This is a genomic window from Martelella alba (genome assembly GCF_005217455.1).
GTDB lineage: Bacteria > Pseudomonadota > Gammaproteobacteria > Enterobacterales > Enterobacteriaceae > Acerihabitans.
Genome location: NZ_SZPQ01000001.1, coordinates 342,738 through 458,080, shown reverse-complemented (window position 1 = coordinate 458,080; position 115,343 = coordinate 342,738). Strand labels below are relative to the sequence as shown.

Annotated in this window: 103 protein-coding genes and 1 pseudogene (2 of these 104 cut by a window edge); 44 read left to right on the top strand and 60 right to left on the bottom strand. The window is 55.5% G+C overall.

What is annotated here, in order from left to right:
* Positions 1-469 carry the 3' portion of a FadR/GntR family transcriptional regulator gene (locus FCN80_RS02190; protein WP_136988241.1) on the top strand. 257 nt of this gene lie to the left of the window's left edge, so 469 of the gene's 726 nt are visible here — the last part of the coding sequence; its start codon lies off the left edge, out of view; it ends in the stop codon at positions 467-469.
* Between the two features lie 25 nt (positions 470-494).
* On the opposite strand, the gene FCN80_RS02185 is transcribed toward FCN80_RS02190, so the two are convergent.
* A complete protein-coding gene (locus tag FCN80_RS02185) occupies positions 495-2,288 on the bottom strand; it encodes an alkaline phosphatase family protein (protein ID WP_136988240.1) in 1,794 nt (597 codons plus the stop codon).
* 547 nt (positions 2,289-2,835) lie between these two features.
* Here FCN80_RS02185 and FCN80_RS02180 point away from each other — a divergent pair.
* A complete protein-coding gene (locus FCN80_RS02180) occupies positions 2,836-3,225 on the top strand; it encodes a hypothetical protein (protein ID WP_136988239.1) in 390 nt (129 codons plus the stop codon).
* 39 nt (positions 3,226-3,264) lie between these two features.
* Here the strand turns inward: FCN80_RS02180 and FCN80_RS02175 are convergent, their stop codons facing one another.
* From FCN80_RS02175 to FCN80_RS02165, 3 genes are all read right to left on the bottom strand, one after another.
* Entirely contained in the window at positions 3,265-4,608 is a 1,344-nt protein-coding gene (locus FCN80_RS02175; protein WP_136988238.1) for an aryl-sulfate sulfotransferase, read from the bottom strand.
* A 232-nt stretch (positions 4,609-4,840) separates the two neighbouring features.
* Positions 4,841-5,845 carry an inositol 2-dehydrogenase gene (iolG, locus tag FCN80_RS02170; RefSeq protein WP_136988237.1) on the bottom strand — a complete coding sequence of 335 codons (1,005 nt, stop codon included), beginning with the start codon at positions 5,843-5,845 and terminating at the stop codon, positions 4,841-4,843.
* Between the two features lie 321 nt (positions 5,846-6,166).
* A complete protein-coding gene (locus FCN80_RS02165; protein ID WP_230492433.1) occupies positions 6,167-6,382 on the bottom strand; it encodes a 2-deoxy-5-keto-D-gluconate 6-phosphate aldolase domain-containing protein in 216 nt (71 codons plus the stop codon).
* A gap of 9 nt (positions 6,383-6,391) precedes the next feature.
* Between FCN80_RS02165 and FCN80_RS27185 the strand changes: the two genes are divergently transcribed.
* Both FCN80_RS27185 and FCN80_RS27180 read left to right on the top strand, forming a co-directional pair.
* A complete protein-coding gene (locus FCN80_RS27185) occupies positions 6,392-6,556 on the top strand; it encodes an aldehyde dehydrogenase family protein (RefSeq protein ID WP_306767824.1) in 165 nt (54 codons plus the stop codon).
* 5 nt (positions 6,557-6,561) lie between these two features.
* Positions 6,562-7,350, top strand: a complete 789-nt coding sequence (locus tag FCN80_RS27180) for an aldehyde dehydrogenase family protein (protein WP_306767827.1) — start codon at positions 6,562-6,564, stop codon at positions 7,348-7,350.
* Positions 7,351-7,411: 61 nt separating this feature from the next.
* Here FCN80_RS27180 and FCN80_RS02155 read toward each other — a convergent pair whose 3' ends face one another.
* Entirely contained in the window at positions 7,412-8,557 is a 1,146-nt protein-coding gene (locus tag FCN80_RS02155; protein ID WP_136988236.1) for an iron-containing alcohol dehydrogenase, read from the bottom strand.
* Between the two features lie 604 nt (positions 8,558-9,161).
* Between FCN80_RS02155 and iolB the strand changes: the two genes are divergently transcribed.
* Positions 9,162-9,986 (top strand): 5-deoxy-glucuronate isomerase, encoded by an 825-nt coding sequence (gene iolB, locus FCN80_RS02150; protein WP_136988235.1) that lies wholly within the window; start codon positions 9,162-9,164, stop codon positions 9,984-9,986.
* A gap of 61 nt (positions 9,987-10,047) precedes the next feature.
* Here iolB and FCN80_RS02145 read toward each other — a convergent pair whose 3' ends face one another.
* Positions 10,048-10,911 carry a MurR/RpiR family transcriptional regulator gene (locus FCN80_RS02145; protein WP_136988234.1) on the bottom strand — a complete coding sequence of 288 codons (864 nt, stop codon included), beginning with the start codon at positions 10,909-10,911 and terminating at the stop codon, positions 10,048-10,050.
* Between the two features lie 1,017 nt (positions 10,912-11,928).
* Here FCN80_RS02145 and FCN80_RS26640 point away from each other — a divergent pair.
* Complete coding sequence (locus tag FCN80_RS26640; protein ID WP_230492432.1) at positions 11,929-12,561, top strand: thiamine pyrophosphate-dependent enzyme; 633 nt, start codon at positions 11,929-11,931, stop codon at positions 12,559-12,561.
* Between the two features lie 861 nt (positions 12,562-13,422).
* Positions 13,423-13,605 carry a hypothetical protein gene (locus FCN80_RS02130; RefSeq protein WP_230492431.1) on the top strand — a complete coding sequence of 61 codons (183 nt, stop codon included), beginning with the start codon at positions 13,423-13,425 and terminating at the stop codon, positions 13,603-13,605.
* Positions 13,606-13,756: 151 nt separating this feature from the next.
* On the opposite strand, the gene FCN80_RS02125 is transcribed toward FCN80_RS02130, so the two are convergent.
* From FCN80_RS02125 to FCN80_RS02105, 5 genes are all read right to left on the bottom strand, one after another.
* Positions 13,757-14,902 (bottom strand): epoxide hydrolase family protein, encoded by a 1,146-nt coding sequence (locus FCN80_RS02125; protein WP_136988232.1) that lies wholly within the window; start codon positions 14,900-14,902, stop codon positions 13,757-13,759.
* Positions 14,903-15,327: 425 nt separating this feature from the next.
* Positions 15,328-15,789 (bottom strand): MarR family winged helix-turn-helix transcriptional regulator, encoded by a 462-nt coding sequence (locus FCN80_RS02120; RefSeq protein ID WP_136988231.1) that lies wholly within the window; start codon positions 15,787-15,789, stop codon positions 15,328-15,330.
* A gap of 31 nt (positions 15,790-15,820) precedes the next feature.
* The gene (locus FCN80_RS02115; protein ID WP_136988230.1) at positions 15,821-16,537 is read right to left on the bottom strand and encodes an SDR family oxidoreductase; all 717 of its coding nucleotides are present in this window, start codon (positions 16,535-16,537) and stop codon (positions 15,821-15,823) included.
* A gap of 26 nt (positions 16,538-16,563) precedes the next feature.
* The gene (locus FCN80_RS02110) at positions 16,564-17,490 is read right to left on the bottom strand and encodes an NmrA family NAD(P)-binding protein (protein WP_136988229.1); all 927 of its coding nucleotides are present in this window, start codon (positions 17,488-17,490) and stop codon (positions 16,564-16,566) included.
* Between the two features lie 571 nt (positions 17,491-18,061).
* Positions 18,062-18,913 carry an SDR family oxidoreductase gene (locus FCN80_RS02105; protein WP_136988228.1) on the bottom strand — a complete coding sequence of 284 codons (852 nt, stop codon included), beginning with the start codon at positions 18,911-18,913 and terminating at the stop codon, positions 18,062-18,064.
* A gap of 97 nt (positions 18,914-19,010) precedes the next feature.
* On the opposite strand from FCN80_RS02105, the gene FCN80_RS02100 reads away from it, so the two are divergent.
* The 10 genes from FCN80_RS02100 (at position 19,011) to FCN80_RS02055 (ending at position 28,885) form a co-directional block, all read left to right on the top strand.
* On the top strand, positions 19,011-19,907 hold the full coding sequence (locus tag FCN80_RS02100) for a LysR family transcriptional regulator (protein WP_136988227.1): 897 nt from the start codon (positions 19,011-19,013) through the stop codon (positions 19,905-19,907).
* A gap of 317 nt (positions 19,908-20,224) precedes the next feature.
* Positions 20,225-20,791 (top strand): class I SAM-dependent methyltransferase, encoded by a 567-nt coding sequence (locus FCN80_RS02095; RefSeq protein WP_136988226.1) that lies wholly within the window; start codon positions 20,225-20,227, stop codon positions 20,789-20,791.
* 39 nt (positions 20,792-20,830) lie between these two features.
* On the top strand, positions 20,831-21,484 hold the full coding sequence (locus tag FCN80_RS02090) for a DedA family protein (protein WP_136988225.1): 654 nt from the start codon (positions 20,831-20,833) through the stop codon (positions 21,482-21,484).
* Positions 21,485-21,845: 361 nt separating this feature from the next.
* On the top strand, positions 21,846-22,514 hold the full coding sequence (locus FCN80_RS02085; protein ID WP_136988224.1) for a response regulator transcription factor: 669 nt from the start codon (positions 21,846-21,848) through the stop codon (positions 22,512-22,514).
* On the top strand, positions 22,490-23,884 hold the full coding sequence (locus FCN80_RS02080; protein WP_136988223.1) for a sensor histidine kinase: 1,395 nt from the start codon (positions 22,490-22,492) through the stop codon (positions 23,882-23,884). Before FCN80_RS02085 ends, FCN80_RS02080 begins: the two co-directional genes overlap by 25 nt.
* A gap of 448 nt (positions 23,885-24,332) precedes the next feature.
* Positions 24,333-24,953 (top strand): undecaprenyl-diphosphatase, encoded by a 621-nt coding sequence (locus FCN80_RS02075; RefSeq protein WP_136988222.1) that lies wholly within the window; start codon positions 24,333-24,335, stop codon positions 24,951-24,953.
* Positions 24,954-25,200: 247 nt separating this feature from the next.
* The gene (locus tag FCN80_RS02070) at positions 25,201-25,851 is read left to right on the top strand and encodes a DedA family protein (RefSeq protein ID WP_230492430.1); all 651 of its coding nucleotides are present in this window, start codon (positions 25,201-25,203) and stop codon (positions 25,849-25,851) included.
* A gap of 593 nt (positions 25,852-26,444) precedes the next feature.
* Positions 26,445-26,759, top strand: a complete 315-nt coding sequence (locus FCN80_RS02065) for a PTS sugar transporter subunit IIB (RefSeq protein WP_136988221.1) — start codon at positions 26,445-26,447, stop codon at positions 26,757-26,759.
* A 317-nt stretch (positions 26,760-27,076) separates the two neighbouring features.
* A complete protein-coding gene (locus FCN80_RS02060) occupies positions 27,077-27,823 on the top strand; it encodes an SDR family oxidoreductase (RefSeq protein WP_136988220.1) in 747 nt (248 codons plus the stop codon).
* A gap of 159 nt (positions 27,824-27,982) precedes the next feature.
* Positions 27,983-28,885 (top strand): DJ-1/PfpI family protein, encoded by a 903-nt coding sequence (locus FCN80_RS02055; protein WP_136988219.1) that lies wholly within the window; start codon positions 27,983-27,985, stop codon positions 28,883-28,885.
* A gap of 336 nt (positions 28,886-29,221) precedes the next feature.
* On the opposite strand, the gene FCN80_RS02050 is transcribed toward FCN80_RS02055, so the two are convergent.
* The gene (locus FCN80_RS02050) at positions 29,222-29,653 is read right to left on the bottom strand and encodes an OsmC family protein (RefSeq protein ID WP_170975300.1); all 432 of its coding nucleotides are present in this window, start codon (positions 29,651-29,653) and stop codon (positions 29,222-29,224) included.
* A gap of 307 nt (positions 29,654-29,960) precedes the next feature.
* Complete coding sequence (locus FCN80_RS02045) at positions 29,961-30,551, bottom strand: TetR/AcrR family transcriptional regulator (protein WP_136988217.1); 591 nt, start codon at positions 30,549-30,551, stop codon at positions 29,961-29,963.
* Positions 30,552-30,662: 111 nt separating this feature from the next.
* On the opposite strand from FCN80_RS02045, the gene FCN80_RS02040 reads away from it, so the two are divergent.
* Both FCN80_RS02040 and FCN80_RS02035 read left to right on the top strand, forming a co-directional pair.
* The gene (locus tag FCN80_RS02040; RefSeq protein WP_136988216.1) at positions 30,663-31,274 is read left to right on the top strand and encodes an MFS transporter; all 612 of its coding nucleotides are present in this window, start codon (positions 30,663-30,665) and stop codon (positions 31,272-31,274) included.
* Between the two features lie 245 nt (positions 31,275-31,519).
* The gene (locus tag FCN80_RS02035; RefSeq protein WP_170975299.1) at positions 31,520-31,825 is read left to right on the top strand and encodes a thioredoxin family protein; all 306 of its coding nucleotides are present in this window, start codon (positions 31,520-31,522) and stop codon (positions 31,823-31,825) included.
* 245 nt (positions 31,826-32,070) lie between these two features.
* Here FCN80_RS02035 and FCN80_RS02025 read toward each other — a convergent pair whose 3' ends face one another.
* Both FCN80_RS02025 and FCN80_RS02020 read right to left on the bottom strand, forming a co-directional pair.
* The gene (locus FCN80_RS02025; protein ID WP_136988214.1) at positions 32,071-32,352 is read right to left on the bottom strand and encodes a type II toxin-antitoxin system TacA family antitoxin; all 282 of its coding nucleotides are present in this window, start codon (positions 32,350-32,352) and stop codon (positions 32,071-32,073) included.
* A 146-nt stretch (positions 32,353-32,498) separates the two neighbouring features.
* Entirely contained in the window at positions 32,499-33,536 is a 1,038-nt protein-coding gene (locus tag FCN80_RS02020) for a tyrosine-type recombinase/integrase (protein WP_136988213.1), read from the bottom strand.
* A 562-nt stretch (positions 33,537-34,098) separates the two neighbouring features.
* Here FCN80_RS02020 and FCN80_RS02015 point away from each other — a divergent pair.
* Positions 34,099-34,716 (top strand): Fic/DOC family protein, encoded by a 618-nt coding sequence (locus tag FCN80_RS02015; protein WP_136988212.1) that lies wholly within the window; start codon positions 34,099-34,101, stop codon positions 34,714-34,716.
* On the opposite strand, the gene FCN80_RS26375 is transcribed toward FCN80_RS02015, so the two are convergent.
* Together FCN80_RS26375 and FCN80_RS02005 are read right to left on the bottom strand one after the other, a co-directional pair.
* Positions 34,713-34,883 (bottom strand): hypothetical protein, encoded by a 171-nt coding sequence (locus FCN80_RS26375; protein WP_170975298.1) that lies wholly within the window; start codon positions 34,881-34,883, stop codon positions 34,713-34,715. The genes FCN80_RS02015 and FCN80_RS26375 overlap by 4 nt on opposite strands.
* Before the next feature lie 317 nt (positions 34,884-35,200).
* Entirely contained in the window at positions 35,201-35,569 is a 369-nt protein-coding gene (locus FCN80_RS02005; RefSeq protein WP_136988211.1) for an Arm DNA-binding domain-containing protein, read from the bottom strand.
* 216 nt (positions 35,570-35,785) lie between these two features.
* Here FCN80_RS02005 and mutS point away from each other — a divergent pair, with 216 nt between their 5' ends.
* Positions 35,786-38,350 (top strand): DNA mismatch repair protein MutS, encoded by a 2,565-nt coding sequence (mutS, locus tag FCN80_RS02000; RefSeq protein WP_136988210.1) that lies wholly within the window; start codon positions 35,786-35,788, stop codon positions 38,348-38,350.
* Between the two features lie 72 nt (positions 38,351-38,422).
* Here the strand turns inward: mutS and rpoS are convergent, their stop codons facing one another.
* The 12 genes and pseudogenes from rpoS to cysG form a co-directional block, all read right to left on the bottom strand.
* Positions 38,423-39,412, bottom strand: coding sequence for an RNA polymerase sigma factor RpoS (rpoS, locus tag FCN80_RS01995; protein WP_136988209.1), 990 nt, complete (start codon positions 39,410-39,412; stop codon positions 38,423-38,425).
* 53 nt (positions 39,413-39,465) lie between these two features.
* Positions 39,466-40,560: a murein hydrolase activator NlpD gene (gene nlpD / locus FCN80_RS01990; protein ID WP_170975297.1), complete on the bottom strand. Its 1,095-nt coding sequence runs from the start codon at positions 40,558-40,560 to the stop codon at positions 39,466-39,468.
* 1,036 nt (positions 40,561-41,596) lie between these two features.
* On the bottom strand, positions 41,597-42,223 hold the full coding sequence (locus tag FCN80_RS01985) for a protein-L-isoaspartate(D-aspartate) O-methyltransferase (protein WP_136988207.1): 627 nt from the start codon (positions 42,221-42,223) through the stop codon (positions 41,597-41,599).
* Entirely contained in the window at positions 42,217-42,978 is a 762-nt protein-coding gene (surE, locus tag FCN80_RS01980) for a 5'/3'-nucleotidase SurE (protein ID WP_136988206.1), read from the bottom strand. The genes FCN80_RS01985 and surE overlap by 7 nt, the downstream gene beginning before the upstream one ends.
* Positions 42,979-43,131: 153 nt before the next feature.
* Entirely contained in the window at positions 43,132-44,169 is a 1,038-nt protein-coding gene (gene truD, locus FCN80_RS01975; protein ID WP_136988205.1) for a tRNA pseudouridine(13) synthase TruD, read from the bottom strand.
* Positions 44,169-44,645, bottom strand: coding sequence for a 2-C-methyl-D-erythritol 2,4-cyclodiphosphate synthase (gene ispF / locus FCN80_RS01970; RefSeq protein WP_136988204.1), 477 nt, complete (start codon positions 44,643-44,645; stop codon positions 44,169-44,171). The genes truD and ispF overlap by 1 nt, the downstream gene beginning before the upstream one ends.
* A 24-nt stretch (positions 44,646-44,669) precedes the next feature.
* Positions 44,670-45,392, bottom strand: coding sequence for a 2-C-methyl-D-erythritol 4-phosphate cytidylyltransferase (gene ispD / locus FCN80_RS01965; RefSeq protein WP_136988203.1), 723 nt, complete (start codon positions 45,390-45,392; stop codon positions 44,670-44,672).
* A complete protein-coding gene (ftsB, locus tag FCN80_RS01960; protein ID WP_136988202.1) occupies positions 45,389-45,709 on the bottom strand; it encodes a cell division protein FtsB in 321 nt (106 codons plus the stop codon). The genes ispD and ftsB overlap by 4 nt, the downstream gene beginning before the upstream one ends.
* Before the next feature lie 159 nt (positions 45,710-45,868).
* Positions 45,869-46,225 (bottom strand): DUF3561 family protein, encoded by a 357-nt coding sequence (locus FCN80_RS01955; protein WP_230492429.1) that lies wholly within the window; start codon positions 46,223-46,225, stop codon positions 45,869-45,871.
* Positions 46,226-46,292: 67 nt separating this feature from the next.
* A pseudogene (cysN, locus tag FCN80_RS01945) lies at positions 46,293-48,339 on the bottom strand (sulfate adenylyltransferase subunit CysN).
* Positions 48,340-48,351: 12 nt separating this feature from the next.
* Positions 48,352-49,260 (bottom strand): sulfate adenylyltransferase subunit CysD, encoded by a 909-nt coding sequence (cysD, locus tag FCN80_RS01940; protein WP_136988199.1) that lies wholly within the window; start codon positions 49,258-49,260, stop codon positions 48,352-48,354.
* A gap of 10 nt (positions 49,261-49,270) precedes the next feature.
* Entirely contained in the window at positions 49,271-50,686 is a 1,416-nt protein-coding gene (gene cysG / locus FCN80_RS01935) for a siroheme synthase CysG (protein ID WP_136988198.1), read from the bottom strand.
* Positions 50,687-50,948: 262 nt separating this feature from the next.
* Between cysG and FCN80_RS01930 the strand changes: the two genes are divergently transcribed.
* On the top strand, positions 50,949-51,974 hold the full coding sequence (locus FCN80_RS01930; RefSeq protein WP_136988197.1) for an aminopeptidase: 1,026 nt from the start codon (positions 50,949-50,951) through the stop codon (positions 51,972-51,974).
* A gap of 41 nt (positions 51,975-52,015) precedes the next feature.
* Here FCN80_RS01930 and FCN80_RS01925 read toward each other — a convergent pair whose 3' ends face one another.
* The 4 genes from FCN80_RS01925 to cysJ all read right to left on the bottom strand — a co-directional run bounded on the left by FCN80_RS01925 (position 52,016) and on the right by cysJ (position 57,434).
* Positions 52,016-52,273, bottom strand: a complete 258-nt coding sequence (locus FCN80_RS01925; RefSeq protein ID WP_136988196.1) for a hypothetical protein — start codon at positions 52,271-52,273, stop codon at positions 52,016-52,018.
* A gap of 908 nt (positions 52,274-53,181) precedes the next feature.
* Positions 53,182-53,916 carry a phosphoadenylyl-sulfate reductase gene (locus tag FCN80_RS01920; RefSeq protein ID WP_136988195.1) on the bottom strand — a complete coding sequence of 245 codons (735 nt, stop codon included), beginning with the start codon at positions 53,914-53,916 and terminating at the stop codon, positions 53,182-53,184.
* 15 nt (positions 53,917-53,931) lie between these two features.
* On the bottom strand, positions 53,932-55,632 hold the full coding sequence (gene cysI / locus FCN80_RS01915) for an assimilatory sulfite reductase (NADPH) hemoprotein subunit (RefSeq protein ID WP_136988194.1): 1,701 nt from the start codon (positions 55,630-55,632) through the stop codon (positions 53,932-53,934).
* Entirely contained in the window at positions 55,632-57,434 is a 1,803-nt protein-coding gene (gene cysJ, locus FCN80_RS01910) for an NADPH-dependent assimilatory sulfite reductase flavoprotein subunit (RefSeq protein ID WP_136988193.1), read from the bottom strand. The genes cysI and cysJ overlap by 1 nt, the downstream gene beginning before the upstream one ends.
* Before the next feature lie 271 nt (positions 57,435-57,705).
* On the opposite strand from cysJ, the gene queD reads away from it, so the two are divergent.
* A complete protein-coding gene (gene queD / locus FCN80_RS01905; RefSeq protein ID WP_136988192.1) occupies positions 57,706-58,071 on the top strand; it encodes a 6-carboxytetrahydropterin synthase QueD in 366 nt (121 codons plus the stop codon).
* 9 nt (positions 58,072-58,080) lie between these two features.
* Here the strand turns inward: queD and queE are convergent, their stop codons facing one another.
* From queE to rlmD, 6 genes are all read right to left on the bottom strand, one after another.
* The gene (queE, locus tag FCN80_RS01900) at positions 58,081-58,752 is read right to left on the bottom strand and encodes a 7-carboxy-7-deazaguanine synthase QueE (protein ID WP_136988191.1); all 672 of its coding nucleotides are present in this window, start codon (positions 58,750-58,752) and stop codon (positions 58,081-58,083) included.
* Between the two features lie 863 nt (positions 58,753-59,615).
* Positions 59,616-60,917, bottom strand: coding sequence for a phosphopyruvate hydratase (gene eno / locus FCN80_RS01895; RefSeq protein WP_136988190.1), 1,302 nt, complete (start codon positions 60,915-60,917; stop codon positions 59,616-59,618).
* 83 nt (positions 60,918-61,000) lie between these two features.
* Positions 61,001-62,638: a glutamine hydrolyzing CTP synthase gene (pyrG, locus tag FCN80_RS01890; RefSeq protein WP_136988189.1), complete on the bottom strand. Its 1,638-nt coding sequence runs from the start codon at positions 62,636-62,638 to the stop codon at positions 61,001-61,003.
* Between the two features lie 250 nt (positions 62,639-62,888).
* Positions 62,889-63,692, bottom strand: a complete 804-nt coding sequence (mazG, locus tag FCN80_RS01885; protein WP_136988188.1) for a nucleoside triphosphate pyrophosphohydrolase — start codon at positions 63,690-63,692, stop codon at positions 62,889-62,891.
* Position 63,693: 1 nt separating this feature from the next.
* Positions 63,694-65,931: a GTP diphosphokinase gene (gene relA, locus FCN80_RS01880; RefSeq protein ID WP_136988187.1), complete on the bottom strand. Its 2,238-nt coding sequence runs from the start codon at positions 65,929-65,931 to the stop codon at positions 63,694-63,696.
* A gap of 9 nt (positions 65,932-65,940) precedes the next feature.
* Positions 65,941-67,275, bottom strand: a complete 1,335-nt coding sequence (gene rlmD, locus FCN80_RS01875) for a 23S rRNA (uracil(1939)-C(5))-methyltransferase RlmD (protein ID WP_136988186.1) — start codon at positions 67,273-67,275, stop codon at positions 65,941-65,943.
* 56 nt (positions 67,276-67,331) lie between these two features.
* Between rlmD and barA the strand changes: the two genes are divergently transcribed.
* Positions 67,332-70,082, top strand: coding sequence for a two-component sensor histidine kinase BarA (gene barA / locus FCN80_RS01870; RefSeq protein WP_136988185.1), 2,751 nt, complete (start codon positions 67,332-67,334; stop codon positions 70,080-70,082).
* An 88-nt stretch (positions 70,083-70,170) separates the two neighbouring features.
* On the opposite strand, the gene FCN80_RS01865 is transcribed toward barA, so the two are convergent.
* From FCN80_RS01865 to FCN80_RS01850, 4 genes are all read right to left on the bottom strand, one after another.
* A complete protein-coding gene (locus FCN80_RS01865; protein WP_136988184.1) occupies positions 70,171-71,313 on the bottom strand; it encodes a glycerate kinase in 1,143 nt (380 codons plus the stop codon).
* An 84-nt stretch (positions 71,314-71,397) separates the two neighbouring features.
* Positions 71,398-72,300, bottom strand: coding sequence for a 2-hydroxy-3-oxopropionate reductase (gene garR / locus FCN80_RS01860; protein ID WP_136988183.1), 903 nt, complete (start codon positions 72,298-72,300; stop codon positions 71,398-71,400).
* A 38-nt stretch (positions 72,301-72,338) separates the two neighbouring features.
* On the bottom strand, positions 72,339-73,109 hold the full coding sequence (gene garL / locus FCN80_RS01855; protein ID WP_136988182.1) for a 2-dehydro-3-deoxyglucarate aldolase: 771 nt from the start codon (positions 73,107-73,109) through the stop codon (positions 72,339-72,341).
* A gap of 61 nt (positions 73,110-73,170) precedes the next feature.
* Positions 73,171-74,502, bottom strand: a complete 1,332-nt coding sequence (locus FCN80_RS01850) for an MFS transporter (protein ID WP_136988181.1) — start codon at positions 74,500-74,502, stop codon at positions 73,171-73,173.
* 542 nt (positions 74,503-75,044) lie between these two features.
* Between FCN80_RS01850 and garD the strand changes: the two genes are divergently transcribed.
* On the top strand, positions 75,045-76,613 hold the full coding sequence (gene garD, locus FCN80_RS01845; protein ID WP_136988180.1) for a galactarate dehydratase: 1,569 nt from the start codon (positions 75,045-75,047) through the stop codon (positions 76,611-76,613).
* Positions 76,614-76,761: 148 nt separating this feature from the next.
* On the opposite strand, the gene gudD is transcribed toward garD, so the two are convergent.
* Complete coding sequence (gene gudD / locus FCN80_RS01840) at positions 76,762-78,087, bottom strand: glucarate dehydratase (RefSeq protein ID WP_136988179.1); 1,326 nt, start codon at positions 78,085-78,087, stop codon at positions 76,762-76,764.
* 410 nt (positions 78,088-78,497) lie between these two features.
* Between gudD and FCN80_RS01835 the strand changes: the two genes are divergently transcribed.
* A complete protein-coding gene (locus FCN80_RS01835; RefSeq protein ID WP_136988178.1) occupies positions 78,498-79,835 on the top strand; it encodes an MFS transporter in 1,338 nt (445 codons plus the stop codon).
* 51 nt (positions 79,836-79,886) lie between these two features.
* Positions 79,887-81,233: an enolase C-terminal domain-like protein gene (locus FCN80_RS01830; RefSeq protein WP_136988177.1), complete on the top strand. Its 1,347-nt coding sequence runs from the start codon at positions 79,887-79,889 to the stop codon at positions 81,231-81,233.
* Positions 81,234-81,279: 46 nt separating this feature from the next.
* Here FCN80_RS01830 and FCN80_RS01825 read toward each other — a convergent pair whose 3' ends face one another.
* From FCN80_RS01825 to dgt, 3 genes are all read right to left on the bottom strand, one after another.
* The gene (locus FCN80_RS01825; RefSeq protein ID WP_136988176.1) at positions 81,280-82,437 is read right to left on the bottom strand and encodes a CdaR family transcriptional regulator; all 1,158 of its coding nucleotides are present in this window, start codon (positions 82,435-82,437) and stop codon (positions 81,280-81,282) included.
* Between the two features lie 177 nt (positions 82,438-82,614).
* The gene (degP, locus tag FCN80_RS01820; protein ID WP_136988175.1) at positions 82,615-84,042 is read right to left on the bottom strand and encodes a serine endoprotease DegP; all 1,428 of its coding nucleotides are present in this window, start codon (positions 84,040-84,042) and stop codon (positions 82,615-82,617) included.
* Positions 84,043-84,206: 164 nt separating this feature from the next.
* The gene (dgt, locus tag FCN80_RS01815; RefSeq protein WP_136988174.1) at positions 84,207-85,721 is read right to left on the bottom strand and encodes a dGTPase; all 1,515 of its coding nucleotides are present in this window, start codon (positions 85,719-85,721) and stop codon (positions 84,207-84,209) included.
* A 174-nt stretch (positions 85,722-85,895) separates the two neighbouring features.
* On the opposite strand from dgt, the gene mtnN reads away from it, so the two are divergent.
* From mtnN to FCN80_RS01800, 3 genes are read left to right on the top strand one after another with little or no spacing between them, the layout of a single operon-like run.
* Positions 85,896-86,597: a 5'-methylthioadenosine/S-adenosylhomocysteine nucleosidase gene (gene mtnN, locus FCN80_RS01810; protein ID WP_136988173.1), complete on the top strand. Its 702-nt coding sequence runs from the start codon at positions 85,896-85,898 to the stop codon at positions 86,595-86,597.
* 14 nt (positions 86,598-86,611) lie between these two features.
* Complete coding sequence (gene btuF, locus FCN80_RS01805; protein WP_230492427.1) at positions 86,612-87,415, top strand: vitamin B12 ABC transporter substrate-binding protein BtuF; 804 nt, start codon at positions 86,612-86,614, stop codon at positions 87,413-87,415.
* Complete coding sequence (locus FCN80_RS01800) at positions 87,415-88,026, top strand: TRIC cation channel family protein (protein ID WP_230492426.1); 612 nt, start codon at positions 87,415-87,417, stop codon at positions 88,024-88,026. The genes btuF and FCN80_RS01800 overlap by 1 nt, the downstream gene beginning before the upstream one ends.
* A 121-nt stretch (positions 88,027-88,147) precedes the next feature.
* On the opposite strand, the gene erpA is transcribed toward FCN80_RS01800, so the two are convergent.
* Both erpA and clcA read right to left on the bottom strand, forming a co-directional pair.
* Positions 88,148-88,492 carry an iron-sulfur cluster insertion protein ErpA gene (gene erpA / locus FCN80_RS01795; RefSeq protein ID WP_136988170.1) on the bottom strand — a complete coding sequence of 115 codons (345 nt, stop codon included), beginning with the start codon at positions 88,490-88,492 and terminating at the stop codon, positions 88,148-88,150.
* An 81-nt stretch (positions 88,493-88,573) separates the two neighbouring features.
* On the bottom strand, positions 88,574-90,007 hold the full coding sequence (gene clcA, locus FCN80_RS01790; RefSeq protein ID WP_136988169.1) for a H(+)/Cl(-) exchange transporter ClcA: 1,434 nt from the start codon (positions 90,005-90,007) through the stop codon (positions 88,574-88,576).
* Positions 90,008-90,253: 246 nt separating this feature from the next.
* On the opposite strand from clcA, the gene hemL reads away from it, so the two are divergent.
* Positions 90,254-91,534 carry a glutamate-1-semialdehyde 2,1-aminomutase gene (gene hemL, locus FCN80_RS01785; protein ID WP_136988168.1) on the top strand — a complete coding sequence of 427 codons (1,281 nt, stop codon included), beginning with the start codon at positions 90,254-90,256 and terminating at the stop codon, positions 91,532-91,534.
* A gap of 51 nt (positions 91,535-91,585) precedes the next feature.
* Here hemL and fhuC read toward each other — a convergent pair whose 3' ends face one another.
* From fhuC to hrpB, 3 genes are all read right to left on the bottom strand, one after another.
* The gene (gene fhuC, locus FCN80_RS01780) at positions 91,586-92,383 is read right to left on the bottom strand and encodes a Fe3+-hydroxamate ABC transporter ATP-binding protein FhuC (RefSeq protein ID WP_136988167.1); all 798 of its coding nucleotides are present in this window, start codon (positions 92,381-92,383) and stop codon (positions 91,586-91,588) included.
* Positions 92,384-92,539: 156 nt separating this feature from the next.
* Positions 92,540-95,077: a bifunctional glycosyl transferase/transpeptidase gene (gene mrcB / locus FCN80_RS01775; protein ID WP_136988166.1), complete on the bottom strand. Its 2,538-nt coding sequence runs from the start codon at positions 95,075-95,077 to the stop codon at positions 92,540-92,542.
* 84 nt (positions 95,078-95,161) lie between these two features.
* Positions 95,162-97,603 (bottom strand): ATP-dependent helicase HrpB, encoded by a 2,442-nt coding sequence (gene hrpB, locus FCN80_RS01770; RefSeq protein ID WP_230492425.1) that lies wholly within the window; start codon positions 97,601-97,603, stop codon positions 95,162-95,164.
* Positions 97,604-97,759: 156 nt separating this feature from the next.
* Between hrpB and thpR the strand changes: the two genes are divergently transcribed.
* The 9 genes from thpR (at position 97,760) to panD (ending at position 105,090) form a co-directional block, all read left to right on the top strand.
* Positions 97,760-98,296 (top strand): RNA 2',3'-cyclic phosphodiesterase, encoded by a 537-nt coding sequence (gene thpR / locus FCN80_RS01765; RefSeq protein ID WP_136988164.1) that lies wholly within the window; start codon positions 97,760-97,762, stop codon positions 98,294-98,296.
* Positions 98,297-98,317: 21 nt separating this feature from the next.
* Positions 98,318-99,046 (top strand): DNA/RNA nuclease SfsA, encoded by a 729-nt coding sequence (sfsA, locus tag FCN80_RS01760; protein ID WP_136988163.1) that lies wholly within the window; start codon positions 98,318-98,320, stop codon positions 99,044-99,046.
* A gap of 173 nt (positions 99,047-99,219) precedes the next feature.
* Positions 99,220-99,678 (top strand): RNA polymerase-binding protein DksA, encoded by a 459-nt coding sequence (dksA, locus tag FCN80_RS01750; RefSeq protein WP_136988162.1) that lies wholly within the window; start codon positions 99,220-99,222, stop codon positions 99,676-99,678.
* 83 nt (positions 99,679-99,761) lie between these two features.
* The gene (gene gluQRS / locus FCN80_RS01745; RefSeq protein ID WP_136988161.1) at positions 99,762-100,685 is read left to right on the top strand and encodes a tRNA glutamyl-Q(34) synthetase GluQRS; all 924 of its coding nucleotides are present in this window, start codon (positions 99,762-99,764) and stop codon (positions 100,683-100,685) included.
* 175 nt (positions 100,686-100,860) lie between these two features.
* Positions 100,861-102,291, top strand: coding sequence for a polynucleotide adenylyltransferase PcnB (gene pcnB / locus FCN80_RS01740; protein WP_136988160.1), 1,431 nt, complete (start codon positions 100,861-100,863; stop codon positions 102,289-102,291).
* A complete protein-coding gene (folK, locus tag FCN80_RS01735; protein ID WP_136988159.1) occupies positions 102,288-102,794 on the top strand; it encodes a 2-amino-4-hydroxy-6-hydroxymethyldihydropteridine diphosphokinase in 507 nt (168 codons plus the stop codon). The genes pcnB and folK overlap by 4 nt, the downstream gene beginning before the upstream one ends.
* Positions 102,795-102,929: 135 nt before the next feature.
* Positions 102,930-103,724: a 3-methyl-2-oxobutanoate hydroxymethyltransferase gene (gene panB, locus FCN80_RS01730; protein ID WP_136988158.1), complete on the top strand. Its 795-nt coding sequence runs from the start codon at positions 102,930-102,932 to the stop codon at positions 103,722-103,724.
* Positions 103,725-103,741: 17 nt separating this feature from the next.
* Positions 103,742-104,596: a pantoate--beta-alanine ligase gene (gene panC / locus FCN80_RS01725; protein ID WP_136988157.1), complete on the top strand. Its 855-nt coding sequence runs from the start codon at positions 103,742-103,744 to the stop codon at positions 104,594-104,596.
* A 113-nt stretch (positions 104,597-104,709) separates the two neighbouring features.
* Positions 104,710-105,090, top strand: a complete 381-nt coding sequence (panD, locus tag FCN80_RS01720; protein WP_136988156.1) for an aspartate 1-decarboxylase — start codon at positions 104,710-104,712, stop codon at positions 105,088-105,090.
* Between the two features lie 90 nt (positions 105,091-105,180).
* Here the strand turns inward: panD and FCN80_RS01715 are convergent, their stop codons facing one another.
* Together FCN80_RS01715 and FCN80_RS01710 are read right to left on the bottom strand one after the other, a co-directional pair.
* Entirely contained in the window at positions 105,181-105,951 is a 771-nt protein-coding gene (locus FCN80_RS01715) for an ABC transporter permease (RefSeq protein ID WP_136988155.1), read from the bottom strand.
* On the bottom strand, positions 105,948-106,883 hold the full coding sequence (locus tag FCN80_RS01710) for an ABC transporter ATP-binding protein (RefSeq protein ID WP_136988154.1): 936 nt from the start codon (positions 106,881-106,883) through the stop codon (positions 105,948-105,950). The genes FCN80_RS01715 and FCN80_RS01710 overlap by 4 nt, the downstream gene beginning before the upstream one ends.
* A gap of 108 nt (positions 106,884-106,991) precedes the next feature.
* Here FCN80_RS01710 and can point away from each other — a divergent pair, with 108 nt between their 5' ends.
* Positions 106,992-107,645: a carbonate dehydratase gene (gene can / locus FCN80_RS01705; RefSeq protein WP_136988153.1), complete on the top strand. Its 654-nt coding sequence runs from the start codon at positions 106,992-106,994 to the stop codon at positions 107,643-107,645.
* A gap of 62 nt (positions 107,646-107,707) precedes the next feature.
* Here the strand turns inward: can and hpt are convergent, their stop codons facing one another.
* A complete protein-coding gene (gene hpt / locus FCN80_RS01700; RefSeq protein ID WP_136988152.1) occupies positions 107,708-108,241 on the bottom strand; it encodes a hypoxanthine phosphoribosyltransferase in 534 nt (177 codons plus the stop codon).
* A gap of 240 nt (positions 108,242-108,481) precedes the next feature.
* Here hpt and FCN80_RS01695 point away from each other — a divergent pair, with 240 nt between their 5' ends.
* The 3 genes from FCN80_RS01695 (at position 108,482) to speD (ending at position 110,635) form a co-directional block, all read left to right on the top strand.
* Positions 108,482-108,829 (top strand): YacC family pilotin-like protein, encoded by a 348-nt coding sequence (locus FCN80_RS01695; protein WP_136988151.1) that lies wholly within the window; start codon positions 108,482-108,484, stop codon positions 108,827-108,829.
* Positions 108,830-108,939: 110 nt separating this feature from the next.
* On the top strand, positions 108,940-109,803 hold the full coding sequence (speE, locus tag FCN80_RS01690; protein WP_136988150.1) for a polyamine aminopropyltransferase: 864 nt from the start codon (positions 108,940-108,942) through the stop codon (positions 109,801-109,803).
* Positions 109,804-109,831: 28 nt separating this feature from the next.
* Positions 109,832-110,635: an adenosylmethionine decarboxylase gene (speD, locus tag FCN80_RS01685; RefSeq protein WP_136988149.1), complete on the top strand. Its 804-nt coding sequence runs from the start codon at positions 109,832-109,834 to the stop codon at positions 110,633-110,635.
* A gap of 140 nt (positions 110,636-110,775) precedes the next feature.
* Here the strand turns inward: speD and FCN80_RS01680 are convergent, their stop codons facing one another.
* The 5 genes from FCN80_RS01680 to FCN80_RS01660 all read right to left on the bottom strand — a co-directional run.
* Entirely contained in the window at positions 110,776-111,141 is a 366-nt protein-coding gene (locus FCN80_RS01680; protein WP_136988148.1) for a YacL family protein, read from the bottom strand.
* 270 nt (positions 111,142-111,411) lie between these two features.
* A complete protein-coding gene (locus tag FCN80_RS01675) occupies positions 111,412-112,680 on the bottom strand; it encodes an ankyrin repeat domain-containing protein (protein WP_136988147.1) in 1,269 nt (422 codons plus the stop codon).
* Between the two features lie 17 nt (positions 112,681-112,697).
* The gene (locus FCN80_RS01670) at positions 112,698-113,696 is read right to left on the bottom strand and encodes an ankyrin repeat domain-containing protein (protein ID WP_136988146.1); all 999 of its coding nucleotides are present in this window, start codon (positions 113,694-113,696) and stop codon (positions 112,698-112,700) included.
* 212 nt (positions 113,697-113,908) lie between these two features.
* Entirely contained in the window at positions 113,909-115,051 is a 1,143-nt protein-coding gene (locus tag FCN80_RS01665) for an ankyrin repeat domain-containing protein (protein ID WP_306767826.1), read from the bottom strand.
* Between the two features lie 274 nt (positions 115,052-115,325).
* A protein-coding gene (locus FCN80_RS01660; protein ID WP_170975295.1) for an ankyrin repeat domain-containing protein crosses the window boundary here: on the bottom strand, positions 115,326-115,343 show its end. It continues 1,371 nt past the right edge of the window; the window shows 18 of its 1,389 coding nt (coding positions 1,372-1,389); its start codon lies off the right edge, out of view; it ends in the stop codon at positions 115,326-115,328.

Genomic DNA, 115,343 nt, shown 5'->3' with positions numbered 1-115,343 from the left:
GCTGTTGGACTGGCATACCCGCCTGAACGCGGACGACCCCGCCCTGCTGCAATTAATGGAGGTCCGGCGAATAGTCGAACCACCCGCCGCGGCCCTGGCCACCGAGCGCGCCAGTGAGCAAGATAAGCAGAGGATCATCGCCGCCTACGAGCGAATGGCGTCCGCCGACGGTCAGGTGGACACATTTATTCTGGCCGATCTCGAATTCCATACCGCCATTCTCGAGGCCGGAAAAAACCGGTTCCTCTTGCCGATAATCCATGCCATCCGCACCACGTTATTGGCGTCCCTGCGCCAGACCAACCCCGATGCCAGAGAGAATCGCGACGTATCCCTGCCTTTGCACGCCAATATTCTCCACGCCCTGTTAGAGGGCGATGCGGCGGCGGCATCCGCTGCGATGCAGGCCCATCTTGACGATACCCAACGCCGCTATTACCGCGCCGCCAAACAGCGCGCCGACCCATAGCCGACGCGGTAAATCGCGTCCTGAGCTATGGTGTGTCCGCCAGAAAATCCTCCATGGCCACACCGTCCAACGTTTGACTATCCAGGTTGAGTAAACGGGCGATAGTGGCCGCCGGATCAACCATGCGATATGGCCCCCTGGACCGACGATCGCGGTAATAACCGGACCTGATGCCGGCGCCGCTGGCCACTATGACGCCATAATTGGACGCCATGTCTGTTTCAGCGGTGGGTTTTTGCGGGCCGTGATTGGCGCCGGGAGAAGTTACCGGGCAGATATCGGCGCCGTCGGCGCTGACTCCCCAGACGAATCCCGTGTTATAGGCGAACACAATATCTCCCGCATGCTCTCCCCAATAACCGATACCCACCGCGTCTTCTTTGCGCAGCGCCAGGGCCACGGCATTGCGGATACGGCCTTGATGGCGAACATGCCAGCCGCCGAGGGCGTGCAGCACCTCTTCGCGCACTGATTCATAGTCGGCTTGGCACACGATGCCACCGGTTTCCCGGCCCCTCAGGTTGACGTAGATTTCCAGTCCGCCGCGTTCATCCTTCAAATACACCTTGCTGCTTTCGAGTACGGCCCGGCCCTGCCGGTCGAGCGCCACCAGGCCGAATTTGGCCAGATAGCAATGGATGTCGCACAGATACGCATTGGGTACCGCGCCATGATCCGAAACCAGCAGTAAAGTCGACTCGCCGTCCATCCGGTCAAGGATATAACCAAGCGTTTTATCCAGTACTTGATAGCTTCGGCGGATATTGTCCTCGAAGCATTGCGCTGTTTCGGGCTGATAAAACGGCGATTGCGGGTCGCACTGACCAAGGCAGTTGTGATGCGACTCGTCCACCAGGCGGTGAACCGTCGCCCACAGGGAAAAATGCCGCTCTCCGGTGAGATATAACGCCGAATCCGCCAGCCACAAGGACTGCGCCTCCGCCTCGGCGAAAGCCGCATCGCGATAGGTTTCCTCCGGCGACGCTTTCACCGTCCATTTGCTGATAAATGGCCCGAACCGGCTGACAAGCTCGTGCGCCAATACCTGATCGGCGGACAACTGGCCGGGATCGGTCATCTGACATTGCAGGATATCCATCTGCCCATCGTGGGGCTGATGGCGACCGAGATAAAACCTTACACTGCCACGCCCCTCCTCGGTCGTTACCGGCAACCCATGGCTCCACTGAGCCATGGGCAAATCCACCGCATGTTCGCCGAATGTCGCCGTGGGTGTCTCGCCGGCGCAATCGATAGCGATATTCACGCACCGTTCGCCGCCGCGCATCGTCAGTTGCCATCCGGCGCCGGCTCGTCTGAGCGGCTGCCAGGCGCCCTTGTCGTGATAAGCGAGGGAGCCCGACGGCGGCCAACCCAGTGTTTGCGTTTTTGTAGTACCGACCGCGGCTTTGGTCTCGCTGGCCGTAGAGAACCCCATGGGCTTAGCGATTTCCGCCGGCCAGGGGGTGGCGCGTCCCCAGTAGGGGGCAAAGGGAAAATGCGGCGCCGGCGCGGCAACCGTCTCGGGAAAATGTACCAGGGCGGCGTGAAGTCGCTTGTCCTCCATCAAAGACAGCAAGTTGACCGTTTGCCGGTTATCCGCCGGCATTCCCTGGCCTATCCAGGCGGTGCCCGGACACTGTCCGGTGAGCAGGGATACCCAATTGAGATCGCCCCAGGCCGAAATAAAGGGCAGAAGCTCCGCCGCTGATCCCTGCGCGAACATCCGGGCGATATTCGGCAAGATCCCTTCCGCCATATACTTTTTCAACAGCGGCATCGTTAGTCCGTCGACGCCAAAAATGATGATCTTAGGCATGCAGCCCCCTACGGATAACCGATGTGCCCCGCCTGTTCCTCGCCGGCCTACGTCGTAGGCCGACAGGTCGGCTCAATTGATAAACCTATAACCGGTGATGGGCGTCGTCAATAACCCAAAGTGAATAAATCATACTTTTATAAACACTCTGTGATACCGGTCGCGATTCCCGGTGTCTGCCGTGCGAAGACCCAAAAACAGTCAATAACCTGGGATATGGTGCGTTTTAGACACATGAACACGCTGATTTTAGGGTGTGTGCGCCCAATTGCCGACAGCGCGCTGAGGTTTACGCCGAAAATGAATTCGTCATTAAATAGTATTTATTCTATAATGTGAATAAATAATCTCATGCCATTTTACGCTTCGTCAGCCCCGTTTACCCACACCGATGCGGCCATGGCTCCTTGAGACAAGGGATGTATCGCTGTAACGCGAAAGCGCCGGTAGGGTAAACAAACCTTGACGTGACCTGATCACATGACGCGGATTTACAGTACAATAGCGACATGAATTTATGCCGCCTTTCGGTCGGCGAGGAATGGTGATGAAAAATACCCTCACCTATGAGTTCCACCATTGCGGCATTCCGTTGCAAGATGGTCATTACGAAGGTGTGTTCAGCGAGAACGCCGGGATGTTCACCAGCGACAATCCGGGAAAATTCCGCGTGCAATGGCATCGCTTCACTGCCGATTCCCCATTACACCCATTGCTCAAAACCGTGCCGCATATCGCCTTCAAGGTCAGCAACCTGGCGCGGGCTATTGAAGGTGAAGAGGTCATACTCGGTCCATACGAGCCCATCGACGATTATTTCGTGGCCGTCATCAATGACGCCGGCGTCCCCATCGAACTTATCCAGACCACCCTTGATGACGATGAACTCTGGGCGCGGGCGCGCCGCGGACAAGGTTCGCTCTACCGTAGCGCATAATACCCGGCCGTTTTAAGGCGCCGGGCGCCGGACCGGCGCTCATTTTCCGCTCAGCGCCGGGCAACCGGGCAGCACCGGATAACGCCGACAATCCGCCGTGACGGGGGTTTCGGCATGGGGCGTTCCCGGCGGCGCCCAGTTATAATCCACCAGATAAGCGCGATACACCGTGTTGGAAACATACTTGTCATTCGGCATGGCCTTACCGTAGTAGGGACTGACATACTCCCATACCGTATCCCCGAGCGGCGTCACCTGGAAAATTCGCCCGCTTTGCCCTTCAGTGATAAGGGTATTGCCGTTGGACAGGCGCTGCGCGTTGCTGATATAGGCGCTATAAAACGTGGAAATCGCCTGGCCGGTCCGCTCGGCGGTGTATTCCCAAACGATCTGTTTGCTGACCGGATTGACCTCGATCACGCGCGAGGCGGAAAAAAAGCCCTGGCGAGTGGGCGGAAAACCGGCGTTGCCTTGGTTGTCGAATATCAGAATATCCCCGGCCCCGGGTAAACCCTGGGCAATCATATGCACATCGTGGGCGCCGCTGGTTTGGTCAAGCGGACGCGGCAGCGGCGTGTTCATTTGCAATGGCGGATAATCCGGCCCGATGCGCCAGACGGCTTTGCCGGTCCGTTTATTGACGATGATCGCCACGTTGCCATTGCGCGAGTTAATCAGAATATTACCTGGCGCGAACCGATCATCCCCCGCGTCATACCAGTGATTGGGCCCCAGCGGCGCGGCGGTGTTCAGATGGAGAAAATCCGGATCCCGGCTGTCTTTGATCATCTTCAGCTGCGCGTCGCTAAACCCGAACTGATCCAGATTTTCGGCGGCCGACCAGTGCCACACCACGTCGCCTTGCGGCGTCACCTCGTCCACGCTGTTGTCGATAATCGAGTAGCCCCATCCGGGCAATTGCCGCAATTGCGCATCCATCACCAGGGTGTTGCCGTTAGCGAGCCGCTGAATTTCATGATGCTGATGCAGCGGCTGCCGCTGACTGCCGTAGCGCCAAGTCACATTGCCCTGCCAATCCAGCTCGCCGACGCTGGCATTGACCATTCCATTTCCGGGACTGGCCACCGGATCAAGGCGGTTTACCCGCGCCAGTTGCGCCAGTAAATGACCATGCCGTCCATTGGCCCGCTGCACGCTTATTGGCCAGGCGGGGAAACTCTCGTTATCCCAGCGGCGGATTTCCTGACCAGTCATATCAATGAGATGCGTCCGGTTGTCGCTGCCTGGAAACAGGATATAGCCGTTGTAAGCTTTGGCGGGATCGTAAAAGGTGGTGCCGGTGGGAATTGCCGTGGGAATTGCGGAGACGCCGGAACTGATAATCAACAACAGCGCCCCGGAAAGCCAGACCGGTAATCGCATAAAACAGTCCTTTAATGATGAATAAGGGTTCTGTTTAGTTTAGACGACCGCGCGGTGAATTGCAGGGCGCGCGCCGACGGATCGTTGCTTTAACGCAACCTGTGCGCCGACACGACATCAAATAACGGACAGGACCGCCATAAACACTATCCCGGATGCGCCCGGCAACGGGCCGGACGCCGAGGCTCCGACGCGTGCGGCTCGTCATCTCGAGCGCAACCGGGATTTCACTTCAAATACCCTCCAGCGCGACGTTTACGACGCGCTGGGTTTCCAATGACGCCATTGCCGCTTCCGCTAACATCAACGCCTTCAGGCCGTCTTTTGCCGACGCGGGCATGGGCGTATCGTTTTTAAGCGCGGTTACGAATGCGTTCCATTCTTCCTTAAAGGCCTCTTGATAACGCTCCAAAAAGAAGTAAAGCGGATTTTGCGCCTGTTCACCGCCCTGTTCGCTCATTTTGACCAGTGTCGTAGTCGGCACATTCTCCACACGCAACGCCCCCTTTTGTCCATGGGCTTCAATCCGTTGATCATAACCGTAACCTGAGCGCCGGCTGTTATTGATCACCGCTATCTTGCCCGTGGCGGTACGCAGGATCACGACGGCAATATCGATGTCGCCCGCCGCCTTCGCCGCCGGGCTGATGATTGCTGAGGCGATTGCCGAGACCGAGACCGGTTCTTCGCCAAGTTGGAATCTGGCCATATCGAAATCATGAATGGTCATATCCCGAAACATTCCGCCGGACACGCGCAGATAATCCTCCGACGCCGGAGCCGGGTCTCGCGAGCAGATTTGCAGATGCTCCAACTCACCGATTTCACCCGCGCGCAAAGCGCGATGCAATGCGGCGTGATTGGGATCGAAACGACGATTGAAGCCGACCATGCAGGGTACGCCCAAACGCTGGATCTCCGCCACACAGGCTTTTACGCGCGCAGTATCCAGATCGATGGGTTTTTCGCAAAAAATGGCTTTGCCGGCCCTGGCGGCCGACGAGGTTAATTCGGCGTGAGTATCAGTGGATGTCGCAATTACCACGGCATCCACTTCAGGGTGTGTTATCGCCTCATCGACCGACAAGACCCGGGCCTGATATTCGCCGGCCAGAGCGCGGGCGGCGGTATCGCTAATATCTGAAACACTGAACAGGGTTGAATCGGGATGATTATGGATATTTTTCGCATGTATCTTAGCGATCCGTCCTGCGCCCAATAATGCAATCTTCAACATAATGATCCTCACAAAAGAGAGTAATCGGATAGCAATAGCTTTATTGCAAATTAAATTCCGTTATTTTTATATACGAAAAAAATATTTCATTTTGCGATTAGGATCAAAATATCAGGCTCCGCTTGTAAAGAGAACGCACCTCGGAGCCAGCCTTTCTGATTGCTATGGATTCCCTACTTAGCACTACGGACTGAAGGCGGTTTAAATTGACTACTCAAGCGGTAGCCCGCTTGCCGCTGTAATACGCTGCGAATACTGTAGCGTCAGACTTTATCGCTTATGCTGCCGCAGGCCGATATAGCCGCCAATGATGACTTAGTGTTAAGTAATTTGTTTCACTTTTTCGACCAACTGCTCATCATCCAGCACGCCCTGGAACCATTGGGCCGCCGGTTCGCCAAAAATGGTTCTTCCCACGGCAAACCCCTTTACCAAGGGCACATCGGCCGCCGCGGCAAATCCAGCTTTCAAGCATTCTTCCGGGGCATCCAACCCTAGAATCATCACGCCGCGATAGTCTTCATCACCTTCGTCCAATCGGCGGGGATGGCTTTTTCAAATACCGAGCAACCGCGCGCACAGATCATGTTCAAGGTGCGCAATCTACTGATCGAACACGAAGAGCGGCTTACGGCCCTAGTGGCGCAGGAAAACGGCAAAGCCTGGGGCGACGCGCAAGGCGACGTGTTAAAAGTTAAGGAGGGCACGTAGCTGGCCTGTTCCATCCCGACCCTGCTGGCCGGCGAGAGTTTGATGGATGCCCCATCAGGTATCGACACCCACTTATACCGCGAACCCATAGGGGTTTTTGCCGGTATCGTCCCTTCAATTTCCCGGCCATGATCCCCATGGGCTGGATGGCGCCGATGTGTATCGCTTCCGGCAATACCATGATGATTAAAGCCGCCAGCATGACGCCTATGACCTGCATGGAAATAGCCAAACTTTATCAGCAGGCCGGCGTGCCGGATGGGGTCATCAATATTGTGACCTGCTCGCGCAACGAGGCCGACATGTTGCTGACCCATCCCGATATCAACGGCGTCTCGTTCGTTGGTTCTACCTCGGTGGGTCTGCATGTCTATTCCAAAGCGGCGGCGCACGGCAAGCGCGTCCAGGCGCTGTGCGAAGCCAAGAATCATGCATTGGTATTGGCGGACGCGCCAATTGCCATTAAGCGGGTGAAAAACTTTGAGGAAGGTCTTCAGTTGATGAACCGGAACCCTCTAGCCAACGGTTCGGTGATTTTTACCCAGAACGGTCATTATGCCCGGGAGTTCCAAAAACGCACCCATGGCGGCATGGTGGGAATTAATGTGGGTATTCCGGTACCCGTCGGCGTTTTCCCCTTTTCGGGCCATAAGCATTCCTTTTTTGGCGATCTTCATTGTCTGGGTAAAGACGGTATGCGCTTTTACACTGAAACCAAATGCGTTACCAGCCGCTGGTTTGATGAGGAAGAACGTAAACGCGAAAAGGTCGATTCCTGGGACGGCACCCTCTAACATTCATTCGCGCGGGGTTAACCAGGGCGGCCAATTGGCCGCCCTGTGTTGCAATGAGGACTTACTCTCCGTAATAACTTTGCTGATAAAGAATTCTGATATCCGCCGCGACGGGGTTTCCTGGATTCGTCAGCGTACAGGGATCGGCCAGGGCGTTTTCACTCATCCGTTCCAACACATGGTTGAATTTTTCCTCCTCGATGGCGGCATCCCGGCAATCATGCAACGTCGGCGGGATACCCAATCGCTTATTGAGTTCCTTAACGGCATCAACAATGTTTTTCATTCCCAGACTTTTTTCCAACTGACAATATTTGGCGGTAAAAAGACGGTTGTACTGAATGATGTAGGGCAGCATGATGGCATTGGCCAGCCCATGCGTGATGCCGAACTCACCGCCGATTTTGTGCGCCATGGAGTGCACCAGGCCCAAGGACGCATTGGTGAAGGCGATGCCGGCCAGCGCAGACGCGTTGTGCATGTTAAGGCGGGCGGCCATATTATCCGGCTGTAGATAAGCCACCTCCAGATTCTCAAATACCAGCCGTATCGCCTCAAGGGCGTAAGGGTCGGTAAATGAGGTGGCCGCAGTGGAAACATAGGCCTCAAGGGCATGGGTCAGCACATCCATGCCGGTATGCACAGTAATATTCGCCGGCATTTTAGCCGGGATCAGCGGGTCCAAAATAGCGATATCCGGGACCATATCCGCGGCGACGATAGGATACTTGATATGATTGCGCGTATCGGTGATAACCGAAAAAGCGGTAATTTCGGATGCGCTGCCGCTTGTCGAAGGTATGGCCACAAAGCGGGCTTTGCCGCGCAGGGGAGGCATCGCGCCTACCGGAATGATGTCTTCGAAACGCAAATGCGGATGCTCGTAAAAACACCACATTACCTTGGCCGCATCCAACGCCGAACCGCCGCCGATGGCCACTATCCAATCAGGCTCAAAGGCAAGCATGGCTTTGGCGCCTTTTTGCACGGTGTCGACCGACGGATTCGGCTCGACATTATCGATAATCATTGAGGCAAAACCCGCCTGTTGCAACAACGACTCAGCGCGTTGCAAGAAACCCAGACGTCTCATGGAATTACCGCCGGTCACCAATACGGCGCGTTTTCCCTTTAATTGCGAAAGGTGATCCAACGCGTTTTCCCCATAGATAATGTTTCGGGGGAGGGAAAATGTCGAGATTGTCATAATAAGTCCCTATAGAGTTGAGTAATAAGAAATTTTGTCCATACCCGACAGTGTGGCGCCCTAACGCGAAGGACCCAGCATCGGCTTAAGCGGCGTACTGCCGGAAGAAAACCTGTTGTCTATATTAGAAAATTTATTTCATTATTCATAAATAATGAAATATTAATTTTTAGATCTGCGGCGGGTATTCTCTCTCATCTCTGTCGCCGCCGGAGTTAATCCGCTCCCTGAAACGGACATGAAGATCGAGGGTGAACACGAGTGAGCCTGGGGCAGAATCGATTCAACATGACATAAAACCCAAGTTGGTTTGTTGAGCCAGCGCAAAAAACAACCAGGATAAGCGTCCTGATTTTGTGAATTCCCGTTTTGACCGGACAAGGCCCTCACGGGGATTTAAGGCCCCATCAACATGAATAGAGTTGAAAGTGTGCGCCAAATCACATTAAATTTAAATTTCAAACAATATTATTTGGAATATTTATTTCTAGACGTAAGATATCAACTCTACCCCGAAGGTTGTCGCAATAGATTATTCATTCCAGCCGGATGCTGGGCCGAACGCGCTATCGGGGGAAGGAATCGATACGAACAGGAGGACGTTGTGAGCACATTATTATCGAAATGCCAGGCGGGGGATAACCACGGACGAATTCAGCATATCACCCCGGAAAACGCCGGCTGGCGCTATGTCGGCTTTGATGCCTATCAACTTGGGAAAGGGCGGACGCTGGATCTTGCCAGCGAGGAGCAAGAGCTTTGTCTGGTACTGGTGGCCGGTTTCGCCAGCATAACCACGCGTTTCGCCGCATTCGACGCCATTGGCGGGCGCATGAGCCCCTTTGAGCGCATTCCGCCGTATTCGGTTTATGTGCCTCATCACGATCAGGCGCGCATCGTTGCGCTGAGCGATGTGGAACTCGCGGTGTGCCGGGCGCCCGGTAAGGGAAATTTACCGGCAAGATTGATTGCGCCGGATAACGTGGGCGTCGAGCACCGGGGTAAAGGACGCAATCGGCGGTTGGTTCATAATATTTTGCCGGAAAGCGCGCCGGCAGACAGCCTTTTGGTGGTGGAAGTGTTTACCGCCGAAGGGGACACCAGCTCTTATCCCAGTCATAAACATGATACGGAAAATTCGGATAACGAAACCTATTTGGAAGAAACCTATTATCACCGGCTGGATCCGTCTCAGGGATTCTGCTTCCAGCGGGTTTACACCGACGATCGCAGTTTGGACGCCTGTATGCCGGTTTATGATCGCGATGTCGTCAAAGTGCCGCGCGGCTATCATCCGGTGGCCACCCTGGCCGGCTATGACGATTACTACTTAAACGTCATGGCGGGTCCCGTCAGAAAGTGGCAGTTCACCTGGGAAAAAGACCACGCCTGGATCAATTCGGCGGATTACCCCAGAAAACCGGAGTAATGGCAACGCCTCGCCGACAGCACTCGGGGAGCGTTGTCGGCGAGGCGGGAATCTATCGATATCAGTCAGCGTTGTCCACATCGACGGGTACGTCGCCGGCGCTTTGCATTGCCAAAGAAAGCATCAACGTTTGCGACAGGCACATGGAGGAAACCTGAGAGCGGAACCCATCTACCTGCGCTTCGCGCATCACGAAGCACACGTCGCTGAAAGCCGCCAGCGGACTGACCAGACTATCAGTGATGGCGATTTGCCTGGCGCCGCTTTTCGCCCCCATAGACACCAGCTCGACAACCTCCTGGGCATACGGCGAATAACTGATGGCGATCACCACATCCTCCGGCTGCACCATGCTCAGTTGCTCGGAGAACATGCCGCCGAGCCCGTCGATAAGGAAAGCCCGGCGTTCGAGGTGCCGCAAGGCATAGGTCAAATATGCGGCCACGCTGAATGACCGACGAAGCCCGATAACGTAAATCGTATTGGCGCCCGCCAGGAGTTGCGCGGCGCGGGCGAGATCCGTTTCCTTGATTTGACTCGGTAATTGTTGCAGCGCCAGGCTATTAACCATACTGAACATACTCAATATCTCAAGGGGCGTTTCCGGCGCCTTGACTTCCCGGCCGGCGGTCTGACGGAACAGCCGGGCCCGTTCGGTATAGCTGACTGTATCCTCCATCATATGTTGGCGAAAGACCTGTTTCATCTCATTAAAACCATCGAAACCGAAAGCGTTGGCGAAACGGATCAGCGTCGAAGGCGGAACATTGGCCTTATCGGCAATGGAAGCGATGGTATCGAACGGAATACTGTGGCTATTGTCCAGCATATAGCGCGCCACCTGTTTTAATCGCTTGCTGAGCGTATCATAGCGGTCGCGTATCTCATCCTGTAGTGACGAAAGCTGTGTAGAAGAAGTTGTCATGAAAAACCACGCATCGTAAATTCAACCAGATGGGCTAGCCTTGATTATTACGTTTGAAAATTCCAAATCAACTTATTATTGAAAATATCTCGTCATTTTCTTATGGCCGTCAAACCCCGCCGCGCCATAAAGCCCCTGGGGGGCCGTTTGGCGACAACAAGCGTGATGACGCCGTGTGGGATGCCTCATTAAACGCACCGGACCGATGAGGCATCGCCGATAGCCATCGGGCTCTACAGTGTCGCTATTTCAGCTTATTATTCAATAATGATCATCACTCCGACAAACGTTTCCCGCCACAATGAAAAAAATATTTCTATATTTTGAAATTCAGCTCATAAATGAAATTTAAATTCCATAACGAGATTTCTTACGTTTTTGAGTACCTATAATTGTTCCACTCTTCACAATCCGATGAGCCTCAGTATCTTTACGTCATGCCTTGTTTGAATCCCTGGCCCCGGCGCCGCCAATAGGGTGACGGCGGCGGCCACCGCCAATCGAATTCCCCCGTTGTTGTTGCCTGGCGATGTTTATGCCACACGCCAGCCCGATCAGGTACTGCAACAAACTGAACGTTCCCACAACCAGAGTATCACCACCAATGATGCCTTTCGCGCCGTCAGTCAATATTGGGAGCGGATTTGCCGCCCGGAACAACTGATGAGCGCCTGCATTAACGCAATGCGGGGGCGGGGCCCGCTATACCGATTTCACCCCCTCATCGAAATGGCTTTTTCAGAATCCCGCGGTGTCCTTTTTAAATCTGAACATTAACCGCTTCGATGCCGGTAAGCTCGACGGTTGCCAAGTGATCGCGGACGCGCGCGGCCAATTGCAAAGGGAACGTGAGCGCGTTTACGCCATTGATGTGATGGGAGGTACGTTCATCCCCGAGGTTAAAGACGCCTTGGATTACCCATCCGTTTTGGCCGAATTTAGGCGTATCACCGGTCCGATACTGGCGCAAAGCCGGGTACTGGGCATCATCACAATCATACGCTACCGGCGGATGCGGTGGCCGTCGCCGCCTCAGGCAGTTTACCCAAAGACTTGCAACGGATTTGGCGTACAACCGCGCTGCACGGTTATCATGTGGAATACGGCTATTCCTGTATGGGTTATGAAGTCAATGCGGCCCTAGGCGTGAAGATGGCCGAGCCGTCTCGGGAAGTTTACGCCCTGGTGGGCGACGGCGCTTTTATGGTGTCCCATTCCGAACTCATTACCTCTCTTCAGGAACGCAGTAAAATCAATGTGATATTGTTCGATAACATGGCCAACGGTTGCATCAATAATTTACAGTTAGGGCATGGCATGGGCAGCTTTTTTACGGAATTCCGTTTCCGCGATAACGACGCGCCACAATCGGCCGGCGCTATGATTCCGGTGGATTTCGCTAAAATAGCCGAGGGCTACGGCTGTAAGAGCTACCGGGTGACAACGGAGGAGGAATTGCGCCACGCGCTGGCCGACGCCGCGCGACAGCAGGCATCAACACTGATCGACATTAAGGTATTGCCGAAGACCATGCTGCATAATTATTTCAGTTGGTGGAGAGTCGGCAATGCACAGACCGCCGTGGATGCCGATATTCAAGCCGCGGCCCGCCGAGAGAACGAAAATATCTTCATGGCTCGCCAATACTGACCCTAGGACTTTTTCGGCCGGCATTGGCGTTTTTTTGCCGTTACCCGCGGTGATAGGGTACCAACCGGCGCCTGATTGAGGATTCTGCCGGGCGGCGGCAATGTCGCCGCTGTCTGGCGAGGTCACGAAAAACCAATAGGAATGCCACAGAATCCAAGCACCCGGCCGGCGGATCCATGTTGATTATTTTATTACGAAATTAAAATTTCACTGCTGCGTTAGCCCATAAAAACGAAAAAACCTCCAGCAAAACAGGCGACGCATCACTTCTCCATTCTGATGCCCTTTCCCTCCCCCTCTGACGGCGCCTTGATAATCCAATGAAAGCAGCCGAACACGGCTTGCATAATAATATTAAAAAACAACATATTAAAAATTTAAATCCCTTATTATCTCATTAGGGACAGTGTGACACAGGATGAGCGACGGAAATGATCGTTGAATATATGATCTTTATCTCAGAATAGAATATTTTTTCTGTATTAATTTTTATAAAATATATATTCTTTATTTAATGAAATGGGAACGTGACAAATGGGATTACCCGATCAGGCATAACACCCCCACGACAGCGTCTCGAGAGAGCATGGGCATGACGCTGAAGAAAGAAACAAATATCAGTACCAATGTTATCGCGATGCGGGGCGGCAGCCTTATGGCGGTCTCGGTTTTTCGCCTCGACCGCACTGGGGTTGTCCGGCGGCGCGCGATAGGTTTGCGTCATGGTAGCAAAGCAGGGGTCAACAGGGTGTTGGCAGGCCGCCTGGTTTTCCTGTTAGTCAACGTTACGCCACACGAGCTTTCCCCGGCGCGTCGCAACGCGCAGCCCCAATACCGACACCTATTTAAGGGAGATGCATTATGGATAAAGACAAAGTAAAACTCGCTATTGCGCCTATCGGTTGGACCAATGACGACATGCCGGAACTCGGCAAGGAAAATACCTTTCAACAAACCATCAGCGAGATGGCGCTGGCGGGGTTTACCGGCTGTGAAGTGGGTAGTAAATATCCTCGCGATCCGAAGTTACTGAAGGGTCAGTAATGGGAGAGTCCCCTCTCTTTTACGGCGCCATTATGGACTTATCGGAAATGGTTGAGCCTATTAAGCCACTGTATAAACCAAAAAGTGATCAGCGTTTTTCATACCCTCTAAGCAGACGCGGACGCTCTTCGCCGTCCGCCCCGCATTTTGGTTAGCGAAATTTCCTAAAAAAAGTTTTTAATTCGTTTGCATATTTTTCTGGATACTCCATCGCGGCGAAATGTCCCCCCATTTGGAGTTCAGACCAATAGCATAAATTGTATTTTTCGGATACCCAGTCACGGGGCGGTAGTAAGATATCATCTTTGAAACATGAAACGCCAATTGGGGTTTTGGGAGGAATATGTGATGGCAGTGTTGTGGTGTTGGCCCGATATACTGCGACAGAAGACCCAATCGTTTGAGTAAACCAGTACAGCGCTATATTGGTCAGAATATCATCTCGCTGGAAACGCTCAAACAAATCTGTTTTTTGGTTGCCCCATGAATTAAATTTCTCTACTATCCAAGCGGCCAGTCCAACCGGTGAGTTATTCAGCCCAAAAGAAAGGGTCTGAGGTTTTGTGGCCTGAATTGACATATAGCCACCCTCTTTCATCATCCAGTTACTGGCTTCTTTTTTATAATTTTGCTGTTCAGCAGTTAAAGAGTCAAGGGATTGGCTTGTTAATAAATCTCGTATAATGCCCACATCAACGACGTGAATGGCTCGCAGGTGTTCCGGGTAATATTGTGCAAGATAGCGTGTCACGCCTGAACCAATATCGCCGCCATGAGCAAAGAATGAATGATATCCCAGAGTGTTGGTCATTAATTTAAACCAGATATGTGCAATCTGTGCATTGTTAAGCGACTTACCGCCTGCACATGATGAAAATCCAAAGCCGGACAGTGAGGGAATGATCAGATCAAAAGAATCTTGCGCACGACCTCCATATCGTTCAGGATCATTAAGATATGGGATCAGTTTTATATAACGCATAAAGGAGTCAGGCCATCCATGCGTTAGAATTAACGGGACGGATGAAGAACCTTTCCCTTTTATATAAAAGTAATGAATATTGTGACCCTCTATTTCAGTCATGTATTGAGGGTATTGATTTATTAACCTTTCCTGTTCACGCCAGTCGTAACCATCTTCCCAATAATCCATCAAAGGCTTTAAAAAACGACTTGGCGTACCGCTATCCCAATCATGACTTGATACGGATCCCCATCTTATGTTAACTAACCTTTTTTTAAGATCATTGATATCTTCTTCTGGAATGTGTATTTTGAATGGATTTTGAACCGCCATTATAGCAACTCCACTTTTTATTTATGATTTATGCATATTCTTTGTTAAAGAATAAATCATAAAACTCAACTTTCCAACCTTGGTTTTGGGCTTTTTTGTGAACATTTTTTTGGGGGGGACCCAATGCCGGTCGTGAACATATGGGCCGGGGGGATTCAACCACCCATGGGGATATGGGCGGCTTAAACAATAATTTCAGTTGGTTCTATTCCATGCTAACCAGTACAGAAAAACACTGCCGCCATTTCCAATCCACTGCCGGAACCTGGATTTCTGTTCTTCAGTGAGCAATGACGCAGCCTGTGGTTTGGCATTCAACACCACGAACCTCCCACTTTTGAGCAAAGGCCATACTGGGAGATTATCGCCATTGGGAGAACCCGTATTGATAATTCACGGTTAAATATCGCGCCGATCATTGCCTGTTAATCATCGCTGGCAGAGGAGTTTTGTTTCCCGAGCACGACCTGTTTCAACTCATTGATCAGTTTTTGCGTAGTTTCAGTACCGTTCAATTGTTCGAATTCTTTTTGTGCCTGTTCCCAGAGAGGAAGCGCCGTATTGAACAGCCTTATGCCCGTAGAGGTAAGCTCAACGACGCGGCTTCTGCGATCGAGCGAAGAGGGTTTCACGGTGAGATAGCCGTCCTTTTCCAGAAAACCAAGCATTTTGCCCATTGCGGTACGTTCAACATCAATACGTTCTGCCAGGGCATTAACTGTGGCCGTTTCCATTTCGTACAGTGCGGCGAGGGTAAGGAACTGTGTAATCTTTAAACCAGAAGGCTCAAGATGAGCGTCATAGAAGCGTGAAATGCGACGACTCGCCTGCCGTATTACAGAACAATTACACTTATCAATTCCACTTTGACTGGTTGTGATTTTCACTTTCTTACCCTCGGTTTATTGCTGGCATGCATTACAAGCTTGCGAAATACTTTTCCGCCCCTTTGGGATTACTTCCCCAAAGAACTGAAACTTGCTTCGAAATCGGATCTGGGTAGATATCTTCCTGCCCGTCGATGATACCGTTAACAATTTCATTGGCCGTATCACCGGCAGAAGCCTTGGGCATATCCAGGTCCTCAGCCATATCAGTCGCAATCGGGCCAGGATAGACGGCAATGACATCGATATTCTTGGGTTGCAAGGTTTTTCTGGCGGCCAGCGTGGCTGAAAATAACGCGGCCTTGGATGCTGAATAACCCGCTATTCCCGCAATGGGAGCAAGACCGAGAACGCTGATGGTGTTGGCGATAATGCCGCCGCCATTTTTCTCAATAATGGCAGCAAATGCCTGCATCATTCTCACTGTTCCGAAGTAGTTGACATTCATATTGAAAAGGAGATCCTCAGCGCGCGTCGTCAGGATATCACCATAGTTCATGACTCCGGCATTATTATACAGAATATCGATGTCCCCGGCCTCCTGTACGGCGGAAGCCACCTCTTCTGGTTTGGTGATATCCAGTTGCAAACGCGCCACCCGGGCGTCGTCGAAATCGGGTAATGATGAAGGATTACGTGCGCCCGCAAAAACTTTTTTCGCCCCGGCGTTCAGAAATGAGCGAACCAGCTCTGCGCCCATACCCCGGTTTGCACCTGTGACCAGTATCGTTTTATCTTTGATAAGCATGTTGGTTTCCTCTGTACGGTTATTGTTCAGACATGTTGATTTTCAGGCAATGAAACAGGTTGTGTGGGATCGCTGTAGCAGGCCCGATACGTGTTGAAGAATGCCGGCATCAACAAAGGGGCAACGCCACTGATGACCTCAACATTATCATTGGTGCCATTGAAAATAGTGCCGCCCTGATAGTCCTTTGCAACCTCGACAAGATGTTGCACAAGGAATGGAGGAAATTTGTAGATATTTTCCATTTTTTCCTTGAAGTCCTCTATTGAGGTTGGGGCATATTCAATCTTGGTACCCAAAACCTCACTCATCACCTGTGCAATGTCGGCAAGGTCCATTTCGATCGGACCGTGCAGTGAGTAAGTCTTACCGCCATGACCGTAAGGTTTAGCCAGAATGGTTGCTATTACACGACCCTGATCTTCAGTCGCGATGGGAGCATGGCGGCCTTGGCCAAAAGGAAATTCGATTTTCTTCCGGGCCCAGATTTCCCGGGCAAACCAGGGGTAGATAAACCAGTCGGCAAAGAAGGTCGGGCGAAGATGGGTAACAGGGACATCCGACCAGTCAAAGACCCGCTCAGACACCCAGTGATCCTGAGCGGCATGGCTTGTCGCATCACGCCTGGCTGATTTCTGCGATAAATTAACCAGTGCCGTCACTCCCGCTTCTTTAGCCGCCTGGGCAAAGTATGCCGTTGCACTCAAAATCCCTGGCGCAATAGGATAAAGAAAGTAAGCTGACTTAATCCCCTCCATTGCGGCACGGATAGCATTAAGATCGGTGAAGTCGCCAAAAGCTATCTCAACCCCTTTTTTTCTCAGCGCCTGCGTGTTTTCATTTTCTGCGCGAACATAAGCCCTGACTGATTTTCCCATGTTCAAGAGTTCGTCAATGGTTGCTCCACCGGTACGCCCGGTCGCGCCTGTGATAAGAATGTCAGCTTTACTCATGTTGTAGCCACCTGTTGAGCGAATGGGAGATGATCAATAAAAGCATATGCTCTCATTTAATAAACAATATAAGAGCATATGCTCTCATTTGGCAAGCGAATTTCTCCACTTTCACTTGAAAATTTTAAATATATTTATATTTCATATAGATACAATTTATCTCGGCCTGGTGCTTTCAAAGGGAGGGTATTCTGCCTGCTGTGTTACTCTCCTCCCCGAAGCCCGTGCTGGCTCATCGAAGAGGCACTCGGTGGAAACAGGCCGCTCACGTTTATTCAGCGACCAAGGTTTTACAAGAAACGGGGGGCGCGTTCCATAATATGGACCTTACCCATAAACACTGCGCCGGCGGCAAACGGTGTGAAGTTACCAGTGTGAATACGGCGCGGGAATGTCTGACGGGACAGGGCGTCGGATCTGAGGATATTGACACAATCTAAATGGTCATTGCCTAGCCTAACACAACCGGTATTCCAGAATTCCTATCGCCGGGAATCGGGCTGTCCCGTCCCATGCGCCCCGAACGTTTACAAGGTTTGTAGCGCCACCTCTTGCGCGGGGGCCCAATACTTTATCGGGGACTCATGGTTTCCTCATCCTGGCGATCCGCACCGTATGCTACTGTTTTCAATGTTTTCAGCTCGTCCAGACGCGTCTTTAAGGCTGCTTCAATATGGCTATATGCGGTACTGCCCAACGGCAGGCGCAGAGGCGGATGGGCGGCGTCAGCAGCGGCTATCATTGCCGTGACGCATTTTCCCGCATCGCCTTTAATCGCAAACTCTCCAGATAACAGCGCCTTTCGCAGTTGCCCCACCGCCGTATTACGGTAAACCGGCAAGGCACCAGCGATATCCAGCCCGGCGCCAAATCTGGTCGCCGTCGGCCCAGGCTCTACCAGCAAAAAGTCGATACCCGATGCCGCCACTTCCTGGCGAACCGCTTCGACAAAGCCTTCTATCCCCCATTTACTGGCGTGATACACACTGAAGCCAGGGTAAGCGATTTGGCCGCCTTCCGAGGAAACCTGCACAATGCGCCCTCCCCCTTGCTGCCGCAAAAATGGAATCGCCGCGCGGATCAGTTGAATCGAACCGATCAGATTGGTGGCAATCTGCAGCTCAATTTGATCATCGCTCAGTTCTTCCGCCGCCCCGAACAAGCCGTAAGCCGCGTTACTCACCACAATATCAATCCGCCCCGCCTGAGCGAACGCCGACTCAACGGTGGGCTTGATGGTCGTTGTCATACTAAGGTCAAGCACCATCACCTGCAGAAGATCGCCATATTGTCTGCGCATGTCGTCTAAGGCGGCTTCACGCCGAACGCTCGCAAACACGCGATCGCCACGAGCCAGCAGCATTTCACACATCAGACGGCCCAGACCGCTGGATGCGCCGGTAATTAGCCAGGTTTTCATCATTGTCATCTCCGTTCAGTAAACCGATCGTTATCATAAAACGAATAATTGATGGCATAATCTCCACAAACTGGCATGAGATGGTGGTAATAATTCATCAATGAAGCGTCCTTCCTGGAACGAATTGCAAGCGGTGAAAACCATTGCCGAGCAGCGCAGTTTTCGTCGCGCCGCGGATGTGCTCGGGCTTAAACGTTCATCGCTCAGTCACACTGTCAAAGGCCTGGAGGCGGCACTTGGCGTGCGCCTTTTCCATCGTACGACCCGCAGCGTGGCACTGACCGAAACCGGTGAAATGCTGATTGCACGTCTGGCGCCTCTGCTAACCGAGATGGATGAGTTGCTAAACGACGTCACCGCCAGTGGTCATCAGCCTTATGGCACGCTGCGCATCACTGCCAGCGACGCAGCGATCCGCCTGCTACTGGAAACAATATTGCCAACGTTTATCCAGCAACAACCCGGGATTGAGATTGACTTAGTCGCCCAAGGCCAGTTGGTGGATATCGTAGAACAGGGGTTTGATGCGGGCATTCGGTTGATTGAAGATGTTCCTAAAGACATGGTGGCGATTCCTTTAAGCGGGCCGCTGCGCTTCGTGACCGTGGCATCGCCCGGTTACTTAACATGCCGATCCCAAATCCATCATCCCCAGGACATTATGCAGCACACCTGCCTGCGTCAGCGCTTACCGAGTGGTAAACGCTATCACTGGGAATATCATCTGAATAATCAGCATGTTGTGCTGGATGTGCCGGGCAACTTGACCCTGGACAGCAGTGCTATAATGGTAGTCGCGGCCGTCGCCGGATTAGGCGTGGCATATGTCCCGGAGAGCTACGCCCAGCCGTGGCTAGCCACACAACAGTTGGTTACCCTGTTGGAGGATTGGACGATTGCATCCCAAGGCATCGCGCTCTATTTCCCGCAAAATCGCCATATGCCCGTTGCATTGCGGCTGTTTGTCGACGCAGTAAAACAGCGCCATCTTAAATGACGGGAAAGTGTCTGTTAGACCCGGGGCGATTCAATTTTCAATATGGGGCATCGACTGGCCTGCCAGAGGGGGGATACCGTGATGCTCAATTTGAGCCATAGCATCATCAGAGTTTTCGATGGGGGTTGTCACCCATCCTGACGGGAGTGGCGGCTACGGCTTTACAGACCCCCCGGCCCCTGTCCCGTGTATCCTGAGTCACCCTAAGGAAGCTCTAAGTTTTCTTAACTATTATCGACAAATAAAAAATAACCCCAAGATGAAGGGCACATAAATGTACCATCCCAATTTCAACACTACAGGTAAGGAGTGTCAAAATGGTTAACATTGATATTCTTCTGAAAAGTCAAATAGGTTATATACGGCAGTTTGTCCGTTCACCCCGAACCTTTGGCACGCTGACGCCATCATCACCCTGGTTATGCCAAGCCATGTTATCGCAAGTCTCCTGGCAAAAAATCACACGGGTGGCTGAATTAGGCTCTGGGGATGGGGTGTTAACAAGACGAATACTCACGGCGATGCCCAAAGACGCTTCGCTTGATGCTTATGAAATAACACTTGACCTGGCACAATCATTGTCCAAAATCCAAGACCCACGGTTGAATGTGATTGCCAGATCCGCCGAAATCTTGGAGAAAAGGTACGATCTGATTTTTTCATGTCTGCCGCTTTTATCCTTGCATCAACGCACTCGCTTGCGCATACTTAAAAGTGCGGCAGGGCAACTTAATCCCGGCGGTACATTCATCCAATTTCAATACACTTCAGCCGCGGAAAAAGTGCTGTCTCGCTATTTTTCATGGGATAAAAAGCTGGAAATCCGTAATATACCTCCCGCCTGGGTCTATTACTGCAAGCCCGAAAGATGTTTTTACGCTTAAAAAGCGAAACGTTTTCTTTTCCCGAAGCCGGAGCACAGTATGCTGGGTATATTTTCCTCTGACCATTTTCAGCAAGTCATTCAGCAATACGGATTATGGGGATTACTCATTGTTATTTTGCTCGAAAGCATGGGGCTGCCTTTGCCTGGTGAAGCGACACTGATCGGAATGGCGGTGTATGCCGGAACAACTCATCATGTTTCTCTTACCAGTGTTATTGCCACTGCTTCTATTGCCGCTATTATGGGAGATAATGCAGGCTATTTTATAGGGAAGATTATAGGAACTCGCTTACTGCGCCATTATGGGAGATATATCCACATCAATGAAACCCGCCTACAAATTGGCGAGTATTTATTCCATCGACATGGTGGAAAAATAATTTTCTTCGGGCGTTTCATTACACTATTAAGGACCTTGGCCGCATTTCTTGCCGGTGCCAACCATATGCCATGGAGAACATTTTTCCTCATGAATACTCTTGGTGCAATCACCTGGGCTGTATTGTTTGGGTCCGGTTCTTATTTCTTCGGTGACAGGTTGTTTAGCCTAAATACGGAACTACGGATATTAATTATAGCATGTACGTTGATAGGGATTATTCTTAGTTTTCTATTTTTACGCCGCCATGAACAAGCGTTGGCAAGAAAAGCAAGAGCCGTGCTTTATGGCGGGTCTTACAAACAGGATTAGTTTTTTTACTAACGGAATGGATTCAATAAAAATAACATGCACATTACAATTTAGCACGATCCCCTCATGGCGCTGTTAGTACAACACGTATCAAGGAGATCGAACGAGGAGTCATGGTCTCCGCCCTGGATGTCGATGGTAAGCATACCCATCGGTGGAACGCATGATTTAAATTACTCTTATCAACACAATACCTTTGCAGGTGATGAAGCGGACTCATGCTCGATGTTTCAGAGAGGCATAAACGAATCTCAGTGCTTGATTGTTATGCAATATATGCTCACAATTGCAGTCACGTAAACTTGCAGGTACCTCGCACTCTGTTATTTTTAACCCATAACATGATTAAAAGGTTTCAGATATGCGTGTTCTCCTTGTTGAAGATGACCCGATGGTGGGAGATGCGGTTGCCAGTACCCTGAAAGATAACTCTTATGCCGTGGATTGGGTAAAAAATGGTAACGATGCGCTTACCAGTTTCAGCTTAGAGCACTACGATGTTGTCTTACTTGATTTAGGTTTGCCCGGTAAAGATGGCTTCTCCGTGCTCGCCGGAATCCGCAAGAATGCTTCATCTACACCTATCCTGATCCTAACAGCGAGGGATGCGCTTGAAGACCGCCTGCGTGGTCTGGACAGTGGCGCGGACGATTATATTCTTAAGCCTTTCGAATTAAGTGAGCTTCTGGCCAGGATTCGCGCTGTAGTAAGACGCAATACCGGCTCAGCCAACCCGATGCTAAGTAATGGCGAATTCACGCTGGACCCCGCAACACATGTGGTCACCGTTCATGCTTCACAACATCATTTCCAGTTATCGAACCGCGAATTCGCATTGCTGCAAGCGTTAATGCTACACCCCGGCAGGATACTCTCGCGCAGTAATCTGGAAGATAAAATATACGGCTGGGGCGAAGAAGTAGAAAGCAATGCAATTGAGTTTTTCATTCATGCATTGCGTAAAAAACTGGGACGGGATGCCATCAAAAATGTCAGGGGTGCCGGGTGGCTAGTTTCAAAAAACGGATAAAGAATTCCATCCAGGGCCAGTTAACGCTTGCACTAAGCCTGGCAATCATTATCATCGCGCTGATTTCTGGAGGACTGACTTTTGCTTCCGCCCTCGATGAGGCGCATGAGCTGCAGGACAGGATGTTGCAACAAATGGCCATCGTGATACAAAACGCCCCGGCGGCCAGACGCCCGCAGGAAAAGTGGTCGTTAGGGGTTGAAGATGATAAAGACGCGCGAATTTTTGTTGATGACTTATCCTTGTCGGGTTCTGAATGGAATGGGAATACAACACACTTTCATCTTTCTCCTGCCGTCACCACTGGCTTTCATAATATAGATACCCACAGTGAAACTTATCGGGTTTTGGTGACAAAACCATCATCAAAAAGGATGATAGCCATTGGTCAGCAAACCGATGTCCGCGATGATATTGCCTTTAAAAGTGCTTTGAGGACATTGATTCCGTTTTCCATCACACTACCCGTCCTCGTTCTTGTTGCCGTTTTACTTATCCGCCACTCATTAAAACCAGTAACAACACTGGCAAATGAAGTTCGGCAACGAGATGAAATCGATCTAACGCCTCTAACAAAAAAACAAATTCCTAATGAAATTTTACCCTTTATCTCCGGTATCAATAGGTTGTTAGGTAAAGTGGATTATGCAATGCAAGCGCAAAAACGTTTTATTGCTGATGCAGCACATGAACTACGGACCCCTATCACCGCATTAATCCTCCAGGCAGAACGTCTTTCTGGTTCGCCTATGTCGACAGAAGCCAGTGAGAGACTCATCGCTTTGCGTCTGGGACTAAAGCGGACAAAAAATTTATTAGAGCAGTTATTAGCATTAGCTCGTCAGCAACAAACCAACGATGGTCTTCTATATGAATGGATTTCAATAGATGATATTTTCCGACAGGTGTTGGAAACACTACTCCCCCTTGCACTGGAAAAAAAAATTGACATCGGCATATCTTCAACATCCCAATCGAATGTCAGTGTATTTACTGAAAAGAACGCACTCTATACGGCACTGAAGAATCTCACTGAAAATGCAGTTCGTTATATACCGGAAGGGGGACAAATAGACTTACACGTACATAAGACCGGCGCGCATTCCATCATTGCCGTTGAAGATAACGGGCCAGGGATTGATAAAGCGATGAGAACGCGTGTTTTTGATGCCTTTTACCGTATTGAAGGCGCAGCAGAAACAGGCTCCGGACTGGGGCTTTCTATCGTTCAAGCCTGTATCGCAAAAATGGGCGGGGTTATCACGTTACTCGATTCACCACATTTTACATCCGGTCTCATGGCCAAGATGGTCATTCCTGATAAAAAAACTGGAAACGCCTCAGTCTCCTCTAAGTATTCGAAACTATGATGGTTGCATACGCTATGGAGGAAATGATGACATTTACCAATTTAAACTTACTTATTTCTTTAATCTTGCCTGTATGCATATGCAAGAAATTTTACATTACAAAAGCAGTTCCAGCCAAAAGTAAGATATCATCTGAATCTAAACTAAGCCAGCATGAAAGAAGAGTCATTGCCGCGCGTTATATTTGCTAAAAACATGCTAATTTTTTTATTTTTTTCTCTTGCGCCATAATCAATGATAATCTTTGGGAATAACATCCGTTAATCAATTATTCAGAACATTAACAAAACGAAACACATAGATATTCTATCTTCTCGCTCACCATCACGATAACCATTGGCGGGCATAAAAAGTCTCCAGTGTAAAGTTTCATGTACTAAGGTTTTTTTAATATAACGACCAGATAATTAAATTCATTGTTATTCAAATAAATTGGAACACTATTTATATGTTGGAATCCTTCAATCAGTCCTGGTTTTTATCCGTCAATGCATCGTCTGGCACATCAGCGGGGGTGATTCTGTTTGCTAAAATTTGCGCACAATATAGCCTGTTTGTCATTCCTCTGATAATATTAAAGCTGTGGTTCTTTGGTAATGAACAAACTCGACGCCAGGCACTATCATGCGTGATAACATCATTATTTGCTCTAGGATTAGGAGCACTTTGTAGCCACATTTACTATCACCCCCGCCCGTTTATGATTCCGATTGGGCATACATGGATGGCACATGCGCCGGACGCCTCATTTCCAAGTGATCATGGCACATTATTTTTTAGCGCTGCTGTAGCGTTGATGTTATCTCGTGCCACGATATATGGCTCCGTTTTGCTTATACTCAGTTGTTTTGTAGCATGGTCCCGTGTTTTTCTCGGCGTTCACTTTCCATTCGATATGGTTGGCGCCGTTATTATCGCTTTATTAGCCAATATGATTATATTCCCGTTATGGAAAGTCTATGGAGAACCATTAACTAAATTCTGCGAATCAATAAGTTACAAATTCTTCTTTTGGTTTCCTTTTTCTCAAAACGCCAAATCTACCGAAAAAAAAATGAATTTTCATTAGTGATAGGCTGAAAACAGAAATGTCATCGCTGTAATTTTCCCTCAATATTTGTTTTACAGGTTAACCAGTAAGAACGTTTATATGGCGACATAATTTCGCAAAAATGACAGTTGATACGCTTAATTTGAATTATTTGTAGTGACTATTTTATAGTCATATTTTTTACAGCATACCGTTAAAGATTGGAGAGAACAATCCGTACGACCTGCGGTTACCCTTTCCCGTGCAGAACTGAGAAAAAATGACAATGTTTATTGATGCATTATTAACTCAAAACCTGTCGTTGTTCGGCCAACATGGTATTACTTTTGCCATTTACTGTATTTTGACCATGGCTATTTTTCTTGAAAGCGCCCTTCTTCCCGCAGCTCTTCTGCCCGGTGACAGCCTGTTACTATTGGCTGGGGCAATGATAACAAAACACCTGCTGCGTTTTTATCCAACACTGGCGGTTCTTGTTACTGCGACAGGCACCGGCTACTGGCTTAATTATCTGACCGGCCGTTGGCTGATACAGACAAAATCAGTACAAAAATGGTTGATGAATGTGTCGGCACATGATTACCAACGGGCACAAAATTTTTCTCGCCGATATGGCCCGTCAGCCCTGCTCATAGGGAGGTTTATTGGTTTTATCCGCACGCTATTACCATTACTTGCAGGCGCGACTTCACTTCGGCAACGTCATTTTCACTTCTTTAACTGGCTGGGAGCAGTAACCTGGGTAGGCGTCCTGCTACAAGTCGGGGAACACCTGGCGAACCTCCCCGTATTCAAAGAAAACTCCGCCATTGGAATGGCGTTTTTACTTTTACTCCCCATTCTCCTTTTTGTCGCAGGGCTGATGGGTAGTTTCTGGTTTGCCCGGCGCCGTAGGAAACGGGAAGCAGGCTCATAGTGATATGAATCATACCGGTTTTCCTGTGAGCGTTAAGTTAGGAAGTTCATTTAACCCGATGGTTACTGTTTCTGGCAGCATAATTATCTCTATCGGCGTTGATTGCCTGATTGACTGGATTCATACTCACTCACAATTTATTGATTCATCGTAAGGGCACACGCATTAACCGTTCGAGAAAGGCGTCACGATGCCCTCTTCGACGCAGAACCCTGTCACACGCGCTTATTTGAAATATGTATATGTCTAGTCGGTGGACCGCGCCAAGAGTTGCCACGACCTTCTTCCCATGGGTTGACACAACTCGAACCCGCGCTGCACAAAATTTTGCTCCCTGATCAGTTCACATAAACATCACAAGGCCGCGATGAGTAAAAAGTTGGCTTTGAGCTACCACAGTCGATTGCTTGGACAAGGTGTTATCCGACAGGATCCGGATGCGTCGTGGTAGTTCAACTGTACTCGACGGGTTGGTGTCTCCGGTGTGGCGTGGTCAGCTCTGCTATTGGTCTGTCATGCAAATTAAGATGTAGCGCTCATTTTGTAATCTTCGCCAGTAATATTCTGTGAGCAGCTCTCAGGAGGTAAAAAATATGAAAAAGCTTCTGATATGTTGTCTGTTCGGGAATACGGCAAATACGCTTGCCAAAAAGATGCAGTCATTGGTTGACAGAGAAGGCCACAGCTTAATTATCAGCGCTGTGGGTCTGGATAACTTCGCCAGTGTGGCTCCCGCTTATGATGCTTTCCTCATAGCGCCGCACATTCAGTACAGGCTCCACGAAATCAAAGAAATTGTCGGTGACTCTCGGTTAGTTGCGATTATTGAAAGTCTTCCTTATGCATCACTGGACGCGGAAAAAGTGCTAAAGCGCGTGATGGAACAAATGCCTGAACTGGCAGCCTGATACCGACGGCCGCCGTTCTCGTGTGGCCGCTTTTCTCATTCTGTATGCCTGAGTGAGGCGGCCATGCTTGGCAGCCCGTTTTGGACCGCTCTGGTTGACCGGGCGCGTGTTAGGACTTGAACGCAGTCTATACTGCCATGCTCACTCTCCGTATGTCCATTTACGTCTTCCTCACAATGTCCTTTTTTGAGGTTTATACGACCTTTACGCCATGCCCTTTGCGTTACACAATCCGAACAAGCAATCGTCGCGGGGCCTGTATCGCAATGCGTCAGGTCTTCGCCCAGAATCAATAACGACACAAATAGGAAGATAAAATGAGGCTACAAAACAAAGTTGCATTAGTCACCGGAGGTACCAGTGGAATTGGCCTGGCAACGGCCAAACTCTTTGTCGCCGAAGGTGCCCGGGTAATTGTGACGGGGCGTGATGAGTCCGTGTTTGGCAATGTCAAGGCAGAACTTGGAGAGCATGCTCTTGTGTTAAAAGGCGATGTCCGTTCGATAGCGGATATGCGGGCGGTCGCGATGGAGGCGAAAGAGAAATTCGGTGGCCTGGATGTGGTATTTGCAAACGCAGGGCTAGCCTTTCCTTCACCTGTCAATGAGATCTCCGAAGGCCTTTATAACGATATCATGGATATCAACGTCAAAGGCGTCGTATTCACACTACAGGCGACATTGCCAATCTTACGTGAGGGATCTTCATTTATCCTGAATACCTCCTTCGTCGCGCAAACCGGCAAACACGGCATCTCGTTGACTGCCGCGGCGAAGGCGGCGGTGCGGTCACTTGCCCGCAGTTGGTCTTATGAATTTCTTGACAGAAAAATCAGGTTTAATGCCATCGCGCCCGGAGCGATTGATACACCGCTGATAAGCAAGTGGGGCTTATCTGACGAGGAGGTGCGCGAGCTCAAACAGGCGATGGCGAAAACAATCCCGTTAGGCCACGTAGGTAAGGCAGAAGATATTGCCCACGCCGCACTTTACCTGGCAAGTGACGAATCATCCTATGTCCTGGGCACGGAACTGATTGTGGATGGTGGCGCTTCGCAGCTTTAATTTTTGGGTCGTCGTTTTAGCAAAAATCCACACATCATTGCCTGTGCTACAGATTCAAGTCAAATATCCACCAGGCATTACGCCGTAAAGGTTTATTTAACCGACCCGGCATGAAACCTGATGCGTTTGCGTAAGGGTCAAATATAAGGAGAAGTCGCCTTGAACGAAGATCATAAAAATAATTCTCTTGAGGAACCACTGAGCAAAAAAAGTCATTCCCGCCGGGATATCCTCAAATACGGAAGTGCCGCCACTCTAGGGGTCGTTATGGGAAGCGGGGCTTTACTGGGTCATATCGGTAGTGTTTATGCGCAGGGGGAAGGGGTAGCCCCGTCTGGTCGTGCCGTTAACGCTCTGGCTCAGGGGAGCAATACCGGGGAATTTGATCCAGATGAGCCCCTCAATATTTTGATTGTCAATTACGATGGCGGGACATTGCTTGATTTTGCCGGGCCAAGCGAGATTTTTCACAGAATACCGAACACAAATGTACGCTATGCAAGTCTTAATGGAGGGAGCGTTATTCTCGAATTCGGTGTCGTCTATGGTAAGACTGAACGGCTGGCCGATATTGAAAAAACGGATCTGATCCTGGTTCCTGGTGGTTCTGATTTGTCCGCCCCCATGCAACCAGAGTATTTAAAACAAATTCGACGTCTCGCCGATGGTGCGAAATACGTTACATCAGTTTGTAACGGCTCGCTGGTACTTGCGGCAACGGGGATCCTTAAAGGTAAGCGGAGCGCTTGCCACTGGGCCTTTATCAATAAGTTATCTGAATACGGCGCAATCCCGGTTCCAGATCGCTTCGTTGAAGATGACGGCGGCCGGTTTATGAGCGGTGGTGGCGTGACAGCGGGTATTGACTTTGCTCTTCGGGTTGCGGCGAAACTACGGGGGCAGCAGGCCGCTGAATTCGCGCAACTTGTCATTGAATATGATCCCGCTCCACCCTTCCATTCGGGTCATCCCCGAGAAGCTCGTCCGGAGATCATTGCAATGGTCGATAAGCAGCTCCCCGGAGCCTCCAAAGGTCTCGCCCGAATTCCTGGCGTTCGCTGAAAGGTTTAGGGCAGAAAAACCATCACTGCCAATTTTTTTACCGATGGCATTGCATCGGGACATTTGGAATGCTTCCAGCACTGAGAAAAAATAAAAACAATACTGAACCGCCCCGAGTTTCCTGGAGAGAGTTAAGTCCGGAAGCCCAAGCTGCGAGATATCAAGCTGAATCAGATAATTAATAGTTGGAAGCATTCGCGAAAAATATCAGAGAAAAAAACCAATGAATTATTAACTATCTGATACATGGCTTGCGAAACCATGTTGCTATTTTATAGCTTGTTAAAAAAGCAGCATAAAACATCATCATTATGCTGCTTATTAGTTTGTTAGGGATTAATGCGTCACTGTTGCATTAACAGTAATGACCACACCAGCCTCACGAGCCATATTTCCAATGGTACAACTTTTGTCTGCCCGGGTAATAATCTTAGATGCTTTTTCAATATCCGCGTCAGTGGTCCCCGGGCTTAACACTAATTTTGTATTATGAAGAACCGTGAATTCTTTCTCATCAGATTTAGCCTCTGTTGCGATGGTCAATTCACTTACCGGCACATCACTTTTGCTCAAGATAGCACTGAGTGTGGACACAAAGCAGGCAGCAATAGCAGCTACATAAAGCTCTTTAGGATTACTGCCATTCCCCGAGCCACCGTAAACACCAGGAATCGCAATTGTCGTATTCAAATGTTCGCTGGCGATAACGCCCTGGCCTTTAAAACCATTTTTCCAGCTTAAATCCAGATTGACTTTAATCTCAGACATCTCGGTCCCCTGCATTAACTTTTGCTATAACCCTTCAGTTTGCATCAGAGCGTGTTGAAAACAAGCTTTGGGTAAGTTTCAGCCGTTATACAACACTTATAGATTAATTGATCCATAATTAAATTGCAATGGGTTCGCGATAGTTCATTACCTTCTCTTCAACTGTTGTAGCGAGATGACTAGGAGGTGATGCCGGCCCCCAAACATGCCCGTGGACATACAGAACACTCACACCAGGACAAAGAAAGCCTCTTGTATGGAAACTTCTATTTATTCCTTTTAAATACAGATAATTAACGGCGTAACATTATCTCCATAATACCAGTAACTTATCCGCAGCCGCGCACAATGTTGCTTCTGTTACTCCATCTCTGGCTTCAATAGCGATTCCCTTGATAAAGCAATCCAACAATAGCGTGAATTCGTCAGGATTGACCGACTGGGAAAACTCCCCCTGCTCTATCCCGCGAACAACACAGCGGCGAACGGCATCACGCGTCTGCTGGCGCACTGTCTGCGCAAGCAATTCAATTTCTTTATTTTCATCGTCACAGTTCAACCCAGACAACACGGCCATACACCCGGCAGGTGATTGCGGCGAGGTCTGCATCGCAATGGTTTTATGTAGCATCGTTTGCATTGCAACTTTCGGGCTAAGAGACTCATTATTCAACACAGAAGCCACCTCGCCGCATGATTGCGTATACCGCTCAAGGCACTCTTTGTAGAGGGCCTGTTTAGAACCAAAGGCGGCATAGAAGCTGGCGGAGGAAAGCTGCAAAGTCTGCCGTAGATCCGCAAGAGAGGCACTTTCAAATCCCTTTTGCCAAAATAAATTCATCGCTTTATCAACGGCTTTATCTCTGTCAAATTCTCTTGGACGACCCATTCGTGCCATGTTTTTTTCCTCTAGAAACTTGTTATCCAGATTAATCAATTCATAAAAAATTGACAACCTGAAGGGTGTCGCCTAAATTATGGATCGGTCAATCCATAAAGAGAAATTGTCATGCCCATCGCACTTTATGCTCTCGCTGCCGCCGCTTTCACTATTGGTATGGCGGAATTTGTTGTAGTCGGGATACTGCCCGCTATTGCCATCGATATGGATGTAGATATTCCGTCAGCAGGCCACCTGGTTTCACTCTACGCACTGGGGGTCGCTCTTGGCGCGCCATTACTTACGGCGATCACAGGCCATATGAACAGACGTAAATTATCTGTCGGCTTAATGGTGTTATTTATTGCGGCGAACCTAGTTGCCTGGCGGGCATCCAGTTACACCATGTTATTAGTGGGGCATGTCCTGGCGGGTATGGTTCAGGGAGTTTTTTATTCCATGGCCACCGTTCTCGCTGCCAACGTAGTCTCAAAAGAGAAATCGGGGCATGCCATTGCTATCGTCTTTACTGGTCTGACCGTTGCGCTGGTGTCAGGTGTGCCGTTTGGTACTTTCTTGTCCGAATTGTTTGGCTGGCGTACCACATTCCTGTTTATCAGCGTGTTAGGACTATTATCTGCCGTAGCTCAGTGGTTCTTACTGCCTCGGCATATTGAACGGCCCACACCTGCCAGCCTTACCAGGCAGTTAGGTGTTATTTCGATGCCTCTTCAAGTATGAATATTTCCGCGTTTAACGCAGGCATTGTGCTGGGCGCCTGGGTTGGCGGAGAGGTGGTTGCCCACTATGGTCTTCTGGCAACAAGTTATGCCGCTGCGTTTGTGGTCGCAATGAGTGCTTGCTGGTGTTAGTCAGCGGATATTTCGATAAACAACACAAGCTTTCGCAGTCAGCGATAACCGCAGCAAATGATGCCTGACAGGCGCTATCACACTTAGCTTAAATAAAAAATGAAGGAATTGAATATGTCCGTTAAAAAGATTACCCAGTCCGATTTTAATACATTGGTTGCCAGCTCTGATGCCGGAGTACAGGTCTTCCGTTTTTGGGCGCCCTGGTGTTCACCGTGCATGATGATGAAACCCATGTATGAAGAAGCGGCCAGGAAGATTGGCGACACAGCGTTACTGGGCGAAATCAATGTGGATGAAGAACAGGGGTTGTCAGCAAAACACGGGATTCGCAGTATTCCCACTGTTGTGTTTTATAAAGATGGACAGGAAACCGAGGCCATGGTGACGCGCATCCACCGCCAAACGCCCCAAAACTAAAACGGGTATCGGCTCAGGCATATTGCGCCTTAAGGATCCCGACACGGTTTGACGCTGCACACTACCTGTGGCCAGTGCGTAAAAACCGATAACCTGCTTGCTGTCCGATTCGCAGATAATAAACGTCCGCGATGCGCCACTGGTTTGGTTTTTAAGCGCCTTACGTTTCAGCCATTCATCCAGTGACGGCTCTGAACAATGGAAATCCGCGATAATATGCCGGGGAGCCAGCAATTCAGGTACCCCTATTCCCACGGTGATTTCTTATCCAGTAATGCATGTAATCTCTCATTGGAGGCAACAGGTTTTTCCATGGCGTCAATGAAAGCGCTAAACCGCTCCTCGTCAAGCACAAACAAACGCTGGTCCAGCAACACCTCTTCCGCTTCCCGGCATGCCGCATCAAGCACAAAATCAGTGCGCGATTTTGACAGCAGGCTGGCCGCCATATCGATAAGTTCCCGCTGTGACGCCTTTGCTCGGATATTAATGGGCGTTTCTTTGACTTCTGCTCGCTCTGATCTCATTATTTATTTACCCCGTATAGCGGATTGCTACACAGATATCTTAGCCTATTGTATAGCATATTGCTATACACGGTTACTGTCAGTTCAGATCTCAGCTTATGCAGCTACGTTAAACTACGCCAAATTCTTATAACTCAGCTATTCCCTTAGGCCACGCTACCCAGATAATCCGCCCATACCTGCAACCACTGCTTGCACTCGGCGTCATACTTGTACAGATTGTAGATCCCTTCCACCCCGCCACGCGTATGCCCCAACACCGCCTCGGCAATTTCATTCGGGCACTGCAAACGCGACAATCCGGTACGAACGGTGCGCCGCAAGTCATGGGGCGTCCAGTGGGGAATGTCCAGCATTTGCCCCGCTTCACGCAAACGCCACGAGTTCTCCGTCAAATACTTCTGCTGGATAGGCAATTTGGTTGCTTGCGACGGAAATAAATATTTATCGGAGTTAAGCCGCAAGATTTTAAGGAAATCGATAGCCTGGGTGGATAACTGCACATCGCGCTTTACCCCGGTCTTGGTTTCCCGTAGGTGTATTGTCCCTTTGGTAAGATCCACATCCTCCCAGGCCATATTGCACACTTCACCCGTCCGGCATCCCATAGGGTCAGGCGTAACGCATTCTTTAATGGTGGGCGTATAGGCTGATCCCGGCTGCCATTGGAGAAATTTCGCCAGCTTACGGTGACCCCGCTTTTCCACCGCCTCCGCATATACAGTGCGGCGAACCTCGGACTGTCCTTTCTTCTTTCTCGCGCCGGGAATGATCTTGCCATCCAGAGCATGGCGGTCTTCTATGCGTTCGGAAAGATAGAGTTCAATTAGCCCCTGTACGGTCAGTCCCGGCGCCGGTTTTTTTGCTGCCGTCTCGGTCCGCTGCTGTTTTTTTTGCTTGAGTTCAGCGGCGGGACGGCGCCCCTGCTGGCGAATCTGCCGCAACTCGCCAAGCTTGATACGCGCCACGGCCAGCGACGTGTGCGGGAAGTTGCCGATTTTGGCTTGGGTCAGCTTACCTGTCAGTGGGCTGATATAACGGTAAAAAAAGGTTTTGACGCCGCTCGTCCCACAACTGGCCCGCAGGCCACGGTTTTCACCGGTGTCAGCCTTATCTTTATCTGTCGATTTCATCATTTCCATCGCTTTTGACGTTAGGGGCTTGCCCTCTTGTTTCCCTGCCATAAAGACTCCGTTATCATGGACCAATTCCAAAACCAGCCAGCGTGCGGATCGGCGGTTTGGTGCCCAACAGGAGCTCGGCCGCACCGGGATTACCCCGTACGCTGACCTACATTTAACTGTAAGATGTAGCGATATTTCTTGAGACACAATGATCATTCATGAGAACAATTCTCATCACTAACTTGAAAAAATCAGAGAAACGGACATCTTGACTCAATGAGTACACCAGAGAATTTCGACGCCCACACGCCAATGATGCATTGGTGTGTTGTGATTGATATTTAACGACAATTTTCAAAAAATAAGAAAAGACTACACTTTAACCTATATTTTTATAACTGATTGATTTATCGGTCATTTCATTCCACCATTCGACAATAGCACTATACCCTAAATAATTCGAGTTGCAGGAAGGAGGCGACGCAGCGAATCCCCAGGAGCTTACTCAGGTAAGTGACTGGGGTGAGCGAGGAAAGCCAACGCACCTGCAACTTGAAGTATGACGGGTATATAATTAAAGGCTGACGCCCTGGCAGTAACATCCGCAAAGTGGAATACCCCGATGAACCGATATGACGTTTCCAACAGCGAAGGAAAGTTCGCCGAAGGCTCTGGCGAACAGGTCTTGGCCAACAAGCTGGGGATCTCGAAACCTGATGAAATCAATGGCGCGGAATTGGTTCTGCTGGAAAAATTTTATCAGACTGTTTTTGAACAGCAATTCCCTCTTGGGCGCATAACGGTTGCCATGCTAAAAAGCTGGCATCGGCGCTGGTTAGAGAGCATCTATGAGTGGGCTGGACAAGAAAGAACGATGAATATCAGCAAAGGCGGCTTTATGTTTGCGCCTTCAGCCCAAATACCGAAATTGTTGAGTGAGTTCGAAACAAAATACCTGGCCATATACACACCCTGCTCGGGGATGGATAAAGAGCAGCTCATTGAAGCGATCGCCATTGTCCATGTCGAGCTGATACTCATCCATCCGTTCAGGGAAGGCAACGGGCGCTTATCACGGCTCCTGGCTGACGTTATGGCGGTACAGGGAGGGTTTAACCCTTTGAATTATGGAAGCTGGGAGCAAAACAAGAGCCAATATATATCAGCTATTCATGCAGGTATGCCCATGAATTATGAGCCAATAAAATATTGGGTTAGCAAAGCACTGGAAAACGCTTAATCTCCCAAACGAAGATGGGCAAATTTTTTGCGCTGAGCTTTCAGGGAAGCTTCAACTTGCTCCGAAGACTGACCGGTTTCAATTGCCGTCGAAGTCACGACTGAACGGACAATCTGTTCGCGCGAGGGCCTGTTATAAGATCCCACCACTTTTTTACTACTGCTCATCACTACTCCTGCGCTGACGGCTGATTACCACAACACATTATAAGCTAAAAACGATGCTGGTGTGTCGGCATTTTTGTCAACGGTGAAGGTTGTCGGTTGAAAAACCTAATACACCTGATCTCGTTAACCATCAGTCGATATTTTTTATTTGGCGGCAAGAAACAATTTAATCTCTGCTTGCAGAAGATCTAGTCCTTTAACTCACATTCCCAGATCACCAAAGTTTCCCAGCCCATTTCATGCAGTTTCAAAAGATTTGATGTATCCCGCATCTTATTCCTCGCCAGCTTAGCTAACCAGTACTCTTGGTTCGATTTTTAGAGTTCAATTAACCCCTGTACCGTCAGTTCCGGCGCCGGCTTTTTTGCTGCCGCCTCGGTCTGCTGCTGTTTTTCTTGTTTGAGTTCAGCGGCGGGACAGCGCCCCTGCTGGCGAATCTGCCGCAACTCGCCAAGCTTGATACGCGCCACGGCCAGCGACGTGCGCGGGAAGTTGCCGATTTTGGCTTGGGCCAGCTTACCTGTCAGTGGGCTGGTATAGCGGTAGAAAAAGGTTTTGGCGCCGGTCGTTCCACAACTGACCCGCAGGCCACGGTTTTCACCTGTGTCAGCCTTATCTTTATCTGTCGATTTCATCATTTCCATCGCTTTTGACGTTAGGGGCTTGCCCTCTTGTTTCCCTGCCATAAAGACTCCGTTATCATGGACCGATTCCAAGACCAGCCAGCGTGCGGATCGGCGGTTTGGTGCCCAACGGGAGCTCGGCCGCACCGGGATTACCCCGTACGCTGACCTACATTTAACTGTAAGATGTAGCGATATTTCTTGAGACACAGTGATCATTCATGAGAACAATTCTCATCACTAACTTGAAAAAATCAGAGAAATGGACATCTTGACTCAATGAGTACACCAGAGAATTTCGACTCCCACACCCCAATGATGCAGCAGTATCTTGGCTTAAAGGCCCAGCATCCGGACATCCTGTTGTTCTACCGCATGGGCGATTTTTATGAAATGTTTTATGACGACGCCAAGCGGGCGGCCCAATTGCTGGACATTTCCCTGACCAAGCGCGGCCAGTCGGCGGGCGAACCGATCCCTATGGCCGGCGTGCCTTATCATGCGGTGGAAACCTATCTGGCCAAACTGGTGCAACTAGGGGAATCGGTGGCCATATGTGAGCAAATCGGCGATCCGGCGGCGGCCAAAGGCCCGGTGGAACGCCGGGTGGTCAGGATTGTGACGCCAGGGACCATCAGCGACGAAGCCTTGCTCAGCGAGCGGCAGGACAATCTGCTGGCCGCAATCTGGCAGGAGCCGCAAGGCTTTGGCTATGCCACGCTGGATGTCAGTTCGGGCCGGTTTCGCATCGGCGAACCGACCGATCGCGAGGGAATGGCCGCCGAATTGTTGCGCACCAATCCGGCGGAGCTGTTGTATCCGGAAACCTTGGGCGACATGGGCCTTATCGAACATCGCCGCGGCTTACGCCGTCGGCCAATCTGGGAGTTTGATCTCGATACCGCCCGCCAGCAGCTCAATTTGCAATTCGGTACCCGCGATCTGAACGGTTTTGGCGTTGAACGCGCCGCCAGGGCCCTACGGGCGGCCGGTTGTCTGTTGCAATACGTCAAGGACACCCAGCGCACGAGCCTGCCCCATATTCGCGCAGTGACGTTGGAGCGCCCGCAAGACGGCATCATCATGGATGCCGCCACTCGCCGTAACCTGGAAATCACCCAAAATCTGGGCGGCGGCACCGACAATACACTGGCGGATATACTAGACCGCACAGTGACGCCCATGGGCAGCCGCATGCTGAAACGCTGGCTGCATATGCCCACCCGGGATCTCGCCACGCTGCGTCAACGCCAGGAGTCCATCCGGGAATTACAGGATATCTACCCCGAATTACGGCCGCTGTTGCAGCAAGTGGGCGATTTGGAACGGGTCCTCGCCCGGCTGGCACTGCGATCCGCCCGGCCGCGCGATTTGGGCCGCATGCGCCATGCTTTTCAACAACTGCCCGCGATTCATGCCCTGCTGGCCGGCAAAACCGCCGATCACCTCGATCAACTGGCGCGGGAGATGGGCGACTTCAGCGAACTTCGCCAGTTGCTGGAGCGCGCTATTGTGGAAACACCGCCCATATTGGTGCGGGACGGTGGTGTCATCGCCGAGGGCTACAATGCCGAACTGGACGAATGGCGCTCGCTGGCGGACGGCGCCAGCGACTACCTGGAACGGCTTGAAATCCGCGAGCGGGAAAGCACCGGCCTGGAGTCGCTGAAAGTGGGGTTTAATGCCGTACACGGTTACTTTATCCAGCTCAGCCGCGGACAAAGCCGGCAGGCGCCCATTCATTATGTTCGCCGACAAACCCTGAAAAACGCCGAGCGCTATATCATCCCCGAATTGAAAGAATACGAAGACAAGGTGCTGACCTCAAAAGGCAAAGCGCTGGCGCTGGAGAAGGCGCTTTATGATCAATTATTTGATCTGCTGCTACCGCACCTGGCCGCCTTGCAGCAAAGCGCGGCCGCCCTCTCGCAGCTCGATGTGCTGAGCAACCTGGCCGAACGGGCGGAAACGCATAACTATGTTTGCCCCACGCTTGTCGAGCAGCCGGGCATAAAAATCGTCGCCGGCCGCCATCCGGTGGTGGAGCGTGTGATGAGCGAACCCTTTATCGCCAATCCGCTGTCACTTTCGCCCCAGCGACGGATGCTGATCATTACCGGGCCGAACATGGGCGGCAAAAGCACCTATATGCGACAGACGGCGCTAATCGTATTGCTGGCTTATATTGGCAGTTACGTACCGGCGGAGGACGCGATTATCGGCCCGGTGGACAGGATCTTCACCCGGGTGGGCGCCGCGGATGATTTGGCTTCCGGTCGTTCAACGTTTATGGTGGAAATGACTGAAACGGCCAATATCTTGCACAACGCCACTCCGCAGAGCCTGGTGCTGATGGATGAGATTGGCCGGGGTACCTCCACCTATGACGGGCTTTCCCTGGCCTGGGCTTGTGCTGAAAGTCTGGCCGGCAAGATTAAGGCCATGACGCTGTTTGCCACCCATTATTTCGAACTCACCACCTTGCCGGACAAAATGGAGGGCGTGGTGAACGTGCATTTGGACGCCCTGGAACAAGGCGAAACCATCGCCTTTATGCACAGCGTGCAGGACGGCGCGGCCAGCAAAAGCTATGGATTGTCGGTGGCGGCGCTGGCCGGCGTTCCCCGCGAGGTCATAAAGCGGGCGCGGCAAAAGCTTAAAGAGTTGGAAAGCCTGTCCGCGAATGCCGCGACCAGTACAGTCGAGGGTTCGCAATTGTCGCTTTTGCAGTCGCAACCGGAAGAAACACCGCCGGCAGTGGCCGCGCTGGAGGATTTGGACCCTGATACGCTGAGCCCGCGTCAAGCACTGGAATGGATCTATCGGCTCAAGGCCCTGTTATAATGCCCCAAAAAAAAACGGTGGCGCCTGCCACCGTTTTTACCAGAATGGGATAACCGTGCGAATGGCGGTTAATTACTCGCGAAACAGCGCCTCCAGATTCAGGCCCTGCCCTTGCAGGATTTCGCGTAAACGACGCAAGCCCTCGACTTGAATCTGACGAACGCGCTCACGGGTGAGACCGATTTCGCGACCGACATCTTCCAAGGTCGCCGCTTCATAGCCCAGCAACCCGAAACGTCTGGCCAGCACTTCCCGCTGTTTGGCGTTCAGTTCAAACAGCCATTTGACGATGCTCTGCTTCATATCGTCGTCTTGCGTGGTGTCTTCCGGCCCGCTCTCTTTCTCATCGGACAGGATATCCAGCAACGCTTTCTCGGAATCCCCGCCCAGCGGCGTATCCACCGACGTGATGCGTTCATTCAACCGCAGCATGCGGCTGACGTCGTCAACCGGTTTATCCAGTTGCTCGGCGATTTCCTCCGCGCTCGGCTCATGATCCAGCTTGTGAGACAGTTCTCTGGCGGTTCGCAAATACACGTTCAGTTCTTTGACGATATGTATCGGCAGGCGAATCGTCCGGGTCTGGTTCATGATAGCCCGTTCGATGGTCTGACGAATCCACCAGGTGGCGTAAGTGGAGAAACGGAACCCGCGTTCCGGGTCGAATTTTTCCACCGCGCGAATCAGGCCGAGGTTGCCTTCCTCGATGAGGTCCAGCAAGGCCAAGCCCCGGTTGCCGTACCGGCGGGCGATTTTCACCACCAGCCGCAGGTTGCTTTCAATCATGCGGCGTCGTGAGGCAACATCTCCCCGAAGTGCGCGCCGGGCAAAGTAAACTTCTTCTTCAGCGGTGAGGAGCGGCGAGTAACCTATTTCACCCAAGTAGAGCTGCGTAGCATCAAGTACACGCTGGCTTGCCGCCTGCGAGAGCAACTCTTCTTCAGCCAAATCGTTTTCAGCGGGCTCATCGATTAACGCTTTCTCGTCGAATGCTTCGGCTCCATTCTCATCGAATTCAGCATCTTCATGTAACTCGTTAACTTTCAGCGTGTTTTGGCTCATAAGTGGCTCCTACCCGTGATCCCAGGACAGAATACCGAAATATTCCGACCAATTTATCGCTGCGGAAGATAACGCAGCGGGTTTACGGATTTCCCCTTGTAACGAATTTCAAAATGCAATCTAACTGAGCTGGTACCTGTGCTACCCATGGTAGCAATTTGCTGCCCTGCCCTGACTTCTTGTTGTTCCCGAACCAGCATTGTGTCGTTATGGGCATAGGCGCTCAGGTAGTCGTCATTGTGCTTGATAATGATCAGATTACCATACCCGCGCAACGCATTACCGGCATAAACCACCCGGCCGTCAGCTGTAGCCCTGACTGGCTGTCCGCGCGAACCGGCGATGTCGATGCCTTTGTTCCCGCCCTCGGCGGAAGAAAAGTTATCGATGATTTTGCCGTCCGTCGGCCAGCGCCAATTGGTTATCGCCGCCGAGCCCCCCGAAGATGCGACCAGTCCCGATGTCGCCCCCGGGGCGGTAACCGGCGCCGTTGTCGTCACAACCGCGCCAGATGTAGGCAACAATTTACTGTTATTGTTGGTGCCGTTTGAAGGCAACATTTTCCCTACATTCTGTTTACCTGAACCTTCAGAATACGCATTGTTCGCTTGGGAAGCAATACCCGTATTCAGCATTTTAGTATTGGATGGCGGATTCGGCACGACATTGGCGCGGGTATTATTCTCCGTCAGCATTCCACCGCCGCCGACGGTATTTCCGTAACCGGTAAGCGGTGCCGTTCCGTTACCTACCTGGAGTGTTTGACCAACGTTCAGTCCATAAGGTTCCGGAATATTGTTTCTTTTAGCTAAATCGCGATAATCGTTGCCGGTTATCCAGGCGATATAGAACAGCGTGTCGCCCCGTTTTACCACATAGGTGGAACCGGCATAGGAACCTTTGGGAATGGTATTGTAGCTGCGGTTATAAATAATATTCCCCGACGGGCCGGTCGTCACTTGATTCTCGACCGGCGGTCGGCCCCGCTGTACCCCCATCGATGGCCGGGCCGTGATAATGCCGTTATTGTTCCCGCCATTCACGCTACTGATCGGTGCAGAAGATTCATTACTGGCGCAACCGGCCAGCCCGATGCTCGCCATGACATAAGCCGCTGCGCGGCGCCAATGGCATTTTGGGCTTCCCATGCTCATTTCTCCCCTATGGCAGTAACGCCAATCATCGTTCCAAACACGTGTTATTCATCATACTGTCATGACCTTTTAGTGGGCGGCCCCGGTTACCCCCGTCACCAAACCCGCTAAGTTCCCGGGGATAAAGGCGAGGCATCCTGTCTCTGCGAAGGGTCGCCGCCACGCAAACCCCAAATGACGTTGGGTGAAGATCCCGCTTTTATGCGCGACCACACGTACGAGAATATTTCCACGCTTCCTTAAAATCGCAAATATCTGATGTCAATGCTAGCAATATACTGGGGAGGGTGCCATACACGAGTTGTATAGAAATTTAAAAAAACGCCGTCCATTGCCGAAATCATCGGGCTTGCTTTCAGCGCGAAACGGCAATTGCGGTGAAATAAAGTGGATATACCCTGAATAATTTGAGTCGCGTCGGCCGACAAGCGCGCGGCAAATTCATCGGCAACGAATATGAATCGCCCGCGATGGGTTTGCGGCGAGGAACGGGCGGTCCGCCATCATTCCCGCACGCAGGGATACACCGTGATTGCGCGGGGTGTCCGCCGCCAACAAAAGGGCGATGAAATAGGGGGCATATTCAGGGAAAGATTTTCACCGGCGGCGGGCGATTACTGCCATCCACGAGATAACGGGAAGTATAACCGGTTCAACGGGGATGAAGAAATCCCCGGCAATATCGCCTATATCAGATAATTCCTCTGGTTCATATTATCTTGTTCAAAAAACGGGCGCGCAATTTACCGGGAGCGTAATGGCAATAACCCATCCGCCGCGATGCGCATTGGCTAAAATAGAAATTTATACTCGTCATACTTCACGTTGCCTCTTTGTCGGCTGCGCTCGCTTGCCGCCGCGATGGAACGCGTCGGATTCAGAGTAGACGATGGGTGTGACGGGATTATTGAGGCGAAAATGTTGCCGCCCGATCATCCCGGGCCGGCATATCAGCTAATGTCGGCGCCGGGCGGGAAAGCACGGGGCGACAATAAGCCCGGTTGTCCATACAGCGCGCCTGGCGCGGCGCTCAAGCCAGTTCGCCTTTGATAAGCGGCACAAACCGCACCGCCTCGACAGGGGTAACGGTGAACTCGCCGCCTTGTCGCCGGACGGTGGTCAGTTTCTGAATATCCTCCCCTACCGGCAATACCATAATTCCCCCTTCGTCCAATTGGGCCATCAACGCTTGCGGAATTTCCAAAGGCGCGGCGGTGACGATAATGGCGTCATAGGGACCGCGAGACGGCCAGCCCAGCCAGCCGTCGCCGTGGCGAGTGGAAACATTGTGCAAATCCAGTTGCTTTAGCCGGCGCTTGGCTTGCCATTGTAATTTTTTGATTCGCTCCACCGAGCAGACATGCTGTACCAAATTCGCCAGAATGGCGGTCTGGTAGCCGGAACCGGTGCCGATTTCCAGCACGCGGGAGGTGGGTTGCAACCGCAACAACTCAGTCATACGGGCGACGATGTACGGTTGGGAGATGGTCTGACCCGAGCCGATGGGTAAGGCGATGTTGTCGTAGGCTTTAAGTTCGAAAGCCTCGTCCACGAAGCGCTCGCGCGGCACCGCTTCGATAGCCTGTAGCAGACGCTCGTCCCGGATGCCAAGGTTGCGGAGCTGATCTATCAACGCCTGGGTCCGCCGATTCACCATGTCGCGCCAACCTCAGCCTTGGTCAGCCACGCCGCCAGAACCGACTGGGCGGAATAAGCGGTCAAATCCACCTGTAGCGGCGTAATGGAAACAAACCCTTCATCAATGGCGGCGAAATCGGTATCCGGGCCATTGTCCAGCATTTCGCCCGGCGGCCCGATCCAGAACATTTCCCGCCCGCGCGGATCACGCTGGGCAATGGCCTGGCCTGCCGGGTGGCGGCTGCCGCAACGGGTTACCCGGATACCGCGAATCTCCGCCAGCGGCAGGTCGGGCACATTCACATTGAGGATTTTGCCCGTGCGCAACGGTTCCTGCGCCAGCGCTCTTATCAGCCGGCCGGCGACGACCGCGGCGGTATCGTAGTGCCGTTCACCATTAAGCGATACCGCCAGCGCCGGTAGGCCCAGATGCCGTCCTTCCATGGCCGCGGCCACCGTACCGGAATAAATGACATCATCGCCAAGATTGGGGCCGGCGTTAATGCCGGACACCACAATATCCGGCATGGGCCGCATCAGGGCGTTTACGCCCAAATAAACGCAATCGGTGGGCGTGCCGGATATGACCGAGATATCGCCATCGGCATGGCGGAATGTCCGCAAGGGCATATCCAGCGTCAGGGAATTGGATGCCCCGCTCCGGTTGCGATCGGGCGCGACGACCTGCACCTGGGCAAATTGACGCAAAGCGACCGCCAGCGCTTGAATGCCGGGCGCATGGATTCCATCATCGTTACTTAGCAGTATGCGCATAAGTTGATTTGCTTTATGACTTTTATGATAATTTTCAACGCGCCGTCGACCCACCGAACCCGACGGCCGCCTTTGGCGCGGGGACCGGCAAACTATCCGGGACCGGAATAGCGCAATAATCGCATGAAACGCCATGGCGGTGAAGTGCCTAATTCAGGGTTCCGGGGGCAGTTCGAGCAATTCCCGCACGACGCTGGTGGCGAAACAGCCAGCCGGTAAATCAAAGTGCAATTCCAGCGTGGCCGTATCCCGCCAATACCAGCGAAAGTCGCCCGGCGTCACCAGCATGGCGCGGCGATCCGCTTCCACCCGTTCGCGAATTAATAACGACAACAGTTCCGGTTGCCGGCTTAGGCATTGGCGCTCGAACAGTTCGGCGCATGCCGTCGCCCCCGGCTTGCCGATGCCCGGCAATGGAGCGGTGGGCACCAACTCGCCCCGCCGCAGGCGTTCGCGCAGTTGCGGCAACTCCGGCGCCGACGCCAAAAACCAGCTGCCCCGACCAACCCGTTGCAACGCGTCGCCCTCCAGCAGATGCCAGCGACCGAAACGCGCCAGGCGTTCGCTGACCACGGCGTTGAACAGCGCGCTGCGGGCCGCCGAAAGCGTGAAACTGCGTTTGGCGCGATCTTTGATCCGAATCTCATCGCGCGCCCAGGCCTGCGCCTGGACGAGGTTATTGCCTTGCCTGCCGAATCGCTGCGGCCCGAAATAGTTGGGGACCCCCTGTTGGCCCAGCAAGGGTAAACGGCGTTCCACCGCCTCGGGATCATCTATGTCGCGCAGAATTAAGGCAAACCGGTTGCCGCGCAGCGTGCCGATGCGCAATTTACGGCGGTGGCGGGCAGACTCCAGTACCTGGCAACCATTAAGATGAAAAGCGGTAAAATCCGGTGTTGCCTTGCCGGGCATATGCAGGCAGAACCACTGTTCCGTCACCGCCTGCCGATCTTTTAGCCCGGCATAGCTGACCGCCCTGGCCGGCAACCCGGCGAATTTCGCCAGCGCGTCGGCGACAAAGGGCGTGTTGCAGCCGGATTTACGCACGCGCACCAGGACATGTTCTCCCTCGCCGTCCGGCGCGAATCCCAAGTCCTCTTCCACCCGAAAATCTTCCCAACCGGCCTTCATTACCCCGCGCGCCGCCGGCGCGCCGTGCAAACGGAACAATCCCTGATCGAAGTGTTCCATTATGCGGCTTTCGATAGCAGGGCCACCGCTTCGCAGGCAATGCCCTCGCCCCGGCCGGTAAAGCCCAGTTGCTCGGTAGTGGTGGCTTTCACATTGACGTCGTCCATATGGCAGCCGAGATCCTCGGCGATATTGACGCGCATTTGCGGAATATGCGGCGCCATCTTTGGCGCTTGGGCGATCAGGGTGATATCGACATTGCCGAGCGTAAACCCTTTCTCCCGGACAAGGCGCCAGGCTTCGCGCAGCAGCAGCCGACTGTCGGCGCCCCCATAGGCCGGATCGGTATCCGGAAACAGCTTGCCGATGTCGCCCAGCGCCGCGGCGCCCAGCAAGGCATCGGTCAGCGCGTGCAGCGCCACATCGCCGTCGGAATGGGCCAGTAGCCCCTGTGAATAGGGTATGCGTACGCCGCCGATAATCAGCGGCCCCTCGCCGCCGAACTTATGCACATCGAAACCATGGCCGATTCGCATTGGCATTCTCCTTTTATTGGCCCATTACCGCGGGCGCGTCGGATTATCGCCGGCCATTCGGGAAAAATAAAACGTCGCCAGCGCCAGATCCTCCGGCTGGGTCACCTTGATATTATCCGCCCGGCCGGGCACCAGTAGCGGCTGATAGCCGCAATGTTCCAAGGCCGACGCCTCGTCGGTTATCACCGCGCCCTCCGCCAGCGCCCGGGCCAGACAGTTTTTCAGCAATGACAGGGGAAAGAGTTGCGGCGTCAGCGCATGCCAGAGGTCCTGGCGATTGACGGTATGGTCGATGGCGCTGCCGCCGGGGCGCGCCCGCTTCATGGTATCGCGCACCGGCGCCGCCAGAATGCCACCCACCGCCGAATGGACGGCGACCGACAACAGGCGGGCCAGATCCTCCTGGTGCAGACAGGGACGGGCGGCATCATGCACCAATACCCATTCGGCCCCCCGGGCGCCACACAGGCCGGCCATCACCGATTCAGCCCGGGTCTTGCCGCCGATAACCCGGCTGACGCGGGAGTCGTCGCGCAGAGGGAGGCGGTCGAAATACTCGTCCTCGGCGCTGACCGCCACTATCACCCGCCGGATGCTGGTTTGCGTCAGCAACGCGTCAACCGCGTGTTCAAGCAGGGTTTTGCCGCCGATGGCGAGATATTGTTTCGGACAATCGCAATGCATACGGCTGCCGATGCCGGCGGCCGGCAGGATCGCGGTGATATCGGGTAAAACGACGGGGGTCATTGCACAGTATCTTGTGAAGCCGGAGCGGGTGTCTGGCGTTTGGATTGGTCCGGCACCAGACGGTAGAAACTTTCACCCGGCTTAATCATGCCGAGTTCGTTGCGAGCGCGTTCCTCAATGGCTTCCTGGCCATCGTTCAGATCATCGATTTCAGCAAAAAGCTGATCGTTGCGCGCCTTGAGCTTGGCGTTACTGCCCTGCTGCTGCGCGACATCGTCCCGAACCCGGACCAGGTCATGCACGCCGTTCTTACCCAGCCACAAGGAATATTGCAGCCAGCCGAGCAGTACCAGTAACAGCAGCGTAAGTTTTCCCATCCCGCCCCCTGATAGACTGCCCAATCATCCCATAACTTGCGGCCGGACTCCACACCGCACGATAAGAATGCGGCGCTAATAAGATAAAAAGCCGTTTTTTTGTACCGAATAATGCAGGTTATTTACGCTTTGTTACCAGCGGCCCATCTTGACGGACCGCTACCAACAGGTCAGCAGCGAGAAGACCAGCCAGAACAGGCTCGACACCGCCGCCCCGATGCAGAGAATCATCAGCCAGACGCGTCCGGCCAGCACCGTGCCGAAAATAATGCCGATGAGCACGGACAACGGCAGCAGGGCCAGGAAAAACGGCCAAGTGTACAAGAGGAAGAATAGCGCGTTGGCGCCATGGATAAGCAGCGGAACGGCGAATGCCAGCCAGTAAAAGATAAACGCCGCCGTACCGCCCCAGAAACCGTAGGAAGGTTCCTCGACGCCGCGCTCGACGCCGCGGGCCGCGTCGGGCAGTCCGGAGGTCACCGGCATCACGGGCTTTGACTGGGTAACATTCAACATACGTCTTGATCCCTGGGGTTGATTCGCCGGCATGCGTCGGGGGGAGAGCGGCGCCGGTAAACTCTACTCAGGGAGTGATAATAACGCGGCTACGCAGCAGATCTAACACTTGGTCGGTTAAATGTGTTACCAATTGTTGGCCGTCAAGCCGGATCTCCGGCCGTTCCGGCGCCTCGTAAGCCGAATCGATGCCGGTGAAATGCGCGAGCTCGCCCGCTCGCGCTTTCTTGTACAAACCTTTCGGATCGCGCGCCTCGCAAACCGCCAGAGGGGTATCCACAAACGCTTCAATAAAACGACCGGGGGGCAGCATATCCCGCACCATCCGGCGCTCTGCCCGATGGGGGGAAATAAAAGCCGTCAAGACCAGTAATCCGGCATCCACCATCAGGCGGGCGACCTCCCCCACCCGGCGGATATTCTCCCGGCGGTCGTCGTCGTCAAAACCCAGATCCCGGCACAATCCGTGCCGAACATTGTCGCCGTCAAGCAAATAGGTGCTGACGCCGGCACGATGCAATTCCTGCTCCAACACGCCCGCCAGGGTGGACTTTCCGGAACCCGACAAACCGGTGAACCAGACCACCGCGCCCTGATGCCGGCGCAACCGCTCGCGATCCTCCCGCCTGACCGGGTGATCGTGCCAGACAACATGATTTTTTGCCGCCGTGTCAAGTCCGGCCATATTATTTGCCTCCCAGCAAATCGCGCGCGCCCCAATGGGGGAAATGCCGGCGGACCAGGGCGTTAAGCTCCAGTTCAAAGGCGCTGTGGCTGTCTTTTTCACGGAACACCTCGGCGATGGGTTCGCGGACCATGCCGGCGCCCACCGTACCGTTGCTCAGCCGATCGACAAAAATCATCCCGCCGGTGACGGCATTATTCGGATAGCTATCCAGCGCCAAGGGTTCGTCGAAGGCCAGTTCCACCAGGCCGATGCCATTGAGGGGCAGGCTGTCCGCCGCACGTTGGGTCAGGCTGTTGATGTCCACTTGATACTCGATGTTTTCCACCCTGGCCCGGGTCTTTTTATGGGCTATCTTGATATCGTAGCTCTGGCCGGTCACCAGTGGCTGCTCCGTCATCCAGACCACATCCACCTTGGCATGGCGCACCGGTTGCAGCATTTCGGCGGCATCCACCAGAAGGTCGCCGCGACTGATATCCACCTCGTCGGACAACACCACCGTCACCGCCTCGCCCGGACCGGCCCGGTCAAGGGCGCCGTCAAAGGAAACGATGCGGGCGACCGTTGACGTCACGCCGGAGGGCAACACTTTTACCCCCTGGCCGACCCGCAATATGCCGCCGGCCACGGTACCGGCATAGCCGCGAAAATCCAGGTTGGGCCGATTGACGTATTGTACCGGGAAACGCAGCGGCCGCTGGGCGCCGCGCTCGGCCACTTCCACGGTTTCCAGCACGTCCAGCAAGGTCGGCCCCTTGTACCACGACAGGGTTTTACCCGGCTGTGCCACGTTATCGCCGTCCAGCGCGGAAATCGGCACAAAGGTGATGCTCAGGTCCACCGGCAGTTCTTCGGCGAAAGTCAGGTAATCCTGTTTAATGCCCTCGAATACCTGTTGATCATAACCGACCAGGTCCATCTTGTTGACCGCCACCAGCAGATGGCGGATACCGAGCAGCGTGCTGATGAAACTGTGCCGCCGGGTCTGGTCGAGTACGCCTTTGCGCGCATCGATAAGCAAGACGGCCAGATCGCAGGTGGACGCGCCGGTGGCCATATTGCGGGTGTATTGCTCATGTCCCGGGGTATCGGCAATGATGAATTTGCGCTTCTCGGTGGAAAAATACCGGTAGGCCACATCGATGGTAATGCCTTGCTCGCGTTCGGCCTGTAAACCGTCCACCAGCAAAGCCAGGTCCAGCTTTTCCCCCTGGGTGCCCAGACGTTTACTGTCGGAATGCAGGGTGCTGAGCTGATCTTCGTAAATTTGCCGGGTATCATGGAGCAACCGGCCAATCAAGGTGCTTTTACCGTCATCCACACTGCCGCAAGTCAGGAAACGCAACAGGGTCTTATATTGCTGCGCCCGCAGATAGGCCTCGACGCCGCCTTGTTCGGCAATTTGTTCGGCTATGGTCGTGTTCATCCCGCTCGCTCCTCAGAAATAGCCCTGACGTTTCTTCAATTCCATCGACCCGGACTGATCGCGGTCGATTACCCGGCCCTGGCGCTCGCTGGTGGTGGAAACCAGCATCTCCTCAATGATTTCCGGCAAGGTTTGGGCATGGGATTCCACCGCGCCGGTCAACGGCCAGCAACCCAGGGTGCGAAAGCGCACCATCCGCTGAGAGATCATTTCGCCGGGCCGTAAATCAATGCGATCGTCGTCGACCATGATCAACATGCCGTCGCGAGCCAGTACCGGACGGGGTTTCGCCAGATACAGCGGCACGATTTCGATATTTTCCAGATAGATGTACTGCCAGATATCCAGCTCGGTCCAGTTGGACAGCGGGAAAACCCGGATGCTTTCCCCCTTGTTGATCTGGCCGTTGTAATTGTGCCACAGCTCGGGGCGCTGGTTTTTCGGATCCCAGCGGTGAAAACGGTCGCGGAAGGAATAGATACGCTCTTTGGCGCGGGACTTTTCCTCATCGCGCCGGGCGCCGCCAAATGCCGCATCGAAAGCGTGTTGATTGAGCGCCTGTTTGAGGCCTTCGGTTTTCATGATATCGGTGTGCTTGGCGCTGCCATGAATAAACGGGTTGATGCCCATAGCCACGCCGTCCGGATTGCGATGCACCAATAACTCGAAGCCGTAGGTTTTGGCGGTGCGATCGCGAAATTCGTACATCTCGCGAAATTTCCAGCCGGTGTCCACGTGCAGCAACGGAAACGGCAGATTACCGGGAAAGAAGGCCTTGCGCGCCAGGTGCAGCATCACCGAGGAATCTTTGCCGATCGAATACAGCATGACCGGATTGGCGAACTCAGCAGCCACCTCACGGATGATATGGATACTTTCCGCCTCCAGTTGCCGCAAATGAGTGAGTCGTTGTTGATCCATATTGAAATCCTTAAGCCAAATTAACCAGCGGCGCGCGGGGGCGCGCCCCTTGCTCATGGTGCCCGAACCAAGCGAGTTCATCGTGCAAAGACGCCACTTCGCCGATAATCAGCAAGGCCGGCGATGTCGCCTGCCGCGTCAAATCCTCCAACCGGTCCAGGGTGCCGATGAAAACCTGCTGATCCGGTCGGGTGCCGCGGCATATCACCGCCGCCGGCGTTTGCGGCGAACGGCCATGGTCGATAAGCCGGCGGCGGATTTCCGCCCCATTGGCCACACCCATATAAAACGCCAGTGTTTGCCGGCCGGCGGCCAACGCCCGCCAATCCAGCGCCGCGCCGTCGGCGCAGGCATGACCGGTGATGAGCGTGACGCTTTGGGCGTGTTCGCGATGGGTCAGGGGGATGCCGGCATAGGCGCTGGCGCCGGAGGCGGCGGTGACGCCCGGCACAACCTGGAACGGAATACCGGCCGCCGCCGCCGCTTGCAGCTCTTCGCCGCCTCGGCCGAAAATAAACGGATCGCCGCCTTTCAGACGGACCACCCGTTTCCCCTCGCGGGCATGATCAATAAGCAACCGGTTGATCTGGTCCTGCGACATAGAGGGAGCGCCGCAACGTTTGCCGACATTAATCCGATCCGCGTCGCGCCGAATCAACTCCAGAACCGCCTCGCCCACCAGGTTATCGTGCAACACCACATCCGCTTGCTGGAGAAGTTGCAGTCCGCGCAAAGTCAGCAAACCGCTGTCACCGGGACCGGCCCCCACCAGGGCCACCTCGCCGCCGTTTTCGCCCTGCCCGTCCAGGGCCTCACGCAAGGCCTCTTGCGCATTGGCGTACCGGCCGACGGCCGCCAGACTGGCGAAACGACCATTTAAGGCATCCTCCCAAAAGCGACGACGGCCAGCGAGGGTCGGAAATCGTTGTTTGACCCGATCGCGCCAGGCGCCGGCGATATCCGCCAGCGGGCCAATGAAGGCCGGTAGCAGCGATTCCAGCTTTTCCCGCAAAAGACGCGCCAGCACCGGCGCTTTACCCCCGGAGGAGATGGCGACGGTAATCGGCGATCGATCGACAATAGAAGGGAAAATAAACGAGCACTTCGGTTGATCATCCACCACGTTAACCAGCAGGCAACGCTTATCCGCCGCCGCGGATACCTCGGCGTTAAGGGCCGGGTCATTGGTGGCGGCGATCACCAGAAAAACGCCGGCCAACTGATCGGGATTGAACGTCCGGCCCACCAGGCTGATGCGACCCTCGGAAGCCAGGCGCGCCAGCTCGGGCAGCACATCGCGCGCCGCCACCCTGACCTCCGCGCCGGCGCGCAGCAGCAGATGAATTTTACGCGCGGCGATATCGCCGCCGCCGACAACCAGCACCGGGCGCTGCCTGAGATCGGCAAATAAGGGTAAATACTCCACGGCAACCTTTATATCATAGGATTTAGCAATAAAATGACTATACGTCTTGCAGAGATGTTCTATTAAATTCTTAATTGGAATTACATTTGCTTTAATGGAATAACGCTGCGATTGACATAAGGTCTTCGAAGCGCAACCAAAAGTGCGGTAAGCGCGTACGGCCGACGAGTTCAAATTGTGTTGAACCCGCGGCCGGAACATACTATAGCGCTGAGAGCCGCGGCGTTATAGTCGGCCGCGCCCAATGACAAGGATAAGGTTTATGTTTCACCACGGTCGCAGCAAGCGCGCCCGGTTAATGCTATGCCTCGCCGGCCTCATGGCGGTTTGCGCCCCGGCCGCGGCGACAACGCCCGATCATTATGCCGAAGAACAAATGCGGTACATCGCCACCTACTTCCCCGGTCGCATGGCGGGCAGCCCAGCCGAACTGATGGCGGCGGATTATGTGCAGCGGCAACTGGCCCGGATGGGCTATCAAAGCAATTTGCGCGCCTTTGATACCCGTTACGCCTACCGCGGCGGCGACGGAAAAGCCGACTTGCGCAAAATCACCGCCACGTCGGTCATCGCCGCCAAAGCCGGTTCTTCCGGCGAGGAAATTCTGATTATCGCTCACCTTGATACCTTTTTGCCGCGTAACGACGACGATCTCAACAATAATCTCGGCGGATTAACCCTGCAAGGGGTGGATGACAATGCCTCGGGACTTGGCGTTATGCTGGATTTAGCCCGGATATTGAGCAAGTCCCCCTTGCGGATCGGTGTCCGGTGGGTGGCGCTCAGTACCGTCGAGCCGGAAACCCAGGGGGCGGAGGATTATCTGCGACGCATGCCGCCGCAAGAGAAACGCAACACGCTGCTGGTGCTGAATCTCGACAGCCTGATCGGCGGCGAAAAACTGCGTATCGACTACAGCCCGAACAATGGCGACGCCCGTTTGGGCGATATCGTCAAAAGCCTCGGCAACCGGGCGCGCCGGGCGGGCATCCCGTTGATCATTAATGCCGGCGTGCCGGATGAGCAACGCTGTCCGACCGACGCCCTGCCATTCGCCAAGGCGGGCTTCGCGGTGCTGGACGTCGGTTCCGGTATCAACGGCGACGGTTGCCGGGAACGCCGGGTCAGCCGTAATTTTCCCCAGGGAATGGTTCGCTATCAAAGCCAGCGCGATAACCTGACTTATCTGGATAAGCATTTGACCGGGCAGATAGCCAAACGCGCGCGCGACGGCATGGCCCTGCTCCGTCCTCTGGTTTTGGACCTGACCGGCGCCAATCGGGGATAATCCCCTTCGGCGCCGCGCCATAGCCGGCATGGCGATTTATGCTATTTACCAAGGGTATTGCCGGACCAGAAGGGTACGCCTCCCCCGCTCGACGCGTCGGCGTTCTTGCTCGCGGGCGCGCTCTTGACGACCGGGGCGGTTCTGGCGACGACGACGGTGGGCGTGGTATCTTCGCGCTTGCCGTCGTCGAGAACGTTGCCCGACCAGGTGGGAACACCGGAAACGCCGGCGTTGGCCAAAGGGCTGAATAAAATGGGCATGGCGATAATAGCTGTGACGATGCTGAATTTAATTTTCATAGTTTAACCCTTTTCTATCAATATTCTTTACGGAATATTCCGACGATTCCGTGCATGGACGGGTAATCCATGCACTGGCCCGTTTTGCAATAAAAGGAAACATAATGTAAATAATGATTACCGTTCAGCACAGATGAATTTTCCGTGCCGTTCCAATCGAATACTCTGTTCTTTTATAATAATCTTATTACTTATGAAGAGGGCCAGACTCACTGTAAAAACGGGGTAAATAAAGTGAAGGAATTAAGGATAAGATTTCTATTCTGAATAATTCAAGTCGCCGTGCGGCGGCAAGGAAGTGACACATCCGTCGGGAATGGGGGTGAACCGCCAACGGCGGGGTTTCTTGGCTGACGGGAGGTTTTCAACGCCCTTGGGAACATAACCGGCTCTGTGGCTGGGAGGCGCGAACGCGGCCAACCCATAATAGGCAAGGTAACGTATACGGGTATATCCCGGTTTCTCCCAGTCGCTAATTAAGTTTCCGCTTGGGATAAATAAGAGATATCTGATTTTATAAAACCCCTAAAATGGCGCTTCGCCTTCATTCCCGATAAATATGTTATTGTATCGCGCCGTTTTCCCGGCTGGGATTATTCAGGAATGGATTGGACTGCCACAATAATTAAGGCTGAAATCAAGCAGGACAATGCAATTATCATAAGCGTCTCCACGATCCCTTCAATGAGAGTGACGACGATTATCACTTATCCGAACGAAAATATGTCTTTTTTTACCGTAAAGTTAACGTAAACATCATGAGAATACGTAATCTCTCAACTCAATACGTTGAGTCGCATCGCCGCCGAAGCGACGCGATGTAGGGCGCCGAAATATCCTAAAGGAGGCGGGTTGCCTCTTCATCAGAAAGGCGCGGCCGGCGATAACGCCGGCCGGTAGGGGAACAGTCAGCCCTCGTGTAAACCGCACTCTCGTTTCAGACCGAAAAAGCGGGTTTCCTCTTCGCTCATGCCCGGCTCCCATTTCCGAGTGGTATGGGTATCCCCCACCGAGAGATAACCTTGTTCCCAGAGCGGGTGATAAGACAGGTCGTTTTGTTTGAGGTACTGATAAACCTGGCGGTTGTCCCAATCAATAATCGGCAGCAGTTTAAACACGCCGCGCTGCACGGCCAGTACCGGCAATGCGGCCCGGCTGCCGGATTGCTCCCGGCGCAGTCCGGCCAACCAGCTTTGCGCGTGTAGCGCCTTGAGCGCCCGATTCATGGGCTCAACCTTGTTGATCTGGTTATAGCGTTCGATGCCCTCCACTCCCTGCTCCCAGAGTTTACCGTAGCGTGCTTCCTGCCAGGCGGGCGAAAGCTCGGCCCGGAACACTTTCAGGTTGAGCTGCAACTGGTCGGCGAGCGCGTCGATAAACTGATAGGTTTCCGGAAACAGGTAGCCGGTATCCGTGAGGATCACCGGAATATCGGGCCGTTGCCGGGTAACCAGATGCAGGCATACCGCCGCCTGGATACCGAAACTCGACGACAGCACCACTTCCCCCGGCAGGTTTTCCAGCGCCCATTCCACCCGTTGCTCCGCCGTGAGCGTTTCCAGATGGCGGTTAACATCGGCCAGTTCAGCCGCTTGATTCTCCTTATCCAGCGCGTTTAAACGGCCCAGGTTCAAATCGGTCATAGCGGTTCCCCTGATTTATTGGTGAAAATCGCGGGCCGGGTCACATACGGGTCTGACAATGCCGGCGCGCACCACATAATCGCCAAACCCTTCCCCTGATCGGCGTTCGGCCGCCCAGCGGCCGGTTGTTTCATCAATGACGGCCAGAATTTCGTCTTCGGTGATATTCTCCCGATACATCCTGGGAATACGCGTCCCCATCCGATCGCCGCCCAGATACAGGTTATAGCGACCGATGGCCTTGCCTACCAGGCCGATTTCCGCCAGCAGGGAACGGCCGCAACTGTTGGGGCAACCGGTTACTCGTAAGATGATATCGTCTTTTTCCAGGCCATGCGCGGACATGATTTTTTCCACTTTGTCGACGAATTGCGGCAAAAACCGTTCCGCCTCGGCCATGGCCAGCGGGCAGGTGGGAAACGCCACGCAGGCCATTGACGCCTTGCGCTGCGCGCTGACGCCATCCGTAAGCAAGCCGTACTGTCGGGCCAGCTTTTCGATTTTAGCCTTATCCCGTGCGCTCACGCCGGCGATAACCAGATTCTGATTGGCGGTCAGCCGAAAATCGCCTTTATGGATCCGGGCGATTTCCGCCATACCGGAGCGCAAGGGACGATCGGGATAATCCACCAGTCTGCCGTTTTCGATAAACAGCGTGAGGTGCCAGCGATTTTCCACTCCCTTAATCCAGCCATAGCGGTCGCCCCGCGTGGTAAACTGATAGGGCCGAATCGGCGCAAAGCGAATACCGGCGCGTTTTTCCACCTCCGTTTTGAAAGCCTCGATACCCACGCGTTCAAGGGTATATTTGGTTTTGGCGTTCTTGCGATTGGACCGGTTGCCCCAGTCGCGCTGCGTACCGACAATCGCCTCGGCGAAAGCCAGGGTGTGCTCCGCCGGGATGTATCCGAACTCGCTGGCGGTACGCGGATAGGTTGAGGTATCGCCGTGCGTCATCGCCAGGCCGCCTCCCACCAGCACGTTGAATCCCACCAGCCGCCCCGCCTCGCCGATGGCGACGAAGTTCAGGTCGTTGGCGTGCAAATCCACATCATTGTTCGGCGGCACGACCACGGTGGTCTTGAATTTGCGGGGCAGATAAGCCGCCCCCAGGATCGGCTCGCTATCGGTGGTTTCGCTCTTCTTGCCATCCAGCCAGATTTCGGCATAGGCGCGGGTTTTCGGTAAGAGATGCTCGGAAATCTTTTTCGCCCATTCATAGGCCTGCTGATGTAACGCCGATTCCACCGGATTGGCGGTGCATAACACATTGCGATTGACATCCCCGGCGGTGGCGATGGAATCCAGTCCGACCCGATGCAACATCTGGTGCGCCGATTTCAGGTGCCGCTTGAGTATGCCGTGCAGTTGCACGGTCTGGCGCGAGGTCAGACGCAGGCTGCTGTAGAGGGTATGCTCGGCGGCGAAGGCATCCAGGGCCAGCCACTGTTCGGGCGTCACGATGCCGCCCGGCATACGGCAACGGAGCATCATATTGATAAGGGGCTCCAGTTTCTGCTCGGCCCGTTCGGCGCGCAGATCCCGGTCATCCTGCTGATACATGCCGTGGAAGCGGATCAGTTGAAAATTATCGCCGTTAAACCCACCGGTTAACGGGTCGTCCAAATCCTCGGCGATAGTGCCGCGTAAGAAGTTGCTTTGCCCTTTCAGCCGCTCGTTATCGGAAAGCGGCGGATTGGCTTTGTTTTCGCTCATTAGTAGACATCCCGCTGGTAACGTCGCTCAACACGCAAATCATTTAAATACTCATCGGCCTGCTCAATATCTTTATGGCCATGTTCGGCAATGACGTCCAGCAACGCGTGTTCGACGTCCTTCGCCATCAGGTTGGCGTCGCCGCAAACATACAGGTGCGCCCCTTGCTGGAGCCAGTCCCAGATATCCGCGCCGCGCTCGCGCAGACGATCCTGAACGTAAATTTTCCGGTCTTGATCACGCGACCAGGCAAGATCGATTCGGCTAAGCAGACCCGTCTTTTTATAACGCTGCCATTCCACCTGATAAAGAAAATCATCGGTGGCATGCGGATTACCGAAGAATAGCCAGTTCTTGCCGCGTGCGCCGTCGGCCTCCCGCTGTTGCATAAAGGCTCGGAATGGCGCGATACCGGTACCGGGTCCTATCATAATGATCGGCGTATCGCCGTTGTCGGGCAGGCGGAAATTATCGTTGCGCTCGATAAAAACGCGCACCTGTTCGTCTTGCGCCAGACGATCGGCCAGATAGCCGGACGCGCCGCCGGTACGGGCGCGCCCGTCCACCTCATAACGTACCACGCCCACCGTGATGTGAACTTCGTCGCCCACCTCGGCTTGTGACGAAGCGATGGAATATAATCTGGGCGTCAACGGCCGCAGCAAATCCACCAGTTGTTGCGCCGTCAGTTCCGCCGGCGCCCGGCGCACCATGTCCACTATGGGCGTGGCATGGGCATAATGCTGTAACGCGGCTTTATCGGCCGCCAGGGCCAATAGCGCCTCATCCCGGGCCAGCGCGGCGTAGTTCCCGACTATCACCGGGGTATTCTGGGTCAGTTCCAGCCGGGCGCGCAGCGCATCGGTCAGCGGCAACATACCGTCCCCCAGCGCCACGGGTTCGTCACCCTTAAGCCATAACAACGCCACCAGCTCTTCCACCAGCGCGGGGTCGTTTTCATACCAGACGCCGAGGGCATCGCCCGGCTGGTAACGCAGGCCGGCATCACCCAAATCGATTTCCAGATGACGGACATCCTTTACCGATTGTCGGCTGGTGATTTTCTGGTTTACCGCCAGAACGGCCGTCAGCGGCTGATCTTTGGCGTAAGGCACGGCATCGAGCTGATCCACGGCTCCGCTGAGGGTTTGCGCCAGGGCCGCCGGCGTTTCCCGTATCACCCGTTCCTTGAGCAACGCCACCATGTCCTTGCGCCACGCCTGGGCCGCCGCCTGATATTCCACGTCGGCATCCACCCGCGCATGCAGTCGGTGCCCACCCAACTCCGCCAGGCGCCGGTCGAAATCCTTGCCAACCTTGGCAAAGTGCGCATAGGAGGTATCGCCCAGACCGAAAACCGCAAAATGGGTGTTCTCCAGACGCGGCGCTTTTTTCGAGAACAGGTATTTGTACATGGCCACCGCTTCTTCCGGCGGGTCCCCCTCCCCTTGGGTCGAGGCAATGATCAACAGCCACTTTTCCTGACCGATGTGTTTGAATTTATACTCTCCGGCATTGATAAGGGTCACATCCAGTCCCGCCGTGATCACATCATCGCGCAACTGCTCGGCCAGACGACGCGCGTTGCCGGTCTGGGAGGCGCTGATAAGCGTGATGCGTTGCGCCTCGGCCGGCGGCGCGGCGGCCGGCTGGACAACGGCGGGTTGCTGGATTTGTCCCCAGAAATAACCGGATAGCCAGGCCATCTGCAAGGGGGATAAATCGCCGGTGGCGGCTTGCAAACGGGCCAATTGCGCCGTATCCAGCGGGAGTGAGGCCGTGGGTGGAACCTGAGTCGTCATTGCAGTTGTCATGTCCTTGTGCTGACCAGCTTGGCCGTGCCATGTTAGGGAAGTCGCGGAGTTTGTAAGGTTACCCAGCCCGGGCCATTCCTAAAAGATGTGATTGCAATATTTAATAACCAAATAGCCTAAAGAATAATAGCGGTTAAACATATCGATTAAAGTGATTAACTTCCGGCGCGGACGGCGGCGGCTTTTTCCGCCCATGCCATGGCATCCACCGCCGTAATTCTGTACCATGCGGCGTTGGTTTTTTTGATGAGGCCCTAAAGTGGTTACCACATTATTCAAAGACTTCACTTTCGAGGCGGCGCATCGGCTGCCGCATGTCCCCGCCGGGCACAAATGCGGCAGGCTGCACGGTCATTCCTTTACGGTGCGGGTGGAAATCGAAGGCCCGGTGGATCCCCATACCGGTTGGGTCATGGATTTTGCCGATTTGAAGGCGGCATTCAACCCGATCTTGCGGCAGTTGGATCATTACTATCTTAATGATATTCCCGGTCTGGAAAACCCTACCAGTGAAATACTGTCCCGCTGGATTTGGACGCGATTGAAACCGCAATTGCCGCAGCTTAGCGCCATAACGGTCAAGGAAACCTGCACCGCCGGCTGTCTGTATCGCGGTGAGGACTGATTTGCGCCGCTAGGCGATATTCAGGTATTTATGAGTTTGCAGCGATAACCGCCAGTTGCGGGCAATACAGGTATCGATGCACAGCCGGGTGGCATCGTCTTTCCGGCTGACTGGCTGTAGGGCTATCACCCGCGGCTTTTCATCGTCAAGCACGGCCAACAGCGCGTCCAGCCGTTCAATATCGCGCAGTCTCGCCACCGGATGCTTGATTTCGTCGGCGCGGCGCAAGGCCTCGGGCAACACCGTCAAGGCGCCGCGCATTCCCACCTTGGGCGAGACCGTGACCCAGGTCCGCGGGCTGCATCGGATAGGGTGTGTGCCGCTGGTTTCAATCTGGCAATGAAAGCCCCGCCGTTCCAGTATTTGAGTCAACGGCAGCAAGTCATGAATACAGGGTTCGCCGCCGGTGATCACCACATGGCGGGCGGTATAGCCTTGCCGCGCGATAAGATCCAGCATGGCCTCCGCGCTGATCGCGGCCCAGCTGTCGCTGTCGCCGGTTTTCAACGGGATCTCGCCCGGCGGAATTTCCCGCCGGGGATCGACCCGCCAGGTATGTTTGGTATCACACCAACTGCATCCGACCGGACAACCCTGCAGGCGAATAAAGATAGCCGGCACGCCGGTGAAATATCCCTCACCCTGCAAGGTCTGGAACAGTTCGTTAAGGGGATACTGCATGACGGTCTCGATCAAAGTTAAACATTCAAGGCGCCGATTATTACAGATTAGCCGCTATGGGCCAACTTTATATCATTACAATCCAGGGACTCGCCGCAAGCCGGCGACGAGCCAGAAGGGTAACCCTACCCGCATCCAATCCCATCTCGCCGGTACCGGGCCACAGCAGCGAGTCAGGTAGGTGGCCATTTATGAATAAGACAATGCTCACGAGCAAATGAGACAATGGATACTTTTCTTTTCCGGACTCATATATTCCCAGTGCCGGTCACTTCAATGACGACAGAGAATATTGAGTTATTCGTTGAAAGAGATATTCATTAACCCTGTGTCGCCGATGATGGGGAATTCTATTCCGAAACGCCTTATTATGGAAATGAGGAGGCGTTGAAGCCGAAAGCCAAACACTCGACGATGTTGCCCTCCGGCAAACTGGGCTGACATGTTATTGTCGTGCTATGGATTTTGGCCAACGCGCCTTTCGCTTATGATGAAACGATTGATGTTTGTTTCGTGATGCCCGGATTAAACCGCTTACGCTCACCAATAGGTACGCTATACCCTAAATACGTCGAGTTGCGTCGCGGCGGCAAGTGAGTGACAAATTCGTCGGGAACGAATTTGAACCGCCAACGGCGGGCCTCCGGTGAGAGACAGGATGTCTCTCATGCCTCCCCAAGAGCATAGATTACGATGTGACTGGGGTGATCGAACGCAGCCAACAACGCAGCCAACAAAGAGGCGGTTTGAGGTGTCACGGGTTATAGAAGGGGAAAAAACAGCGTCTGCACGACTGCCGTTTTTTATCGACCTGATTTAAGGGCCCGGCAGGCATCTGCCGGGCGTTGCAACGCAAATCGAAATCAGGCCTGGCCTTTGACTTCTTTCAGGCCGTTAAAAGGCGCGCGGGCGCCCAGCGCTTCTTCGATGCGAATAAGCTGGTTGTACTTGGCGACGCGATCGGAGCGGCTCATGGAACCGGTCTTGATCTGGCCGGCCGCGGTACCTACCGCCAAATCAGCGATGGTGGCGTCTTCGGTTTCACCGGAACGATGGGAAATGATCGTGGTGTAGCCAGCGTCTTTGGCCATCTTGATGGCGGCCAGCGTTTCGGTCAGCGAGCCAATCTGGTTGAACTTAATCAGAATCGAATTGGCGATGCCCTTGTCGATGCCTTCTTTAAGGATCTTGGTGTTGGTCACGAACAAGTCATCGCCCACCAGCTGAATTTTGTCCCCCAGCACCTTGGTCTGGTATGCAAAACCGTTCCAGTCGGATTCATCCTGGCCATCTTCGATGGATTTAATCGGATAGGCCTTGGTCAGTTCTTCCAGGTAATGCGTGAATTCTTCGGAGGTGAAGGATTTGCCTTCGCCTTTCATTTCATATTTACCGGATTCTTTGTTGTAGAATTCGGAAGACGCGCAGTCCATGGCCAGCGTGACATCTTTACCCAGAACATAGCCCGCTTTTTCCACTGCTTCCTTGATGGCTTCCAGGGCGGCGGCGTTGGACGACAGGTTCGGCGCATAGCCCCCTTCGTCGCCCACGGCGGTATTCAAGCCCTTGGATTTAAGAACCTTGGCCAGATTATGGAAGACTTCCGAACCGATGCGGACGGCTTCCTTCAAGGTTTTGGCGCCAACCGGCTGGATCATGAATTCCTGGATGTCGACATTATTGTCGGCATGTTCGCCGCCATTGATGATATTCATCATCGGCAACGGCATCGAGAATTTACCCGGGGTGCCGTTCAGTTCGGCAATATGTTCGTAAAGGGGAATGCCCTTGGAGGCGGCAGCGGCTTTAGCGGCGGCCAGGGATACCGCCAGAATGGCGTTGGCGCCGAACTTGGATTTGTTTTCGGTACCGTCAAGGTCGATCATGATCTTGTCGAGGGCGGCCTGATCTTTGGCATCTTTACCCAGCAACGCTTCGGCAATCGGGCCATTGACGGCGCCCACGGCTTTGGTCACGCCTTTGCCCATGAAACGGGATTTATCCCCGTCGCGCAGTTCCAGCGCTTCGCGAGAGCCGGTGGACGCGCCCGACGGCGCGGCGGCCAAACCGACAAAACCCCCTTCCAAATGCACTTCCGCTTCAACAGTCGGATTCCCGCGCGAGTCGATGATTTCACGGCCGATGATTTTTACAATTTTGGACATTCGTGTTTCCTCAGTACAAGTTAAACCAAAAATTCTTGAACGGATCCGCGCGCCCAGGCGCGGCGCGCTTATCGGTAACCCTGTTATTTCATTTGACGCTTCTGATACTCGCCGGCCGCCTTTACGAACCCGGTGAACAGCGGATGGCCGTCACGGGGCGTCGAAGTGAACTCCGGATGGAACTGGCTGGCCACAAACCACGGGTGATCGGCATATTCGATAATCTCCACCAGTTGGTTATCGCCCGACAACCCGGCTACGCGCAAGCCGGCGGCTTCAATCGGCTTCAATAGCAGATTATTGACTTCATAACGGTGGCGATGGCGTTCAATTATGGTCGGCTCGCCGTACAAATCGCGCACCCGGCTGCCCTCCGTCAATTGGCACGCCTGGCTGCCCAGACGCATGGTGCCGCCCAAATCGCTCTGCTCGCTGCGTTTCTCGATATTGCCGTTTTCATCGCGCCATTCGGTAATCAGCGCCACAACCGGGTACCTACAGTCTGGCACAAATTCGGTGGAGTTGGCGTTTTCCATGCCCGCCACGTTCCGGGCGAATTCTATCAGCGCTACCTGCAAGCCCAGGCAGATACCGAGATAAGGGATTTTGTTCTCCCGCGCGTATTGCGCGGTCAGGATCATGCCTTCCACGCCACGATAGCCGAAGCCGCCCGGCACCAGAATCGCATCAAGATTCTTCAAAATGCCCACGCCGCGGGTCTCGACATCCTGTGAATCGATAAGCTTGATGTTTACCGTCAGGCGATTTTTCAGCCCGGCATGCTTGAGCGCTTCGATCACCGATTTGTAGGCGTCCGGCAGTTCGACATATTTGCCCACCATGCCAATGGTGACTTCACCGTTGGGATTGGCTTGCTGATATATCACCTGCTCCCATTCCGACAAATCCGCCTCGGGGCAGTCTAAGCTGAATCGTTTACAAATATAATCGTCCAACCCCTGGGATTTCAAGAGGGCCGGAATTTTATAAATCGAATCAACGTCTTTAAGGGATATTACGGCTTTTTCAGGGACATTGCAGAATAAAGCAATCTTTGCCCGTTCGTTATTGGGCACCGAGCGATCGGAACGGCAGATCAGCACATCCGGCTGGATGCCGATGGACAGCAGTTCCTTGACCGAGTGCTGGGTCGGCTTGGTTTTCACCTCGCCGGAGGCCGCCATATAGGGCACCAGGGTCAGGTGCATATACAGGGTGTGCTCGCGTCCCACATCCACCGCCATTTGGCGGATGGCTTCAAGGAACGGCAAAGATTCGATATCGCCCACCGTACCGCCGATTTCCACCAGCACCACATCGTGGCCTTCGCCGCCTTCGATGATCCGCTCCTTGATGGCATTGGTGATATGGGGGATGACCTGAATGGTGGCGCCGAGATAGTCGCCGCGCCGCTCTTTGCGCAGCACATCGGAGTAGATGCGGCCGGTGGTGAAGTTGTTGCGCCGCGACATTTTGGTGCGGATGAAGCGTTCATAATGCCCCAGGTCCAGATCGGTTTCCGCCCCGTCGTCGGTGACAAAAACCTCGCCGTGCTGGATCGGGCTCATAGTGCCGGGATCCACATTGATATAGGGATCCAGCTTCATGATGGTTACGTTAAGACCACGGGCTTCGAGAATCGCCGCCAATGAGGCCGCGGCAATACCTTTACCCAATGAGGAAACGACCCCGCCGGTTACAAAAATATAATTAGTCGTCATGCTGAACCTGAGAATGTGGAGTAAAGACGGAATAACCAAGACGGGAAAACAGTATACCTCAAGCGCCAATCCGCCACAAACGATCGTTTTGGCAAAACGGGCCGCATTCCAATCAAAACAGGGCGCCCTCTCGGGCCGCCGGGGGCGAGGAACCACAGTGCGGCAGCGCGGATAATCACGCCGGGCACGTCGTCGAAAGCCGCCGGCCGTCGCAAACGGAGGGGAAGCCGGCGACGGCCCCTTGCCGCCGTTAACGATCGCGTTCGCGCAGTTTCACCTGCCGCCAGGCGTCTTCCATCTGCTCTAGGGACGCCTCCGGCAAATCCAGACCGTCGGCCTTGAGCAACGCCTCCACCTGACGGAAGCGCTCCGCGAATTTGCGGTTGGCCTTTTGCAGCGCGGTTTCGGCCTTTTTGCCCAGATGCCGCGTCAGATTCACCGTGGCGAACAGCAGATCGCCCAGTTCTTCCTCCAGCTTGTCTTCGTCGATTTGCGGCCGACGAACTTCTTGCAGGACCTCGTCGATTTCTTCGCGAACTTTGTCCACCACCGGTTCAAGGCGGGTCCAGTCAAACCCCACCGATGCGCAGCGCTGCTGGATTTTTTGCGCTTTCATCAGCGCCGGCAGCGTCTCGGGAATATCGTCCAGCGGCGAGGGCCGCGACTTTTCGGCCCTCTCCCGCGCTTTAAGCGATTCCCATTGGCCGGGCGCGGGCGCGGCGAGCCGCCCTTGCGGGTCGGGGAAAATATGCGGATGGCGCCGCTCCAGCTTATCGCTGATGGCCTGACAGATATCGGCGAAGGAAAACAACCCCTGCTCCCGCGCCAGTTCAGCGTAAAATACCACCTGGAACAGCAGATCCCCCAGTTCGCCGCGCAGGTCATCGTAATCACGGCGGGCAATGGCGTCCAGTACCTCGTAGGTTTCCTCCAGCGTATAGGGCGCGATGCTGTCGAATGTCTGGCGCCGATCCCAGGGGCAGCCCGTCCGCGGATCACGCAAACGGGTCATGATGTCCAGCAGCCGTTGCTGAGCGGAAAACGGATCCGACATGTTATTCCCCATGCAACCGGCGCGCGTCGATGACGTCCGGTAATTGATTCAATTTGGACAGCACCCGGCCCAGCACCTGCAAATTGTAAATTTCAATATCCATATCAATGGTCGCCAGTTGCTGTTTGACATCGCTGCGGCTGGCGACGCCCAGGACATTGACTTTCTCGTTGGCCAGAATGGTGGTGATATCCCGCAACAGGCCGCTGCGATCATTGGCCACCACCCGGACCACCAGCGAATAGCCGCTGGAGTAGCTTTCACCCCACACCGCATCGACGATGCGCTCCGGGGCATTGGCCTGCAAATCCGCCAGTTGCTCACAATCGGCGCGGTGGATGGAAATGCCGCGCCCGCGGGTGATAAAGCCGACGATATCGTCGCCGGGGATCGGCTGGCAGCAGCGGGCGATATGGTGCATCAAATTGCCGACACCCTCCACCACCACGCGGCCATTATCCTTGCTGCGGGGCACGACGGGGGTTTTCTGGGTGGTCAGCTGTTTTAGGGCGGCGCGGTCCTGTTCTTCGGCGCTCGGCTGGTTCAGCCGACCTTGCAGATAATTGACCATCTGGTTGATACGCACGTCGCCGCCGCCGATGGAGGCCAGCAGTTCATCCAGGCTGTTGACGTTGTAACGCGGCAACAGCAGCTTTTCCGCTTCCTTAATGCCAATGCCCAGATGCGCCAGTTCCTCGTCCAGCAGTTGGCGGCCGGCCAGGATATTCTTTTCCCGATCCTGTTTGCGAAACCAATTGTGGATTTTCGACCGGCCGCGGCTGGTGGTCACATAGCCCAGATTCGGATTGAGCCAGTCCCGACTGGGATTGGGATGTTTCTGGGTGATGATTTCCACCTGATCGCCCATACGCAGCTGATAGGTGAACGGTACGATGCGGCCGCTGATTTTGGCGCCGATGCAACGATGCCCCACATCGCTGTGGATATGGTAGGCGAAATCCAGCGGCGTGGAGCCGGCCGGCAAATCGACCACGTCGCCCTTAGGCGTAAACACATAGACCCGATCGTCGAATACCTGGCTTCGCACCTCGTCGAGGATCTCGCCCGAATCCGCCATTTCCTCCTGCCAGGCCAGCAATTTGCGCAGCCAGGCGATACGTTCCTCATAACCGGTAGAACGCCCCACGGTGGCCGCGGCGCCTTCTTTGTATTTCCAGTGCGCGGCCACGCCCAGTTCCGCATCCTCGTGCATTTGCCGGGTGCGGATCTGAATCTCCAGCGTCTTGCCGCCGGGGCCGAGCACCACGGTGTGAATGGACTGGTAGCCGTTGGGCTTGGGATTGGCGACGTAATCGTCGAATTCGTCGGGCAAATGCCGGAAATGGGTATGCACGATACCCAGCGCGGCATAGCAATCCTGTAGACGATCCACCACAATCCGCACCGCGCGCACATCGAACAGTTCGCCGAATTCCAGCGATTTTTTCTGCATTTTGCGCCAGATGCTGTAAATATGCTTGGGTCGGCCGTAAATTTCGGCTTTCAGGCCCTCCTCCTGCATGGCTTTGCGCAGCGAGGCGACGAAATCCTCAATATATTGCTCGCGATCGATACGACGCTCATGGAGCAGTTTGGCGATGCGCTTGTACTCATCGGGATGGAGATAACGGAAACAGAAATCCTCCAGTTCCCACTTCAATTGACCGATGCCCAGGCGGTTGGCCAGCGGCGCGTAGATATTGGAACTTTCCTTGGCCGCCAGCACGCGTTCGTCTTCCGGCGCATCCTTCAATTCCCGCAGATGGGCGATGCGCTCGGCCAGTTTGATAACCACGCAGCGGAAATCCTCGACGATGGCCAGCAGCATGCGCCGCACGTTATCCACCTGCTCCGGCGCCATGGTATCGTTATGCGCGGCCTTGAGCTGGCGGATAGCGTCCATATCCCGCACGCCATGCACCAGGTCGACGATTTTCTTGCCGAACCGCTCGGCCAGCACGTCCTCCGAAACCACTTGGCTATCGGCCAGCGGAAACAATAACGCGGCGCACAGGCTATCGCCGTCCATGCTGAGCATGGACAGGATTTCCACCATTTCGATGCCGCGCCACAGCAGCAGCGAGGCGGCCGGATGATCTTTGCACTGCTGTTCGCAATAGCGCCAGGTTTCGGCCAGCCGTTCACTTGACTGCGGGTTGGAAAGCCCCAGACTGGCGACCCAATCTTCCGGAACGAACTCTCCCGCCGTATTCAAATGTGCACTTCGTACCGCAACCATATCCACTCCCTACTTGGCGAAGCCGTCCGTCTCTTTGACAAACAACGCCATCGACTCAAGATGTCCGCTATGGGGAAACATGTCCAGCATAGCCAGGCGCGCCAGGCGATACCCCGACGCCAATAACGCCGTACAGTCCCGTGCCAGCGTAGCGGGGTTACAGGAGACATAAACAATCCGTTGAGCGGACCAGGCGGCGATCAACGGCATCACCCCCGGCGCGCCGGCGCGAGCCGGATCCACTATGATTTTATCAAATTTTCCCGCGGCCCAGGGTTGTTTCGCCACATCCGCTTCCAGATTCTCGTGGAAAAATGCGACATTGGTCAGCAGATTTTGCTGAGCATTATACTGCCCGTTCGCCACCAGCGCAGCAACCCCTTCGACGCCGATGACCTGTCCGCCGCGCCGCGCCAGCGGCAAGGTGAAATTGCCCATGCCGCAAAACAGATCCAGCCGCCGTTCGTCGGGCCGCGGGTCCAGCCAGTCCAGCGCCAGCGCGACCATCTGTCGGTTGACGTCGTCATTGACCTGGATGAAATCGCGGGGGCTGAACCTCAGGCGCAGACCCTCAATATGATAGACCGGCGGTTCCCCGCGCAGACATTCCAGCGCATCGCCGCCGGGCGCCAGCCAGAACATGATGTTTTCCCGTTCGGCGAACTCCGCCAGCCTACGCCGGTCTTCGGCGCCGAGGGGATCGAGATGGCGCAACACCGCCAGCGGACCGTTATCCGCCAGTACCAGCTCCGCGTGGCCCAGGCGGCTCACCGCCCGCAATTCGGCCAGACACCGGCGCAATGGCGCAAGCAAACGCTCCAGTTCCGGCCGCAGGATGGGGCAGGCCCGGATGGGCACCACCTCGTCGGACTTCTCCTGCCGGTAGCCCATCTCCAGTTGCCGCGATTTATGCCGATAGACCAGCGAAAGGCGGGCCCGACGCCGGTAGCCGTAAGCCGGCCCGCCGATACGCACGGATACCGGGGTCGCGACGCCGGTTTCACGCGCCAGCAACCGTTCCAACGCCGCCGCCTTGCTACGCTGTTGCAGGTCCGAAGAAGCATGTTGTTGCCGGCAGCCGCCGCACACGCCGAAATGGGGACAACGGGGCGCCACCCGGTCCGGGCTGTCGCTCAATCGTGTAACCACGCTGGCGCGACCGTATTGTCGCCGGTCCTCGGTGACGCGCACCTCGGCCTGCTCGCCGGGCAACAAGTTGCCGATAAACAAGGTCTTGCCCTGATGCTTCGCCACGCCTTGACCAAAAACATCCAGGTCGTGGCAGACGACGGTGAGCGTCTGCCGGGTCGCCACGCGACGGTTTGCGGAGTAGAATTGCGCCATAGTAGCCGGTTATGGATATTGATTCGCCTACAGTCATTCTCCCATATTGGAACGTTATGACCAAATACAGCTTGCGCGCCAGGATGATGATCCTGATTCTGGCGCCAACATTATTGATAGGTTTGCTGCTCAGCGCCTTTTTTGTTATCCACCGGTACAATGAACTGCAAAACCAGTTGGTTTCAGCCGGGGCCAGCATCATCGAACCGCTGGCGGTGTCCAGCGTCAACGGCATGACATCCCGCAACCGGGAGACAGTGGGCCGCCTGGTTAACCTGCTGCACCGTCATCACTCCGATATCGTCCGGTCCATCAGCGTGTACGACGCCGCCAATACCCTGTTTGTCACCTCCAACTACCGCGACAATCTCAGCCGGATGCAATTGCCGCCGGGCGCGCCGTTGCCCCGCAGTCTGACTTTGGCGCGAAGCGCCGGGATGCTGGTGATGCGCGCGCCGATCATCGCCGAGGATAAATTGCCCGACATGCCGCATCAAGCCGAGGGACCGGCCGTCCCGCTGGGCTATATCGCCATCGACCTGGATCTGGACGCCGTCCGCCTTCAGCAATATAAGGAGGCGTTCGTTTCCACCCTGCTGCTGTTGCTCTGCCTGTGCATCGCCATGCTGTTCGCCTACCGGCTGATGCGCGATGTTACCGGGCCTATCCGCAACATGGTCAGTACCGTCGATAAAATCCGCCGAGGTCAATTGGACAGCCGGGTGGAAGGCCACATGCTGGGGGAACTGGATATGCTGAAAAACGGCATCAATGCCATGGCCGTGTCGCTGGCGGCCTACCATGAGGAAATGCAGCAAAATATCGACCAGGCCACCTCCGATCTGCGCGAAACGCTGGAACAGATGGAAATCCAGAACATCGAACTGGATTTGGCAAAAAAGCGCGCCCAGGAAGCGGTACGCATCAAATCCGAATTTCTGGCCAACATGTCCCATGAGCTTCGCACGCCGTTAAACGGAGTAATCGGTTTCACCCGCCAAACCCTCAAGACGCCGCTGTCGCCCACTCAGCGGGATTATCTGCAAACCATCGAACGTTCCGGCAATAATCTGCTTGGCATAATCAATGACGTGTTGGATTTCTCCAAACTCGAAGCCGGTAAACTGATTCTCGAGGCGATCCCTTTCGCCCTGCGCGCCACGCTGGATGAAGTCGTGGTTCTGCTGGCGCAGACCGCGCATGAAAAAGGGTTGGAAATCACCATCAATGTTCAGCGCGACGTGCCGGATCAGGTGATAGGCGATCCTTTACGTCTACAGCAGGTGATGACCAATCTTTTGGGCAATGCCATCAAATTCACCGAACAGGGCAATATTGATCTGCGTATCGAAAAACAAGCCGCGGATGGCCGGCAGATGGATCTGGAAGTGCAGATTCACGATACCGGCATCGGTATTTCCGAACGGCAGCAATCGCAATTGTTTCAAGCTTTCCGCCAGGCGGACGCCAGTATCACCCGCCGCCACGGCGGCACCGGGTTGGGACTGGTGATAACCCAGAAGCTCATCAGGGAAATGGGCGGCGAGATCGGTTTTCGCAGTGAAGTCAATCGCGGCTCCTCGTTCTGGTTTCATATTCCCCTGCAGATAAAAGAGCCGGACCGGGCAGGCGAGCCCGATTTCTCCCATCTGCGCCATAAACGTCTGGCTTATGTGGAAAGCAATTCGGCCGCGGCGCAGGCCACGCTGGACATGTTGAGCGCCACGCCGCTGGAGGTCGATTTCAGCCCAAACCTGGAACAGCTGCCGGCGGAACGCTACGACATCCTGCTTATCGGTAAGCCGGTCACCCAACGCACATCGCTTATCGACGTGAAACGCGAATTGGCCGAAGCGGCGAAACGGGCCGGGTGCATCATTCTGGCGTTGCCGAGCCAATCCATGGTGGAGGCGGAACAAATCAAACGCATGGGCGCCTGCGCCTGTCTGGCCAAGCCCATCTCCGCCAACCGTTTCCTGCCGTTATTGCGCGAACATCCCCGGCCGGCCGCCGCGTCGGTCATTGTTCCGCCGGTTCGCGCGCGTCTGCCGCTGACCGTGATGGCGGTGGATGATAATCCGGCAAACCTCAAGCTCATCGGCGCCTTGCTGGAGGAGCAGGTGGTAAAAACGGTTTTATGCGGTAGCGCAGGGGAGGCGCTGGCTTATGCCGGCCAGCATCCGCTGGATTTGGTGTTAATGGATATTCAGATGCCGGAAATCGACGGCTTGCGCGCCGCAAAGTTGTTACGGCGTCTCCCCCTGCACGCCGGTACGCCCATTGTGGCGGTGACGGCGCATACCCTCGGCAATGAGCGGGAGGCACTGCTGCGGGCCGGCATGGACGATTATCTCGCCAAACCCATTGATGAAACCATTCTGGGACGTCTGCTGGCGCGCTTTACCAACGCCGACGATCAGCCCGAACCGGCCGCGGCGGCGCCGGAAGACGGACACCTCGCCCAGGATGCCACGCTGGACTGGCGGTTGGCCTTACGCCAATCCGCCAACAAAGCCGATTTGGCCAAAGATCTGCTCACCATGCTGGTGGCGTTCCTTGCCGAGGTGAAACAGCGGGTTGAAGGGATACTGGCGGGCAATGAAGACGGCGATATCGGCGCGTTGATCCATAAATTGCGCGGCAGTTGCAGTTACAGCGGCGTACCGCGCCTGGGACGGTTGTGCGCCGATATCGAACGCCAGTTGCGCGCCGGGGTCGGCGCGGCGGAGCTGGAGCCGGAATGGCTGGAAATGCTTGATGAGATCGAAAATGTCACCCTGGCTTCAGAACCCTTTATCAACGACTGAGCCACGGCCCGGCGGCGCGGCCGCGTTTCATCGTTCGCCGTCCGGCCGAAGCCGTTGCCGGCGGCGGGGCGCGTTGCTGACGCCGTTTTCAGGGAAGGTGTTGCGCCAGTTTAATCGTCGCGGCGATATTCCTGGCGGTTTTCCGGACGTTCTCCGCCGCATTGTCCAACGCTTGTTGCAAGGTGCAAATCTGGTAAAGCACACTGAAAACCGCATCCAGGCCGTGCTGATGCACGACATCCACATCGGCGGTCAGGCTGCCGGCTATGCCAATCACCGGTTTATTGTAACGTTTGGCCACCCGGGCCACACCGATAGGGACCTTGCCGTGAATGGTCTGGCTGTCGATGCGTCCCTCGCCGGTAATGACCAGATCCGCATCGCGCACCAAGGCGTCCAACCCCAGCGCCTCCGTGACGATTTCGATGCCCTTGCGCAGTTCCGCGCCGCAGAAGGCCTGCAATCCCGCTCCCATGCCGCCGGCGGCGCCGGCGCCGGGAATATCGGCGACGTCTTTATCCAAATCGTGCTTGATAACCTCGGCGTAATGCCGCAGCGCCGCGTCCAGTTGTTCTATCATGGCCGTCGTGGCGCCTTTCTGGGGACCGAATATCGCCGTGGCCCCGTCCCGGCCGGTGAGCGGGCTGGTAACATCGCAGGCCACCTCAAAACGGCAGGTGTGGATACGCGGATCCAGATTTTCGATATCAATGCGCGCCAGTTTTTCCAACTGGCCGCCGCCAAAGCCTATCTGTTCGTCGTCGGCGTCCAGTAAGCGGCCGCCCAGGGCCTGGACCATACCGGCGCCGCCGTCGTTGGTGGCGCTACCGCCGATGCCGATTATGCAGCGTTTGACCCCGTGATCCAGCGCGCAACGGATCAACTCCCCCGTGCCGTAAGACGTGGTCAGCAACGGGTTGCGATCGCCGACCGGCACCAGTTCCAGTCCGCTGGCGGCGGCCATCTCGATGTAAGCGCTTTCTTTATCGCCGGATAAACCGAAAAATCCCTCCACCGGTTCGCCCAGCGGCCCGGTGACCCGCATCTTGACGATTTCTCCGCCGGTGGCCGCCACCATTGCCTCCACGGTTCCTTCGCCGCCATCCGCAACCGGCAACTTCACGTAGCGGGCATCGGGGAAAACCTCGCGAAATCCCTTTTCAATCTGCGTTGCGACATCCAGCGCAGACAAGCTTTCTTTATAAGAATCCGGTGCGATTACTATTTTCATAGACTACCTATGCCTGTTGAGCCGGAGCCGGCAAAATTCTCATGCGCCGCCGGGAAGGACGCCGGTTGGCGCCCGACCATTCGGCTAGCGTTTGACTTCAACCTTGGCTAATTTTTCATAGTAGCGGGCAAGCGCGCTATGATCCGCCGTACCGAGTTCATCTTGTTTCAATGCCTGCATCATTTCCATTACCGCCGCGGTTAACGGCAATTGGGCGCCGACGCCATGGGAGGTATCAAGGGCGTTGGCCAGATCCTTAATGTGCAGGTCGATGCGGAAACCGGGCTTGAAATTCCGATCCAACACCATTGGCGCTTTGGCATCCAGCACGGTGCTGCCGGCCAGGCCGCCGCGGATGGCCTGAAAAACCAGCTCCGGTTCAACGCCGGCCTTGGTGGCCAGCACCAGGGCTTCCGACATGGCGGCGATGTTCACCGCGACGATGACCTGATTGGCCAGTTTGGTGACGTTACCCGCGCCGATATCACCAGTATGAACGACTGAACCGGCCATGGCTTTCAAAATGTCGAAATGGCGCTCAAAAATCGCCTTATCACCGCCTACCATTACCGACAGCGTACCGTCGATCGCCTTGGGTTCGCCGCCGCTCACCGGCGCATCCAGCATGGCCACGTTCTTTTTGGCCAGTTCGGCGGCGATTTCGCGGCTGGCCAACGGCGCGATGGAACTCATGTCGATCACCACCGCGCCGGCCCGGGCGCCCTCGATGATGCCGTTTTCTCCCAGCGCCACCTCTTTGACATGGGGGGAGTTAGGCAACATGGTAATCACAATGTCGCACAGTTCGGCGACGGCTTTTGGCGTGGCGGCTTGCTCGGCGCCCGCAGCGACGACTTCCGCCACCGCATCCTGGTTACGATCCAGCACCACCAGCGCATAACCCGCTTTCAGCAGGTTTTTGCTCATGGGTTTGCCCATTATGCCCAAGCCGATAAATCCGATTTTCATTCCTGTGACCTCTTGCATCAGTAAAAAAGACGGACGCGGCTATCGCGCCCCGACGGTTATTGCTTGAATTTGTCGCAGAGGGCCTGGGTGCCGGCGCGGAAAACGCCGAGATCGCTGCCGACCGCCACAAACCGCGCTCCCCACTCCAGATAGCGACGGGCATCGGCTTCCGCCGGCGCCAGGATGCCGCTCGCTTTGCCATGGGCGGCGGCGCGTTCAAAGATCTGCCGAATGACGCGCTGGACCTCCGGATGATTGGGCTGGCCGATATAGCCGAGCGCCGCCGATAAATCCCCAGGTCCGACGAAAATACCATCCACGCCCTCGACGGCGGCGATATCATCCAGGTTGTCGACCCCCTCCTGGCTTTCGATTTGCACCAAAACCGTGATGTTGTCGTTGATTTGGGCGAAATAGTCCGGCACGGTGCCATAGTTGTTATTGCGGTGGGCAACCGACACGCCGCGAATGCCCGCCGGCGGGTAACGGGTGGAGGACACCGCCCGTAAAGCCTGTTCCCCGGTTTCCACGAAGGGAATGAGGAAATTGTAGAAACCGATATCCAGTAATCGTTTGATAATCACCGGTTCATTGGTGGGCGGACGGACCACCGGCGCGCTGTGTCCCCCTTTGAGCGCCATCAGTTGCGGAATAAAGGTCGTCACGTCATTGGGGGCATGTTCGCCGTCCAATACCAGCCAGTCAAAGCCCGCCAGTCCCAGAACCTCGGTTGTGATGGGATTCGCCAGCGCGCACCAGCAACCGATCAGGGTATCGCCCTGCAACAAACGCTGGCGAAAACGGTTTGGCAGTAATGGATTATTCATAATCAACCTCTTGCAAAGAAACAGAACAGGCACGCGCATTAACGCGCGGCCCTCCTCGTCATCAAGACTTTATCAATTCCAGCCGCTTGATTTCGCCGACCACCACCAGGTAGCACAACATGGCCGCCAAGGCCGAGCAACCCACGAAGATCAACGCCATATTGAACGAATGCAGGCTTTTGACCAGATAGCCGATCACCAGCGGCGTGACAATGGAGGCCACATTGCCGAAAACATTGAAAACCCCGCCGCACAGGCCGACGATTTCCTTCGGCGCGGTATCGGAGATAACCGGCCACCCCAGCGCGCCGAAGCCCTTGCCGAAGAATGCCAGGGCCATCAGCGCCACCACGACCGCAGTGTTATTGGTGTAATTACACAAAATGACGCTGGTGGCCAGCAGCATTCCCGCGACGATCGGGATTTTGCGTGCCGCGGTCAGGCTGAATCCGCGTTTAAGCAGGTAGTCGGAGCTCACGCCGCCCAGTACCCCGCCGGCAAACCCGCACAAGGCAGGAATGGATGCCACCAGACCGACTTTCAGAATCGACATGCCCCGTTCCTGCACCAGATAGATCGGGAACCAGGTCAGGAAAAACCAGGTGATACTGTTGATAAAATATTGGCCGAAAAACACCCCGAGCATCATGCGGTTGGTGAGCATCTGGCGGATATACGCCCATTTCGGCCCGTCCTGCCGTTTGGCCCCCGCCGAGTCCATATCCACCACCGCCCCGCCGGCGGCGATGTGTTCCAGCTCGTTGCGCGATACGCGGGGGTGCTGATGGGGATTATGCAGGTATTTTATCCAGAGCAGCGTCAAGACAAAGCCGACAATCCCCATGACGGTGAAGACATGTTCCCAGCCGAAGGCGTAAGTGAGCCAACCCAGCAAAGGGGAAAAAATGGCCAGCGAAAAATACTGCGCGGAATTGAAAATCGCCGATGCGGTGCCACGCTCCCGCGTGGGGAACCAGGCGGCGACGATTCGGGCGTTGGCCGGGAAAGACGGCGCTTCGGAAAAGCCCAGCATAAACCGCAGCACAAACAGGGTCATTGCGCCATACGCTAAGGGGAACCAGCCGACAAATCCTTGCAGGAAGGTAAACAGCGACCAGAAAAACAGACTATAGGTGTAAACGCGCTTGGAGCCGAAACGATCGAGCAGCCAACCGCCCGGGATTTGCATGACCAGATAAGCCCAGCCGAAAGCCGAGAAGATTTCGCCCATCTGTACGGCATCCAGATGAAGATCCTTGGCGACATTACTGCCGGCGATAGACATCGTGGCACGGTCGGCATAATTTACCGCAGTGACCAGGAATATGATCAGTAATATGAAGTAACGTACATGCGTAGTCGTTTTATTTTGAGTCAGAGGAGTTGTGCTCATAAATTATGCTCTATCAAAGGGGCGGTTAAAAATAAACTGCGCTATTTTTCGTTATCCTTATTGAAGGGAATGCTTAATTTTTGCCAAAGCGGCCCTCTATTTAGCTATGACATTCACTGTCCGGAATGAATGAAATTCGTCAATTGTCCCAAACACCATCAGTATAAAAACTGCCAATGGAAATAACATTATGCATCCGCCCAATTATCAACGGTACGAAAGGATTATTTTCAGGCATAGCGACGATGTAACCCGCCCTTTATCACGTTACTGACGGAGCCGATAGCAGACGTAAAGCCAATGGCGATCACGCGGGGTATGGCATTCGCACTAAAATTTCTTTTGAGGACTGGGAAAAACGGGGCGTTTGCGTAATGCCGCCCATCAGCGATTACGTTTATACTGGATCCGTCGGCTTGGCCCGCCATGCCGATACCGGCGTCATACCCATACGACGCGACGGCCGGGAGCCCGGTATCGCCAAGGCAACCGCGGCATAATATATGCAGGGTAATCTCCCTGACGTCTTTGCGGAGACATTCATGTCATCAATTATCACCCACAATGCGGATAACGCACTGTATATAAAAGTTCACGATAGCGATAATGTCGCCATCATTGTGAATGATAACGGCCTGCCGGCCGGTACCCGTTTTCCTGACGGTCTGGAACTTGTCGAGCATATTCCCCAGGGGCATAAAGTCGCTTTGCGGGATATCGCCAAAGGCGGCGATATTATCCGCTATGGCGAAATCATCGGTTACGCGGTCCGCGATATCCGGCGGGGCAGTTGGATCGATGAATCCCTGGTTGTGCTGCCAGAGGCGCCGCCGCTGGAGACGCTGCCGCTGGCCACCAAGGTTCCCGCGCCCCTGCCGCCCCTGGAGGGTTATACCTTCGAGGGTTACCGTAATCCGGATGGCAGCGTCGGCACCAAAAACCTGCTGGGCATCACCACCAGCGTTCATTGCGTGGCTGGCGTGGTGGAGTTTGCCGTTAAACTTATCGAGCGGGATTTGCTGCCCAAGTACCCCAATGTCGATGGCGTGGTCGGCCTGAACCATCTTTACGGCTGCGGTGTGGCCATCAATGCCCCCGCCGCCATCGTGCCTATCCGCACCATACATAATATCGCGCTAAATCCGAATTTCGGCGGTGAAGTGATGGTGATTGGCCTGGGCTGCGAGAAACTGCAACCGGAACGACTATTGGAGAACGCCGGCGATACCACCCCCATTTCTCTGGAGGGCACGAGTATCGTGCGCCTGCAAGACGAGAAACATGTGGGGTTCAAGTCCATGATCGACGACATTCTCGCGGTGGCCGATGGGCATTTGCAGCGTCTGAATGCCCGCCGGCGGGAAACCTGTCCGGCGTCGGATCTGGTGGTGGGTCTGCAATGCGGCGGCAGCGACGCGTTTTCCGGCGTCACGGCCAACCCGGCGGTGGGATATGCCGCCGACCTGCTGGTGCGTTGCGGCGCCACGGTGATGTTCTCCGAAGTCACCGAAGTGCGGGACGCCATCCATCTGCTGACGCCCCGGGCCGCCGATGAACAGGTGGGCCGCCGATTACTGGAGGAAATGGCCTGGTATGACAACTATCTGAGCAACGGGCAAACCGATCGCAGCGCCAACCCCTCCCCCGGCAATAAAAAAGGCGGTTTGGCCAATGTCGTGGAAAAGGCTTTGGGCTCCATCGCCAAATCCGGAACCAGCGCCATCGTCGAAGTGTTATCGCCGGGGCAGCGCCCCACCAAACGCGGTTTGATTTATGCCGCCACGCCGGCCAGCGATTTCGTCTGCGGCACGCAGCAACTGGCCTCCGGCATTACCCTTCAGGTCTTTACCACCGGCCGCGGCACACCCTATGGCCTGGCGGCGATACCGGTTATCAAAATGGCGACCCGTACCGCCCTGGCGGACCGCTGGTTCGACCTGATGGATATCAACGCCGGCACCATCGCCACAGGCGAGGCGACCATTGAGGACGTCGGCTGGCAGTTGTTCCATTTTATTCTGGATATCGCCAGCAATCGCAAAAAGACCTGGTCCGATCAATGGGGAATTCACAATGCCCTGTCGGTCTTCAACCCGGCGCCGGTAACCTGATCGGCCGCCCTGGACCGGCGATGCCGGTCCGCTATTGACCCTATCGCCCTGATTCCGGCAAACGTCTTTCATGTTGTTTGTTGAATGTAAGGGATAAACCCGACGTGGGCCGGAAAATCCCGGCCCACGTCGGGTTTATCATGGGTCATCAGCGCGCCAGCGACGGCCGCTTGTTGTCAAACCGCCAGCCCGGTATCAGGTATTGCATGGCTTGGGCGTCATCCCGCGCACCCAGTCCGTGTTGCCGGTAAAGCGCGTTGCCCTGCATGACCCGTTCCATATCCAGCTCGATGCCCAGTCCGGGGCCTTGGGGTACCTTGACCTTACCCCCGACGATGCGCAGGGGTTCTTTGGTTAACCGTTCCTCGCCTTCCTGCCAGATCCAGTGGGTGTCGATAGCCGTGATCCGTCCCGGCGCCGCGGCGGCCACATGGGTAAACATCGCCAGTGATATATCGAAATGGTTATTGGAATGCGACCCCCAGGTCAGCCCCCACTCATGACACAGCTGGGCGACGCGCACCGAGCCCTGCATGGTCCAGAAATGCGGGTCCGCCAGCGGAATATCCACCGATTGCAAGGCAATGGCATGATGCATCTGCCGCCAGTCGGTGGCTATCATGTTGGTTGCCGTCGGCAGGCCGGTGGCCCGCCGGAATTCCGCCATAACCTCGCGGCCGGAGTAGCCTTGTTCGGCGCCGCAAGGATCCTCGGCGTAAGCCAGCACGCCGCCTAGCTGTTTCCCCAGCCCGATCGCCTCATCCAGCGACCAGGCGCCATTCGGGTCAAGAGTGATGCGCGCGTCGGGAAACCGGCGGGCCAGCGCGGTGACCGCTTCGGCTTCCTGTTCGCCGGGAAAGACGCCGCCCTTGAGTTTGAAATCGTTAAAGCCGTATTTGTCTTGAGCGGCCTCAGCCAGACGCACGATGGCGGCCGGATCCAGCGCCGCTTCATGGCGCAGGCGGTACCAGTCGCACGGGGCGTCGGGCTGGCTGCGGTAGGCCAGATCCGTGCGCTGACGTTCGCCGACGTAGAACAGATACCCCAGCATATCGACCTCTTGCCGTTGCTGCCCCTCGCCCAATAGGGCCGCCACCGGCACCTCGAGGAATTGCCCCAGCAAATCCAGCATCGCCGCTTCGATGCCGGTTACCACATGGATGGTGGTACGCAGGTCGAAAGTTTGCAGGCCGCGGCCGGCGTCATCGCGCCCGGCAAAACGTTCCCGCACGGTACGCATGACATTGCGGTATTCGCCCAAGGGCTGCCCTGTCACCAGCGCCGCCGCGTCTTCCAGGGTCTGGCGTATTTTTTCGCCGCCGGGCACCTCGCCGACGCCGGTATGGCCGGCGTTATCGGTCAGGATCACAATATTGCGGGTAAAAAACGGACCGTGCGCGCCGCTGAGATTTAATAACATACTGTCATGACCGGCGACGGGGATGACTTTCATGCCATTGATTATGGGAGTCATAACTTTTCCTTTCCTGACGATGCATTGCGTAACATGACATTTCTCGTGAGATTCTACGAGAATGACTATAGCGCGCGTTGTGGCGCTGAACACTGTGCAACTGCCCAAGCCTGAGGACTTTCTCTCGGCGACAATCCCTTAACGCCGCCATTTTGCCTTGTGAAATGAGATAAAGTGACTGCAATCACACCATGCTGTTCCGACGCCAAAAAACTCCCCGTCTTGCCTGCCATGCATTCAGTCAAAAGCACAATGTGCCGATAACCCATGCAACATATACTTTGCCACACGTATTCGCGGTTTCGCCGCAATGGGTTTGGCCGTCATCCTGGGGATGAGGGGCAATCCGCTTTGCCCGTGAGGCGCGAACATAATAAAAATCACCTATACCCGTCAAGGGGAGAGGAATCATGGCTGAAAATACGCTTACCGTTGCCGCCCGGAAAACCCACTCCAGGTTCTGGATTCTGGCAATTTTATTTATTATCAGTACCGTCAATTATGCGGACCGTTCGACCTTATCCATCGCCGGTCCCCATGTCGCCGCCGATCTGGGATTGAATCCGTTGGAAATGGGCTATGTCTTTTCCGCGTTCGGCTGGGCTTATACCTTGGCGCAATTGCCGGGCGGTTGGCTTTTGGATCGCTTCGGTTCTAAAATCATTTATGGTAGCGCTGTCATTATTTGGTCAATCTTTACTTTCACGCAGGGATTTGTACATTTTTTCGCCTCCGCCGCGTTGATGCTGTTTATTCTACGCTTTATGGTGGGTTTTTCGGAAGCGCCAGTCATGCCGGCCAACAGCCGCATCGTATCCGCCTGGTTTCCCATCAGGGAGCGCGGTACGGCCTCGGCGATTTTCAACATTTCGCAATATGCCGCCCTGGTGATTTTTAATCCCTTGTTGGGTTGGATCACGCAGGAAATCAGTTGGGAGTACGTCTTTATCGTAATGGGCATCGTGGGGGGCATACTTGGCGCGGTATGGTTCAAAACCATGTACAGCCCGCTTGACCACCCGCGCGTAAGCAAGGCGGAGGTGGATTACATCCGCAAGGGCGGCGGCCTGGTGGATATGGATAACCAGCCGGCCCGGCAGAAAAGCCACACCGGTTCGCAGATGAGCTACGTCAAGCAACTGTTTTCTAGTCGGATGATGCTCGGCATTTATCTGGCCAATTACTGCGTTAACGCCATTACCTGGTTTTTCCTGTCCTGGTTCCCGATTTACCTGGTCAAGGGCCGTGGGATGTCCATCCTGCAAGCCGGTTTCGTGGCGGCGTTGCCGGCGATTTGCGGTTGTATCGGCGGGATTCTGGGGGGAATATTTTCCGATTACCTGCTCAACAAAGGCTATTCCCTGTCGGTGGCCCGCAAGACGCCCATCATCTTGGGTATGCTGATGTGCACCAGTATGGTTATCTGTAACTACACCACCTCCGATGTGGTCGTCGTGGCCGCCATGTCCCTCGCCTTCTTCGGCAAAGGTATCGGCGCGCTGGGCTGGACAGTGAACGCCGACACGGCGCCGAAAGCCATCGTCGGCCTGAGCGGCGGCGTATTGAATCTGGTGACGCAAATCGGCGCCATCGTTACGCCTATCGTTATCGGTTATATCCTGAATAAAACCGGTTCGTTCAACGGCGCCCTGATTTATGTGGCGGCCAACGGTCTGGTTGTCATACTCAGTTATCTGTTTATCGTCGGAAAAATTCAGCGCCTGGAACTCAAGCAGCTGTCGGCATAAGCGGTTTTGCCATGACCGCCGCAAGGCGGCCTGAAATATGAGGAAGTAACCATGGATAAGAGTGATTTTTCCGGTGCGCCAAAAATCATCGATATGAAAGTGGTGCCGGTAGCCGGCCAGGACAGCATGTTGATGAACATCGGCGGCGCCCACGGTCCGTTTTTTACCCGCAATATCGTGATCCTGACCGATAACGCCGGCCATACCGGCGTCGGCGAAGCGCCGGGCGGCGACGTTATCCTCAATACCCTACTGGATGCCAGACAACGGGTCGTCAACCAGCCGCTCGCCACTTTGAATCGGATGGTATATGACGTACATACTGGCCATATGGGACAGGATTTCGAGTCTTTCGGCCAAGGCGCCTGGACGTTTGAGTTGCGGGTCAACGCGGTCGCCGCGCTGGAAGCGGCGCTGTTGGATTTGATGGGCCAGCACCTCGGCGTGCCGGTGGCGGAATTATTGGGGCCGGGCAAACAGCGCGATAGCGTGCCGGTATTGGGCTACCTGTTTTTCGTCGGCGATAGCGCCCGTACCGATCTGTCCTATGAAACCGCCCCGGCGCAGGCGGCCCATGACTGGTACCGGGTGCGCCGGGAAACCGCGCTGACGCCGGAGGCGGTGGTGCGTCAGGCGGAAGCGGCGCAGGATCGCTACGGATTCAAGGACTTCAAGCTTAAAGGCGGGGTTTTGGCCGGGGAACAGGAAATCGCCACCGTGAGCGCTTTGGCCAAACGCTTCCCCGACGCCAGGATCACTATCGACCCGAATGGCGCCTGGTCGCTTCGCGAGGCTATCGCGCTGTGCAAAGATATGCGGGGCGTATTGGCCTATGCCGAAGACCCTTGCGGCGCCGAACAGGGGTTCTCCGGCCGCGAGGTTATGGCGGAATTCAAGCGCGCCACCGGCCTGCCGGTCGCCACCAATATGATAGCCACCAACTGGCGTGAGTTGAGCCACGCGGTTCAACTGAACTCGATCGACATCCCCTTGGCCGATCCGCATTTCTGGACGTTGCAGGGCGCCATCCGCGTTGCCCAGCTATGCGACGAGTGGGGGCTGACCTGGGGCTGCCATTCCAATAATCATTTTGACATATCACTGGCGATGTTTACCCAGGTGGGCGCCGCCGCGCCGGGCAAACCCACCGCCCTTGACACGCACTGGATCTGGCAGGAAGGCCAGCGGTTGACTCGGGAACCGTTGCAGATCATCGACGGCGCCATCACGATTAGCGACAAGCCGGGACTGGGCGTGGACATCGACATGGCGCAGATCGAAAAACACCATGCGTTGTACAAGCGCATGCCTTCGGGCGCCCGCAACGACGCGACGGCCATGCAGTACCTTATCCCCGGCTGGACCTTTGATAGAAAACGTCCGGCGCTGGTGCGTTAAATAAAACGGGGCGCAACGCGCCCCGATATTCGCCCCGCCAACCCGCTCAAACCTCGTCATCCAGTTGCAGCGCCACATACAACAACAGGCGGTCATCAAAATTGGCCAGGTCCAGCCCGGTCATCTCCGATATGCGGTTAAGCCGATATTCCAGAGTGTTGCGGTGAATAAACAGCGCCTTGGCGGTGGGCGTCGGCTGGACATTGTGCCGAAACCAGGCGATGAGCGTGCGGCGCAGCAGGCCGTTATTGTCCATGGCCTTGAGCTTTGTCAGCGGACGCACCAGTTCGCCGGCCTGCCAGCCGCCGCGCAAGCTATCGAGCAGCACCGGCAGCATCAGATCAGGGTAGAAATAGCGGCGCTGATCAGGCAAACGCTGCTTGCCCACCGCCATGGTGGTACGGGCGGTGCGCCAGGAGCGGGCAATGCCGCCCGGCCCCGGAAAATAATTGCCCAGCGCGATACGCACCCGCAACTGGCTGCTTTCGGTCATGCGGGAAAACAGCGTATCAACCCGGCGTCGGTGCTCATCCGCGTCGAAACGTCCGTGGCTGTTAAGCGCCGGTTTTAACACCACCATCTCAGTCAGTGAAACGATGGCGATGAGATTGTCCCGTTCCGGCGTGGTCAGTAGCGTCTGCAATTGCTGTAATTCGGCCATGGCGCTATCCACGCCGAACTGGCCGCTGTCCACCTCGACCACCGCCGCCACCCGCGGCTGATTAATGTCGATGCCCAGCCGCTGCGCCCATTCTATCAAGGCCGGCGTCACGTCCTCGGCCCGGATGAGGTTCAATACCAATTCTTCGCGCAACCGGCTGTCCTGGGCCAGCATATGCAGCAGACGGGCCTGTTCCAGCATCATTTCCGCCGTCATGCACACCAGTTCGCCATATTGACGCAACTGGCCGGGATTTCCGGTCAGACCGATGACCCCGACAATGGTGCCATCGATTTTCAGCGGCAGGTTGATGCCGGGTCGAACGCCATGGAGATGGCGGGCCACCCCTTCGTCAATATCCACCACCCGCGCCTGTGACAAGGCCAACAGCGCGCCTTCGTGCAATTCGCCGATACGCTCCTGATCGCCGCTGCCGATAATGCGTCCCCGAGCGTCCATGACATTGATATTGCTGTCGATAATCTGCATCGTCCTTGCCACGATGTCTTGGGCTAATCTCGCATCGAGATGATATGTCGCCATCCTGTCCTTCGCCTCTTTACACACTTTGCACTAGCATAAACCGAGTAAAGGCGCCATTCATTGTGCAAAGGCACAAAGCAAGGATTAACCCGTTTGATTTGTGGGTGAAATCACATTCTTAGTGAAAAAAAACAGCGCCCGAAGGCGCTGCCGCAGAGAGGAGATGGCAAGACGGCGTCATTGCGCCAGCAGATAAAGCGTGGTATCGCCGCGCTGGACGTTCAGCGCGAGGACCGACGGCTTGGTATCCAGAATCTTGCGCAGTTCGCCCATATTTTGCACCGGTTGCTGGTTGATCCCCAGGATGATATCGCCCTTCTTCAGGCCGATACGCGCCGCGGTACTGCCGGGCTTGACGTTATCCACTTTAACGCCTTTCGTGTCGCCTATCTGGGTGTTGCTCAATTCCGCCCCTTCAATGCCGGGGAAGATATTGGAGGAATCCAGTTGCGACTGGGTGCTTTGTTCAAGCTGCACCGTCACCGTCAGCGGTTTGCCGTCGCGCAGCAGGCCGAGCGAAACCTTGGTCCCCACCGGCATGGAGCCGATGTCGGCCCGGAACGAGGCGAAACTTCTGATTTGTTTGCCATTTAACGTGACGATCACGTCACCGGCCTTCACGCCGGCTTTAGCGGCCGCCGATTTGGGCAGTACCTGACTGACGAAGGCGCCGCGCTGGGCGTTGACATTCATGGCCTTAGCCAGCTCAGAGCTCAACTCGGTACCCATGATGCCGATTTCGCCCCGTCGCACCTGACCATATTCTATCATCTGCGCGGTCAGATTTTTGACCATGTTGCTGGGGATGGCGAAGCCGATGCCTATATTACCGCCATCCGGCGCCAGTATCGCGGTGTTGATGCCGATAAGCTCGCCATTGAGGTTAACCAGCGCCCCGCCGGAGTTACCCCGGTTGATGGCCGCGTCGGTCTGGATAAAGTTTTCGTAGTTTTCGATATTCAGGCCGCTACGTCCCAGGGCCGAGACAATGCCCGACGTGGCGGTTTCGCCCAGGCCGTAGGGGTTACCGATGGCCACGGTGTAGTCGCCGACCCGCAGTTGATCGGAGTCGGCCATTTTGATGGCGGTCAGATTTTTGAAGTCCTTCAATTGTATGAGCGCCAGATCCGAGCGGGGATCCTTGCCAATGATTTTGGCGTCGTATTTACGGCCGTCATACAGTTGGACTTGGATTTTGTTGGCATCTTTTACCACATGATTATTGGTGACGACATAGCCTTTTTCCGCGTTAATGATGACCCCGGCGCCCAACGCCATGAATTTCTCCCGTGGCGCGGGGTTATTTTCGTCGTTGCCGCCTTGCTGGCACATTGGCGAATCCTGGAAGGGCGAGCCATCTTGGCAAAACGGCGAATTTTGACCGAAGAACTGCTGGAATTGATCGGGCAATCTGGCCGATTTCACCGCCGTGCTGCCCTCAACGCTAATGCTGACGACCGAAGGCATGACTTTTGCCAGCATGGGCGCCAAGCTGGGAAGCTGTTGGCTGGTCGAAGCGGTTTCCGCCGCGAAAACGGAAACCGGACTTAGCGCCATCCCCAAACTCAGGGCCAGTGCACTCAGGGTTAAAGTGATTTTTTTCATCTATCGTGTCTCGACTATGAATGCTATTACCAGATAATGATGCGGACCTACAGCAGGAGGTCACTTTGTCAGAGTTATGGAATAACACGAAGTTCCTCATTGCAAAAGCGGCAATAGTAAGCAATTATTGGCCGTCTTTACAAAACTCGGCATTATTTCCGCGATCATTCCGCCGCCATTAATCGACGATATTCATCCCAGGCATAAAGATCCGTCATTCCGCTTATATAGTCCTGAATTAATCGCGCCCGATAATAAAACTCCATCATCGACTGTTGGCCGTCCGGATAACGGTACAATGTCCCGACCGCCTCGCCGTAGGCCAGACGGTGCTTGGTGGACAGCTTGTGGAACAACCGGGTGGCCATGGGATAGTCCCGGTGGTAATCCTTGTCGACCAGCTCGCTGAAAGCCTGTCGCGACATGTCCAGCAGCGGACTGTATATCTCCAGCAAACCGCTTATTACCCGATAACCCTGAAGTTCCAGTTGCTCCACTTCGGGATGATTGAACACATGTTTGAAAGCCGTGGCCTTGAATATTTTAAGTAGCCGATAGGCAGGCCCGGAATCCTCCAGCAATGCTTGATTAAAAGATCCGTTATATATTGCCGGCAAATTGTTCAAAAAACGTCTGGCCGCATGGGGTACCAGACTGGATACGGTGTTTACCCGCAAGTACATAAAAAACTGATCGCTGCCGCGCGATCCGGGATAGCGCTTGATCCGGTTAAAAGCCTGGCCGATAACTTTTTCAAAAATATCGCCGGGCGCCACTTCGCCCCACTCGTTAAGTAAGTGATGATATAATGTCTCCACGGTAAATATCTTTTTTTCCACCGCATCCTCAAGATCAGCGATGCAATAGGAAATATCATCGGCTGCTTCCATAATATACGTCAGGGGAAACCGATGGCAGTCCCCCAGCGACAATTGCTCGCGCAATGCGGCGATATAACGCTCCTCGGCCAGGTAATAACCCGGTTTTTTCATCAGATAGCTGAATTCCGCCGGTACCGGCCCCTGCCAATAAGCCGGACGGGTGTATTTCATAATACAGCCGACCTGGGCGTAGGTCAGATTGAGTTTCAACAAGCTATGCACCAAACGGATGGCCTGGGCATTACCCTCGAAATGGCACAAGTCCGCCCGGATGCGGGCGCGCAGAACATTGTTCTCGGTTTCGCCGGCGCGCAACCGCAGGATGCCTACCTGGCAGGCGTCATTGCTGCGGGCGTCGCTGTCCGGGCCGGTCGGATCCAGGCGCCGCGAAAACCAGTCATTGATTGCGGATTCACCGAAATGGCCGAACGGCGGATTGCCGATGTCGTGCATCAAACAGGCCATTTCAACGATACTTTCGCTGGGGGCCTCGAACCTCGCCAGCCCCAGCGCTCCCAGACGGCCGCCGCTTTTCAATTGATGAAAGATTTCTTTGACGATATGCCGGCCGACTTGCTGCACCTCCAGAGAGTGGGTCAATCGGGAACGGACCGCCGCATTGCGTTCCAGGGGAAAAACCTGGGTTTTCTGCTGTAGGCGCCGAATCGCGGCGGAATTGATGATACGCCCGCGATCGCTTTCGAATTGGCGGATTATCGCATATTCGTCCTCGGCGACGACGGGCTGCCCGAAAGGACGCTGAAAACTGAATTTCTTGCTGAAATCAATGGCGGACATCAGGTTCCTCCCGAACTGAGCCAGACTTAACGTCATACCCACAACTGGCGATAAATGCAACCACGGCGGCAATTATTTCCGACGCCGGGACATGATAGAATGTCGCGATTCGGCAAAGACGTTCTCTTCGTCATTTTGTGAAGACCACTGCGTTATCATTTTAAGGACCCTGACATGAAAGTAGGCATTATCGGCGCGATGGAACAGGAAGTCGTGCTGCTGCGCGACCAGTTGACGGACCGCACCGTCTGGGAGAAAGCCGGCTGCGAGTTTTATAGCGGTCGGTTGCACGGCATCGACGTGGTATTGCTGAAATCCGGCATCGGCAAAGTTTCCGCCGCGCTGGGCACCACGCTGCTGCTGGATCACTACCAGCCCGATTTTGTCATCAATACCGGTTCGGCGGGCGGCCTGGCGCCCTCGCTGCAAGTGGGGGATATCGTGCTCTCCACCGAGGCCCGCTACCATGATGTGGATATCACCCCCTTCGGTTACGAACCCGGTCAGATGGCGATGTGTCCGGCCGCCTTTCCGGCCGCGCCGTATCTGATATCCCTGGCGGAGCAATGCATTGCCCGGCTGGGTATGCGCTCGGTGCGCGGCCTGGTGGTCAGCGGCGATGCGTTCATCAACGGCGCGGAGCCGCTTAGCCGTATCCGCGCCCTGTTCCCCCAGGCCGTCGCGGTGGAAATGGAGGCGGCCGCCATCGCCCATGTCTGTCACCAATTCGCCACGCCCTTTGTGGTGGTTCGCGCCATCTCGGATGTGGCCGACCAGACGTCGCACCTTAGCTTCGACGAGTTTCTGGCGGTGGCGGCCAAGCAATCCACCCACCTGGTGGAAACCATGGTGGGCGCGTTGGCCGCCAAAGCCTGATGAGCGGAAGGCGGTTGCATCGCCTATTCCTGTTGGCGTGTCTGTTGGCCGCGTCGTTCGCCGTTCCCGCGGCGCAACGGGTGGTAAGCCTGGCGCCCCATCTCACCGAACTGGCTTATGCGGCCGGCATGGGCGATACGCTGGTGGCGGCCAGCGCCTGGTCCGATTATCCGCCGGCCGCCCGTAAACTGGAGCGGGTGGCCTCCTGGCAAGGCATCAATGTCGAACGCATACTGGCATTGAAACCGGACCTGATCCTGGCTTGGCGGGGCGGCAATCCGCAACGGCAGCTTGACCAATTGGCGTCCTTCGGCATTCCGGTGCGGTATATCGATCCGGTGAGCATCGAGGGTCTGGCCCGCGCGCTGGACAGCCTGGCGGCGGACAGTCCGCATCCGGAGCAGGCCCGCCGGGCGGCGCAGGCAATACGGCGACAGGCGGCGGAATTGAAAAAACGCTACGCCGCCAATGCGCCGACGCGGGTTTTTATTCAGTTCGGCACCCAGCCGCTGTTCACCGCCGGGCGGCAGACACTGCAAAATGAAGTGCTGGAATTGTGCAATGCGCACAATATCTTCGCCGACAGCCCTGTGCCCTGGCCGCAGGTCAGCCGCGAACAGGTGATTATTCGTAAACCGCAGTTTATCGTGACGGTGGGCGACGACAACCGTATTCCCCAGGTGCGGGCGTTCTGGGGACCGCAGCTGTCCGTGCCGGTCATCGCTTTGAATGATGACTGGTTCAGCCGCGCCGGCCCGCGTATTTTGCTGGCGGCGGATAAGCTCTGCCGGGCGCTGGCCGCGCCAAGGCGCCATTGATGTTGTCGGTTCTCGATATTTTGGGCACAGCGGTATTTGCGATCTCCGGCGTGCTGTTGGCGGGTAAATTACGAATGGATCCGTTCGGCGTCCTGGTGCTCGGGGTCGTCACCGCCATTGGCGGCGGGACTATCAGGGATATGGCGCTAAATCATGGCCCGGTGTTCTGGGTGAGCGATCCCACCGACCTGACGGTGGCCATGGTGACCTGCTTTATCACCATCATGGTGGTCAGACAGCCTCGGCGGCTGCCGAAATGGCTCCTGCCGGTGCTGGACGCCATCGGTCTGGCGGTATTTGTCGGCATCGGCGTCAACAAGGCATTCGCCAGCGGCACCGGCCCGCTGGTGGCGGTCTGCATGGGCGTCATTACCGGGGTGGGTGGCGGCATACTGCGGGATGTGCTGGCGAGAGAGATTCCCATGATTCTGCGCACTGAAATCTACGCCACCGCCTGCATCGCCGGCGGTATCGTTCACACCACCGCGTTTTATGTGTTTCACGCGGACGCGCAGCATTCCTCGCTATTGGGCATGGCGGTCACACTGGTCATCCGTCTGGCGGCCATACGCTGGCATTTGAAGCTGCCAACCTTTGAGCTTGACGATTGACGGCCGATTCCGGTAACGGAATGCCTGGCCTGTACGGCGGGCCAAAGGCCGCGGCGGGGAAAACGCGGGCGGGCATCGCAATGCCTTGCCCCCGTCCCGCGGGGGCGCAATGTCGGGGAAATCAGATGCTGAACGACGAGCCGCAACCGCACGTCGACTTGGCGTTGGGGTTGTTGACCACGAAACGCGAACCTTCCAGCCCCTCGGTATAGTCCACCGAGCCGCCGACCAGGTATTGCAGGCTCATGGGGTCCACCACCAGCGCAACACCTTGTTTCTCAATCGTTAAATCATCTTCGCTGATTTTATCGTCAAAGGTGAATCCGTATTGGAAACCGCTGCAACCGCCGCCGGTGATATACACCCGCAGTTTCAGGTTCGGATTCTCTTCGTCCGCGATCAGGTTTTTGACTTTTTTAGCCGCCGAATCGGTAAATTCCAGCGGCAGCACGGTACTTTCACTCATCGATACACTCCCGACCAAGGCTTGCAGGCTGAAGGCATAACAGCCTGAATCCGGCAATTATCCGTCAGTCGGCTTTTACGTTCAAGTATTGTCCATTGAGGAAATTTTGTTTGCCGCGGCGTGCGATTCCTCCTGCGCCGGCGGGCTTTGACGGGCCAGCGTCCGGGCCAGAATGGAGGAGTACAACGGTTTGCCGCCCAGGAATTGCGCCACCAGCGTCGCCCCCAGGCACGTGATGATCATGGGCAGGATCAATTGGTAATTGTCGGTCATCTCCAGCACCAACACTATCCCGGTCAAGGGCGCCCGCACCGAGGCGGCGAACAGCGCGCCCATGCCGGCGATGGCGAACGTCCCCGGCTGCAAGGCGTATGCCGGAAATAAACTGCCGCCGATGGTACCGTAAGCCGTGCCCAACACAGTGCCCAGCGCCAGCATCGGCGCAAAGATGCCGCCAGGGGCGCCGGAGCAGAAACACAACAGCGTGGTCGCCATTCTGGCCAAAAAGATAAACAACAAGGCGCCGGCGGTAAAGTGGCCCGCCGCGGCCTCAGGTATCAGATTGAAACCGCCGCCGGCCGCTTCCGGCCGTATCAGCCCCAGGACGCCGCATATCCCCCCCACCAGCGCGCCGATAAGCAACCACCGCTCGTTACGGCCCTGATGCAATCGCTGAAACATATCCTGGGTCAGGAAAATCAGCTTGTTGAACGCCACGCCCACCAGCCCGAACAACAGACCGAGCAGCAAATAAAGCCATAAGGTGTCCACCGGGGCGTAAGACAGTTTACCGACTTCAATCACCGCCCGTTCGCCATTGAAAATGCGAAAAACGGTACAGGACATAATGACGCCGATAAACACCGCTTTGATGGAAATCAGGTTATAGCGAAACTGCGGCCGCATCTCTTCGATGATGAACAGAATGCCCGCCAGCGGGGCGTTGAACGCGGCGGTCAGCCCTGCCGCCGCGCCGGTGGCCAGCAATGAGTGCCGGGCCTCGGCGCCGCGCAGCCGGAAAATGTCCAGCACCATCCGTCCGAGATTGCCGCCCAGTTGCACCGTCGGTCCTTCCCGACCCAGTACCATGCCGGCGCCAAGGGTACCCATGCCGCCGATGAATTTTACCGGGATCACCCGCCACCAGCGGACCGGACGCAGCTCTTCAAGAGCCCCTTCGATTTCCGGGATGCCCGAACCGCCCGCCTCGGGCGCAAACCGGCGCACCAGAAAATAGCCGAAAACCGCAAGCAGGGCCGAGGCGATAAATGACGCCGGCACCAAAATCAGCCAATGGTGGGGCAAATACGACAGCGCATCAAGCCGAACGGCTATCACCCAGTCCACCGTCTTTTCGAACGCGACCCCAACCGCGCCCACCACAGTGCCGACAATAGCCGCCATCACCAAGATCAACAAAGGTGTCTTGTCGCGGTACAACAATCGCCGGAACATACGCCCGCGCGCTTTGCGACCGGTAGGCACCGAAGTGCCGGAAGGAAAAACCTCAATCATAGGAATAGTAAACCCGACAATCGTTATACAAAAACCGCCAGCCGTGTATAGTACCCGGTTTCGGCGGCAATGTCCGGAAAAAACCGATGGCGCTCCCAGAAGGGGCGGCCGTTATCGGCATACCGGCGGGATTTCGCCGGCGGCCCGGAAAGGTTTCGGCCAAAAACGCGCGCCGAGGATGTTTTATTGCAGGCCGGTTTATTACACTTATTGAGATCACGTATTTTTCCATTAAGGAGCCGATAGATGAGCCATTCCGAAAATCTGTACGCACAGGCGCGGCAATTGATCCCGGGCGGCGTGAATTCCCCGGTGCGCGCCTTCAATGGCGTTGGCGGCACGCCGCTGTTTATTGAGCGGGCGGACGGCGCCTGGCTGTACGATGTCGATGGCAAGGCTTATATCGATTATGTCGGTTCCTGGGGACCGATGGTGCTGGGACATAATCATCCCGCCATTCGGGCCGCGGTGATCGAGGCGGCGGAACGCGGCCTGAGTTTTGGCGCGCCCACGGAAATCGAAGTGAAAATGGCCGCGCTGGTGACGGAACTCGTCCCCTCAATGGATATGGTGAGGATGGTCAATTCCGGTACTGAGGCCACCATGAGCGCCATCCGTCTGGCCCGCGGCTATACCGGCCGCGATAAGATCATCAAGTTCGAGGGATGTTATCACGGCCATGCCGACGGTTTGCTGGTCAAGGCCGGCTCCGGCGCGCTGACCCTCGGCCAGCCCAGTTCCCCCGGCGTACCGGCGGACTTCGCCAAACATACCCTGACCTGTGTCTATAACGATCTGGATTCCGTGCGCCAGGTTTTCGAGCTGTATCCGCGGGAAATCGCCTGCATTATCGTCGAGCCAGTGGCGGGCAATATGAATTGCGTGCCGCCGTTGCCGGAATTTTTGCCGGGACTGCGCGACCTGTGCGACCAATTCGGCGCGCTGCTGATTATTGATGAAGTCATGACCGGTTTCCGGGTGGCCCTGGCCGGCGCGCAGGATTTTTATGGCGTGTGGCCGGATCTGACCTGCCTGGGTAAAATCATCGGCGGCGGCATGCCGGTAGGCGCGTTCGGCGGTCGGCGCGAGGTGATGCAGGCCCTGGCGCCCACCGGGCCGGTCTACCAGGCCGGCACCCTATCGGGCAACCCCATCGCCATGGCCGCCGGATATGCTTGCCTTAACCAGATCAATCAACCCGGTGTTTACCAGACGCTGACCGATATCGCCGATCGTCTGGCCCGGGGTTTACTGGCGGCGGCGCAAAGCGCGAATATCCCGCTGGTGGTCAACCATGTCGGCGGCATGTTCGGCCTGTTTTTCACCGACGCCCCCACCGTCACCTGTTACCGGGATGTCATGGCCTGCGATATCGAACGCTTCAAGGCGTTCTTCCACCTGATGCTGGCGGAAGGCGTCTATCTGGCGCCGTCGGCGTTTGAATCCGGCTTTGTTTCGCTGGCCCATGACAACGAGATCATTGAACGCACCCTGGATGCCGCGCGACGCAGTTTCGCCCGGCTGTAAATCGGTCAGCGCTCCCCGGCGGCGACATCCGCCCCGGGGCCGCAAAGCGGCTCAATAAACGAACGTGACCGGCGCGCCGCCGCGGGGATGCGGCAAGATGCCCATGGGGATGCCGTAGATTGCTTCCAGCACATCGCCCCGCATCAACTCCCCGGGCGCGCCCCGGGCGATAATTTCGCCGCCGCGCAGCGCCGCGATGTCATCGCAGTACCGCGCCGCCATATTGATGTCATGCAACACGGCGATAACCGTCAGTCCACGCCGGCGGCTCAAATCCCTAATCAACGCCAGCACCTCCACCTGGTGGGCGATATCCAGGGCCGAGGTGGGTTCATCCAGCAGCAGGCAGCGGCTATCCTGCGCCATGGTCATAGCCAGCCAGGCCCGCTGACGCTCGCCGCCGGAAAGGCTATCCACCAGACGCGAGGCGAAAGGTTGCAGGCCGACCAGCTTGATGGCGTCCGCCACATGTTCGCGATCAGCGGCGGTAAAGCGGCCTAGCGCGCCATGCCAGGGATAGCGGCCCAACGCCACCAACTCCCGCACCGTCATCCCTTCCGCCGGCGGTAATTGCTGGGGCAGGTAAGCCACTTGACGGGCGAACGATTTACTGTCCCAGGCGTGAAGCGGTTTATCATTAAGAGTGACCTCGCCGTCGCTTGGCGGATGATGGCGGCCGAGGATTTTCAGTAACGTGGATTTTCCCGAACCGTTATGGCCTATCAGGCCGCAAACTTTGCCCTGAGGAAATGTCAAAGACAGCGGTCCCAGCAATTTTCTGCCGGGAACGGAAAAACTGACTTGCCGCAACGAGAAGGTGGCGTGCTCTTTTGTCTGGGAATCTTGCATAAGCTCACTGTGATTGCCGCGAGAAACTAAATGATAATTATTCAAAGAAGCAATCATAGGCGTAACTTCCCGGCCCGCGCAAGGACAATTCGTCCCGGCCGCCAATCATGCGGCCGGGACGTGCATAGGCTAAGAGCTTATCCCATCGGCGCTATTTCACTTGCCGAACATATCCCTGATCCAGCCCGGCACCCCGCCGTTTTCCGAATTTTGTCCAGGTTGCTGCTGCTGCGGTTGCGGTTGCTGTTGCGCGGGTTGTTCAACGGGCTGCGGCTGGGCCGCCGATTGATCGACGGCGGTCTGGCCGGCCTGGCAGAGCGCTTGCGGATTATCGGTCCAGACCGGGATAGAACGCAGGGCGTCGTTGCCGTTACAGACGAAATTGCCGGCATAATCGATGGACATCTGACTGATGCCTTCCGGCGGCGTCAGGTTCAGCGCCAGCGGCGGCTGATTTTCCAGATACCGCCGATAGAGCGTCAACGCGCCATTGGCGCCGGTTAACTTGGCCGGACCATTATTATCGCGCCCGACCCAGGTGATAGCAACTTCCCGGCCATCCACCCCGGCAAACCAGCTGTCCCGCAAGTCATTGGTGGTGCCGGTTTTCCCGGCCAGATGGTAATTGGGGAATTTCACCGCCAGGGAACGGGCGGTACCCCGGGCCACCACTTGCTGCATGGCGTAAAGCGTCAGGTAGGCCGCCTGGGCGGGCACCACCCGTTCCGCCTGCGGATAGCTTTGGTAAAGCACCCGGCCGTCTTCGCTAATCACCGAACGCACCGCCGATAAAGGCGCTCTATTGCCGCCGCTGGCGATGGCCTGGAATTCCTGCGCCACTTCCATGGGCGTCAGACTGATAGCGCCCAGCAACATCGCCGGCACCGGGTTTATCACGTCTTTAGGGATACCGAGCCGCTGTAGCGTCGCGCTGATGTTATCCAGCCCGACCGCCATGCCAAGATTGACGGTCGGCACATTGAGGGAGTTGGCCAGCGCATCCACCAGCATCACCCGTCCGCGGAAATTGCGCTCGAAGTTCTTCGGCGACCAGATCGTACCGTTGGGCAATTTGATCGACAAGGGTTCGTCGGCCAGCCAGGTGTTAAGCCGATATTTGTCCGGTTGGCTCAGCGCGGTGAGGTAAGTGGCGGGTTTGGCCAGCGAACCGACCGGACGGCGGGCATCCATCGCCCGGTTGAAACCGGCGAATTGTGGTTGGGAGCCGCCCACCATGGCGCGGATTTCACCGCTGTTTCTGTCCACCACCACCATCGCGGCCTCAAGATCTTTGACGCCCCGACCGGCGCGCAATGCCGGTATGCCGGTTTCAACCGCCTTTTCCGCCGCGTCTTGGGAGATAGGATCGAGCGTGGTGAAGATTTTCACTCCGGACAGGTTATTGATCTTATCGCCCAGTTTCTGCTGCAATTCTTGCCGGACCAATTGCATAAACGCCGGCTGGGGCGTAATCACGCCGCCGCGGGGCTGCACGCCCAGCGGGCGGGCGCTCAGCATATTGTACAAATCCTCATCGATGATTTTCTGTTCCTGCAACAACCGCAATACCAGATTGCGCCGCTCCAGCGCCAGCTTCGGATTGCGCCAGGGGTTGTACAGGGACGCGCCCTTGACCATCCCCACCAGCAGAGCCTGCTGATCCAGACTGAGTTCGTCCACCGGACGGCCGAAATAATACAGGCTGGCCAGCGGGAACCCGCGTATCTGATCATTGCCGCTTTGACCCAGATACACCTCGTTGAGATAAAGTTCGAGAATGCGATCCTTGCTATAACGGTAATCCATGATCAGCGCCATATAGGCTTCGTTGATCTTGCGCCACAAGGAACGTTCATTGGTCAAAAACAGGTTCTTCACCAATTGCTGGGTCAGCGTACTGCCGCCCTGGACCGCCCGCCCGGCGGTGATATTCGCCAGCAACGCCCGGCCGATGGAAGACAGGCTGATGCCGTCATGCTGATAAAAATGGCGGTCTTCGGTGGCAATCAGCGTATCCACCAGCAGATCGGGAAAACCGGAACGGGGCACGAACAACCGTTGTTCGCCATTGGGCGACTGCAACATGGTGATCAGCCGGGGATCAAGGCGGAAAAAACCAAAGCTGCGCTGATTATCCTGATTAACAATCTGCAGCAGCTTATTGCGATCGAACAGCAAACGGGCATGGATCTGCCCTTCCTTGCCGTCCGGAAAATCAAACGGCCGGCGCAGCATATCGATACTGTTGCCCCGCACCGTAAATTCTCCGGGACGGGTGATGCGGTTGACCTGACGATATTGCATGCCTTCGAGCAAAATGATCATGTCTTTTTCATTGATGGGCATGCCCGGCTCGAGATTGACCATCCGACCGTAAACCGCCGCCGGCAGTTGCCAGACCTTGCCTTCGATGCGGCTGCGGATCTGGGCGTCGAGGTAGAAACCGTAGATCACCACCACAACGGCAAATAAGAGAAAAATCTTAATCAACAGGCCCGTCAGACGTCGTTTTTTCCGCGGCGGGCGCGGTTTTCCTTTGCGCGGCGGCATTGACTGCTCCTCTTCGTCGTTATAATCGTGATAGTCGTCCCGATCATCATCGTCCCGTCGGCGGCGCGCCGCCGGTCTGCGTTTCGATTTACGATCAGACGGTCTTTCGTGACGCCCGATGGGTTCGCGGTCATCCCCAGACATTCGTGTCGCTCTCCATACTTCCGACGGGAAAACCCGCCTACTCTGTTCCTCCGCCGTCGCCGGCGATAGAGGAAACCTCTGAAATCATTCCAGACGATGCTTTTTGACGTGCCGGGTCGGCGCGGCCCGGCCGGGATCGTCCGGCCATACATGTTTGGGATAACGGCCCTTCATTTCTTTTTGCACTTCACGATAGGCGCCTTGCCAAAAGGCCGCCAGATCGCTGGTAATCTGCAATGGCCGGCGGGCCGGCGACAAGAGCGCCAGCACCAGCGCGACCCGACCCTCGGCGAGCATTGGCGTGCGCTGCTCGCCAAACATCTCCTGCATGCGCACCGACAGTATTGGCGGCTCGCCGTGGCGGTAACGCACCGGCAAGCGGCTACCGGTAGGCACAGTGTAATGGCTCGGCAAGGCGCTATCCAACCGCTGGCGTTGCCGCCAGTCCAGCAACCGCAGCAAAGCGTCCGCCACATTGACTTGACGCAGGGCGCGCGCGTCGGACACGCCGGACAACGAAGGCGACAGCCATGAAGACAACCCGGCCAGCAGGGCGGCATCGTCCGCCGCCGGCCAGTCCTCCCCCGGCAGCCATTCGCCGGCGCACAGTATACGCTCGCGCAACTGTTCCGCATCCTCGCTCCAGTTGAGCGCCGACAGCCCCTGCTCGCCTACCCAGCCAATCAATGCCTGCTGCATCAGCTCGGCGGAAGGTTTGGCCTGGGGATATTCGCGCACCGCCAGATTGCCGATTTTTTCGCGTTTGATCACCCGCAGGCTGCCTTTGCCGGCATCCCATTCCATGGCGGTGGAAAACGTAAACCATTGCGGGCGGCGGGCGGCAAGATCGCCGATATCCAACGGCATCGCCAGACGAATGGCGGCATTGGGACTTTGCCCCACTTGCTGGAGTTCCGGCACGATCAGCCACTCGACGGCGGAAAGCGGATCGTCGGCGGCCAGCGCCGCGCCCAGGCCGTTGGCCAATTGATAGCGGCCCGAGGCATCCCGGCGCCGGGCGATGCGATCGCGAAATCCCCACGCCAACAGCATTTGCGCCTGACCGATATCCGGCCGCCCGGCCGATGGCGGCAAACGTTTCGCCAATTGCCGGGCGCGGCGGCGCCAGAGCGGCGAAGGACGGTCAAAGTGGTCGCGCAAATCGGTTGAGCCGCCGCGAGGCGGGTCCTCCAGAATGGCCGTCAGCAAGGCGGCGGTGGCCCCGCCTTCACCCTCGTTTGCCGCGTGGCACAACATGGCCGCCAGTCGGGGATCACTGCCGACCCCTCCCATGGCGCGCCCCACTGGGGTCAGACGGCCGGCATCGTCCAATGCGCCCAATTGGCGTAGTAATTCCCGCGCCGTTTCCATGGCCGGCGCCGGCGGCGGGTCCAGCCAGTCAAGTTGGCCGGGGTCGGCGCAGCCCCACTGTAGCAATTCCAGGCATAAACCGCCCAGATCACCACGCAGGATTTCCGGCTGGGCGTACTCAGGCGACCGTTCGGCGATGGCCCCGCTAAACAGATGCCAACAGACGCCGGGGGCCAGACGACCGGCCCGGCCCGCGCGCTGCGCCATGGACGCCTGGCTTATCCGCTGGGTTTGCAAGCGCCCCAAACCGCTGCGGGGATCGAATTCGCCGACGCGCTCAAGCCCGCTGTCCGCCACCAGCCGGATGCCATCAATAGTCAGGCTGGTTTCGGCGATATTCGTGGACAATACCACTTTCCGACGCCCCGGCGACGCCGGGCGAATGGCCCGCTGCTGCTCCTCGATGGACAGCGCGCCATAAAGAGGACATAAATCCACATCCGCCGCGACCCGATCCGCCAGCGCGGTCCGGACCCGGAGAATTTCGCTTACGCCGGGCAAAAACAGCAGCAACGACCCCGCATACGATTGCAGCATTTGCGTAACGGCGACGGCGATGGCCTGGTCCAACGGCGCCTGCGCCGGCAACGGATGGTATTCCCTCGTCACCGGGAAACTGCGGCCGGCGGAGCGGATAACCGGCGCCGAGGGCAACAGGGCCAGCAAACGTTTATCATCAAGGGTGGCGGACATCAGCAAAATTTTCAGGTCCTCGCGCAATCCTCGCTGTACGTCCAGCAGTAGCGCCAAGGCCAAATCCGCCTGCAGACTGCGCTCGTGAAACTCATCGAGTATGACCAGCGACACCCCCGTCAGTTCGGGATCATGCTGCAACATACGCGTCAAAATCCCTTCGGTGACGACCTCAAGCCGGGTATCTTCGCCGACGCGGCTTTCGGCGCGCATGCGATACCCTACGGTCCCGCCCACCGTCTGGCCAAGCTGCTCGGCCAGACGCAACGCGATGGTCCGCGCGGCCAGGCGGCGCGGCTCAAGCATAATGATGCGCCCCGGCAGCCCAGCACGGCCAAGCAGTTCCAACGGCAGCCAGGTGGATTTGCCGGCGCCGGTGGGCGCGTGCAACAATACCTGGGGGAAGTCCCGTATGGCGGCGAGCAATGCCTCCGTCACTTCGCCGACCGGTAATGATGTCACGGCATCTCCGATAGAATGGGTTAACATTTGAAATCGGGCATTGTAGCATCCACGGAATAAAGATCAGCATTTTTGACAACCCGCGCGACACAGGTTGCGCCGGCGTTAACGCGCGGGACATGACTATTTTCGATAATCTCGACGAGGAATCCGCCCATGACCGCCACCCGGCGACTGTTTTTCGCCATCGCGCTTCCCGACGATCTTCGCCGGCGCATTGTCGCCTGGCGCGCCGGGCATTTTCCACCGGACGTCGGCCGCCCGGTCGCCGCGGAGAATCTGCATCTGACGCTGGCGTTCCTGGGCGAAGTCGCCGCCGGTAAGGAACAGGCGCTGCGCGCGGCGGCGGGCCGGCTGCGGCAGCCGGGTTTCGACATCACTTTGGATGACTGCGGGCACTGGCCGCGTCCCGGCGTGGTGTGGCTGGGTCTGCGCCGGCCGCCGGCCGGGCTAGTGCGGTTGGCGCAGTGGCTGCGCGACAGGGCCGCCCGCAACGGCTGTTACCAAAGCCCGACGCCCTTCCATCCGCATATCACGCTTTGGCGCCAGGCGTTCTCCACTATCGCGTTGCCGCCAGCCGGACCGGGCTGGCGAACCGAGGCGCATACCTTTCATCTTTACCAATCCGTCTACGTCAATGGCCGCCATCGCTACCTTGCATTGGAAAGCTGGCCGCTGACGCCCGACGCATGATAAGCCCGTTACGGTAATCCCATGCGATTCACGCCCCCTTTACAGCCGGCCGTTCTGGTACGACGTTATAAACGTTTCCTGGCCGATGTCGTCACGCCGCAAGGCGAGCCCCTCACGCTGCACTGCGCCAACACCGGCGCCATGACGGGCTGCGCCGTTCCCGGCGATCAGGTCTGGTATTCCACCACCGACAACCGCAAACGCCGATATCCCCATAGTTGGGAACTAACCCGGACCGCCGACGGTCAATGGATAGGCATCAACACGCTACGCGCCAACCTGTTGTTGGGCGAGGCGCTGGCGACCGGCGATATTCCGGCGCTGGCGGGTTATGATACTTTCCGGGCCGAGGTCCGTTATGGCGCGGAGAATAGCAGGATTGACTGGCTGTTGGCAGCGGAAAATCGCGCCAGCTGCTATATTGAAGTCAAATCGGTTACGCTTTTACAACAGCAATGGGGGTATTTCCCGGACGCGGTGACATTACGCGGACAAAAACACTTACGAGAATTGCAATTCATGGCGCAGGCAGGCTATCGAGCCGTACTGTTTTTCGCGGTGCTGCACACGGGTATCACCCGGGTGGCGCCCGCCAGGCACATCGATCCGCTTTATGCCGATATGTTATTGCAGGCGCGACAGAATGGAGTAGAAATACTTTGTTATGGTGCGCAGTTGTCCAATGAAGGTATGCGATTGCACCATCCCGTACCTTTTTTTGACACCGGGGAGGTAATAAAGGGAAAATAGGCAAATTGCCTCGTTTTTCCGGCTGTTATCACTCCGGTCGGGACGCCCGTCTTCACACTCTTGTCAAGCGGACGTCAGGAACAATTGCCAACCATTGCGGCATCTGTTATTTATAGCGGCCTGTTTTTTCCCCACGTGGGGACCGATAGTGCGTGTTATGAAGGAGAAGCAACATGCAGCAAGAAGGGCAAGACCGTAAGACATCCTCCTTGAGCATTCTCGCCATCGCCGGGGTGGAACCGTATCAGCCGCAGCCGGGCGAGGAGTACATGAATCCTGCTCAGCTCCAGCATTTCAGGCGCATCCTTGAGGCATGGCGCAACCAGCTGCGGGACGAGGTGGGGCGCACTGTTTCGCATATGCAGGACGAGGCGGCCAACTTCCCCGACCCGGTGGACCGCGCCGCGCAGGAAGAGGAATTCAGCCTGGAACTGCGTAACCGCGATCGGGAACGCAAATTGATCAAAAAGATCGAGAAGACGCTGAAAAAAGTGGAGGACAACGATTTCGGCTTCTGCGAATCCTGCGGAGTGGAAATCGGCATTCGCCGTCTGGAAGCGCGTCCGACCGCCGATTTGTGCATCGATTGCAAAACCCTGGCCGAAATCCGCGAAAAGCAGATGGCGGGCTAAACGAACCGTGACGATTACCCGATGCCCGCCAAGGAGCGGAATCCGGCATCGCGGTAACGGTATGAGCATGTTTATTCTGGTCGATGTCAGAACATAGCCAGTATCGGGGACGTTTCGCCCCATCGCCTTCCGGCGCCCTGCATTTCGGCTCCCTGGTGGCCGCGTTGGGCAGCTATCTCCAGGCCCGGGCCAACCGGGGCTTATGGTTGTTGCGCATTGAAGATCTCGATCCCCCCCGTGAAATTCCCGGCGCCGCCGACCGTATCCTGCGGCAGCTCGACCATTACGGCCTGCGCTGGGACGGCGCCGTGTGGTATCAGTCCCGCCGCCACGAGGCCTATCGCGCCGCGTTGGACGACTTGCGCCGGCGCGGTCTCAGTTATTATTGCCGTTGCAGCCGCGACCGCATCCAGGCGCTGGGCGGCCGCTACGACGGCCATTGCCGCGACCTGGCCCTGCCGCCGGACCACGCCGCTATTCGTCTGCGCCAGACCTGCCCGGTCATGCATTTCCACGACGCCCTGCGCGGCGATATCGCGGCCGACCCGACACTGGCGCGGGAAGACTTTATTATTCGCCGCCGAGACGGCCTGATGGCCTATAATCTGGCGGTGGTCGTGGACGATGCCGCCCAAGGCGTCACGGAAATCGTGCGGGGCGCGGATCTTATCGAACCGACCGTGCGCCAATTGGCGCTTTATCGGCAATTGGGTTATAAAGAACCCGGCTTCGCGCATTTGCCGCTCGCCATGACGCCGTTTGGGACCAAACTGTCCAAGCAAAACCACGCCCGCGAATTGCCGGATGGCGATCCCCGCCCGGTACTGGCCGCCGCCCTGCGTTTTTTGCATCAACCGATGGCGCAAGGGTGGCGGGATTTAACCCTGGAGAGTATGGTAGACTTGGCGGTGGAACAATGGTCCCTGTCGGCCGTGCCCCTGTTGTCGGCGGTCGAGCCGGTCATATGCCCGCCCGTTCGCGGTAAGTGCGGGGCGGGCTATGATTAGCTTCTGGTTTTTGATGTTAATGAATATATACTCTAGCGGCTTCAAGTGGCATTACGGCGGCAAGCGGGCGCGTCCCTGGGCGCATAACCGACTCTGCGACCGGGTTGGGCGGACATCGCCGACAAAGCATCGCCAACAAAAAGGCAACGTGAAGTATGATGAGTATAAGTGATTATTGAGGTGTACTATTTTTACCCGTGTAGCCAACTTCTGCCGTAAGGTGTTAAACCGTGAAAGCGCGGAAACGGTACCAGAGGATAGACGCCCTTTGACGATTATCCCGCGCGACCAGCACCCCATCTCCCGCAAAGAGATCAGCGAGAACGCATTGAAAGTCCTCTACCGCTTGAATAAAGCCGGTTATGAGGCCTACCTGGTCGGCGGCGGCGTGCGCGATCTACTGCTGGGCAGGACACCCAAGGATTTCGATATCACCACCAACGCCACCCCCGAGCAGATGCGAAAATTGTTCCGCAACTGCCGTTTGGTGGGACGTCGCTTCCGCTTGGCCCATGTGATGTTCGGGCCGGAAATCATCGAAGTCGCCACGTTTCGCGGCCACCACCTCGGCCAGTCGGCCGATGAGGACACCCCGCAGAGCGGCCAGGCGCCGGTGGCCGCTTTGCGGGCCCATAACGGCATGTTGCTGCGCGACAATATTTTCGGGTCCATTGAGGAAGACGCCCAGCGTCGCGATTTCACCGTCAATAGCCTCTATTATAATGTGGCCGATTTCACCGTGCGCGACTATACCGGCGGCATGCATGATCTGAAAGCGGGCATTATCCGGTTAATCGGCGATCCCGAGACCCGTTATCGGGAAGATCCGGTACGGATGCTCCGCGCGGTGCGCTTCGCCGCCAAGCTGGATATGACAATCGATCCGGTCACCGCCGAGCCCATTCCCCGGCTGGCCGCCTTGTTGCGCGATATTCCCGCGGCCAGGCTGTTCGAGGAATCGCTGAAACTGTTGCAGGCGGGATATGGCGAGCCCACCTTCCGCCTGTTATGCGAATACCAGTTGTTTCAGCCGATGTTCCCCCTCATTAGCCGCCGCTTCACCCCGGAAGGCGACAGCTTCATGGAACGGATGATCACGCTGGTGCTGAAAAACACCGATGCGCGCATCCGCAAGGATTTGCGCATCAACCCGGCCTTTTTGTTCGCCGCCATGCTGTGGTATCCGCTAATGGAACAAACGCAGAAACTGGCGCAGGAAAGCGGGCTGGCCTATTTCGACGCCTTTTCCCTGGCCCTGAACGATATTCTCGACGAGCAATGCCGATCCCTTGCCATTCCCAAGCGCCTCACGACGTTGATGCGGGATATCTGGCAATTGCAGTTGCGCCTGTCGCGCCGGCAGGGCAAGCGGGCCTACAAGCTGATGGAGCATCCTAAATTCCGCGCCGGCTATGACTTGCTGGCGTTACGCGCCCAAGTGGAAAACAGCGCGGAATTGCAACACCTCACGCAATGGTGGGGGGATTTTCAGGCGGCGGCGCCGGCGCTGCAAAAATCCCTGGTGGGCACATTGCCGGAAGACGCCGTCCCCCATTCCCGGCCTCGCCGGCCGCGACGCCGCGCCCCGTCCCGGGACACCGCATGACCCGGGTGTGGCTGGCCCTCGGCAGCAATCAGGCGCGGCCGCTGCAACAAATCGCCGCGGCGTTACAGGCGCTGTCCGCCCTCCCGGAAACGCGGTTAACGGCATGTTCCTCCTATTATCGCAGCCGACCGTTAGGTCCGCAGGACCAGCCCGATTTCCTCAATGCGGTCGCGTCTTTGGACACCAGGCTCGCGCCGGAAACACTGCTCGACCATACCCAGGACATCGAACGGCGCCAGGGCCGGGTTCGCAAAGCCAACCGCTGGGGGCCCCGCACCCTTGATCTGGATATCCTGCTGTTTGGCGATCGGCAACAGCGCACAGAACGACTGACCCTGCCGCACTATGATATGAAGAACCGGGAGTTCGTGCTCTACCCGCTGGCGGAGCTGGCGCCGGATCTGGTTTTTCCCGACGGCGATCGCCTGGCCGACCTGGTGCGTCGCGTGCCGCGCAACGGCATAACGCTGTGGGACGATGAGCATCAAGCCCGCTACTGGTAGCCGCCTGGCCGGCGCGGGCTTCGAACGCGGCTTCACACGTTTTGTGCGGCCGACGGTATCGCCCGCCGGCAGGTTCCTTTAATATAATGCGCCATTCTTAAGCTTAACCACTGACCCCTGCCAACCGAGATTGCGATGAAAACGACCACCGTTTCCCAATTGCGCGCCTGGAAGCAGCAACGGCGCAAATTCGCCTCCATTACCGCCTATGACGCCAGTTTCGCCCGCCTGTTCGAGCAGGCCGGCATTCAAGTTATGCTGGTGGGGGATTCCCTGGGCATGACCGTACAGGGCCATGATTCCACCCTGCCGGTCACGGTGGACGATATCGCCTACCATACCCGCTGCGTGCGGCGCGGCGCGCCATCCTGCCTATTGCTGTCCGACCTGCCCTTCATGAGCTACGCCACCCCGCTGCAAGCCTATGAGAACGCGGCGGTCTTGATGCGGGCCGGCGCCAATATGGTCAAACTGGAAGGCGGCGCGTGGCTGGCGGAAACCGTTCATGGTTTGACCGAACGCGCGGTGCCGGTATGCGGCCATTTGGGGCTGACCCCGCAGTCGGTCAATATCTTCGGCGGCTATAAAGTACAAGGCCGCGACAGCGACAGCGCGGAACGGTTGTACGAAGACGCCCTGGCCCTGGAAGCGGCCGGCGCTCAATTACTGGTGCTGGAATGCGTGCCGGTGCCGCTGGCCCGCCGGGTGACCGAATCCCTGTCCATTCCGGTCATCGGCATCGGCGCGGGCAACGTCACTGACGGACAGATTCTGGTCATGCACGACGCACTGGGCATTACCGGCCAGGGCACGCCCAAATTCGCCCGGGATTTCCTGGCCGAAAGCGGCGATGTCCGTTCAGCCGTGCGGCGCTATGCCGAAGAGGTGGAGCAAGGCCGCTACCCCGGTCCAGAACACAGTTTTTTTTAAACTTACAGGAGAATGGCGTGCTTATTATCGAGACCCCGGCGCTATTGCGTCATAATATCAGGCAATGGCGCCGGTTGGGTCAGCGTATCGCCCTGGTGCCCACCATGGGCAACCTTCACGAAGGTCATCTGACTCTGGTGGATGAAGCGCGGGCCCGGGCCGATCGGGTTATCGTCAGTATTTTCGTTAACCCGATGCAGTTCGATCGCCCCGAGGATTTGGCGGCCTATCCGCGCACATTGCAGGAAGATTGTGAAAAGCTGAACCGGCGGGGCGCCGATATGGTGTTTTCGCCGGCGGCGACGGTGATGTATCCTCAGGGGTTGGGCGACCAGACCTATGTGGATGTGCCACGGTTCGCCAACATACTGGAAGGCGCCAGTCGCCCCGGACATTTCCGCGGCGTGGCGACCATCGTCAGTAAACTGTTCAATCTGGTACAGCCGGATGTGGCCTGCTTCGGCCAGAAGGACTATCAGCAACTGGCCCTGATCCGGCAAATGGTCGCCGATATGGGCTATGATATCGATATCGTCGGCATACCCACGGTCAGGGCCGAAGACGGCCTGGCGCTAAGCTCCCGCAATGGTTATCTCAGCGCCGAGGAGCGGCGCCTGGCGCCCCGGCTCCATGGGGCGCTGACGGCGATGGCCGAACGGCTGAAAAATGGCGAACGGCATCTCGAATCCGTGACGGAAGACGCGGCGCAAATCCTGCGCCAGGGAGGGCTGACCCCGGATACGCTGGACATTCGCGATGCCGACAGCCTGCTGCCGCTCACCGCCGATAGCCGTCGGGCGGTCATTCTGGTCGCCGCCTGGCTGGGCAAAGCGCGCCTTATCGATAACGCCACGGTTGATTTGTCCCAATAGGCCGGTTCGGCAAAACCGCTATGGACAGTACCCGGCCGATGGGCAATACTGGCCGGCACACTACCATGCAGTCAGGTTATTCCCCGCGCGGGAGAGTACGAAGGTTCAACGTTATGCTACGCACTATGCTCAGAGGTAAATTGCACCGGGTCCGCGTTACCCAGGCGGATCTGCATTACGAGGGGTCTTGCGCCATCGACCAGGATTTCCTCGAGGCCGCAGGCATTCTGGAATACGAGGCCATCGATATCTACGACGTCGATAATGGTCAGCGGTTCTCCACCTATGCCATCGCCGCTGAACGCGGTTCCCGCATTATTTCGGTCAACGGCGCCGCCGCCCGTTGCGCCTGCGTCGGCGATACGCTCATCATCTGCGCCTATGTGCAGATACCCGACGAACAAGCCCGGCGGCACCAGCCGCTGGTGGCGTATTTTGATGGTGAAAACCGCCTGAAACGCACCGCCAAGGCGGTGCCGGTACAGGTGGCCTAAGGCCGACCCGCGGCGGCGGCCGTTTTCGACCGCCGCCGCGCGACACCCGCCCTTTGTTACGCCGGGCGACGCAAGCCGGTCTTTCCCGCCTTACGTCCGCAATCCGCTGCCCCGTTCGATCAGATACCAGCTCAGCAGATAAAAGAACAGGATAAACGCGGCCAGCACCGAGAAAGTGAACACCAGCGGCACATCGCCGATCCCCAGAAAACCGAAGCGAAAACCGCTTATCATATAGACAATCGGATTAAGCTTGGAAACCGCCTGCCAAACCGGCGGCAGCAGGGCCAGCGAGTAGAATACCCCACCCAGATACGTCAACGGCGTCAGCACAAATGTCGGGATGAGACTGATATCGTCGAAACTTTTGGCGAACACCGCGTTTAGCAAGCCGGCCAGGGAAAAAAGCACCGCCGTGAGGATAAGGGTCACGCCGACGACCCACCAGGCATGGACGTGGAAGGGAACGAAAAACAGCGAAACCGCCGTCACCAGAATGCCGACGCATACGCCGCGCGCCACCCCCCCGCCAACGTAGCCGGCGATGATCACATGGGTCGGCACCGGCGCCACCAGCAGTTCCTCAATATTGCGCTGGAATTTCGCGCTGAAAAACGAGGAAGCCACATTGGCATAGGCATTGGTGATAACCGACATCATGATGAGGCCCGGCACGATGAACTGCATATAGGAAAAGCCATGCATATCGCCGATCCGCGAACCGATCAGATTGCCGAAGATAATAAAATACAGCGTCATGGTGATCACCGGCGGCACCAGGGTCTGGACCCAGATTCGCGCGAACCGGTGAATTTCCTTACGCCAGATACTCTGCAACGCCACCCAGTACAACTGCGTCATGCCGTGGTTCTCCCGCCGTTCCTGCCGTCCCTAACCAGCGTGACGAACAATTCCTCCAGCCGGTTGGCCTTGTTGCGCATACTCAACACCTGTATCCCCTGGGCGCTCAGTTGGCTGAACAGCCCGTTCAACCCCTGCTCGCGCATCACCTCCACCTCAAGCGTGGTGGTATCCAGCAATTGATGATGGTAACCCTCCAAAACCGGCAACGCGCTTTTCGAGGCCAAATCCAGAATGAACGTCTCGGATTTCAGCTTGGCCAATAAATGCCGCATTGACGTGTTTTCCACCAGCTCGCCGTTTTGGATGATGCCGATGTTGCGGCAGAGCATTTCCGCCTCTTCCAGGTAATGCGTCGTCAAAATAATGGTGGTGCCGCTGCTGTTAAGTTCCCGCAGAAAGCCCCACATAGACCGGCGCAATTCGATATCCACGCCGGCGGTGGGTTCGTCCAGGATCAACAGCTTGGGCTGGTGCATCAATGCGCGGGCAATCATCAGGCGGCGTTTCATGCCGCCGGACAACATGCGGGCGCGCTCATTGCGTTTGTCCCATAAATCCAGTTGATTGAGATATTTCTCCGCCCGTTTTTCCGCTTGCCGATACTCCACCCCGTAGTAGCCGGCCTGATGGACCACAATCTGCAACACGGTTTCGAACGGATTAAAGTTGAACTCCTGAGGCACCAGCCCTAACTGGCGTTTGGCGTTGACGATATCCTTATCGATATCGTAGCCGAAGACCCGGACCGTTCCTGACGTTTTGTTCACCAGGGCGCTGATGATGCCGATAGTGGTGGATTTCCCCGCGCCGTTCGGTCCGAGTAAGGCGTAGAAATCCCCGGCTTCCACTGTCAAATCAATCCCTTTTAGCGCCTGTACGCCTCCTGCGTAGGTCTTGGTTAATCTTCCCAATTCCAAAGCATATGTCATATATAACGACTTACCTTATTCTCAATGGATGTGACATACCGATTTCAAAACGTATGCGCTTCGCCTATATTAACCCATCGCATGACGACGTTACGGGCTAAAAAGCACATGAAAGACATAACTGATCTCATATCCAATAATCAGACCTGGTCAAAGCACCTTAAAGAGGAAAATCCCGGATTCTTCGAGGGTTTGGCGCTGGCTCAGCGGCCGCGATTTTTATGGATCGGTTGCTCAGACAGCCGGGTGCCGGCGGAACGACTCACGGGTTTGGAGCCTGGCGAGTTGTTCGTCCACCGCAATGTCGCCAACCTGGTGATTCATACCGATCTGAATTGCCTGTCAGTGGTGCAGTACGCGGTAGACGTCCTGGAGGTGGAACACATCATTATCTGCGGTCACTACGGCTGCGGCGGCGTACAGGCGGCCATCGATAATCCCGAGCTCGGCCTTATCGACAACTGGCTGCTGCACATCCGCGACTTGTGGTATAAGCATAGCTCATTGCTGGGCGAGCTTCCGCATGAGGAACGCATCAATACCCTTTGCGAACTGAATGTCATTGAGCAAGTCTACAACCTGGGCCATTCCACCATTATGCGCTCGGCATGGCATCGCGGCCAGAAGGTCACATTGCATGGCTGGGTATACGGCATCCATGACGGGTTGTTGCGCAACCTGGAAGTGTCGGCCACCAGCCGGGAGACCTTGGAGCAACGCTATCGCCAGGGTATCGCCACTTTGCTGCAACATCACGGTTGATACCGCCGCGCTTTCGGCGGTCTGGCCGACGCCGGCCCGCCGAAAGCGATTTACCCTACCGCTCAGTCAAGTTTGACCACCTTGCCGACAAAGGGGAGATGGCGGTAATGCTGAGCATAATCGATCCCATAGCCCACCACGAACTCATCGGGTATGGCGAACCCCACCCACTCCACCGGCACCTGGACCTCCCGCCGCTCAGGCTTGTCCAGCAATGTGCAGATAGCCAGCGATTTGGGCTGCCGTAATTGCAGAATTTCCCGCACCTTGCTCAGGGTATTGCCGGAATCGATGATGTCCTCGACAATCAGCACGTCTTTACCGCGAATATCCTCATCCAGGTCTTTGAGGATCTTCACATCCCGCGTCGTACTCATGCCACTGCCGTAACTGGACGCGGTCATGAAATCCACCTCATGAGGGACGGTCACGGTGCGGCAGAGATCGGCCATAAAGATAAACGAGCCGCGCAACAGGCCCACCAGGACCATTTCGCTGCCGCTCGATTGATAGTGAGCACTGATTTCGCGCCCCAGTTCAGCAATACGCGCAGCGATCGCCTGTTCGGAGATCAGGACATCCACAGTGTGTTTCATAGCAAGCCAGAAAATTGACGGAAAAGAAAGGACGGTGATTTTAACATACCCCACCGCCGCTGGCGATGTCCCGTGCTACGCTTGGACCTGCCCGCCGCCTTTTTTCACGTCCACGCAAGACAATCCCGCCGCCCTGTTCCATACTTTACCTTTTCACCGGTTGTCCGGCGCAAAGAAAGTTAGGGCGAAAATCATTAAATATGATACCGTCATCGCATTCCGACCGATTCAGGTTTTAACATGAAATACACCGCTTTAACCCTGCTGTTGTTGGGATTGATGGGCTATTCCACGGCATCGCAGGCCCTGTCCGAGGCCGAGGCCGAAGACATGGCCGATTTGACCGCCGTGTTCGTTTATCTGAAAAATAATTGCGGCTATACCGACATGCCCAACGAGCAGATACGCCGGGCAATATTGTTGTTCGCCCAGCAAAACCGGTGGGATCTCAGCAATTACGGCAGCTACAATATGCGCGCCCTGGGCGAGGACAGTTACCGCGACCTCAGCGGCATCGCCATTCCGACCCCGAAAAAATGCGAATCTCTGGCCGCCAACTCGCTCAGCTTGCTCGCTTACGCCAAATAAGGGTTCCGCCAAGACATTTTGTGTGAAATTCCTCCGTGCATCCCCCGGCGGAGTTCGCTATTATGTTGCGCCGTTTTCTCATGTCAGCAAAGGCCGAGGAGCAGCGAGACATGTCGCAAAAAGAGATTTGGCGCGAAACACTACATGATCATTTCGGCCAGCATTTTGAGGTGGGCGATATTCTGTTTCGGGAAAAGACCGAACATCAGGATCTGATTATTTTTGAAAATGACGCCTTCGGCCGTGTTATGGCGTTAGACGGCGTGGTGCAAACCACGGAGCGCGACGAATTCATCTACCATGAAATGATGGCCCATGTTCCGCTGATGGCGCACGGGCGGGCGGAAAGCGTGCTGATTATAGGCGGCGGCGATGGCGGTATGCTGCGCGAAGTCTGTCGCCACCGGTCGGTAAAGCGCATCCGCATGGTGGAAATCGACGCCGGCGTGGTGGCGTTCTGCCGCCGTTATCTACCGGGCCACAGCGCCGGCGCATTCGATGATCCGCGCTTCCATCTGACCATCGATGACGGCGTCGAATTTGTCGGCCGCACCGACGAAACCTTCGATGTCATCATATCCGATTGTACTGATCCCATCGGGCCGGGTTCCGCGCTGTTTACTTCCGCGTTTTATCAGGGCTGCGCCCGTTGCCTGAATGATGGCGGCATCTTTGTCGCTCAAAACGGCGTATGCTTTCTCCAGCAGGACGAATTGCTGGACAGCCACCGCAAACTGCGTCGCTATTTCGCCGACGTCGCTTTTTACCAGGCCGCCGTGCCAACCTATTATGGCGGCATCATGACCTTCGCCTGGGCCAGCCAGAATCCAACGCTGCGCCAAAGCGATATCGCCGTCTTACAGACGCGGATCAACGCGTCGGGACTGGCCTGCCGATATTATAATCCGGCAATCCATGTCGGCAGTTTCGCCCTGCCGCAATATGTTTTGAATGCCTTGTCGGCATCCGCCTGAGACGGTATCCATAAGGGGGTGAATCCAATTGCACAAGTTAAAACTACATGGCTTCAATAACTTAACCAAAAGCCTGAGTTTATGTATTTATGACATCTGTTATGCCAAAACCGCGGACGACTGCGACAGCTATATTGCCTATATCGACGAACAGTATAACGCCAATCGCCTGACCGAAATTCTCAGCGAAACCTGCGCGATGATCGGCGCCAACATACTCAATGTCGCGCGCCAGGATTACGAACCGCAAGGGGCCAGCGTCACTATCCTGGTCAGCGAGGAGCCAATGGACCCGCTGAGCATCGACAAGTCCGAGCATCCCGGCCCCTTACCGCAATCGGTGGTAGCGCATCTCGACAAAAGCCATATTTGCGTGCATACCTACCCGGAAAGCCATCCAGAGGACGGACTTTGCACGTTCCGCGCCGATATCGAGGTATCCACCTGCGGCGTCATCTCACCGCTCAAAGCGCTTAACTACCTGATCCATCAACTGGAATCGGATATCGTCACCATGGACTACCGGGTTCGCGGTTTCACCCGCGACGTGCATGGCGTGAAACACTATATCGATCATGAGATTAACTCCATCCAGAACTTTCTGGCCAAAGACATGAAGTCCCTTTATCACATGATGGATGTGAACATCTACCAGGAAAACATCTTCCATACCAAGATGATGCTGAGAGATTTCGATCTGAAGCATTACTTGTTCAATGCCTCGCCGGGCGATTTGACCGCCAGGGAACGTCAGGAAATCACCGAACTGCTTTATAAAGAAATGCGGGAGATTTACTACGGCAGAAATATACCGGCGGCGGCGACCCAATAATCGGGACCGTTGCGGATTGACAGCGATGATTCAGCGGTGGTAAGTCAACCCGTTGTCCGGCCCTTGGACATTGGCTCTCATTTCTTCGCTATTTACCATGCGATAGGGGCCAATGGTCCTCAAACAGGCGCAAGGGGGCATCAGGACTGTTGGAGAAATTCGCGGTACTGCCGCAGCATATGCAGAAAATCGTCCGAGCCGCACAACGAAAGGCTTTCCTCATCGTAATAGCTTAGGCCTTCCTCCAGTTCGTCATTCACAAACGTCAAATCATTGGCGCGCACCATGACCTCGTCGCCGTCGGTCCATAGGGTGTATTCATGGCCGATATGCTGCCAGGGTCTCCGTCGGCAATCCTGGCCCTGGCACAGATAGGTCTCGATATCGTTCAGCAAACGGTCATCGCCGTTTGCCTCATCGTTCAGCCAATGGCCCAGCGCTTCATGCCCCATGGAAAAGGCGGCCGTGACTTTCCCGGACATATCACGCACAAACTCATATTCCATCGTGTTTACCACCGCTAAAAAAACTGTCTGAGAAACGATCTTAACCGTTCCCGTCGAGAAAAGCGTTAACCCATGTGGAAATTTGATCAATGGCCGGTAAAACGTCATACCGAACGGCATTATGTCTCCCGTTGATAGTGTGCCGCACCTTCCCAGGAAACAAAGGCGGGCCTGCGATACTTGATGGGTTATTCGCCATTCATCACCAAGCACATGGCCGGCACGGTGGCCGGGATGAGCGAACCGCGCCGATAAAACGGAGGCAAAAAATTATACCTCCCAATCAATAGGGTTCGAGAAATTGAGACGGACCAATATTTTCAATAGCTTAATATTTCCATATTCCATTGCCAAGTTAAAAAGTTCCTGAGGTAGTATTTTAATCAGCTTGTACTCGGGATCATAACGCATCAAAATCAGCGCCAGTTCATTGCGTTTTTCCGCCATGGCTTTGTACAATAATGATCGTCCTTCCGGCGCATTGGGGTTATCCAGCGAAAACCCGTAGCGCAAGAGTTGCCGTAAAACCTCGTTTTGCTTATTTAGCCACGCCAGATCAACGGCGGTATTGTTATTAATATCCTGAGTGGCGAGCTTGGGCCGCCGCTTAAGTATACTGTTTATCAATGGCAAATCATCAATGCTTACCGCCAACATCAAAGCGCTGCTGCCGTTGCTATCCCGCGCGTTGACATCGGCGTTATTGATAATCAGATTATGCGCCCATTCCACCCGCCTAAACATGATTGCCTGTAATAAAGGAGTCAGCCCGAGGTCATTGACAATTTCCAAATCAGGACCGAATTTGAAAAATTCAACGGCGGCGGATGCATTAACGAATCTGATTAGCATATGCAACGCGCTATCGCCGTCCCGGTACTGGGCGTTAAGATTGGCGCCGGCCTCCGCCAGCCTGTATAGCAGCTTGGTTTTGCCCGCCAGGGCCGACATATGCAGCGGGGTGAGCCCCCATCGCCCTGCCGCGCTGGCATCCGCCTGGTATTTCAATAATAAAGTGGCTTTCAGATAAGAATGATCAGAGATGGCATAATGCAAAGCGGTAAAATCATTGCGATTTCTTATATTCGGGTCAGCGCCATATTTACGGAGCGCTTTTCGCATCGCGGCCCTGTTGCCTGGCCGATGTCGTCCGGCCAAGCGCATTAAATAGGTATTGCCGGCATAATCCTTCTTATTGATCTCATCCGGCTTAACAGGCCCATCGTCATATAAATTATAAAGATTTAAAAATGTGAAGTACTCATCCTGGGCTTCGAGGGATGCCGCGCGGGCAAGCCTTTTCCGAATAGCGACGGGGTCGTACAACTGCCGATAGCCGGCATAGGCTAAATCAGCGCCGGCGCCCGGTCCCGGCAAATACCTCCCGTTCTCTGTCCAACGACGGGACAGGTTTCCCGGCCATTCGCCGCTCTGCCCGATGTTGATGACAGGCAATGCGCTCACGCCCGGAGGCAACGCGAAAAACCCATGGGGATGGGACATATTGGCCATAGCGTAAGGGCTGAGGGACGTGTGCATATATTCTCCAGAAATAATTAAGACATCACTGTTTTATCACGAAGCGATCGTTTTTTTTTGAGCGCGCGATTTATCAGTGCCTTGATATCGGTGGAACCCGCCAGCATCAAGGCATTATGACCATTGCCGTCTCGTGCGTCGGTATCGGCGTTTTGGCCCACCAAAAATTCCGAAAATTTGCGACGTCCATAAAATATGGCCTCCAATAATGGAGTTCGTTGAGCGTTATTGCGAATTTCCAGATTGAGATCTGATTCGAACAACCCTAACAGATAAAAAAATGATGCTGTGTTATACCGGATGCTTAAATGCAATGCGGTATTTCCGTCATTGTCCTGGGCATTCAAATTGACACCGTGATTTCGCAATGCAAACAGCGCGCCCCTGTCATTGACCCGGGCGGCAATATGTAACGGTGTTTGCCCTTGCCAGCCAACCGCATTGGCGTCGGCATTATGTTTCAGTAACAGCTCGCTCTTTTCATTGGCATTACGAGCGATGGCATAATGCAATGCCGTATCATTCCGGTTGTTGCGGATATTCGGATCAGCGCCATACTCGCTCAAAGCTTGCCGTAACCTGTCCAGGCTTGCTGGAAACTCACGCCCCGCTAATTTCATCAAATAGGTATTGCCATGCCCGTCCGTCGCGTTGATATTTTCCGGTATCGTTGTCAGGTTGCCGTCAAGCCAGGGAAGATCCAGCTTAATAATCGTTTTTTGCCGTGGATTGTCCGGCACGGCGCGCACCAACCTTTGCCGCACGGCAAGATCGCCGTACCGGGATCGATAGCCGGAATACGCCAGATCATTGCCAGTGCGGCCGTGCTCGAGAGATCCGTCATTCACCATCAACGAGCCGGCGGTATCTTCCCTGCGTATTGCCGAGGGACCTGTAGCGGATACGGGTGGGTATGAAGTAATAGAATGTATTCCAATGATAGTATTTAGTGGATAAGTATTTAATATATTGGCTATATTCGCCCTGTGGTAACTTCCTGGTGGTGTAAACATCATGACTCCATGATAGATGTATTTTATATTTGAAAAATAGTGATTTACATTGCAATAGAAAACGCTGAACTAATGAACTTACACTCGCCATACTACAGGCCGCCTCTTTATTGGCTGCGTCCGCTCACCCCGAAAATATATCCCATCGCTTATGGCCGGAACAGTTTAATATTCTTTCTTAAGAGCAGCGGTTGAACTTTCTGTTATCCAGCGATTCAACCATTGATCCCAAATAGTTTTTTGAAACCCTGTAACCAGCGCCCGGCAAATGTTTCCGCCACCACAGGCGCAGGGTCCGGCACCGGCGTCGTTTGCGCCTCACCCGCCGCGATGACGATGGCCCGCGATGCCGTCTTCCCGCCCGTATTATCCTCTGCCAATGCCCTGGCGCCATAATACATCAGAATTTTCGCGGCCGAACGGTTACCTAACCGATGAGCCAGCATCAGCGGCGTCATGCCCTCATTGTTGCCAATTTCAAAAACCGGATGATATCTTACCAACACCTTTAATGCCCGGCGTTTGCCAAACTTCACCGCCAAATGCAGGGCATTGTTGCCATCCTGGTCCATGGCATTAATGTTATCCAATTTATTGATTAATTTCTCAACCAGAATATGCCTATCCGCCAACACGGCAAGCATAAGCGGGGTATGTCTTTCCTGATCCCGTAGGGTAAGATTCGTACCCGCATCAATCAACTTAAAGGCAAATCGAAAGAATCGGTCTTTCAACGCCTGCGTCAGAGGGGTATTTCCCTCTCTATTACGGATATTCAAAATGGGCTTAAGACGGCGTAAAAGGTAGAAAGTCGTTTTCCTATCATAAATTACCGCCATATGTAATGAGGTATTACCTTCTATATCCACCGCTTGGTAATCGGCGCCGCGCAAAAGCAGTTCAGAAACAAGATCTTTATCATCTTTTAATGTCGCCAGGTGCAGAGGGGTTTGCCCCTGCCACCCTTGAACATTGATATCGGCACCGTTGTCCACCAGAAGCAGCGCGTTTTCCACATCGCCAGTGGCAATGGCAAAATGCAGCGCCGTGTCGCCATGCCGGTTTTTGACATTCGGATCGGCCCGCCCATCAACCAGCAATTGTTTTAGCCATAAATAGCTCTGCGTGGTTTCCGAGCCGGCGACTTTCATCAATAACGTATTGCCCTGCGCGTCGCGCTGATGACTCTGATTGATAAAGTCAACGTCATCGTCCTCCCGCTCGTTTGGCGGAAATTGAAATCTTGCCCAAAAGTGATCCGGCACTGAACGCCGGCGTCTCGCCGGTAGGCGTAATTTTTGGTCCAAGGCCCGATAGGCGCCAGCATAAGCAAGCCTATCCCCCAACGGTATCGGCATTGAATTGTCGTTGTCGCCTATTGCCATGGGATGGATATCGTCGCTCCTCACCTGGCTGAAATTGGAATACCAAACAGGACTGACATTATTATTAAGTTGCGACAACCCAACGATATCAGGACTTATCCTTAGATCGTTTAAGAAAAAGGGGCCATTCGTGGCTGGTGCAAAAAGGGAGGAATGCATTTATGACCTCGTGTAAAAAGATAAGCCAGGCTGTGCTTGCGATAAAAAATATCCCGTTGTTCCAGTGGATAGTGCATTCGCATGGATATTATCGGCTAAAAATACG

What these genes read in the sequence shown, in the direction of transcription:
- FCN80_RS02185 (WP_136988240.1), bottom strand. Translation starts at nt 2,288, where the DNA reads ATGCCTAAGATCATCATTTTTGGCGTCGACGGACTAACGATGCCGCTG.
- FCN80_RS02180 (WP_136988239.1), top strand. Translation starts at nt 2,836, where the DNA reads ATGAAAAATACCCTCACCTATGAGTTCCACCATTGCGGCATTCCGTTG.
- FCN80_RS02175 (WP_136988238.1), bottom strand. Translation starts at nt 4,608, where the DNA reads ATGCGATTACCGGTCTGGCTTTCCGGGGCGCTGTTGTTGATTATCAGT.
- iolG (WP_136988237.1), bottom strand. Translation starts at nt 5,845, where the DNA reads ATGTTGAAGATTGCATTATTGGGCGCAGGACGGATCGCTAAGATACAT.
- FCN80_RS27185 (WP_306767824.1), top strand. Translation starts at nt 6,392, where the DNA reads ATGGCTTTTTCAAATACCGAGCAACCGCGCGCACAGATCATGTTCAAG.
- FCN80_RS02155 (WP_136988236.1), bottom strand. Translation starts at nt 8,557, where the DNA reads ATGACAATCTCGACATTTTCCCTCCCCCGAAACATTATCTATGGGGAA.
- FCN80_RS02145 (WP_136988234.1), bottom strand. Translation starts at nt 10,911, where the DNA reads ATGACAACTTCTTCTACACAGCTTTCGTCACTACAGGATGAGATACGC.
- FCN80_RS02130 (WP_230492431.1), top strand. Translation starts at nt 13,423, where the DNA reads ATGGATAAAGACAAAGTAAAACTCGCTATTGCGCCTATCGGTTGGACC.
- FCN80_RS02125 (WP_136988232.1), bottom strand. Translation starts at nt 14,902, where the DNA reads ATGGCGGTTCAAAATCCATTCAAAATACACATTCCAGAAGAAGATATC.
- FCN80_RS02115 (WP_136988230.1), bottom strand. Translation starts at nt 16,537, where the DNA reads ATGCTTATCAAAGATAAAACGATACTGGTCACAGGTGCAAACCGGGGT.
- FCN80_RS02110 (WP_136988229.1), bottom strand. Translation starts at nt 17,490, where the DNA reads ATGAGTAAAGCTGACATTCTTATCACAGGCGCGACCGGGCGTACCGGT.
- FCN80_RS02105 (WP_136988228.1), bottom strand. Translation starts at nt 18,913, where the DNA reads ATGATGAAAACCTGGCTAATTACCGGCGCATCCAGCGGTCTGGGCCGT.
- FCN80_RS02100 (WP_136988227.1), top strand. Translation starts at nt 19,011, where the DNA reads ATGAAGCGTCCTTCCTGGAACGAATTGCAAGCGGTGAAAACCATTGCC.
- FCN80_RS02095 (WP_136988226.1), top strand. Translation starts at nt 20,225, where the DNA reads ATGGTTAACATTGATATTCTTCTGAAAAGTCAAATAGGTTATATACGG.
- FCN80_RS02090 (WP_136988225.1), top strand. Translation starts at nt 20,831, where the DNA reads ATGCTGGGTATATTTTCCTCTGACCATTTTCAGCAAGTCATTCAGCAA.
- FCN80_RS02085 (WP_136988224.1), top strand. Translation starts at nt 21,846, where the DNA reads ATGCGTGTTCTCCTTGTTGAAGATGACCCGATGGTGGGAGATGCGGTT.
- FCN80_RS02075 (WP_136988222.1), top strand. Translation starts at nt 24,333, where the DNA reads ATGTTGGAATCCTTCAATCAGTCCTGGTTTTTATCCGTCAATGCATCG.
- FCN80_RS02070 (WP_230492430.1), top strand. Translation starts at nt 25,201, where the DNA reads ATGTTTATTGATGCATTATTAACTCAAAACCTGTCGTTGTTCGGCCAA.
- FCN80_RS02065 (WP_136988221.1), top strand. Translation starts at nt 26,445, where the DNA reads ATGAAAAAGCTTCTGATATGTTGTCTGTTCGGGAATACGGCAAATACG.
- FCN80_RS02060 (WP_136988220.1), top strand. Translation starts at nt 27,077, where the DNA reads ATGAGGCTACAAAACAAAGTTGCATTAGTCACCGGAGGTACCAGTGGA.
- FCN80_RS02050 (WP_170975300.1), bottom strand. Translation starts at nt 29,653, where the DNA reads ATGTCTGAGATTAAAGTCAATCTGGATTTAAGCTGGAAAAATGGTTTT.
- FCN80_RS02045 (WP_136988217.1), bottom strand. Translation starts at nt 30,551, where the DNA reads ATGGCACGAATGGGTCGTCCAAGAGAATTTGACAGAGATAAAGCCGTT.
- FCN80_RS02040 (WP_136988216.1), top strand. Translation starts at nt 30,663, where the DNA reads ATGCCCATCGCACTTTATGCTCTCGCTGCCGCCGCTTTCACTATTGGT.
- FCN80_RS02035 (WP_170975299.1), top strand. Translation starts at nt 31,520, where the DNA reads ATGTCCGTTAAAAAGATTACCCAGTCCGATTTTAATACATTGGTTGCC.
- FCN80_RS02025 (WP_136988214.1), bottom strand. Translation starts at nt 32,352, where the DNA reads ATGAGATCAGAGCGAGCAGAAGTCAAAGAAACGCCCATTAATATCCGA.
- FCN80_RS02020 (WP_136988213.1), bottom strand. Translation starts at nt 33,536, where the DNA reads ATGGCAGGGAAACAAGAGGGCAAGCCCCTAACGTCAAAAGCGATGGAA.
- FCN80_RS02015 (WP_136988212.1), top strand. Translation starts at nt 34,099, where the DNA reads ATGAACCGATATGACGTTTCCAACAGCGAAGGAAAGTTCGCCGAAGGC.
- FCN80_RS26375 (WP_170975298.1), bottom strand. Translation starts at nt 34,883, where the DNA reads ATGAGCAGTAGTAAAAAAGTGGTGGGATCTTATAACAGGCCCTCGCGC.
- FCN80_RS02005 (WP_136988211.1), bottom strand. Translation starts at nt 35,569, where the DNA reads ATGGCAGGGAAACAAGAGGGCAAGCCCCTAACGTCAAAAGCGATGGAA.
- mutS (WP_136988210.1), top strand. Translation starts at nt 35,786, where the DNA reads ATGAGTACACCAGAGAATTTCGACTCCCACACCCCAATGATGCAGCAG.
- rpoS (WP_136988209.1), bottom strand. Translation starts at nt 39,412, where the DNA reads ATGAGCCAAAACACGCTGAAAGTTAACGAGTTACATGAAGATGCTGAA.
- nlpD (WP_170975297.1), bottom strand. Translation starts at nt 40,560, where the DNA reads ATGGGAAGCCCAAAATGCCATTGGCGCCGCGCAGCGGCTTATGTCATG.
- FCN80_RS01985 (WP_136988207.1), bottom strand. Translation starts at nt 42,223, where the DNA reads ATGGTGAATCGGCGGACCCAGGCGTTGATAGATCAGCTCCGCAACCTT.
- surE (WP_136988206.1), bottom strand. Translation starts at nt 42,978, where the DNA reads ATGCGCATACTGCTAAGTAACGATGATGGAATCCATGCGCCCGGCATT.
- truD (WP_136988205.1), bottom strand. Translation starts at nt 44,169, where the DNA reads ATGGAACACTTCGATCAGGGATTGTTCCGTTTGCACGGCGCGCCGGCG.
- ispF (WP_136988204.1), bottom strand. Translation starts at nt 44,645, where the DNA reads ATGCGAATCGGCCATGGTTTCGATGTGCATAAGTTCGGCGGCGAGGGG.
- ispD (WP_136988203.1), bottom strand. Translation starts at nt 45,392, where the DNA reads ATGACCCCCGTCGTTTTACCCGATATCACCGCGATCCTGCCGGCCGCC.
- ftsB (WP_136988202.1), bottom strand. Translation starts at nt 45,709, where the DNA reads ATGGGAAAACTTACGCTGCTGTTACTGGTACTGCTCGGCTGGCTGCAA.
- FCN80_RS01955 (WP_230492429.1), bottom strand. Translation starts at nt 46,225, where the DNA reads ATGTTGAATGTTACCCAGTCAAAGCCCGTGATGCCGGTGACCTCCGGA.
- cysD (WP_136988199.1), bottom strand. Translation starts at nt 49,260, where the DNA reads ATGGATCAACAACGACTCACTCATTTGCGGCAACTGGAGGCGGAAAGT.
- FCN80_RS01930 (WP_136988197.1), top strand. Translation starts at nt 50,949, where the DNA reads ATGTTTCACCACGGTCGCAGCAAGCGCGCCCGGTTAATGCTATGCCTC.
- FCN80_RS01925 (WP_136988196.1), bottom strand. Translation starts at nt 52,273, where the DNA reads ATGAAAATTAAATTCAGCATCGTCACAGCTATTATCGCCATGCCCATT.
- FCN80_RS01920 (WP_136988195.1), bottom strand. Translation starts at nt 53,916, where the DNA reads ATGACCGATTTGAACCTGGGCCGTTTAAACGCGCTGGATAAGGAGAAT.
- cysI (WP_136988194.1), bottom strand. Translation starts at nt 55,632, where the DNA reads ATGAGCGAAAACAAAGCCAATCCGCCGCTTTCCGATAACGAGCGGCTG.
- cysJ (WP_136988193.1), bottom strand. Translation starts at nt 57,434, where the DNA reads ATGACGACTCAGGTTCCACCCACGGCCTCACTCCCGCTGGATACGGCG.
- queE (WP_136988191.1), bottom strand. Translation starts at nt 58,752, where the DNA reads ATGCAGTATCCCCTTAACGAACTGTTCCAGACCTTGCAGGGTGAGGGA.
- eno (WP_136988190.1), bottom strand. Translation starts at nt 60,917, where the DNA reads ATGTCCAAAATTGTAAAAATCATCGGCCGTGAAATCATCGACTCGCGC.
- pyrG (WP_136988189.1), bottom strand. Translation starts at nt 62,638, where the DNA reads ATGACGACTAATTATATTTTTGTAACCGGCGGGGTCGTTTCCTCATTG.
- mazG (WP_136988188.1), bottom strand. Translation starts at nt 63,692, where the DNA reads ATGTCGGATCCGTTTTCCGCTCAGCAACGGCTGCTGGACATCATGACC.
- relA (WP_136988187.1), bottom strand. Translation starts at nt 65,931, where the DNA reads ATGGTTGCGGTACGAAGTGCACATTTGAATACGGCGGGAGAGTTCGTT.
- rlmD (WP_136988186.1), bottom strand. Translation starts at nt 67,275, where the DNA reads ATGGCGCAATTCTACTCCGCAAACCGTCGCGTGGCGACCCGGCAGACG.
- barA (WP_136988185.1), top strand. Translation starts at nt 67,332, where the DNA reads ATGACCAAATACAGCTTGCGCGCCAGGATGATGATCCTGATTCTGGCG.
- FCN80_RS01865 (WP_136988184.1), bottom strand. Translation starts at nt 71,313, where the DNA reads ATGAAAATAGTAATCGCACCGGATTCTTATAAAGAAAGCTTGTCTGCG.
- garR (WP_136988183.1), bottom strand. Translation starts at nt 72,300, where the DNA reads ATGCAAGAGGTCACAGGAATGAAAATCGGATTTATCGGCTTGGGCATA.
- garL (WP_136988182.1), bottom strand. Translation starts at nt 73,109, where the DNA reads ATGAATAATCCATTACTGCCAAACCGTTTTCGCCAGCGTTTGTTGCAG.
- FCN80_RS01850 (WP_136988181.1), bottom strand. Translation starts at nt 74,502, where the DNA reads ATGAGCACAACTCCTCTGACTCAAAATAAAACGACTACGCATGTACGT.
- garD (WP_136988180.1), top strand. Translation starts at nt 75,045, where the DNA reads ATGTCATCAATTATCACCCACAATGCGGATAACGCACTGTATATAAAA.
- gudD (WP_136988179.1), bottom strand. Translation starts at nt 78,087, where the DNA reads ATGACTCCCATAATCAATGGCATGAAAGTCATCCCCGTCGCCGGTCAT.
- FCN80_RS01835 (WP_136988178.1), top strand. Translation starts at nt 78,498, where the DNA reads ATGGCTGAAAATACGCTTACCGTTGCCGCCCGGAAAACCCACTCCAGG.
- FCN80_RS01830 (WP_136988177.1), top strand. Translation starts at nt 79,887, where the DNA reads ATGGATAAGAGTGATTTTTCCGGTGCGCCAAAAATCATCGATATGAAA.
- FCN80_RS01825 (WP_136988176.1), bottom strand. Translation starts at nt 82,437, where the DNA reads ATGGCGACATATCATCTCGATGCGAGATTAGCCCAAGACATCGTGGCA.
- degP (WP_136988175.1), bottom strand. Translation starts at nt 84,042, where the DNA reads ATGAAAAAAATCACTTTAACCCTGAGTGCACTGGCCCTGAGTTTGGGG.
- dgt (WP_136988174.1), bottom strand. Translation starts at nt 85,721, where the DNA reads ATGTCCGCCATTGATTTCAGCAAGAAATTCAGTTTTCAGCGTCCTTTC.
- mtnN (WP_136988173.1), top strand. Translation starts at nt 85,896, where the DNA reads ATGAAAGTAGGCATTATCGGCGCGATGGAACAGGAAGTCGTGCTGCTG.
- FCN80_RS01800 (WP_230492426.1), top strand. Translation starts at nt 87,415, where the DNA reads ATGTTGTCGGTTCTCGATATTTTGGGCACAGCGGTATTTGCGATCTCC.
- erpA (WP_136988170.1), bottom strand. Translation starts at nt 88,492, where the DNA reads ATGAGTGAAAGTACCGTGCTGCCGCTGGAATTTACCGATTCGGCGGCT.
- clcA (WP_136988169.1), bottom strand. Translation starts at nt 90,007, where the DNA reads ATGATTGAGGTTTTTCCTTCCGGCACTTCGGTGCCTACCGGTCGCAAA.
- hemL (WP_136988168.1), top strand. Translation starts at nt 90,254, where the DNA reads ATGAGCCATTCCGAAAATCTGTACGCACAGGCGCGGCAATTGATCCCG.
- fhuC (WP_136988167.1), bottom strand. Translation starts at nt 92,383, where the DNA reads ATGCAAGATTCCCAGACAAAAGAGCACGCCACCTTCTCGTTGCGGCAA.
- mrcB (WP_136988166.1), bottom strand. Translation starts at nt 95,077, where the DNA reads ATGTCTGGGGATGACCGCGAACCCATCGGGCGTCACGAAAGACCGTCT.
- thpR (WP_136988164.1), top strand. Translation starts at nt 97,760, where the DNA reads ATGACCGCCACCCGGCGACTGTTTTTCGCCATCGCGCTTCCCGACGAT.
- sfsA (WP_136988163.1), top strand. Translation starts at nt 98,318, where the DNA reads ATGCGATTCACGCCCCCTTTACAGCCGGCCGTTCTGGTACGACGTTAT.
- dksA (WP_136988162.1), top strand. Translation starts at nt 99,220, where the DNA reads ATGCAGCAAGAAGGGCAAGACCGTAAGACATCCTCCTTGAGCATTCTC.
- gluQRS (WP_136988161.1), top strand. Translation starts at nt 99,762, where the DNA reads ATGTCAGAACATAGCCAGTATCGGGGACGTTTCGCCCCATCGCCTTCC.
- folK (WP_136988159.1), top strand. Translation starts at nt 102,288, where the DNA reads ATGACCCGGGTGTGGCTGGCCCTCGGCAGCAATCAGGCGCGGCCGCTG.
- panB (WP_136988158.1), top strand. Translation starts at nt 102,930, where the DNA reads ATGAAAACGACCACCGTTTCCCAATTGCGCGCCTGGAAGCAGCAACGG.
- panD (WP_136988156.1), top strand. Translation starts at nt 104,710, where the DNA reads ATGCTACGCACTATGCTCAGAGGTAAATTGCACCGGGTCCGCGTTACC.
- FCN80_RS01715 (WP_136988155.1), bottom strand. Translation starts at nt 105,951, where the DNA reads ATGACGCAGTTGTACTGGGTGGCGTTGCAGAGTATCTGGCGTAAGGAA.
- FCN80_RS01710 (WP_136988154.1), bottom strand. Translation starts at nt 106,883, where the DNA reads ATGACATATGCTTTGGAATTGGGAAGATTAACCAAGACCTACGCAGGA.
- can (WP_136988153.1), top strand. Translation starts at nt 106,992, where the DNA reads ATGAAAGACATAACTGATCTCATATCCAATAATCAGACCTGGTCAAAG.
- hpt (WP_136988152.1), bottom strand. Translation starts at nt 108,241, where the DNA reads ATGAAACACACTGTGGATGTCCTGATCTCCGAACAGGCGATCGCTGCG.
- FCN80_RS01695 (WP_136988151.1), top strand. Translation starts at nt 108,482, where the DNA reads ATGAAATACACCGCTTTAACCCTGCTGTTGTTGGGATTGATGGGCTAT.
- speE (WP_136988150.1), top strand. Translation starts at nt 108,940, where the DNA reads ATGTCGCAAAAAGAGATTTGGCGCGAAACACTACATGATCATTTCGGC.
- FCN80_RS01680 (WP_136988148.1), bottom strand. Translation starts at nt 111,141, where the DNA reads ATGGAATATGAGTTTGTGCGTGATATGTCCGGGAAAGTCACGGCCGCC.
- FCN80_RS01675 (WP_136988147.1), bottom strand. Translation starts at nt 112,680, where the DNA reads ATGCACACGTCCCTCAGCCCTTACGCTATGGCCAATATGTCCCATCCC.
- FCN80_RS01670 (WP_136988146.1), bottom strand. Translation starts at nt 113,696, where the DNA reads ATGATGTTTACACCACCAGGAAGTTACCACAGGGCGAATATAGCCAAT.
- FCN80_RS01665 (WP_306767826.1), bottom strand. Translation starts at nt 115,051, where the DNA reads ATGCCGATACCGTTGGGGGATAGGCTTGCTTATGCTGGCGCCTATCGG.